General features: G+C 72.3%; 101 protein-coding genes, 4 tRNA genes, 2 pseudogenes and 3 riboswitches (2 of these 110 cut by a window edge). Of the genes and pseudogenes, 45 read left to right on the forward strand and 62 right to left on the reverse strand.

Annotated features, from left to right (window positions below):
- A protein-coding gene (locus ACFYVL_RS22120) for a tetratricopeptide repeat protein (RefSeq protein ID WP_389247327.1) crosses the window boundary here: on the forward strand, nt 1-102 show its 3' portion. It extends 1,350 nt beyond the left edge of the window; only the last 102 of its 1,452 coding nucleotides appear in the window; its start codon lies off the left edge, out of view; it ends in the stop codon at nt 100-102.
- A gap of 95 nt (nt 103-197) precedes the next feature.
- Here the strand turns inward: ACFYVL_RS22120 and ACFYVL_RS22125 are convergent, their stop codons facing one another.
- Complete coding sequence (locus ACFYVL_RS22125; protein WP_389247329.1) at nt 198-800, reverse strand: histidine phosphatase family protein; 603 nt, start codon at nt 798-800, stop codon at nt 198-200.
- Between the two features lie 173 nt (nt 801-973).
- Between ACFYVL_RS22125 and ACFYVL_RS22130 the strand changes: the two genes are divergently transcribed.
- The 6 genes from ACFYVL_RS22130 (at nt 974) to ACFYVL_RS22155 (ending at nt 6,616) form a co-directional block, all read left to right on the forward strand.
- On the forward strand, nt 974-2,119 hold the full coding sequence (locus ACFYVL_RS22130) for a hypothetical protein (protein WP_389247331.1): 1,146 nt from the start codon (nt 974-976) through the stop codon (nt 2,117-2,119).
- A 214-nt stretch (nt 2,120-2,333) separates the two neighbouring features.
- Nucleotides 2,334-3,950: a hypothetical protein gene (locus tag ACFYVL_RS22135; protein WP_389247333.1), complete on the forward strand. Its 1,617-nt coding sequence runs from the start codon at nt 2,334-2,336 to the stop codon at nt 3,948-3,950.
- A complete protein-coding gene (locus ACFYVL_RS22140) occupies nt 3,947-5,296 on the forward strand; it encodes an AAA family ATPase (RefSeq protein WP_389247335.1) in 1,350 nt (449 codons plus the stop codon). Before ACFYVL_RS22135 ends, ACFYVL_RS22140 begins: the two co-directional genes overlap by 4 nt.
- Nucleotides 5,297-5,442: 146 nt before the next feature.
- On the forward strand, nt 5,443-5,784 hold the full coding sequence (locus ACFYVL_RS22145; protein WP_389247337.1) for a hypothetical protein: 342 nt from the start codon (nt 5,443-5,445) through the stop codon (nt 5,782-5,784).
- Between the two features lie 195 nt (nt 5,785-5,979).
- Entirely contained in the window at nt 5,980-6,552 is a 573-nt protein-coding gene (locus ACFYVL_RS22150; protein WP_389247340.1) for a bifunctional DNA primase/polymerase, read from the forward strand.
- A tRNA-Lys gene (locus ACFYVL_RS22155) sits at nt 6,543-6,616 on the forward strand. The genes ACFYVL_RS22150 and ACFYVL_RS22155 overlap by 10 nt, the downstream gene beginning before the upstream one ends.
- A gap of 88 nt (nt 6,617-6,704) precedes the next feature.
- On the opposite strand, the gene ACFYVL_RS22160 is transcribed toward ACFYVL_RS22155, so the two are convergent.
- Nucleotides 6,705-7,982, reverse strand: a complete 1,278-nt coding sequence (locus ACFYVL_RS22160) for a M6 family metalloprotease domain-containing protein (protein WP_389247343.1) — start codon at nt 7,980-7,982, stop codon at nt 6,705-6,707.
- A gap of 578 nt (nt 7,983-8,560) precedes the next feature.
- Between ACFYVL_RS22160 and ACFYVL_RS22165 the strand changes: the two genes are divergently transcribed.
- Nucleotides 8,561-10,495, forward strand: a complete 1,935-nt coding sequence (locus ACFYVL_RS22165; RefSeq protein WP_389247345.1) for a putative bifunctional diguanylate cyclase/phosphodiesterase — start codon at nt 8,561-8,563, stop codon at nt 10,493-10,495.
- A gap of 128 nt (nt 10,496-10,623) precedes the next feature.
- On the opposite strand, the gene ACFYVL_RS22170 is transcribed toward ACFYVL_RS22165, so the two are convergent.
- The 4 genes from ACFYVL_RS22170 to ACFYVL_RS22185 all read right to left on the reverse strand — a co-directional run bounded on the left by ACFYVL_RS22170 (nt 10,624) and on the right by ACFYVL_RS22185 (nt 15,237).
- Nucleotides 10,624-11,709, reverse strand: coding sequence for an LLM class flavin-dependent oxidoreductase (locus ACFYVL_RS22170; RefSeq protein WP_389247347.1), 1,086 nt, complete (start codon nt 11,707-11,709; stop codon nt 10,624-10,626).
- A 211-nt stretch (nt 11,710-11,920) separates the two neighbouring features.
- Nucleotides 11,921-13,378 carry a serine hydrolase domain-containing protein gene (locus ACFYVL_RS22175; RefSeq protein WP_389247349.1) on the reverse strand — a complete coding sequence of 486 codons (1,458 nt, stop codon included), beginning with the start codon at nt 13,376-13,378 and terminating at the stop codon, nt 11,921-11,923.
- Between the two features lie 208 nt (nt 13,379-13,586).
- The gene (locus ACFYVL_RS22180) at nt 13,587-14,303 is read right to left on the reverse strand and encodes a decarboxylase (protein WP_389247350.1); all 717 of its coding nucleotides are present in this window, start codon (nt 14,301-14,303) and stop codon (nt 13,587-13,589) included.
- Nucleotide 14,304: 1 nt separating this feature from the next.
- Nucleotides 14,305-15,237 (reverse strand): decarboxylase, encoded by a 933-nt coding sequence (locus ACFYVL_RS22185; protein WP_389247352.1) that lies wholly within the window; start codon nt 15,235-15,237, stop codon nt 14,305-14,307.
- A gap of 95 nt (nt 15,238-15,332) precedes the next feature.
- Between ACFYVL_RS22185 and ACFYVL_RS22190 the strand changes: the two genes are divergently transcribed.
- Complete coding sequence (locus ACFYVL_RS22190; protein WP_389247354.1) at nt 15,333-16,310, forward strand: D-2-hydroxyacid dehydrogenase; 978 nt, start codon at nt 15,333-15,335, stop codon at nt 16,308-16,310.
- Nucleotides 16,303-17,736 carry an amidase gene (locus ACFYVL_RS22195; RefSeq protein ID WP_389247355.1) on the forward strand — a complete coding sequence of 478 codons (1,434 nt, stop codon included), beginning with the start codon at nt 16,303-16,305 and terminating at the stop codon, nt 17,734-17,736. Before ACFYVL_RS22190 ends, ACFYVL_RS22195 begins: the two co-directional genes overlap by 8 nt.
- Nucleotides 17,737-17,891: 155 nt before the next feature.
- Here ACFYVL_RS22195 and ACFYVL_RS22200 read toward each other — a convergent pair whose 3' ends face one another.
- Nucleotides 17,892-18,806, reverse strand: a complete 915-nt coding sequence (locus ACFYVL_RS22200) for a D-alanyl-D-alanine carboxypeptidase family protein (RefSeq protein WP_389247357.1) — start codon at nt 18,804-18,806, stop codon at nt 17,892-17,894.
- 279 nt (nt 18,807-19,085) lie between these two features.
- Between ACFYVL_RS22200 and ACFYVL_RS22205 the strand changes: the two genes are divergently transcribed.
- Nucleotides 19,086-19,823, forward strand: coding sequence for a class I SAM-dependent methyltransferase (locus ACFYVL_RS22205; RefSeq protein WP_389247358.1), 738 nt, complete (start codon nt 19,086-19,088; stop codon nt 19,821-19,823).
- Nucleotides 19,824-19,845: 22 nt separating this feature from the next.
- On the opposite strand, the gene ACFYVL_RS22210 is transcribed toward ACFYVL_RS22205, so the two are convergent.
- Together ACFYVL_RS22210 and ACFYVL_RS22215 are read right to left on the reverse strand one after the other, a co-directional pair.
- The gene (locus ACFYVL_RS22210; RefSeq protein WP_389247360.1) at nt 19,846-20,409 is read right to left on the reverse strand and encodes a hypothetical protein; all 564 of its coding nucleotides are present in this window, start codon (nt 20,407-20,409) and stop codon (nt 19,846-19,848) included.
- Between the two features lie 92 nt (nt 20,410-20,501).
- Nucleotides 20,502-21,008 carry a DUF3830 family protein gene (locus ACFYVL_RS22215; protein ID WP_389247363.1) on the reverse strand — a complete coding sequence of 169 codons (507 nt, stop codon included), beginning with the start codon at nt 21,006-21,008 and terminating at the stop codon, nt 20,502-20,504.
- Between the two features lie 105 nt (nt 21,009-21,113).
- Here ACFYVL_RS22215 and ehuB point away from each other — a divergent pair, with 105 nt between their 5' ends.
- From ehuB to ACFYVL_RS22245, 6 genes are all read left to right on the forward strand, one after another.
- Nucleotides 21,114-22,052 carry an ectoine/hydroxyectoine ABC transporter substrate-binding protein EhuB gene (ehuB, locus tag ACFYVL_RS22220; protein ID WP_389247365.1) on the forward strand — a complete coding sequence of 313 codons (939 nt, stop codon included), beginning with the start codon at nt 21,114-21,116 and terminating at the stop codon, nt 22,050-22,052.
- Nucleotides 22,049-22,732, forward strand: a complete 684-nt coding sequence (gene ehuC, locus ACFYVL_RS22225) for an ectoine/hydroxyectoine ABC transporter permease subunit EhuC (RefSeq protein ID WP_389247368.1) — start codon at nt 22,049-22,051, stop codon at nt 22,730-22,732. Before ehuB ends, ehuC begins: the two co-directional genes overlap by 4 nt.
- Nucleotides 22,729-23,382 (forward strand): ectoine/hydroxyectoine ABC transporter permease subunit EhuD, encoded by a 654-nt coding sequence (ehuD, locus tag ACFYVL_RS22230; RefSeq protein WP_389247371.1) that lies wholly within the window; start codon nt 22,729-22,731, stop codon nt 23,380-23,382. Before ehuC ends, ehuD begins: the two co-directional genes overlap by 4 nt.
- Nucleotides 23,372-24,163 (forward strand): ectoine/hydroxyectoine ABC transporter ATP-binding protein EhuA, encoded by a 792-nt coding sequence (gene ehuA, locus ACFYVL_RS22235; protein ID WP_389247373.1) that lies wholly within the window; start codon nt 23,372-23,374, stop codon nt 24,161-24,163. Before ehuD ends, ehuA begins: the two co-directional genes overlap by 11 nt.
- Nucleotides 24,164-24,415: 252 nt before the next feature.
- The gene (locus ACFYVL_RS22240; protein ID WP_389247375.1) at nt 24,416-25,177 is read left to right on the forward strand and encodes an IclR family transcriptional regulator C-terminal domain-containing protein; all 762 of its coding nucleotides are present in this window, start codon (nt 24,416-24,418) and stop codon (nt 25,175-25,177) included.
- Between the two features lie 153 nt (nt 25,178-25,330).
- Nucleotides 25,331-25,404 (forward strand) — tRNA-Lys (locus tag ACFYVL_RS22245).
- A gap of 123 nt (nt 25,405-25,527) precedes the next feature.
- Here ACFYVL_RS22245 and rfbB read toward each other — a convergent pair.
- The 5 genes and pseudogenes from rfbB to ACFYVL_RS22270 form a co-directional block, all read right to left on the reverse strand.
- Nucleotides 25,528-26,496 carry a dTDP-glucose 4,6-dehydratase gene (rfbB, locus tag ACFYVL_RS22250; protein ID WP_389247379.1) on the reverse strand — a complete coding sequence of 323 codons (969 nt, stop codon included), beginning with the start codon at nt 26,494-26,496 and terminating at the stop codon, nt 25,528-25,530.
- 367 nt (nt 26,497-26,863) lie between these two features.
- Complete coding sequence (locus tag ACFYVL_RS22255) at nt 26,864-30,052, reverse strand: amidohydrolase family protein (RefSeq protein WP_389247676.1); 3,189 nt, start codon at nt 30,050-30,052, stop codon at nt 26,864-26,866.
- 353 nt (nt 30,053-30,405) lie between these two features.
- Nucleotides 30,406-30,999 carry a lytic polysaccharide monooxygenase gene (locus ACFYVL_RS22260; RefSeq protein WP_389247381.1) on the reverse strand — a complete coding sequence of 198 codons (594 nt, stop codon included), beginning with the start codon at nt 30,997-30,999 and terminating at the stop codon, nt 30,406-30,408.
- A gap of 282 nt (nt 31,000-31,281) precedes the next feature.
- Nucleotides 31,282-32,334, reverse strand: a complete 1,053-nt coding sequence (locus tag ACFYVL_RS22265) for an SPFH domain-containing protein (RefSeq protein WP_389247383.1) — start codon at nt 32,332-32,334, stop codon at nt 31,282-31,284.
- Between the two features lie 8 nt (nt 32,335-32,342).
- Nucleotides 32,343-33,569, reverse strand: a pseudogene (locus tag ACFYVL_RS22270) (peptidoglycan-binding protein); the annotation flags it as partial.
- A gap of 128 nt (nt 33,570-33,697) precedes the next feature.
- On the opposite strand from ACFYVL_RS22270, the gene ACFYVL_RS22275 reads away from it, so the two are divergent.
- The 3 genes from ACFYVL_RS22275 (at nt 33,698) to ACFYVL_RS22285 (ending at nt 38,101) form a co-directional block, all read left to right on the forward strand.
- A tRNA-Lys gene (locus tag ACFYVL_RS22275) sits at nt 33,698-33,771 on the forward strand.
- Nucleotides 33,772-34,178: 407 nt separating this feature from the next.
- Nucleotides 34,179-36,170 carry a glycosyltransferase family 2 protein gene (locus ACFYVL_RS22280; RefSeq protein ID WP_389247385.1) on the forward strand — a complete coding sequence of 664 codons (1,992 nt, stop codon included), beginning with the start codon at nt 34,179-34,181 and terminating at the stop codon, nt 36,168-36,170.
- On the forward strand, nt 36,167-38,101 hold the full coding sequence (locus ACFYVL_RS22285) for a galactose oxidase-like domain-containing protein (RefSeq protein ID WP_389247388.1): 1,935 nt from the start codon (nt 36,167-36,169) through the stop codon (nt 38,099-38,101). The genes ACFYVL_RS22280 and ACFYVL_RS22285 overlap by 4 nt, the downstream gene beginning before the upstream one ends.
- A gap of 159 nt (nt 38,102-38,260) precedes the next feature.
- On the opposite strand, the gene ACFYVL_RS22290 is transcribed toward ACFYVL_RS22285, so the two are convergent.
- Complete coding sequence (locus tag ACFYVL_RS22290; RefSeq protein ID WP_389247391.1) at nt 38,261-39,280, reverse strand: glycoside hydrolase family 6 protein; 1,020 nt, start codon at nt 39,278-39,280, stop codon at nt 38,261-38,263.
- Between the two features lie 317 nt (nt 39,281-39,597).
- Here ACFYVL_RS22290 and ACFYVL_RS22295 point away from each other — a divergent pair, with 317 nt between their 5' ends.
- The 4 genes from ACFYVL_RS22295 to ACFYVL_RS22310 all read left to right on the forward strand — a co-directional run bounded on the left by ACFYVL_RS22295 (nt 39,598) and on the right by ACFYVL_RS22310 (nt 42,790).
- Nucleotides 39,598-40,359 carry an ANTAR domain-containing protein gene (locus ACFYVL_RS22295; RefSeq protein WP_389247393.1) on the forward strand — a complete coding sequence of 254 codons (762 nt, stop codon included), beginning with the start codon at nt 39,598-39,600 and terminating at the stop codon, nt 40,357-40,359.
- 59 nt (nt 40,360-40,418) lie between these two features.
- Entirely contained in the window at nt 40,419-41,198 is a 780-nt protein-coding gene (locus tag ACFYVL_RS22300) for a GAF and ANTAR domain-containing protein (protein ID WP_389247396.1), read from the forward strand.
- 376 nt (nt 41,199-41,574) lie between these two features.
- A riboswitch (cobalamin riboswitch) is annotated at nt 41,575-41,719 on the forward strand.
- 31 nt (nt 41,720-41,750) lie between these two features.
- Nucleotides 41,751-41,969 (forward strand): CbtB-domain containing protein, encoded by a 219-nt coding sequence (locus tag ACFYVL_RS22305; protein WP_389247398.1) that lies wholly within the window; start codon nt 41,751-41,753, stop codon nt 41,967-41,969.
- A 17-nt stretch (nt 41,970-41,986) separates the two neighbouring features.
- Nucleotides 41,987-42,790 (forward strand): CbtA family protein, encoded by an 804-nt coding sequence (locus tag ACFYVL_RS22310; protein WP_389247400.1) that lies wholly within the window; start codon nt 41,987-41,989, stop codon nt 42,788-42,790.
- Here ACFYVL_RS22310 and ACFYVL_RS22315 read toward each other — a convergent pair.
- The 13 genes from ACFYVL_RS22315 to ACFYVL_RS22375 all read right to left on the reverse strand — a co-directional run bounded on the left by ACFYVL_RS22315 (nt 42,748) and on the right by ACFYVL_RS22375 (nt 57,215).
- Nucleotides 42,748-43,431, reverse strand: coding sequence for a class F sortase (locus tag ACFYVL_RS22315; RefSeq protein ID WP_389247403.1), 684 nt, complete (start codon nt 43,429-43,431; stop codon nt 42,748-42,750). The genes ACFYVL_RS22310 and ACFYVL_RS22315 overlap by 43 nt on opposite strands.
- 89 nt (nt 43,432-43,520) lie before the next feature.
- Nucleotides 43,521-44,063: a hypothetical protein gene (locus ACFYVL_RS22320; protein WP_389247405.1), complete on the reverse strand. Its 543-nt coding sequence runs from the start codon at nt 44,061-44,063 to the stop codon at nt 43,521-43,523.
- 661 nt (nt 44,064-44,724) lie between these two features.
- Nucleotides 44,725-45,504: an HAD-IIA family hydrolase gene (locus tag ACFYVL_RS22325; protein ID WP_389247407.1), complete on the reverse strand. Its 780-nt coding sequence runs from the start codon at nt 45,502-45,504 to the stop codon at nt 44,725-44,727.
- 91 nt (nt 45,505-45,595) lie between these two features.
- The gene (locus tag ACFYVL_RS22330) at nt 45,596-47,110 is read right to left on the reverse strand and encodes an alkaline phosphatase family protein (RefSeq protein WP_389247409.1); all 1,515 of its coding nucleotides are present in this window, start codon (nt 47,108-47,110) and stop codon (nt 45,596-45,598) included.
- A gap of 287 nt (nt 47,111-47,397) precedes the next feature.
- Nucleotides 47,398-49,332: a TerD family protein gene (locus tag ACFYVL_RS22335; RefSeq protein ID WP_389247411.1), complete on the reverse strand. Its 1,935-nt coding sequence runs from the start codon at nt 49,330-49,332 to the stop codon at nt 47,398-47,400.
- A gap of 141 nt (nt 49,333-49,473) precedes the next feature.
- The gene (locus tag ACFYVL_RS22340) at nt 49,474-50,544 is read right to left on the reverse strand and encodes a 2-aminoethylphosphonate ABC transporter substrate-binding protein (RefSeq protein ID WP_389247414.1); all 1,071 of its coding nucleotides are present in this window, start codon (nt 50,542-50,544) and stop codon (nt 49,474-49,476) included.
- 59 nt (nt 50,545-50,603) lie between these two features.
- On the reverse strand, nt 50,604-51,401 hold the full coding sequence (locus ACFYVL_RS22345) for an ABC transporter permease (RefSeq protein WP_389247416.1): 798 nt from the start codon (nt 51,399-51,401) through the stop codon (nt 50,604-50,606).
- Complete coding sequence (locus ACFYVL_RS22350) at nt 51,388-52,263, reverse strand: 2-aminoethylphosphonate ABC transporter permease subunit (RefSeq protein ID WP_389247419.1); 876 nt, start codon at nt 52,261-52,263, stop codon at nt 51,388-51,390. The genes ACFYVL_RS22345 and ACFYVL_RS22350 overlap by 14 nt, the downstream gene beginning before the upstream one ends.
- Nucleotides 52,256-53,371: an ABC transporter ATP-binding protein gene (locus ACFYVL_RS22355; RefSeq protein WP_389247421.1), complete on the reverse strand. Its 1,116-nt coding sequence runs from the start codon at nt 53,369-53,371 to the stop codon at nt 52,256-52,258. The genes ACFYVL_RS22350 and ACFYVL_RS22355 overlap by 8 nt, the downstream gene beginning before the upstream one ends.
- Nucleotides 53,368-54,096, reverse strand: a complete 729-nt coding sequence (locus tag ACFYVL_RS22360) for an HAD family hydrolase (protein WP_389247423.1) — start codon at nt 54,094-54,096, stop codon at nt 53,368-53,370. The genes ACFYVL_RS22355 and ACFYVL_RS22360 overlap by 4 nt, the downstream gene beginning before the upstream one ends.
- An 8-nt stretch (nt 54,097-54,104) precedes the next feature.
- Nucleotides 54,105-55,226, reverse strand: a complete 1,122-nt coding sequence (locus ACFYVL_RS22365) for a TIGR03364 family FAD-dependent oxidoreductase (protein ID WP_389247425.1) — start codon at nt 55,224-55,226, stop codon at nt 54,105-54,107.
- Between the two features lie 144 nt (nt 55,227-55,370).
- Nucleotides 55,371-56,135 carry a GntR family transcriptional regulator gene (locus ACFYVL_RS22370; RefSeq protein WP_389247427.1) on the reverse strand — a complete coding sequence of 255 codons (765 nt, stop codon included), beginning with the start codon at nt 56,133-56,135 and terminating at the stop codon, nt 55,371-55,373.
- Between the two features lie 237 nt (nt 56,136-56,372).
- Nucleotides 56,373-57,215 (reverse strand): hypothetical protein, encoded by an 843-nt coding sequence (locus tag ACFYVL_RS22375; protein WP_389247429.1) that lies wholly within the window; start codon nt 57,213-57,215, stop codon nt 56,373-56,375.
- A gap of 345 nt (nt 57,216-57,560) precedes the next feature.
- Between ACFYVL_RS22375 and ACFYVL_RS22380 the strand changes: the two genes are divergently transcribed.
- Entirely contained in the window at nt 57,561-58,664 is a 1,104-nt protein-coding gene (locus ACFYVL_RS22380; protein ID WP_389247431.1) for a Gfo/Idh/MocA family oxidoreductase, read from the forward strand.
- Nucleotides 58,665-58,716: 52 nt separating this feature from the next.
- On the opposite strand, the gene ACFYVL_RS22385 is transcribed toward ACFYVL_RS22380, so the two are convergent.
- From ACFYVL_RS22385 to ACFYVL_RS22410, 6 genes are all read right to left on the reverse strand, one after another.
- Nucleotides 58,717-59,577 carry a fumarylacetoacetate hydrolase family protein gene (locus ACFYVL_RS22385; protein ID WP_389247433.1) on the reverse strand — a complete coding sequence of 287 codons (861 nt, stop codon included), beginning with the start codon at nt 59,575-59,577 and terminating at the stop codon, nt 58,717-58,719.
- A gap of 131 nt (nt 59,578-59,708) precedes the next feature.
- On the reverse strand, nt 59,709-60,509 hold the full coding sequence (locus tag ACFYVL_RS22390) for a YidC/Oxa1 family membrane protein insertase (protein WP_389247435.1): 801 nt from the start codon (nt 60,507-60,509) through the stop codon (nt 59,709-59,711).
- Nucleotides 60,510-60,655: 146 nt separating this feature from the next.
- The gene (locus ACFYVL_RS22395) at nt 60,656-60,928 is read right to left on the reverse strand and encodes a DUF6412 domain-containing protein (protein ID WP_389247678.1); all 273 of its coding nucleotides are present in this window, start codon (nt 60,926-60,928) and stop codon (nt 60,656-60,658) included.
- A 130-nt stretch (nt 60,929-61,058) separates the two neighbouring features.
- A complete protein-coding gene (locus tag ACFYVL_RS22400) occupies nt 61,059-62,573 on the reverse strand; it encodes a sodium:solute symporter (RefSeq protein WP_389247437.1) in 1,515 nt (504 codons plus the stop codon).
- Nucleotides 62,570-62,731, reverse strand: a complete 162-nt coding sequence (locus ACFYVL_RS22405) for a DUF3311 domain-containing protein (RefSeq protein ID WP_389247680.1) — start codon at nt 62,729-62,731, stop codon at nt 62,570-62,572. The genes ACFYVL_RS22400 and ACFYVL_RS22405 overlap by 4 nt, the downstream gene beginning before the upstream one ends.
- A 452-nt stretch (nt 62,732-63,183) precedes the next feature.
- On the reverse strand, nt 63,184-64,098 hold the full coding sequence (locus ACFYVL_RS22410; protein ID WP_389247439.1) for a class E sortase: 915 nt from the start codon (nt 64,096-64,098) through the stop codon (nt 63,184-63,186).
- Nucleotides 64,099-64,884: 786 nt separating this feature from the next.
- Between ACFYVL_RS22410 and ACFYVL_RS22415 the strand changes: the two genes are divergently transcribed.
- The 6 genes and pseudogenes from ACFYVL_RS22415 (at nt 64,885) to ACFYVL_RS22440 (ending at nt 69,128) form a co-directional block, all read left to right on the forward strand.
- Nucleotides 64,885-65,910, forward strand: coding sequence for an SEC-C metal-binding domain-containing protein (locus tag ACFYVL_RS22415; RefSeq protein ID WP_389247682.1), 1,026 nt, complete (start codon nt 64,885-64,887; stop codon nt 65,908-65,910).
- Nucleotides 65,911-66,075: 165 nt separating this feature from the next.
- Nucleotides 66,076-66,270: pseudogene (locus ACFYVL_RS22420) on the forward strand (Scr1 family TA system antitoxin-like transcriptional regulator); the annotation flags it as partial.
- Complete coding sequence (locus tag ACFYVL_RS22425) at nt 66,253-66,438, forward strand: DUF397 domain-containing protein (RefSeq protein WP_389247684.1); 186 nt, start codon at nt 66,253-66,255, stop codon at nt 66,436-66,438. The pseudogene ACFYVL_RS22420 and the gene ACFYVL_RS22425, both read left to right, overlap by 18 nt.
- 240 nt (nt 66,439-66,678) lie before the next feature.
- Entirely contained in the window at nt 66,679-67,443 is a 765-nt protein-coding gene (locus ACFYVL_RS22430) for an excalibur calcium-binding domain-containing protein (RefSeq protein WP_389247441.1), read from the forward strand.
- Nucleotides 67,444-67,665: 222 nt separating this feature from the next.
- On the forward strand, nt 67,666-68,574 hold the full coding sequence (locus ACFYVL_RS22435; protein WP_389247443.1) for an excalibur calcium-binding domain-containing protein: 909 nt from the start codon (nt 67,666-67,668) through the stop codon (nt 68,572-68,574).
- 221 nt (nt 68,575-68,795) lie between these two features.
- Entirely contained in the window at nt 68,796-69,128 is a 333-nt protein-coding gene (locus ACFYVL_RS22440) for a hypothetical protein (protein ID WP_389247445.1), read from the forward strand.
- Nucleotides 69,129-69,369: 241 nt separating this feature from the next.
- Here ACFYVL_RS22440 and ACFYVL_RS22445 read toward each other — a convergent pair whose 3' ends face one another.
- A complete protein-coding gene (locus ACFYVL_RS22445) occupies nt 69,370-70,803 on the reverse strand; it encodes a DUF445 domain-containing protein (protein ID WP_389247447.1) in 1,434 nt (477 codons plus the stop codon).
- A gap of 459 nt (nt 70,804-71,262) precedes the next feature.
- Between ACFYVL_RS22445 and ACFYVL_RS22450 the strand changes: the two genes are divergently transcribed.
- On the forward strand, nt 71,263-72,603 hold the full coding sequence (locus ACFYVL_RS22450; RefSeq protein WP_389247449.1) for an SGNH/GDSL hydrolase family protein: 1,341 nt from the start codon (nt 71,263-71,265) through the stop codon (nt 72,601-72,603).
- Nucleotides 72,604-72,658: 55 nt separating this feature from the next.
- Here the strand turns inward: ACFYVL_RS22450 and ACFYVL_RS22455 are convergent, their stop codons facing one another.
- The 4 genes from ACFYVL_RS22455 to ACFYVL_RS22470 all read right to left on the reverse strand — a co-directional run bounded on the left by ACFYVL_RS22455 (nt 72,659) and on the right by ACFYVL_RS22470 (nt 76,007).
- The gene (locus ACFYVL_RS22455) at nt 72,659-73,291 is read right to left on the reverse strand and encodes a DUF1707 domain-containing protein (protein ID WP_389247686.1); all 633 of its coding nucleotides are present in this window, start codon (nt 73,289-73,291) and stop codon (nt 72,659-72,661) included.
- Nucleotides 73,292-73,367: 76 nt separating this feature from the next.
- A complete protein-coding gene (locus ACFYVL_RS22460; RefSeq protein WP_389247688.1) occupies nt 73,368-74,375 on the reverse strand; it encodes an ATP-binding cassette domain-containing protein in 1,008 nt (335 codons plus the stop codon).
- Nucleotides 74,376-74,383: 8 nt separating this feature from the next.
- Nucleotides 74,384-75,160, reverse strand: a complete 777-nt coding sequence (locus ACFYVL_RS22465) for an ABC transporter permease (RefSeq protein WP_389247690.1) — start codon at nt 75,158-75,160, stop codon at nt 74,384-74,386.
- Between the two features lie 40 nt (nt 75,161-75,200).
- The gene (locus ACFYVL_RS22470; RefSeq protein ID WP_389247451.1) at nt 75,201-76,007 is read right to left on the reverse strand and encodes an ABC transporter permease; all 807 of its coding nucleotides are present in this window, start codon (nt 76,005-76,007) and stop codon (nt 75,201-75,203) included.
- A 240-nt stretch (nt 76,008-76,247) separates the two neighbouring features.
- Here ACFYVL_RS22470 and ACFYVL_RS22475 point away from each other — a divergent pair, with 240 nt between their 5' ends.
- Nucleotides 76,248-78,707 (forward strand): transglycosylase domain-containing protein, encoded by a 2,460-nt coding sequence (locus ACFYVL_RS22475; protein WP_389247453.1) that lies wholly within the window; start codon nt 76,248-76,250, stop codon nt 78,705-78,707.
- A gap of 63 nt (nt 78,708-78,770) precedes the next feature.
- On the opposite strand, the gene ACFYVL_RS22480 is transcribed toward ACFYVL_RS22475, so the two are convergent.
- The 3 genes from ACFYVL_RS22480 to ACFYVL_RS22490 form a co-directional block, all read right to left on the reverse strand.
- On the reverse strand, nt 78,771-79,091 hold the full coding sequence (locus tag ACFYVL_RS22480) for a DMT family transporter (protein WP_389247455.1): 321 nt from the start codon (nt 79,089-79,091) through the stop codon (nt 78,771-78,773).
- A 40-nt stretch (nt 79,092-79,131) separates the two neighbouring features.
- Nucleotides 79,132-79,197, reverse strand: a riboswitch (guanidine-III (ykkC-III) riboswitch).
- 70 nt (nt 79,198-79,267) lie between these two features.
- On the reverse strand, nt 79,268-79,564 hold the full coding sequence (locus ACFYVL_RS22485) for a co-chaperone GroES (RefSeq protein ID WP_362412162.1): 297 nt from the start codon (nt 79,562-79,564) through the stop codon (nt 79,268-79,270).
- A gap of 104 nt (nt 79,565-79,668) precedes the next feature.
- Complete coding sequence (locus ACFYVL_RS22490) at nt 79,669-79,989, reverse strand: DUF3618 domain-containing protein (RefSeq protein ID WP_389247457.1); 321 nt, start codon at nt 79,987-79,989, stop codon at nt 79,669-79,671.
- A gap of 130 nt (nt 79,990-80,119) precedes the next feature.
- Between ACFYVL_RS22490 and bcp the strand changes: the two genes are divergently transcribed.
- The 3 genes from bcp (at nt 80,120) to ACFYVL_RS22505 (ending at nt 82,412) form a co-directional block, all read left to right on the forward strand.
- The gene (bcp, locus tag ACFYVL_RS22495; protein WP_389247459.1) at nt 80,120-80,587 is read left to right on the forward strand and encodes a thioredoxin-dependent thiol peroxidase; all 468 of its coding nucleotides are present in this window, start codon (nt 80,120-80,122) and stop codon (nt 80,585-80,587) included.
- A gap of 181 nt (nt 80,588-80,768) precedes the next feature.
- Nucleotides 80,769-82,265: a glycine betaine/L-proline transporter ProP gene (gene proP, locus ACFYVL_RS22500; protein WP_389247692.1), complete on the forward strand. Its 1,497-nt coding sequence runs from the start codon at nt 80,769-80,771 to the stop codon at nt 82,263-82,265.
- Nucleotides 82,266-82,337: 72 nt separating this feature from the next.
- Nucleotides 82,338-82,412, forward strand: a tRNA-Leu gene (locus ACFYVL_RS22505).
- 57 nt (nt 82,413-82,469) lie between these two features.
- On the opposite strand, the gene rdgB is transcribed toward ACFYVL_RS22505, so the two are convergent.
- The 4 genes from rdgB to ACFYVL_RS22525 all read right to left on the reverse strand — a co-directional run bounded on the left by rdgB (nt 82,470) and on the right by ACFYVL_RS22525 (nt 84,858).
- A complete protein-coding gene (gene rdgB, locus ACFYVL_RS22510) occupies nt 82,470-83,075 on the reverse strand; it encodes an RdgB/HAM1 family non-canonical purine NTP pyrophosphatase (RefSeq protein WP_389247460.1) in 606 nt (201 codons plus the stop codon).
- A 55-nt stretch (nt 83,076-83,130) separates the two neighbouring features.
- Nucleotides 83,131-83,529, reverse strand: coding sequence for a hypothetical protein (locus ACFYVL_RS22515; protein WP_389247462.1), 399 nt, complete (start codon nt 83,527-83,529; stop codon nt 83,131-83,133).
- A 169-nt stretch (nt 83,530-83,698) separates the two neighbouring features.
- Complete coding sequence (gene rph, locus ACFYVL_RS22520; protein WP_389247464.1) at nt 83,699-84,457, reverse strand: ribonuclease PH; 759 nt, start codon at nt 84,455-84,457, stop codon at nt 83,699-83,701.
- 167 nt (nt 84,458-84,624) lie between these two features.
- Entirely contained in the window at nt 84,625-84,858 is a 234-nt protein-coding gene (locus tag ACFYVL_RS22525; protein ID WP_389247466.1) for a glucose PTS transporter subunit EIIB, read from the reverse strand.
- A 233-nt stretch (nt 84,859-85,091) separates the two neighbouring features.
- Between ACFYVL_RS22525 and ACFYVL_RS22530 the strand changes: the two genes are divergently transcribed.
- Nucleotides 85,092-86,387 carry a PTS transporter subunit EIIC gene (locus ACFYVL_RS22530; protein ID WP_389247468.1) on the forward strand — a complete coding sequence of 432 codons (1,296 nt, stop codon included), beginning with the start codon at nt 85,092-85,094 and terminating at the stop codon, nt 86,385-86,387.
- A gap of 286 nt (nt 86,388-86,673) precedes the next feature.
- Entirely contained in the window at nt 86,674-87,939 is a 1,266-nt protein-coding gene (locus tag ACFYVL_RS22535; protein WP_389247470.1) for a PTS transporter subunit EIIC, read from the forward strand.
- Between the two features lie 96 nt (nt 87,940-88,035).
- Here ACFYVL_RS22535 and ACFYVL_RS22540 read toward each other — a convergent pair whose 3' ends face one another.
- Nucleotides 88,036-88,788, reverse strand: coding sequence for an MBL fold metallo-hydrolase (locus ACFYVL_RS22540; protein WP_389247472.1), 753 nt, complete (start codon nt 88,786-88,788; stop codon nt 88,036-88,038).
- A gap of 360 nt (nt 88,789-89,148) precedes the next feature.
- On the opposite strand from ACFYVL_RS22540, the gene ACFYVL_RS22545 reads away from it, so the two are divergent.
- Both ACFYVL_RS22545 and ACFYVL_RS22550 read left to right on the forward strand, forming a co-directional pair.
- The gene (locus tag ACFYVL_RS22545; protein WP_389247474.1) at nt 89,149-89,646 is read left to right on the forward strand and encodes a type II toxin-antitoxin system PemK/MazF family toxin; all 498 of its coding nucleotides are present in this window, start codon (nt 89,149-89,151) and stop codon (nt 89,644-89,646) included.
- A gap of 295 nt (nt 89,647-89,941) precedes the next feature.
- Complete coding sequence (locus tag ACFYVL_RS22550; protein WP_389247476.1) at nt 89,942-91,135, forward strand: acyltransferase family protein; 1,194 nt, start codon at nt 89,942-89,944, stop codon at nt 91,133-91,135.
- Between the two features lie 70 nt (nt 91,136-91,205).
- Here ACFYVL_RS22550 and ACFYVL_RS22555 read toward each other — a convergent pair whose 3' ends face one another.
- The 9 genes from ACFYVL_RS22555 to clpS all read right to left on the reverse strand — a co-directional run bounded on the left by ACFYVL_RS22555 (nt 91,206) and on the right by clpS (nt 99,139).
- Nucleotides 91,206-92,156: a PLP-dependent cysteine synthase family protein gene (locus ACFYVL_RS22555; RefSeq protein WP_389247478.1), complete on the reverse strand. Its 951-nt coding sequence runs from the start codon at nt 92,154-92,156 to the stop codon at nt 91,206-91,208.
- A gap of 1 nt (nt 92,157) precedes the next feature.
- Nucleotides 92,158-92,436, reverse strand: a complete 279-nt coding sequence (locus tag ACFYVL_RS22560) for a MoaD/ThiS family protein (protein WP_389247480.1) — start codon at nt 92,434-92,436, stop codon at nt 92,158-92,160.
- Nucleotides 92,437-92,740: 304 nt separating this feature from the next.
- Complete coding sequence (locus ACFYVL_RS22565; RefSeq protein ID WP_389247482.1) at nt 92,741-93,514, reverse strand: ABC transporter ATP-binding protein; 774 nt, start codon at nt 93,512-93,514, stop codon at nt 92,741-92,743.
- Nucleotides 93,511-94,557, reverse strand: coding sequence for a FecCD family ABC transporter permease (locus tag ACFYVL_RS22570; protein WP_389247484.1), 1,047 nt, complete (start codon nt 94,555-94,557; stop codon nt 93,511-93,513). Before ACFYVL_RS22570 ends, ACFYVL_RS22565 begins: the two co-directional genes overlap by 4 nt.
- 16 nt (nt 94,558-94,573) lie before the next feature.
- Nucleotides 94,574-95,554, reverse strand: coding sequence for an ABC transporter substrate-binding protein (locus tag ACFYVL_RS22575; protein WP_389247486.1), 981 nt, complete (start codon nt 95,552-95,554; stop codon nt 94,574-94,576).
- Between the two features lie 58 nt (nt 95,555-95,612).
- Nucleotides 95,613-95,686: riboswitch (cobalamin riboswitch) on the reverse strand.
- Nucleotides 95,687-95,818: 132 nt separating this feature from the next.
- Nucleotides 95,819-96,235 carry a Mov34/MPN/PAD-1 family protein gene (locus ACFYVL_RS22580; protein ID WP_389247488.1) on the reverse strand — a complete coding sequence of 139 codons (417 nt, stop codon included), beginning with the start codon at nt 96,233-96,235 and terminating at the stop codon, nt 95,819-95,821.
- Nucleotides 96,236-96,315: 80 nt separating this feature from the next.
- Entirely contained in the window at nt 96,316-97,869 is a 1,554-nt protein-coding gene (locus ACFYVL_RS22585) for an amino acid permease (RefSeq protein WP_389247490.1), read from the reverse strand.
- Between the two features lie 353 nt (nt 97,870-98,222).
- Nucleotides 98,223-98,825, reverse strand: a complete 603-nt coding sequence (locus ACFYVL_RS22590) for a DUF2017 domain-containing protein (protein ID WP_389247492.1) — start codon at nt 98,823-98,825, stop codon at nt 98,223-98,225.
- The gene (gene clpS / locus ACFYVL_RS22595; RefSeq protein WP_389247494.1) at nt 98,825-99,139 is read right to left on the reverse strand and encodes an ATP-dependent Clp protease adapter ClpS; all 315 of its coding nucleotides are present in this window, start codon (nt 99,137-99,139) and stop codon (nt 98,825-98,827) included. Before clpS ends, ACFYVL_RS22590 begins: the two co-directional genes overlap by 1 nt.
- 82 nt (nt 99,140-99,221) lie before the next feature.
- On the opposite strand from clpS, the gene ACFYVL_RS22600 reads away from it, so the two are divergent.
- A complete protein-coding gene (locus ACFYVL_RS22600; RefSeq protein WP_389247496.1) occupies nt 99,222-100,601 on the forward strand; it encodes a nicotinate phosphoribosyltransferase in 1,380 nt (459 codons plus the stop codon).
- 188 nt (nt 100,602-100,789) lie between these two features.
- Nucleotides 100,790-101,374, forward strand: coding sequence for an isochorismatase family protein (locus ACFYVL_RS22605; protein ID WP_389247498.1), 585 nt, complete (start codon nt 100,790-100,792; stop codon nt 101,372-101,374).
- 147 nt (nt 101,375-101,521) lie between these two features.
- Here ACFYVL_RS22605 and ACFYVL_RS22610 read toward each other — a convergent pair whose 3' ends face one another.
- The gene (locus ACFYVL_RS22610) at nt 101,522-101,845 is read right to left on the reverse strand and encodes a hypothetical protein (protein ID WP_389247500.1); all 324 of its coding nucleotides are present in this window, start codon (nt 101,843-101,845) and stop codon (nt 101,522-101,524) included.
- 147 nt (nt 101,846-101,992) lie between these two features.
- Nucleotides 101,993-104,380: an immune inhibitor A domain-containing protein gene (locus ACFYVL_RS22615; protein WP_389247694.1), complete on the reverse strand. Its 2,388-nt coding sequence runs from the start codon at nt 104,378-104,380 to the stop codon at nt 101,993-101,995.
- A gap of 394 nt (nt 104,381-104,774) precedes the next feature.
- On the opposite strand from ACFYVL_RS22615, the gene ACFYVL_RS22620 reads away from it, so the two are divergent.
- Nucleotides 104,775-105,131, forward strand: a complete 357-nt coding sequence (locus ACFYVL_RS22620) for a hypothetical protein (protein WP_389247502.1) — start codon at nt 104,775-104,777, stop codon at nt 105,129-105,131.
- A 7-nt stretch (nt 105,132-105,138) separates the two neighbouring features.
- Here ACFYVL_RS22620 and ACFYVL_RS22625 read toward each other — a convergent pair whose 3' ends face one another.
- Both ACFYVL_RS22625 and ACFYVL_RS22630 read right to left on the reverse strand, forming a co-directional pair.
- Complete coding sequence (locus ACFYVL_RS22625; protein WP_389247504.1) at nt 105,139-105,837, reverse strand: RDD family protein; 699 nt, start codon at nt 105,835-105,837, stop codon at nt 105,139-105,141.
- Between the two features lie 150 nt (nt 105,838-105,987).
- Nucleotides 105,988-107,772, reverse strand: coding sequence for an RDD family protein (locus ACFYVL_RS22630; protein WP_389247506.1), 1,785 nt, complete (start codon nt 107,770-107,772; stop codon nt 105,988-105,990).
- A gap of 227 nt (nt 107,773-107,999) precedes the next feature.
- On the opposite strand from ACFYVL_RS22630, the gene ACFYVL_RS22635 reads away from it, so the two are divergent.
- The gene (locus ACFYVL_RS22635; protein ID WP_389247508.1) at nt 108,000-108,431 is read left to right on the forward strand and encodes an SsgA family sporulation/cell division regulator; all 432 of its coding nucleotides are present in this window, start codon (nt 108,000-108,002) and stop codon (nt 108,429-108,431) included.
- On the opposite strand, the gene ACFYVL_RS22640 is transcribed toward ACFYVL_RS22635, so the two are convergent.
- Both ACFYVL_RS22640 and ACFYVL_RS22645 read right to left on the reverse strand, forming a co-directional pair.
- Complete coding sequence (locus ACFYVL_RS22640) at nt 108,428-108,835, reverse strand: VOC family protein (RefSeq protein WP_389247510.1); 408 nt, start codon at nt 108,833-108,835, stop codon at nt 108,428-108,430. The two genes, ACFYVL_RS22635 and ACFYVL_RS22640, sit on opposite strands and share 4 nt — an antisense overlap.
- A gap of 173 nt (nt 108,836-109,008) precedes the next feature.
- Complete coding sequence (locus tag ACFYVL_RS22645) at nt 109,009-110,397, reverse strand: FAD-binding oxidoreductase (RefSeq protein WP_389247512.1); 1,389 nt, start codon at nt 110,395-110,397, stop codon at nt 109,009-109,011.
- Nucleotides 110,398-110,838: 441 nt separating this feature from the next.
- On the opposite strand from ACFYVL_RS22645, the gene ACFYVL_RS22650 reads away from it, so the two are divergent.
- Nucleotides 110,839-111,540, forward strand: partial view of a tetratricopeptide repeat protein gene (locus ACFYVL_RS22650; protein WP_389247514.1) — the 5' end (the start) only. 906 nt of this gene lie beyond the right edge of the window; the window shows 702 of its 1,608 coding nt (coding positions 1-702); the start codon lies at nt 110,839-110,841; its stop codon lies off the right edge, out of view.

A 111,540-nucleotide genomic window follows, 5' to 3' on the forward strand; every position in this document is an offset into this window, starting at 1 on the left:
ACGATGCTCGCCGGGACGATCCGCACCCTGCTGCCGCACCGGCGTTCACCGGTGATCGGCGCTTTCCTGACCAGGCACGCGAACTCGGTCCGGCGGGCCTGAGACCGGTCCGCCGGGGCCCGTCGCGAGTACGCCGGGGTCCGTTGCCGGTACGCCGGTGTCCGCGGCCCGTGGTGCGGTGCGCGGGGTGGTGCGGGTCAGCTGCTCGCGTCGAGGTGGCCGGTGTCGTTCCAGCGCTCGACGGCCGGTTCGCCGTACGCCCAGCCGAGCACCGACAGCGAGGTCGGGTCCAGCCGGATGTGCGCGCCGAAGCCGATGCCCAGGCCCAGCCAGCGGGCGCCGAGCGAGCGCAGGACGTGGCCGTGGGCGAAGACCAGCACGTCGCGGTCGGCGGAGCGGGCCCACTCGATCACCCCGTCCACGCGCGCGGTGACGTCGGCGAGGGACTCGCCGTCCGGGGCCGCGTCCCGCCAGATCATCCAGCCCGGTTCGCGTTCCTGGATCTCGGCCGGGGTCAGGCCCTCGTACGCGCCGTAGTCCCACTCCATGAGCGCGTCCCAGTCCTGCGCGCGGTCGCCGAAGCCGGCCAGGTCGCAGGTCTCGCGGGCGCGGACCAGCGGGCTGGTGCGGACCTCGACGTCGGGCAGGCCCCGCCAGGGAGCGCGGTGCAGCCGTTCGCCCAGCACCTTCGCGCCGTGGCGGCCCTCGTCGAGCAGCGGAATGTCCGTCCGGCCGGTGTGTTTCCCGGACAGCGACCACTCCGTCTGACCGTGCCGGGCCAGCAGGATGCGGGGTGCCATGGCTTCTCTCCCTGGTGGGCCCGGTGAGGGGACCTGTGTTGAGCGACGGGGCGGTGATGCGGCGGTTTGCGGTGAAACAGCCGATTTGGTGACCAGTGTCTCTCCATCATCGCCCACCGGCGGAAACAGCGGATGCGGGGGTGTTGTCAGTGGCGGGTGCGAGACTTCCGAGGGTGAACGCATCACTGGGCAGCGGACCCGAATCCACACCTCCGCCCGTACGACCCGATGCGGCTGTTCCGGTACGGCAGCGGCTCGCCGAACTGCGCGGCCCCGCGGTCGCCCCGCACCCGCTGGACGCCCGTGCGCTGGCGGCCCTGGCGGCCAACCCGGGGTGCGAGCGGCGGACCCTGCTCGACGGGGCGGGGGTGAACAAGGCGGTCCTCGCGCAGGCGCTCGGCTCGCCCGCGCCCTTCGGCCAGTCCCAGTTCGCGTTCATGCGCGGCAACGCGTTCGAGGCGCGGGTGAAGTCCGACGGGGGTACGGAACTGCTGCGGCTGCTGGGCGTCGACGACCCGGCCGCCGCCGGGGCGCTCACCCCGGACGTCTCGGCGGCCGGCCCCGAGGGGCGCACGGCCCGTACCGCGCTCGCCCTCCGGGAGGCCACGGCGGCCAAGGCGTGGACCCTGCTCGACCACCCGATGCTGGCCCTGGAGGTGGCGGGCACCCCCGTCTATCTGGAGCCCGACGCGGTCGTGGTCCACCCGGACGGGCGCTGGACGGTCGTGGAGATCAAGTCCTTCCCGATGCTGGACGGTTCGGCCGACCCGTCGAAGGTGGGGGCGGCGGCCCGGCAGGCGGCGGTGTACGTGCTGGCGCTGGAGCGGGTGGCGGCGAAGGTGCCGGGGGCCGAGGTCAGGGACCGGGTGCTGCTGGTGTGCCCGAAGGACTTCTCCAACCTGCCGACCGGCTCGACGGTGGACGTGCGCAAGCAGTTGTCGGTGACGCGGCGGCAGTTGGGGCGGATGCGGCGGGTGGCGGAGCTGGCCGAGGCCCTGCCGGAGGGAACCACCTTCGACCCGTCGTGCGGGCCCGAGGAGCTGACCGCGGCGGTCTCCGCGGTGGACGCGGCGTACGCGCCCGAGTGCCTGGCCGCCTGCGAACTGGCCTTCCACTGCCGGGAGCAGTCGCGGGGCGCGGGCGCGGTGGAGGCGCTGGGGCGCAGTGTGCGGGGGGAGTTGGGGGGTCTGACGACGGTCGGTGCGGTGCTGGACGCGGCGGCGGGGCGGGCCGGGGACCCGGCGGACCCGACGGTGGCGGCGCTGCGGAGGGCGGCGGAGCTGCGGGCGGAGGCGCTGGCTTCGGCGGGCCGGGGGTGAGGGGGCGGGCCGCGTCCCGCGCGGGGCCGGGCGCGCGGGGCGGCCGGGAGGCCGCCGGGGCCGCTGCTTGGGCCGGGCGGGGCCGGGTTGTGCGGCTCCGCCGGGGGCCGCCCCCTTGCCCGCCCGTTCCGCCCCCGGGGGCGGCCCCGCCGCCCAAGGGGGCCGCCGTTTCTCTCCGCTCCGCCCTCGTCCTGAAAGGCCACGCACCTCCCCCATGTCGTTGATCAACACCCTCGCCCGGCTGGAAGCCACGCAGAGCGGACGGGCGCAGCCCCTTGCGACCGTCCGGCACCGGCACCTCTCCGACCGCCCCCTGGTCGTCGTCCCGCTGACGACCGCCGGTGAGGCGGGCGCGCCGCTCGGGGCCCTCGTCGGCACCGACCGCGACCGGCCGCGCCTGCTCACCGTGGGCCAGCCCCGCGACCGCGACCTGCGCTTCGCGTTCCTCGCCGAACTGGCCGAGGCGGTACTGCCGTACCTCGACTCCTACGCGGACGTCGTCGAGCCCGCCGAGCGCAACGAGACCGATCCCGAGACCGGCAAGCGCGTCAAGGTGGAGGTCGAACTCTGCGTGGACGCGCCGCAGTTGATCGTGCCGAGCCGGGCCGGGATCGAGTACCTGCGGCTGCTGGGCCGCTCCACCCGCTTCCGCCGCACCGCCGAGCAGGACCCCGACACCCCCTACCCGGCACCGCCCCACATCCCGCTGCTCGGCCGCTGGCTCACCCACTACGGCGAGCGCGCCCGGGTACCGGGGGCGTCGCTGCTGCTGGCCGCGACCGATCTGCTGGCCCGGCACTGGGCCACCGGACAGAGCAGCCTGGAGGACCTGCACCTGGGGGCGCTGCTGGCCTGGGTCGATCCGCCCGGGGACGAGAGCGGCGCCGAGGCGGCGGCCCGTGCCGAGACCGGCCGGGACGAGCGGGGCCAGTTGCTGTGCCCCCCGGCCGGGCCCGCCACCGACCCCGCCTTCGACAACGCGCTGCTGGCCCCGGCCATCGACGCCTACGACCTGGCCCGCCGGAACCTCGGCGCGGCCGAGGACGGCGAGAGCGCCGACGAGCGGCTCGGCGAACAGGCCGTCGCGGAGCGGCACATCCGCGAACTGCTGGCCACCCAGATGCTGCCGTCCTGGCACGCCACCTGGCGCGCGCTGGACCTGCTGCGCGGCCTGCCGGAGGGCGCCAGGGCCACCGAGCGCTGGAACCGGGACCGCTGGTCGTTCACCGGCCACCGGGACCGGGTCCGGGCGGGCGAGCCCCCGCAGCCCCGGCTGGACAACGCCGTCGGCGCGGCCCAGAAGCTGGCCTCGCGGGAGACCGAACAGGCCCGGCTGGAGGCGCAGGAGGCGCTCGACGACCCGCTGGTGATGGCGTCGCGGCGGCTCGCCGGGGAGGCGTTCACCAGCGAGGTCCTCGACGTGGAGATGGCCTGGACCGAGACGAAGCGGCCCAGTCCGCGCCCGCTGCTGACCGTCACCACCCGGGACCTCCCGCAGCTGGGCGGCGGCGAGGGCGCGGGCGAGGGGGTCAAGGTGTACCGGTCGCTGGAGGGGAAGACGCAGACGGCGGAGTTCGTACGGTGGACCGGCGGGGGCGCCCTGGTGCTGCGGCTGCTCAACGGGATGGGCCGGTCCAAGGAGCCCGCCGCGGGCACCGTGCCCGAGCGCGGCGACCGCATCTGCTGGACCCTCTTCGAGCACGAGCAGCGCGGCGGCCCGCAGCTCCCCGACCCGGAGGAGACCCCGTGGACCCACGGCGGTCCCCCGGACACCGACAGCGTCGACCAGATCGGCCCCGTACCGGCGGAGCACCCGGAGGACATCCTGTGAACCGCCCCGCCCCGTACGACGCGTCCGGCTTCGACCCGGGCGCCGAGGCGGCCCGCGCCACCGCCGCGATCCTGCACGACACCCTGCACGGCACCCACCGGGGCGTGGTGGTGGACTCCCCGCCCGGCGCGGGCAAGTCCACCCTGGTCGTGCGGGCCGCCCTCGAACTGGCTTCGGCCGGGCGCCCGTTGATGGTGGTGGCGCAGACCAACGCACAGGTGGACGACCTGGTGCTGCGGCTCGCCCACAAGCAGCCGGACCTGCCGGTGGGACGATTGCACAGCGCCGACTCCGACCCGTACGACAAGGCGCTGGACGACCTGCCGCAGGTGCGGAAGTCCGCGAAGGCGGCCGATCTGGCGGGGCTCGACGTGGTGATCTCGACGGCGGCGAAGTGGGCGCACGTCAAGGGGGTCGAGCCATGGCGGCACGCGATCGTCGACGAGGCGTACCAGATGCGCTCGGACGCGCTGCTGGCCGTGGCGAGCCTCTTCGAGCGGGCCCTGTTCGTGGGCGACCCGGGGCAGCTCGACCCGTTCTCGATCGTCGGCGCCGAGCAGTGGGCGGGGCTCTCCTACGATCCGTCGGCGAGCGCGGTCTCGACGCTGCTGGCGCACAATCCGGAGCTGCCGCAGCACCGGCTGCCGGTGTCCTGGCGGCTGCCGTCGTCGGCGGCGCCGCTGGTGTCGGACGCGTTCTACCCGTACACGCCGTTCCGCTCCGGTACGGGGCCCGGGGACCGGGGGCTGTCCTTCGGGGTGCCCTCCAGCGGGTCGGCCGCCGACCGGGTGCTGGACGAGGCGGCGCATTCGGGCTGGGGGCTGCTGGAGCTGCCCGCGCGGCACACCCCGCGCACCGACCCGGAGGCGGTGGCGGCGCTCGCCGAGGTCGTACGGCGGCTGCTGGAGCGGGGCGGGGTGGCGGTGAGCGAGAGCGCCGAGGAGCCGGTGCCGCTCACCGCGGACCGCGTCGCGGTCGGCACCGCGCACCGGGACCAGGCGGCGGCGGTCCGGGCGGCGCTCGCGGGGCTCGGCGTGAGCGGGGTCGCGGTGGACACCGCCAACCGGCTCCAGGGCCGGGAGTTCGACGTGACGGTGGTGCTGCATCCGCTGTCCGGGCGGCCGGACGCGACGGCGTTCCACCTGGAGACGGGGCGGTTGTGCGTGCTGGCCTCGCGCCACCGGCACGCGTGCGTCGTGGTGTGCCGGGAGGGGGTGGCGGAGCTGCTGGACGAGCACCCGTCGACGGAGCCGGTGCAGCTGGGGGTGACGGTGAAGTTCCCGGACGGCTGGGAGGCGAACCACTCGGTGCTGGAGCACCTGGCGGAGCACCGGGTACGGGTCTAGGCCGGGCGGGGCGCCGGCGGGCCGGGGCGGGGGCGCGTCGCCCGCCCCGGCGGGCTCCGCCGTCCCACAGAACGCGCACTTGCGCGGACCCGGACAATGGTGGGTGGCCTTCCGGACCGGGAACGGCCGAAAGAGGGAGGACGCACATGGCGGAGACCGAGCGGCACGAGCGGCGGCTGCGGCCCGCGCCGCTGCTCTTCGAGCCCGAGGCGGCTGCCGCCGATCCCGAGCACTTCTTCGACCTGGAATCGGTCGAGGACCCGCGGCAGCTGCTGACCCGTGCCACCGAGCTGACGCTCGCGTTCCGGGCGGCGACGGACCGGGCGGTGGAGTTCCAGGCGGTCGCGGCGGCCCAGCTGGCGGACCCGCGGCGGTTCGACCGGCTGACGGTCGCGGACATCGCCGAGCGGGCGGCCTGGACCGAGGACTACGCGAAGAAAATGATCGACTTCGGCCGGGACCTGCTGCGGAACCAGCCCCCGAAGTAGCCCGCCCGCGGCAGGTGGGCCGGTCCCGGGGCGGCGGGCGGCGGACCCCGGCGGCGGGCACGCGTGGAGCGCACGGGGCACGGGGATGCTCGGGTGGCATATGCGTCGGCGGCAAGATACTCCTCCCCGCACCGACTTGTCCCCGTTTTCGGCAACTCACAGAAACGGAACCCTTACCCCCCGTACACCTGGAGCATGACCACTCACGCCCCCACACCCGCCGCCCCCCACCACACGAACCTGCCGGACCGGGTCACCTCCCCCGGCGCCGCCTGGCTGACCTCCGCGTCGTCCTACCCGCGCTCCACCCTCGCGACCTGGGAGGCGCGCCCCACCGCGCCGGCCGTGCTGCCCTGCGGGACCGCCTTCGACGTGGTGAACGTGCCCGTGGTCTTCGGCCGCCGGATGCTGGACGCGCTGTGGGCGGAGGGGCCGGGTTCGGGGCCGGTGGCCGTGCAGCACGGGCGGATGCTGCTGTTCTCGGCCCCGGGCACCGCCCAGCGGCTGCCCGCGCTGCTGGAGTGGGAGCCCCGGGCCGCCGACGTACCGCCGCTGCTGTGCCACGGGACGAGCGACGCGGTGACCGTGCCGGCCCTGGTTCCGGGGGCGGCCAAGGGGCCGCGCTGGGTGGTGGCGCCGGATGTGCGGCACCCCTGGCTGCCGGGTCCCGAGGTGCTGTTCTGGGCGTGTGTGCGGGCCTCCCGGTTATCGATTTTTCCTCCCGCCGATCAGGGTGCTAATGTCTACGACGTCAGCAGGCGCCGCTAGCTCAGTTGGTTAGAGCAGCTGACTCTTAATCAGCGGGTCCGGGGTTCGAGTCCCTGGCGGCGCACAGACGGGAAAGACCCCCGAGCTTCGGCTCGGGGGTCTTTTCGTGTGCGCGGGCGCGGCCCTTTCCCGAGGGCGTCGTCCCGGTGGCGCTACTGCTCCTGGCCGGGCCTGCCCGTGGTGACCTTGACCGTCCAGCCGCCGGAGCGGGTGCGGTCGGCGACCTCCACCCTGGTGTCCTCGCCCGCCACCGTGTACGTCTCGCCGACGCCGAGCGGGGCGTCCGCCAGCGGCGGGTAGACGGAGTGGTCCCAGCACGCCTCGGTGCGCGGGTGGGTGTCGAGGACCTCGACGGGGCCGCCGCCGGAGGCCGTGCCGTTGCGCACCCGGTAGATCAGCACGCCCTGGACGCAGGCGCCCCGGTCGTTGCCGAAGCCGCCGCGCGCCTCGATGGCCAGGGCCGTGTTCTCGCCCGTACGGACGACCGCGAGGCGGGTTCCGCCGCGCTGGCCGCCGCGCGGGGGCGGGGCCGCGAGCGGGTCCAGGGTGAGCCGGGTGGAGGCGCCCCACGGGACACAGGCGACCTGGTCGCGCTCCAGCCAGCCCAGTTTCCACTTGTGCCAGCCGAAGGGTTCGGGGGCGAGCCCGAACTGGCTGCCCATGACGTCCCAGTCCCCCACGTGGGTGTCCCAGTCGCCCTTGCCGTCGTCGGGGCGGTGGTAGAGGTCGGGGAGGTCGAAGACGTGCCCGGTCTCGTGGGCGAGGACGTTGCGGTCCGGCGGGTGCTTCTCGAAGACGGTGACGATGCGGCGGATGTCGGTGCCGTCGGCGCGCAGCGGGGTCTCGAAGTTGACGACCTTGGTGGCGTCGGAGTCGACACCGGGGGCGTCCGGGTCGGCGACCAGATAGACGATGTCGTACTTCGAGAAGTCGACCCGGTCGTCGGCGGCGGCCACCGCGTCGCGCAGATAGGCGGCCCGCCGCTCGGCGCTCCAGTCCCGCTTTATGGCGTACGAGGTGGAGTCGGCCGGCATCCGGATCCAGTCGGACAGCGGGTGCGGGTGGAGCCGGAACTTGCCGTAGGAGGCGCGGCGGAAGAAGTCGCTGGTGGCCGGGAAGTGGTCGGCGGCCAGCTCCTTCGGGGTGGTGAGCGGGGCGGAGTCCGGGAAGGACAGGAAGATCATGACCGCGTTGAGGTCCTTCACCGGGCGCGGGTAGCTCTCGTTCCAGGTGTCGAGGCCCAGGGAGTGGTGGGCGGAGGTGCGGGGCAGGACGCACTGGCCGGCCGGGTGCCCGGCCGAGGCGACGGCCGGACCCGCCACCAGGCCGGTCGCGGCGAGCGCGGTCAGGGAGGTGAGGAATGCCGCCGTGCTGCGCAGCCGCAGCCGGGACCGGTCCGTCTCGCCGGGCGCACCCGCGCCCCTGGGCACACCCGTTCCCCCGCCCACCCCCTTCCGTCGCGACTCTCCCGCTTCCCTGGGCGCCCCCGCGCCCCCGGGCGTCAACCGACCCTGCACATCGACCTCCGGGTCCTCCCGGTCCTCCGGGCATGGAATGGGGAACTCCTCACCCACCTTGTTGGGTTTTGGGTGGTTACGCCCTGTTCCAGTGCGCCACTCGGGTTTCCGGCCCGACCTGCGGCGACGCCCCGGCAGGTCACAGAACGTCACAAGCGATCAGGAGGAGGGCAGGTCAAGGCACACCCGTGCAGAAACGATCGGCCAGGGAGGGCGGGGCACCCGAAGACCTCCCGACGAGGCCCGATTCAGCGGCGAAGGAGCTGGATCGGCCGTTGCGGCAACCTCTATGATCGGCACACTTTCCCGCGTGGAATCGGCCCCTGGGCAGCGGATTCCGCCTCGTTTCGCCCCGATTTGCCGCTGATTCATCCGCCCGGCCGACGATCCCCGACAACGGCCCCGACCTCCCACCCGAGGACCGCCGACATCAGGACCCCGACATCACCCGACGACACCTGTACGACTCAATCGCCCTGCGGGAGCACACGGTGAGCGGAATCCCCGAAGAGTCCGGTTCAGGCCACAACCTCGTCCCGCCCGTCCCCCTCGTCCCGCCTTTCGTCACGGATCGTCACCACCGGGACGGACGGGACCGGGAGCCGTACGCCGCCGACGGCCGCGCCCCCGACGGTGCGGCGCCGGCCGCGCGGGCGGTGCGCCACGACGGTGCCGACCCCGGCCCCCACCACGGCCCCGCGCCCCGCCGGACCGCGGGCGCCCGCGACTACCGGGCCGCCTTCCGCGCGGCCCAGCTCGCGATGGCCCTGGTGACTTCCGACGGCACGGTGCTCGCCGCGAACGACGCGCTCGGGATGCTGCTGGGCACCGACCCCACCGTGCTGCCCGGCACCGAGGCGGCCGAGCTGGTGGACCTGGCAGCCGACGCCCGCACCTGGCACGCGTACCGCGAGGTGCTGGACGGGCGCCGCACCCGCTTCCGCTGCACCCGGCGGCTCAAGCACCGCGACGGGCACGTCCTGTGGGTGGAGGTCTCCCTGGCCCCCGTGCCCGACAGCGCGAACGTACTGCTGTCGATCTCCGACATCAGCGACTGGCGGGAGCTCCAGGCGCGGCTGCGGCACCTCCAGATGCACGACCCGGTGACCCGGCTGCCCAACCGGGCGCTGTTCTTCGAGCGGCTGTCGGCGGCACTGGAGTCCTCGACCTACGAGCGCGGCGGGACCGGCCGGATCGGGCTCTGCTACCTCGACCTGGACGGTTTCAAGGCGGTCAACGACACGCTCGGGCACCGGGTCGGCGACCGGTTGCTCACCGCGGTGGCCACCCGGCTGACCCGCTGCGCGGACGAGGCCGGGTACGGGCCCGGCGGCGGGCACCTGGTGGCCCGGCTGGGCGGCGACGAGTTCGCGCTGCTGGTGGAGGACTCGACCGGCACCGAGCAGCTGACGGACCTGGCGCAGACGGTGCTCACCGCGCTGCAGCAGCCGTTCGACCTGGCCGGGCAGCGGCTCTCGGTCTCGGCCTCGATCGGCGTGCTGGAGCGCTCGGCGGCGGGGACCACGGCGACCGGGCTGATGCAGGCCGCGGACACCACGCTGTACTGGGCGAAGGCGGACGGCAAGGGCCGCTGGACGCTCTTCGACCCGGAGCGCAACGCCCACCGGATGACCCGGCAGGCGCTCTCCTCGACGCTGCGTCCGGCCCTGGAGCGCGGCGAGTTCGTGCTGGAGTACCAGCCGCTGGTGGACCTGGAGGGCGGTCTGGTGCGCGGGGTGGAGGCGCTGGTGCGCTGGCGCCACCCGCAGTTCGGGACGCTGGCGCCGAATCGGTTCATCGGAATCGCCGAGGAGGACGGCTCGATCGTCCATCTGGGCCGGTGGGTGCTGCGCACCGCGTGCCGGCAGGCCCGGCAGTGGCAGCGGGACCACCCGGACACCGCGCCGCTGTTCGTCTCGGTGAACGTGGCGGTGCGCCAGGTCTGGGACTCCGACCTGGTCGCGGACGTGGCGGAGATCCTGGAGGAGACCGGTCTGGAGCCGCGTCTGCTGCAGCTGGAGCTGACCGAGTCGGCGGTGATGGGCTCGGCGGGCCGGCCGCTCCAGGCGCTCCAGGACCTCAGCGACATGGGCGTGCACATCGCCATCGACGACTTCGGCACGGGCTACTCGAACCTGGCGTACCTGAGCAGGCTGCCGGTCTCGGTGCTGAAGCTGGACGGCTCGTTCGTACGGGGCTTCCAGGACGAGGCGCATCCCAACCCGGCGGACGAGACGATCGTGGAGGCCCTGGTCCAGCTCGCCCACCGGCTGGGGCTCACGGTGACCGCGGAGTGCGTGGAAACCGCGGGGCAGGCGGCGCGGCTGCGCCGGATCGGGTGCGACACCGGGCAGGGCTGGCTGTACTCGCGGCCCCAGGCGCCGGACCGGATCGCGGCGATGCTGGTGGAGCGGACGGCGGGGTAGCGGCGGGGGCGGGGCGGTCGGGTTCGGCGTCCGCCGGGGGCCGCCCCCTTGCCCGCCCGTTCCGCCCCCGGGGGCGGCCCCGCCGCCCAAGGAGGCGGGGCCGGTTGTGCGGCCCGACCCCCGAGGGGCTACGGCGTGGGCAGCCCGTACGCGTCGGCGATCAGCTGGTAGCTGCGGACCCGGACGTCGCCGCCGTGGGCGTTCGCGGTGAGCATCAGTTCGTCGGCGCCGGTGCGCTTGGCCAGGTCGTTGAGGCCGGTGCGGACGGCGTCCGGGGTGCCGTGCACGACGTTGGCCAGCCAGCTGTCCACGAACTCCCGCTCCAGCGAGCTGAACGGGTACTTCTCCGCCTCCTCGGGCGTCGGGATCAGCCCCGGCCGGCCGGTGCGCAGCCGGAGCATGTTGAGGGCGCCGGTGAGGACCTGGCGGCGGGCCTCGGCCTCGTCCTCGGTGGCGAGCGCGGAGACGCCGATGACGGCGTACGGCTCGGCGAGCACGGCCGAGGGGCGGAAGGACTCCCGGTAGAGGTCGAGCGCCGGGATCGTGTTCTGCGCGGAGAAGTGGTGGGCGAACGCGAAGGGCAGGCCCAGGGTGCCGGCCAGCCGGGCGCTGAAGCCGGAGCTGCCGAGCAGCCAGACCTGCGGGGTGTTGCTGTGCCCCTGCACCGGGCCGGGCACGGCGTGGATGCGGGAGTAGGGGTGCCCGTCCGGGAAGTCGTCCTCCAGGAAGCGGGTCAGCTCGGCCAGCTGGCGGGGGAACTCGTCGGCGCCCTCGTGCGGGTTGTCGCCGCGGCGCAGGGCCGCGGCGGTGGCGCCGTCGGTGCCGGGGGCCCGGCCGAGACCGAGGTCGACCCGGCCCGGGGCCATCGCTTCGAGCGTGCCGAACTGCTCCGCGATGACGAGCGGGGCGTGGTTGGGCAGCATGACGCCGCCGGAGCCGAGCCGGATGCGGTCGGTGTGGGCGGCGAGGTGGGCCAGGATCACGGCCGGCGAGGAGCTGGCGACGCCGGGCATCGAGTGGTGCTCGGCCACCCAGTAGCGGTGGAAGCCGCGGGACTCGGCGAGCCTGGCGATCTCGACGCTGGTGCGCAGGGAGGCGGTCGGGGTGCTGCCGGCGCCGACGGTGGCGAGGTCCAGTACCGAGAGGGGGGTGGGGGCGGAGCCATGGGTGCGGCCGCGTACGGGGTCGGGGGTCGGGGTCGGGTTGGCATCCACCGGTGGGTCCTCCTGGGGCGGGCGTTCTCGGACGTACTCCCGTGAACAAACAGGAGGCAGTCTCCGGATATTCCCCCGGGGCGGGGGCGGCATCGGCCGGGGGGCCTGGGGCCGGAGCTCGGACTCCCGGCCCTCCGGCCTCCTTCCCCGGGTCCGGCCCGGCGACGCCGCGACGCGCCGCGGCGGTCGCCCCGCGCCCGCCGGGAGCGCGCTACGACACCTTGGGGGCGGCCCGCATACCCACGTACACGCAGGCCGTCCCGTCCGAGAGCCGGGCGAAGACCACCGGCATGTAGTCCTCGCTGAAGGAGGGACCGGCCCCCGTCCCGGCGAAGACCGTGCCGGTCACCGGCAGCAGGTCCACCGAGAGCGGCGGCGAGAAGTCCGCCATCCCGTCGACGAATTCGTACAGGAGGTGACCTGCGCCGTTCTCCCCCGCCGTGACGGTCATGACGACGCCCGCCCGCCGGTAGACCCCCTCCAGCGGTGCCCAGTCGACGGCGACCGGTGCGTCCGCCGGGGCGAACGGCTGCGGCATCGTGACGTCGGCGAACTCCGCGAGCAGTTCGCTCATCAGCGCCGCGTAGAGGAGCCGCGCGCTGCCGCCGTTGGTGAGCAGGGCGACGGCGACCCCGGCCGAGGGGACGATCCGCAGGTAGGCGTACTGGCCGATGGACGCGCCGTCGTGGCCGTAGCCGGCCGTACCGTTCCAGTCGTACAGCGTCCACCCGAGGCCCCAGCCGTCCGAGCTGACGGTCCACTTGTCGGGGACGTCCGTCTCGCGGTGCTGCATCGCCTCGACGGCGGCGGTGGAGAGCAGGCGGGTGCCGTCCTCGGCGACGCCGCCCGCGAGGTGCATCCGGGCCAGCTTGACCACGTCGCCCGCGCTCGCCAGGACCCTGCCGTACGGTCCGGCCGAGCGCGGCATCAGGTCCCAGGAGGGCGCCGGGTCGGGCATCCGGCCGGGCTCGCCGAGGTGGCCCATGGCGGCCCGGAAGCGCAGCGCCTCCTCCGGGAGGGTCATGGTGCGGGTCGCGCCCAGGGGTTCCAGGACGCGGGTCCTGAGCGCCTCGTCCCAGGTCAGCCCGGTGACGACCTCGACGAGCCGGCCCAGCACGTTGTAGCCGACGCTGCTGTACGAGACGGCCGTGCCGGGCGGGCAGTCCAGGGCGACCCCGGCACTGGCCTCCACATAGCGCGCCAGGCAGTCGTCGCCGCGCCCGCTGTCGTGGGTGAAGTCGCAGGTCAGGCCGCTGGTGTGGGACAGCAGCTGACGGGTGGTGATGCGCGCCGTCGCCTCCGGGTCGGCGGTCGCGAACTCCGGGAGTACGGAGACGACGGGCGCGTCGATGTCGAGTTCGCCCGCGTCGGCGAGCCGCATGACCAGGGTGGCGGTGTACGTCTTGGCGATCGAGCCGAGCTGGAAGACGGAGTCGGTGGTGGCCTCGACGCCGGTACCCCGGTGCAGCAGGCCGCCGGCGAGCTCGTGCACCCGGCCGCCGGTCAGGACGGCGAGGGAGGCGCCGGGTACGTGGTGGGCGGCGCACAGCTCGTCGAGCCTGGCCTGCCAGCGGGCGGTCTCGAAGGTGCGACGGGCCGAACCGCCGCTCCCCCAGGCGCCGTCGGCCTGCCACTCGCCCGCCGCGTTCCAGCTCAGGTTCTCCGTCATGACCGCCCCGCCCTCCGTGGTCCGGGGAGCCCGTCGCCCCCCGATGCGCACACTGTACGCATCGCGGAACAGTGTGCGCAAGAGGGATCGGAAAAGGCGGCTCCCGGTGAACCGGCAACGGGAGCCGCCCTGTTGACCACGCACGGCGCGCGGGCGCGTACCTCGGCCCGCGAACTGCTCGGCCTCGTACGGCGCGCGGACGCGGACCTCAGCCCGCGAACAGCGTCCCGAGGGCCGCCGCGCGCACCCTGCGCCCGGTCAGCCGCAGCCCCTCCCACACGGTGACCTGGTTGGCCGTCAGCACCGGCTTGCCCAGCTCCGCCTCCAGCTCGGTGAGATGGGCCGCGGTGTGCAGCGCGGTGTCCGGGAGCAGGACCGCCTCGGCGTCCGCGTGGTCGCCCGCCGCGGCCAGGCCGAGCACCTCGCGCCGCCCCCAGGTGCCGACCTCGGCGGCCGTGACGATGCCGCTGCCGCGGGTCGAGACGACCTCCGCGCCCGCCGACTTCAGGAAGCCGCGGAAGAGTTCCGCCACGTCGTCGGGGTAGGTGGCGGCCACCGCGACGCGGGTCACCCCCAGCGCCCGTACCGCGTGGGCGAAGGCGAAGGAGGTGGAGGAGGCGGGCAGGCCGGCCGTCGTGGCCAGCGTGCGCACCTGCTCGTGGGCGCCGTCCCAGCCGTACACGAAGCTGGCGCTGGTGCACGCCCAGACCACCGCCTCGGCGCCGGACAGGCGCAGCTCCTCGACGCCCGCCGCGAGCCGGTGCGCCGAGCCCATCTCCAGCAGGGCGTCGACCCGGTGGGCGTCGGTGCCGATGTCGGTGTGCACCAGCGGCAGCCGTACGCGCGCGTCCGCGAGCAGCATCTCCATCCGCGGGTAGTCGTCCTCGGCGGAGTGGCCGGGGTAGAGGAATCCGATCGCCGTCATGTCAGTTCAGGCCTTCCTGCTCGGGGAACGGCGGGAGGGGCGGCAGCCGCGGGACGCCGCCGGGGCCCGGCGGTTCGGGCAGGCCCGGCGCCTCGGCGAGGGCCCCGGCGTCCGGGAGGCCGGCGGCGTCGGAGAGCACCGGCGGCTCCGCGAGCACCGGCGGGGGCACCTCGGCGGCCACCGCCCGCGCGGACATGGTCAGCAGTTGGTAGGGGCCGACCGCGTCGATGCCCAGGCGCCGCAGGGCGGACCACATGGTGACCTGGTTCGCGGAGAGCACCGGCATCCGCAGTTCCGCCTCCAGCTGCGGGATCACGTCGTACGTGGGGAGGTTGGTGCAGCTGATGAACAGGCAGTCGGCCGCGCCGACCACCGCCCGGCGCGCCATGTCCACCACGTCCCGGTAGGGCACCTTCCAGATGTGCCGGGTGAGGCCCATGAACTCGCAGCCGGTGACCTCGATGCCCGCCTCCGCGAGAAAGTCCTCCAGGGACCGGGTGACGGACTGCGTGTACGGGGTGACCAGCGCGACGCGCCGGGCCCCCAGTTCCCCGAGCGCCTCGGTCAGGGCGCCCGAGGTGGTCACCGACGGCAGCTCGCCGTCCTCGGTGGCACCGGCCCGGGACATCGCGTCGCGCATGGCGCGCTCCCCCGCCGCGCCGTCCACGAAGCTGCCCGAGGTGCAGGCGTACGCGACGACCTGCGGTTCGACGGCGATCAGCGCCCGGACCGCCTCGCGCAGCGTATGGTGCTCGCTCACCAGCCGGGCCAGGTCGAGGCTGACCTCGACGGGCACGTAGGGGGTGCGGGTGAGATGGAGCGAGATGCCGTCCGGCACCCACCGCCACAGCTCCCGGTCGAGAGCGAAGTCGAACGGGGCCACCACGCCGACACCGCGCTGCGGCTGTGGCCCACCGAGAAAGGAAATGTCCAAAGCGGCCCCCAGGTATGGGTGTTGACGACCGTAGGGTGCGGGTACGAGCGTGGTCAATCCGTACATCTGCGACGTTGCGAAACGGTTTCCAGACGATGACTGATGCCCACAAGGTTCGCGAAGACCCCGAAGTCACCCTTCTCGTGCTCGACGCCGACCCGCCGCCCCGCCTCGGCAGCCTCACCGGACGCGCCCGCATTGTGCACGGTGACGAATCGTCGTTGGCGAGTCAACTCCCCCACGCGGACGTCCTCCTGGTGTGGGACTTCCTCTCGGACGCGGTGCGGCGCGCATGGCCGGGCGAGGGCGCGCGGCCCCGCTGGGTGCACACCGCGAGCGCCGGAGTGGACCACCTCATGTGCCCGGAGCTGGCCGCCTCCCGCACGCTGGTCACCAACGCCCGGGGGATCTTCGAGACGCCGATCGCGGAGTACGTGGCCGGTCTGGTGATCGCCGCCGCGAAGGACTTCAACGGGACCAACGAGCTCCAGCGGCAGCGCCGCTGGCGGCACCGCGAGACCCGGCGGGTGGCCGGCACCCGGGCCGTGGTGGTCGGTTCCGGGCCGATCGGGCGGGCCGTCGCCGGCACCCTGACGGCGCTCGGCGTGAGCGTCGCGCTGACCGGACGCACCGAGCGCCCCGGCGTGCACGGGCCCGCGGACCTGCCGGCACTGCTGGCCGGGGCGGACTGGGTGGTCGCCGCGGCGCCGCTGACCGACGCGACCCGGGGGATGTTCGACGCGCGGGCCTTCGACGCGATGCGGTCGGACGCGTACTTCGTGAACGTCGGCCGGGGCCAGCTGGTCGTGGAGGCGGACCTGCTGGCGGCGCTGTCCCGGCGGTGGATCGCGGGGGCCGCGCTGGACGTCTTCGAACAGGAGCCGCTGCCGCCGGAAAGTCCGCTGTGGGACGTGCCGGGGCTGACCGTGTCGCCGCACATGAGCGGTGACGTGGTGGGCTGGCGGGACGCGCTGGGCGCCCAGTTCCTGGACCTCTACGACCTGTGGGCGGCCGGAAAGCCACTCCCGAATGTAGTGGACAAGAATGTTGGGTACGTCCCCACTCATGACTGAGCCGACGACAGCACCCACCGACCTGGCCGCCTTCACCGCCCGTCAGCTTCTCACCGCGTACGAGAAGGGCGAGGCCTCCCCCGTGGAGGCGGCCCGTGCCGTGCTGGAGCGGGCCGAGGCCCTCCAGCCCTCGCTGAACGCGTTCGTCTCGATCGACGCGGAGGGCGCCCTGGAGCAGGCGCGGGGCTCCGCCGAGCGGTGGCGGCGGCGCGCGCCGCGGGGGCTGCTCGACGGCGTACCGGTCACCGTGAAGGACCTGCTGCTCCAGGCGGGGACGCCGACGCTGCGCGGCTCGGAGTCGATATCGGCCGAGGGCCGCTGGGACGAGGACGCGCCGGCCGTGGCGCGGCTGCGGGAGCACGGGGCGGTCCTGGTGGGCAAGACGACCACCCCGGAGTTCGGCTGGAAGGGCGTCACCGACTCGCCCCGGCACGGTGTCACCCGCAACCCGTACGACCCGTCGCGGACCTCGGGCGGGTCCAGCGGCGGCAGCGCGGTGGCGGTGGCGGCGGGGGCCTCACCGCTGTCCGTCGGCACCGACGGCGGCGGCTCGGTGCGCATCCCGGCCTCCTTCTGCGGCGTGTTCGGGCTGAAGCCGACGTACGGCAGGATTCCGCTCTACCCCTCCAGCCCCTTCGGCACCCTGTCGCACGCGGGCCCCATGGCGCGGGACGCGGCGGACGCGGCGCTGATGCTGGACGTGATGGCGGGCGAGACGGACTGGCGGGACTGGTCGCAGCTGCCGGTCTCCGACGACGGAGAGACGCGGCACCGGATCGGCGACGGGGTGCGCGGGCTGCGGGTGGCGTACTCGCCGACCTTCGGCGGCCAGGTGAACGTGGCCCGGGACGTGGCGGCGGCGGTGCGCGCCGCGGTCGGGAAGCTGGCCGAGCTGGGGGCCTTCGTGGAGGAGGCGGACCCGGACTTCGCGGACCCGGCGGAGGCGTTCCACACGCTGTGGTTCAGCGGGGCCGCCCGGGTGGTCCAGCACTTCGGGCGGGCCCAGCGGGACGCGCTGGACCCGGGGCTGCGGGAGATCAGCGGCATCGGCGCCCGGTACTCGGCGCTCGACTACCTGGCCGCGGTGGACGCCCGGATGGAACTCGGCCGCCGGATGGGCCGCTTCCACAGCACCTACGACCTGCTGGTGACGCCGACCGTGCCGCTGACCGCCTTCGAGGCGGACACCGAGGCCCCGCGCGGCTCCGGGCACCGCAGGTGGACCGGGTGGACCCCGTTCACCTACCCGTTCAACCTCACCCAGCAGCCCGCGGCGACCGTGCCGTGCGGGCTCGACGCGGCGGGCCTGCCGATCGGCGTCCAGCTGATCGCGGCCCGTCACCGCGACGCGGTGGTCCTGCGGGCGGCGCAGGCGCTGTACGGGGCGGGGGTGGCGGGCACGGCCCCGGTGCCGGTGGGCCGCTGACGTGCGGAGCCGCGCCGCGGTGCGGCTCCGCACGTCCGCCGGAGCGGCGGAACGGGGTGTTCCGGGAGAGCGGGCAGGGTGGTGCGGCTACCCGGCGAAGCCGTGGCCGAGGAAGCCGTGGCCGAGGTAGCCGTGGCCGAGGAGCTTGCCCGCGGCTACCTGGCGAAGCCGTAGTTGAGGAGCTTGCCCGCGTCCTTGGCCCGGTTCACGTCCGAGGACGAGGCGAGCAGGGTGCCGTACAGGGTCTTGTTGCCCCGCTTCGTCGCGAAGACCAGGCAGTACTTCGCCTGCGGGCCCGAGCCCGTCTTGATGCCGAGCGTGCCCCGGTAGCTGGTGAGCAGCGGGTTGGTGTTCTTCCAGGACATCTCGCGCGTCCCGCCGCTCCTGGTCACCGTGCGCTGCTTGGTGGACTTCGTGGCGACCACCTTGCGGAAGGTGGCGTTCTGCATCGCGCTCACGGCGAGCCGGGTGAGGTCGCGGGCGGTGGAGTAGTTGCCCCGGCCGCCGCCCCCGTCGAACGAGTCGAAGTGCGTGTTCTTCAGGCCCAGCGACCGGGCGGTCGCGTTCATCTTGCCGATGAAGGACTTCACCCGGGCCTCGCGCGTGCCGCCCGACCCGAACTTGTCGGCCAGCGCGTACGCCGCGTCGCAGCCGGAGGGCAGCATCAGCCCGTACAGCAGCTGCCGCACGGTCACCCTGTCGCCGACGATCAGCCGGGCGGAGGAGGCCGTGTTGCGCACGATGTAGTCGCTGTAGGCCTTCTGGACGGTGACCTTGGCGTCCAGGTCGAGGCCCTTGCTCGCCAGCACCACCTTCGCCGTCATGATCTTGGTGGTGGAGCCGGTGGGCAGCCGGGTGTCCGCCGCCTTGGCGTAGAGGGTCCTGCCCGTACCCGCGTTCATCAGGAAGGCGCCCCTGGCGGTGACCGTGGGTGCCTTGGGTGCTGCGGTGACCCCGCGGGCCGCCGCCGGAGCGACCGCCTCCGGGGCCAGTGCCTGTGCCGGGGCGACGGCCGCCCCGGACGCCAGGACGGACCCTGCGGTGGCGGCGGTGACGGCGACCGCCGACATCCGGCGCGCCGTTACGTTTCGCCCGTTTCCAGTAATTCCGTGCTTCACGGTGAATGCTCCCAATGCCCATGTCTCGGAGGCCACATGAGAAAGTCGCCTACCCACGTGACGACCGAGACGGGCTTCAGGCACGGCCTGCGCCGAGATTTCCCACCGCACGGTCATCCCCGGGGCCGCCGCGGCACCCGGCCGGGGCGTGGGCCGGGCCGCGCCTTGCCGGCCCGGGGAAGGCCGGGAGGCGTCTTCCGCCCGGCGGTCACTCCGTGCTCCGATGGCCCCATGGACCCCATCACACGCGAGGGATACGAAGGCACCGGGCCGGGCGCGATCACCCCGGACGGATGCGCGGTCGGAACGTATCTGCGGATGCCGGCCGAGGGCGAACCGGAGATCGTGGCGGCGGCGGCCGGGGACCGGCTGCCCGGCGCCCGGCTGCTCGAACTGGGCTCGGGGGCGGGCCGGCTCACCCGCCCGCTGACGGACCTCGGCTTCGAGGTGACCGCCGTCGACGAGTCCGCGGAGATGCTGGCGGCGGTACGGGACGTGGTGCCCGGCATCCGCAGCGCGCGCAGCCCCATCGAGACGCTGGACCTCACCGGCCAGGAGCCCTTCGACGTGGTGCTGCTGGCGTCGTACCTGGTGCACGCCGGAACGGAAGGGGTGCGCGAGGCCCTGCTGGAGACCTGCCGCCGCCATGTCGCGGCGGACGGCTGGGTGATCGTCCAGCGGGAGGCGGCGGGCCGCCACGAGGGCCTGCCCACGGAGCGCCGGGTGCCCGGCGGCGGGCTGATCCGCGCCGTGTCCTCCGAACCCTCGGACCGGGGCCGCCCCGGCTCGCGGTCGCTGCGTGTGGAGTACCACTACCCCGACGCGAAGTGGACCCAGACGTATCTGTCCTGCCCGCTGACGGAGCAGGAGTTCGAGGAGGCGCTGGCGGGGGCGGGCCTCGTCGTGGACTCCTACCTGGACGAGCGGCGGACCTGGGTACGGGCCCGCATCGCCCCGGCCGCCGCCTGAGCCCCGCGCACCCCGGGGGTTCCTAGGACCCGGTGAGCGCGGCCTCCAGCCGGGCGAGGCGGGCGCGGGTGCGGGCGAGCGGGCTCAGCTTCGAGGCCAGCAGTCCCGCGCCCGCGACCAGGAGGGCGCCGAGGAGGAAGTGGCCGCCGAGCAGTTGCACGGCGGCCAGCACCAGCACCGCGCCGACGCTGACCGGCTGCGCCCAGGCGCCGCCCGCCTTCTTGCTGTTCTGGAAGCGGACCAGGGCCAGCATTCCCCGGCGGGCCGCCGGGTCCTCGGGTATCCGCTCCTGCCGGGCGAGCCGCATCAGGGCGGCCAGCTGGCGGTACGTACAGCCGGTCCGGTTCTGGAGGTAGGTCATGGACCGGGAGTTCGCCCAGGCCAGCAGCGCCGACGCAACCAGGGCGACCACCGCGACGCGGGGCCCGGAGCCGGTCACCCACCACAGCACCCCGCCCGCGCAGCCGCCCACGACCACCACCATCGTCGCCGTGGCCCACCGCGCGTCGTGCCAGCGCCACTCCTCCTGCCAGTCGCCCGCCGCGTCCGCCGTCGGGCCGTTTCCGGCCCCGGGTCTCCCGCTCACGTGATGTCGTCCTTCCGCCGCTGTGGGCTGTGCCGGAGCGGGATGGTACGGAACGCGGCGGGCCGCGCCAACCGCTTTGCGCGGGACGCCCGTTACTCCTCGGCGCGCCGGAAGCTCAGCGTCTCGCCCACCGCGCCCGCCCGCCACAGGTCCTGGCAGGCCTCCGCCATCCGGTCCAGCCCTTCCACGACCGTGCCCCACACGATGCCGGGCACCCAGCCCTGGTCCCCGTTCAGCAGCAGGTTGTTGCGCTCGTAGAAGAGGGCGAGGTCGACGATGGTGGGGCGGTCCTGGCGGACGTGGTCGGCGGAGTAGCCGTGGGAGCCGGTGGCCAGCTGCGTGCCCGCGAAGGAGAAGTAGCAGAGGTCGCCGGGAATCGGGGTGACGGTGGGGTTCTCCAGGGGAGGTTCGGTGACCGCGAAGGCCGGAAAGAGTCCGTAGATCTCGTTGCGCGCGTACTTCGCGTGATAGACCTCGCCGGACAGCGGAAGCGCGTCCCAGACCGCGTCGCAGGTGATCGGGGCCTTGTCGTCGAGGAGTCGGGCGGTGCACCGCACACCGCGCTTGTCGAGCGAAATGTCCACGAATCGTTCGGTCATCACCCCATCGTGCAGCGGTGATCGTGTGCGTCAAGAGGGCATCCGCGGTGGCCGGGGCCGGAATTGACAGGAGTAGGACGTGCGCTGCCGGGTAGCCGCGCGCCCATGGCTCCCACAAGAGATTTCAGGGAAGAGCACGGAAATGACAGACGACGGCAGCCACAAGGACGCCCGGCCGGACAGCGCTCGATAGGACGGCGCTCCCTCCTGGTGGGCGGTGCGGCGCTGGGCGCGGCGGGGGCGCTCGGGGTCGCCGGATGCAGCAAGGTCCCGACCGGGGACACCCTGGCGAGGCTGAAGTCGCAGGGCATCGTGCGGATGGGCATCGCGGGCGAGGCCCCGTACGGCTTCATCGACGACCGGGGCAACTTCACCGGCGAGGCAGTGGAACTGGCCAAGATCATCTTCAAGCGGCTGGGGATCGGGAAGGTGCAGCCGGTCGCGACCGACTTCTCCTCCCTCATCCCCGGGCTTAACTCGCAGCAGTTCGACGTCGTCTCCGCCGGGATGTACATCAACAAGGAGCGCTGCTCGCAGGTCATCTTCGCCGACCCCGAGTACCAGATGCTGGACTCCTTCATCGTGCCGAAGGGCAACCCGAAGAAGCTCCACTCCTACCAGGACATCAAGCGCACCGGGGCGAAGATGGCGACCGGCACCGGGTACGCGGAGATCGGCTACGCGGTCGCCGCCGGCATCCCGGAGAAGTCCCTGGTGATCCTCCAGGACCCGGTGGCCGGTCTGAACGCGGTCGAGTCCGGCCGGGTGGACGTCTTCGCGGGCACCGCGCTGACCGGCCGCGAGGTGGTCAGGAAGAGCACCAGGGCGGAGGCCACCGCCCCCTTCGCACCGCTCGTGAACGGCAAGAAGAAGATCGACGGCGGCGGCTTCGCCTTCCGCAGCCTCGACGCCGAACTGCGGGACGCCTTCAATGTGGAGATCCACAAGATGAAGAAGAGCGGCGAACTGTTCCGGGTGCTGAAGCCCTTCGGTTTCACCGAGTCGGAGATGACGACCCTCACGGCCGAGGAGCTGTGCCGATGAGCGCCGGCCTGTGGCAGAACTGGATCCTCCCCGGGATCTGGACCACCGTTCAACTCACCTTCTACAGCGCGGTCCTGGCGACCCTCGTCGCCTTCGGCATTGGCATGGCGCGCGTCCACCGGCTGTGGATCGTGCGCTTCCTGGCGGGTGTCTACACGGAGGTCTTCCGGGGCACCTCCGCACTGGTGCTGATGTTCTGGCTGTTCTTCGTGGTGCCCGGCCTGATCGGCTGGGCGTTCGTCCCCATGTGGGCCGCGGTGCTCGCCCTGGGGCTCTCCTACGGTGCGTACGGTGCGGAGGTCGTGCGCGGCGCCCTGAACTCGGTCACTCCCGCACAGCGCGAGGCGGGCATCGCGCTCAACTTCACGCCCTGGCAGCGGATGCGGCTGATCCTGCTGCCGCAGGCGGTGCCGGAGATGATCCCGCCGTTCAACAACCTGCTGATCGAGCTGCTCAAGGGCACCGCCCTGGTGTCCCTGCTCGGCATCGGTGACGTCTCGTTCGCCGCCTACCTGGTGCGTCTGGCCACCCAGGAGAGCGCCCAGATCTACTCGATCACCCTGGTCATCTACTTCGTGATCGCGTTCGTGCTGACGCGCGGCATGAAGACGGTGGAGCGCAGGACCAAGGCCGGCATCGGCATCGACATCAAGGCCCAGGCCGCCGGGGGTACACGATGAGCAACTGGGACTGGTCCGCCGTCGCGGACTTCATGCCGCGCTTCTGGGACGGGGTGCTGCTCACCCTCCAGGTGCTGGCCCTCGGCTCGCTGCTGTCGTTCTCGCTGGGCCTGGTGTGGGCCTTCGGGCTGCGCTCGCACCTGAAGTACGTGCGCTGGCCGGTGAACCTCATCACCGAGTTCATCCGCAACACTCCGCTGCTGGTGCAGCTGTTCTTCCTGTTCTTCGTGCTCCCGGAGTGGGGCATCCAGTTCTCCGCGATAGCCACCGGCACCGTCGCGATCGGGCTGCACTACTCGACGTACACCGCACAGGTCTACAAGGCGGGCATCGACGCCGTGCCGGTCGGGCAGTGGGAGGCGGCGACCGCGCTCAGCCTGCCCGCGCACCGCACCTGGTTCGCGGTGATCCTGCCCCAGGCGATCCGGCGCATCGTGCCGGCGCTCGGCAACTACGTCGTCTCGATGCTGAAGGACACCCCGCTGCTGGCCGGCATCAGCGTGCTGGAGCTGCTCCAGCAGGCGCGGCTGGAGAGCGCGTCCACCTTCCAGTACACCGAGCCGCTGACCGTCGTCGGCATCGCCTTCATCCTCATCGCCTACCCGGCGTCCCTTCTGCTGCGAGTCCTGGAGCGTCGTCTTGTCCGTTGAAGCCACCCAGCCCGCCGATTCCCCCGAGGCCCCGTCCGGCGCCGCCGACCTGATCACGTTCAAGGACGTCACCAAGCGGTTCGGGCAGAACACCGTCCTCGACAACCTGTGCTTCTCGGTCAAGCCGGGCAAGCACGTCACCCTGATCGGGCCCTCCGGGTCCGGCAAGACGACCATCCTGCGGCTGCTGATGACGCTGATGAAGCCCGAGGAGGGCACCATCCACGTGGGCGGCCAGCAGCTCTTCCCCTCCCAGGGCGAGAAGCAGCTGCGCGAGGTCCGCAAGAACATCGGGATGGTGTTCCAGCAGTTCAACCTCTTCCCGAACATGACCGTGCTGCGCAACATCACCGAAGCGCCGGTACGGGTGCTGGGGCTGTCCAAGGACGAGGCCGAGGAGCGGGCCCGCGAACTGCTCGACATGGTCGGCCTCGGCGACCGGTGCGACGCCAAGCCCACCCAGCTCTCCGGCGGCCAGCAGCAGCGGGTGGCCATCGCCCGCGCGCTGGCCATGCGCCCGCAGGTGCTGCTGCTCGACGAGGTGACCTCGGCGCTCGACCCCGAGCTGGTGGCGGGCGTGCTGGACGTGCTGCGCGACATCGCCCGGACGACCGACATCACCATGCTCTGCGTGACGCACGAGATGAACTTCGCCCGGGACATCTCGGACGACGTCCTGATGTTCGACTCGGGGCGGGTCATCGAGTCCGGCCCGCCGGAGAAGATCTTCGGCGAGCCGGAGCACGAGCGGACCCGGGAGTTCCTCGGCGCCGTGCTCTGACGCCGAAGCCTCCTTGACGGGACCTGCCTTTGGCATATGCCACGGGTGGCGTCGCCCAGCTCACGGGCCTCAACTGGGCGTACCCGGCCGAGGCAATTTGTCAACCCCCGCCCCGATGGCGGGGGTTGACGGCTATCGTGGCCTGACGACGCACGAACGACGCAGTGACGCAGCACCGCACGGACGCAGTACGCAGGGACGCACCACAGATCCGAAGCAGAGCAGACGGTCGCAACCTTGGTAGGGGGAACCGTGGCGCTGAAGCCCGAGCCGGCCACGCCGCAGCACTCGGTGCAGTACGCCCTTCGCGTACTGGAGTCCGTGTCCAGGCACAGCGGCGGCGTCACCGACGGCCAGCTCGCGCGCGAGACCGGACTGCCCTCCGGCACCCTGCGCCCCCTACTGCTGATGCTGCGCCGCGAGGGCTATGTGGAGCAGATCTCCGACGGGGCGTACGTGACCGGTGAGTCGCTGGAGCTGGTCGGGGCCACCGGCGCCGGTGCGCGCGACCTCCTGCGGCTCAGGCTCCAGCGCACCATGGACCAGCTGCGGGACTCGGTCGGCGCCGCGATCTACCTCAGCCGGTACGTGGACGGCGAGGTCACGGTGACCCAGGTCGCCGAGGGCCCGCTCACCCCGAGGGTCCACGAGTGGGTCGACTTCCGTTCCGCCGCGCACGCCAGCGCGATAGGCAAGTGCCTGCTCACCCAGCTCGACGACAACGGCCGCCGGGACCACGTCTCGCGGCACCGGACCGCCCGGCTGACCTCGCGGACGATCACCAGCGAGCGGGTGCTGTTCTCCACGCTGGACAGCCAGCCGCCGACGGTGCCGGTCCTGGACCTCCAGGAGTACGCGCTGGGCACGGTCTGCGCCGCCGTCCCGCTGACCGCCGGGGCGGCCGTCGGCTGCCTGGCCCTCTCCCTCCCGCTCCAGCACGCGCACCGGCTGCGGCAGGCGGCGGACGTGCTGAACCGGCGGGCGGCCCCGATGGCCCTCTCGCTGTCGCTGTAGCCGGACGGCCAGGCCGGAACCGCGCACCCGGACCGCGCGGCCCGACCGCCCGCCAGGACCGCCCGCCAGAACCGCGCCGGCGGGGCCTGCGCACGGTGCGATGCGAACGTGGTCGCGAGCACCCCTGCGGACCAGGTACGATTTACGAGTCAAGCGCCGCTAGCTCAGTTGGTTAGAGCAGCTGACTCTTAATCAGCGGGTCCGGGGTTCGAGTCCCTGGCGGCGCACTTGATACTGAGGCCCCTCCGGTTCGCCGGTGGGGCCTCGGTCGTGTCTCCGGCCGGGCGGGGCGCCGTCGGGCGGGAGCGCCGTCGGACGGGAGCGCCGTCGGGCGTGGCCCGGCGCCCGGGTCAGGGGTGCTCGCGGTCCTGCCACCGGCTCGGGTGGTCCCGGTACCAGGCGACGGTGGCGGCCAGGCCCTCGTCCAGGGGGACGGCGGGCGCGTAGCCGAGTTCCTCGCGGATGCGGGTGTCGTCGAGGGCGTAGCGCAGGTCGTGGCCCTTGCGGTCGGCGACGTGCCTGACCAGGGAGGCGGGCGCGCCGGTCAGTCCGAGCAGGCGGTCGGTCAGCTCGGCGTTGGTGAGGTCGTCGCCGCCGCCGACGTGGTAGACCGAACCGGCGGTGCCCTTGGTGAGCACCAGGTGCACGGCGCGGCAGTGGTCCTCCACGTGCAGCCACTCGCGGACGTTGGCACCGGTGCCGTACAGCGGGACGGTGCGGCCCGCCAGCAGCCGGGTGGTGAAGCGCGGGATCAGCTTCTCCAGGTGCTGGTACGGACCGTAGTTGTTGGAGCAGCGGGTGATCCGGACGTCCAGACCGTGGGTGCGCCAGTAGGAGCGGGCGATCAGGTCCCCGCCCGCCTTGGAGGCGGCGTACGGGGAGTTCGGTGCGAGCGGCGCGTCCTCGGTCCAGGCGCCCTCGGCGATCGACCCGTACACCTCGTCGGTGGAGATGTGCACGACCGGCCCGGTACCGGTGCGCAGACAGGCTTCGAGGAGGGTCTGGGTGCCCTGGACGTTGGTGCGGACGAAGTCGGCCGCGCCCTCGATGGAGCGGTCGACGTGCGACTCGGCGGCGAAGTGCACGACGGCGTCGTGGCCCGGCAGCAGTCGCAGCAGCAGCGGCAGGTCGCAGACGTCGCCGCGCACGAAGGTCAGGCGGGGGTCAGCGAGCGGGAGGTTGTCGGTGTTCCCGGCGTACGTGAGGAGGTCCAGGGCGGTGACGCGGGGGTGCTCGGCGCCGGGGAGGAGGCCGGCGAGGAGCATCCGGACGTAGGCGGAGCCGATGAAGCCGGCGGCGCCGGTGACGAGGATGTTCACGGGGCGGACTCCAGGGTGGGGCGGGGTGACGGTGGGATGGAATTGGCCATTCCGGTGTCGGGGTGAGGGTACCTGGAGTGGGGGTGGGGGGGGTGTGGGAGCGGGGTTGCCGGAGGCGTCCGGAGTGCGGGGGTGCGGGGTTGCCGGGGGCGTCCGGGGTGCTGGGGTGCGGCTCCGCCGGGGTGGGCGGGGGTGAATGTGCAGCTCCGCCGGGGGGCCGCCCCCTTGCCCGCCCGTTCCGCCCCCGGGGGCGGCCCCGCCGCCCAAGGGGGCGGGGGCGGGGGGGAAAGGGCGGGCCCGCCGCCCGAGGGGGCTCGGGTGGGCGGGCCCGGCGCCCCGGGGGGGGCGCGGGTGAGGTGGGGTGGGGTCAGCAGCAGCCTTCTTGGCGGAGTTGGTTGCTCACGGCGTGCCAGTGGGAGGGGTCGGGGGTGGTGGTGAGGGAGCGCCTGCGGTCGTAGGGGGCCGTGAGGGCGGCCCGTTCGTGGATCCGGCCGCCGACCACCGCGCCCGCGATCCGTACCAGGTCGTCGAAGTGCGTCAGCGGATCGCCGTCCACCAGCGTCAGGTCGGCGATCTTGCCGGGTTCGACGGAGCCCAGCTCCCGGTCCGCGCCGAAGAGCCGGGCCGGTGACAGCGTCACCGTGCGCAGCGCCTCGGCCGGGCTGAAGCCGTGCCGTACGAAGGCGCGGAGCGCGACGTGCAGCGGCAGGCCGACCGGGACGATCGGGGTGTCGGTGCCCAGGGCCAGCCGGCCGCCGCCGTCGATCACCCGCCGGTAGGAGTCCAGCTCGCGGCCGAGCGCGAGGCGGTCGGTGGCCGTCGGGGCCTTGGCCGCCGCCGCGCGCAGCGTCTGGGTGTCCCACGGCGGCATCATCGCCGTGACCCTCGGGTCGTCGACGAGTTCGGGGAAGTCGCCGAGGAGGGCGAGCGAGGTGAAGGGGGTGGCGAGCAGTTTCAGGCCGCCCTCGGTGTAGTTGGCGAGGGTGTCCTGGTAGGTGAACTGCTCGCTGGTCATGCCGTGCCCGCGGTCGGCGCGTTCGGTGGCGGCGAGGTGGCTGGTCAGGTCCTGGCCGCCCTGGGTGCCCTGCGAGGCGAGGTGCGAGCCGGAGAGCACACCGAGCCGCTCGTGGCCGAACCGGGCCGCCTGCTCCATGGACGCCATCGGGGCGCGCACGTACGTCTTCACGAAGTCCCAGTCGAGCGCGGCGCCGCGGGCCAGCGAGCGGCGCAGCCCCTCCGCCGTCCGGTGGGCGCGCCCCATGCTGTACGCGACGCGCGGCCCGTCGAGGAGTTCCCCGGTGGTGAGCAGGCGGGGGCCGGCCAGCCGTCCGGCGGTGACGTCCTCCCGGATGCGGGCCTGTTCGTAGCTGAACCCGGCGAGCGAGACGGTCGTGGTGATGCCGTACGCGAGGAAGACCGCGCTCTGCCGGGCGCCGTAGGTGTACGCCCAGGGGTGGGTGTGCGAGTCCCACAGTCCGGGCAGCACGGTCTGCCGCGAGGCGTCCACGTGCCGGGCGGCCCGGCGGCCGGCCCGGTGGGGTTCGACGGCGGCGACACGGCCGTCGCGGATCAGGATGTCCACGTCGTCGCGGGTGCGCCCGTCGGTGCGGGTGCCGTCCCAGAGCCGACCCGCGTGGACGACGGTGTCGACGGGGGCGGAGCGCCGGTGGTCGAGCCGTACCGGGACCGCCCGGCCCGCGCCGCCGTCGCGGGTGGTCAGCCGTACCTCGCCCTCGGCCAGGTAGAGGAGGGTGCGGGAGTCGGCCGCCCAGCTGGGGTGGTCGGCGCCCACGTCGGAGAGCTGCCGGGGCTCCCCCGCGGGGCTGCCGTCGGCGCGCACCGGCAGCACCCACAGGGCGGACTCGCTGACGCAGGCGAGCCACTTCCCGTCCGGTGACCAGACGGGTCCCGAGGCGTAGCGGTCGGAGAGCGAGCCGAAGCGGGAGACGGGGTGCAGGGCGGAGGCGCCGTTGGTGGTGTTGACGACGCGGACGAGGTTGTAGCCCTCGCGGTAGCGGAAGTTGAGCCGGTTGCGGTCGCAGTAGGCGAGGTACCTGCCGTCCGGCGACCAGCTCGGCGGTCCGGGCAGTCCGCCCCCGCCGAGCGCGGCGGCCAGCACCTTCTCGGTGCCGGCCGCCAGGTCCCGTACGACGAGGCCGCCCGCCATGTCGAGGCAGGCCAGCCGGGTGCCGTCCGGGGAGAGCGCGGGGTGGGTGCGTCCGCCGCCGGCCAGCGGCTCGTCCTTGCCGGTGGCGAGTTCGTGCCGGCGCACCCCGTTCAGTCCGTCGCGGTCGTCGACGTACAGCAGCCAGCGGCCGTCCCGGCTCCAGGACGGGCCCTGGAGGTAGGTCGTCGGCTCCGCCCGCACCACCTCCCGGGGCCGGGCACCGCGGCCGGAAACCGACTGCACCCACAGGGAGTTGAGGGAGACGAAGGCGAAGGAGCGGCCGTCGGGGGCGAGGACGGGCTGCTGGATGCCGCGCACCCTGCGCGGGCGGGCGGGCTCCAGGTCGTACTTCTTGACCCGGTACGAGGGCCGCTCCACGGGCAGGGTCGCCGTGAAGGGGAGCGGCCGGGCCCCGGTCTCCTTGTGCGGGCGGACGACCTGGAAGCGGCCGTCGAGGGTGACCAGCATCCGGGTCTCGTCGAGCCAGCGGGGCGGGGAGTCGGCGAGCGACCCTTCGAGGGGGACCTGTTTCCCGTCGACGACCAGCCTGATGATCTCGAACCGTCCGGGGGCGGGCGGCAGGGTGCGCAGCCAGGCGGTGCGGCCGGCCGGGGAGACCGCGGGGGCCAGGACGTTGCCGGGGGCCGCGTCGGCCGGTTCGGCGTGCACGACGGTGACCGGGCCGCTCCCGTCGGCGGCGACGGCGGCGATCGTGCGGGCCTGGACGGCGGTGCCCACGACGCCGCCCCGGACGAACAGGACGCGGGCGCCGTCCGCGCTCCAGGTGGGGTCGAAGTCCTCCCAGGGCTTGTCCTGGCCGGGGCCGCTCTGGCCCTCGGTGCCGGTGAGGCGGGTGAGTTTCCCGCTGCCCACCTCCACTGTCCAGATGCGGTACGGGCTGCCCCCGACCGGGTCGCCGCCGCGTTCGGAGGAGAAGGCGAGGCGGCGGCCGTCCGGCGACCAGGCGGGGCAGCGGTCGTCCCAGGGGCCGTCGGTGAGGCGGCGCAGCCCGGAGCCGTCGGCGTTCATCACCCACAGGTGGAACTGGCCGCCCCGGAATCCGGCGACCGCGATCTGCCGTCCGTCGGGCGACAGGACGGGCCGGTTGGGCTCCAGGTCGGGCGGGGTGAGGGCGGTGGCCGGGCCGCCGTCCTCGCCGAACGACCAGAGGATGTTCTGCACCTCGGCGACGTAGCGGCCCGCGTGGCCGCTCCCGGCACCGTTGGTGGCCCGGTCGAAGTGCAGCAGCCGTCTCCCGGCGGCGTCCGCCGCGGGCACGGCGGGTGCGGGGGCGGCGGCGGCCGGTGCGCTCCCGGTGATCGTCGGGGCGCTGACGGCCGCCGCGGTGGCGGTGACGGTCGCGGCCTGGAGGAAGGAGCGGCGCGGCATGGACGGCACGGTGGTCTCCCTGGGTCGGTCGAATTACCGGTGCCCCTCAGGGAACAGCCGCCCACCGCTTCCCGTCCATGGCGCCACGCCACTTCCGGCCGTCGCGCAACCGCGCACGGCACCGCGCCGCTTCCGGCGGCCGGGGGCCCGTACGGGACGCCGCGTCACTTCCGGCAGCCGGGGACCCGTACGGGACGCCGCGTCGCTTCCGGGCGGCACGGAACGAGCCGCCCCATGCGCATGGGGCGGCTCGTGAGCGGACCACCGGCCCGCGGCGGTTCGGGCCGGCGGCTCCTACCGGACCCCGGTGGGGCGGTCCGGCGGTGGTGCCTGACTGCTGTGGCGGCCTGCCGTCAGAACTGGACGTCGGAGCAGGCGTAGAACGCGTTGCTCGTGTCGGCCACGTTCCACACGGCCAGCACGATGTGCTTGCCGGACTTGCCGCCGGGGAGCGTTCCCTGGTGGGTCAGTGTCGCGGGCGGCTGCTTGCCGCCGTACGGCACGTTCAGGAACGGCTGCGGGTCCAGCGAGGCCCTGGTGAGCGGCTTCGAGGGGTCCCAGCCCTGCTTGGTGATGTAGTACCGGAAGTCCGACGTGGCGTGCCGGGCGGTGAACTGCCAGCGGAACGAGTAGCTCGATCCGGCCGACACGTTCGTCGCGGGCCACTGCCCGCCGCGCGGGTCGTCGAGCTGCGCGAAGCCGCCGTTTCCGCCGGAACAGATCCTGCCGTCCGCCGGTCCTGCCGCCGGGAAGCCCTTGGGCCCCTCGACGCTCTGCGGCTCCCACTGGATGGAACCGCAGTTCTTCACCGTGCCGTTGGCGCACAACTTCTGGCGGCTGATGGGCGAGTCGGTGTAGCCATGACTGCTCGCGCCGCTGGTGGAGAGTGCGGTGGCGCCCGCTATCGCGAGCCCGAGGACAGCCGCACTCATTGCCTTTTTTCGCATGCTTCGCTCCAGGAGAACGTGGGGGAGTTCTGTGAGCCGTGCTGCACGCGCGCGTGTGTGGTGCTGTGACGAAATCCGGTCTAGACCAAGTCCCAATGTATGGACGGCGGTTGAACATGTCCAGACCAATGTCCAACGTTAAGGAGAGTTAAGGAAAGTCGCGTTCCGCTGCCCGCCCGGGACCGGGGTGCAACACTGCCCGCCGCCCGCCCGGGACCGGGGTGCGACACGGCCCGCCGCCCCACCCGGGGCCGGAGCGCGACACCTCCGCCGCCCCGCCGCTCACGCCCCGCCGAGGTACGCAACCGTCAACTCCCGTACCAGGGCTCTGCGTTCGTAGTCGTCCAGCTCCCCCGCGAGCCCCCGGGCGGTCAGCCGGGCCACCGTCTCCTCGACCGCGTCCACCACCGAGGCGAGCGCCTTCGCCCGCTGCCGCGCGTCCAGCGCGGCGACCTTCCGGCGGCTCAGCGCCCCGGCGACCTCCGGCGCGTACTCGATCCGCACCGGCTGGACGGAGAACACCTCGATCCCGGCCCCGGCGAGCCGGCCGGCCAGCAGCCGGGTCAGCGCGTCGCCGACCGCCGCCGCGTCCCGGGCGCCGTCGGCGGGGGTCCGCGCCAGCACCCGCGCGAGTGCCGCCTCGACCTGTCCGCACAGCTGCCCGGTGTGGTCGTCGACCGCGAGGACGGCCCGCGCCGGGTCGGCGACCCGCCACACCACCAGGACCACCACCCGCAGCGGCATCCCGTCCCGGTCCACGGCTGGCAGCGGCTCGCTGCGCCAGTGCTTCAGCCGTACGTCCACCCGGTGGCGCGACAGCAGCGGGCTGAGCCACATCAGCCCCGTGCGCCGCACCGTCCCCCGGTAGGCCCCGAAGAGGGTGAGCACCGACGCGTACCCCTCCCGCCCGCGCACCAGACCGCCGCACGCGCACAGCGCCACCGCGGCGAGCGCGGCGAGGGCCGCCCAGCCCGCGGGAGAGCCGCCCGCGTACGCCCGGACCGGCAGCCGCAGCGCCGCGGCGAGCGGTCCGGGCAGCAGCCCCAGCCACCACAGCGCCCCCGCGCAGCCGGCCGCCGCGCCGAGCCCGACGACCCCCGCCGCCCACCCGGCGACCGCGGGCCCCGGCCGCTCGACGGGACCGGGGGCCGCGGGGGCGGGCCGTGGAACCGCCGCGGCCGGCGGCTCCACGCGCCGCTGCTCGCCGGTCCCCCGGCGCCGCTCCACCACGGTCACCCCGGAGGGCACCACCGAGGGGACCCCCTGATCGTCGCGGAAGAGGAGGTGCACGGGGATCTCGGTCGTCGACTCGTTCCTGATCACGGGCTCCCTCATCACTGTGCCCCGCCCTCCTTGAACAGCCGCCGCCAGGTCTCGGGGCCCGGATAGCCGTCGGCCTCCGCGCCCCGCCAGCCCTGCGCCCGCTGGAACGCCTCCACGTTGCGCCGGTCCGCCTCGCCCCAGCGCGGCCCCGGGCCCACCGTGTAGTACTTGCCGAAGCCCTTCGCCACGAGCCGCCGCCCCAGCTTCTCGACGTGGCTGTTGGACTGTCCGGGGCGGAAGTACCGGGTGCCGGGGAAGGCGGGCGCGCCCCCGGCGCCCTGCGGGGCGGTTCCGCCGACGAGGCCCTTGTAGCGGTAGGCCACATAGCGGTCGGCGTTCGTCCAGTAGCCGAGCGGAGTGGCCTGCTTGCGGGTGGTGGGCCTGGTCTGCTCGTAGGCGAGGTAGTGGTCGTGCGTGTAGTCCGTCCAGCCGCCGAAGATCGTCACGTGCGAGCCGGAGTGCGGGTCGGCCGCGTTGTGGAAGAGCAGGATGTCGCCGGGCTGGAGCTGGTCGCGCGGCACCCGCACCCCGAAGTCGGCGAGCGACCCGGTCCACTCGTTGCCGCTGAGCCCCCACGCCATGGAGACGTAGCCGGAGCAGTCCTGCCGGTAACCGTCCCGCCAGAACTTCTCCATGCTGTACGGGACCTTCGCCTCGACCCAGCTCTTGGCCCGTTTGATGATGTCGGCCCGGGTGGCGGGCTTGAGCGCGGGCCCGGCGGCGACCCCGCCGGGGCCCGGCGACCCGGAACCGGCCGGCGCGGGCCGCGCCCTGCCGTGCAGCGGGGCGGCGTCGCCCTGCGGGGCGGGGGCGTCGCGCCGCACCGAGTGCGCGGGGTCGACCGGGTCGGACCGCGCCCCCGACCGGCCGCCGCCCTTGCGCCCCGCCGTTCGCCCGGGGTCCTCCCCCCGGCCCGCCGCCGCGTGCCCCGGGCCCTCGTGCCTGCCCGCCGCCGGGTGTCCCGGGGCGCCGCCGGTCCCCCGCACCGGTGCGGGTCCCGGGCCGTCCGACACGCCCGCGGGTCCGGCGCCCTCCTTCGCCCCCGGCGCCACCGCACCGGCACCTCCCCCGCCGCCCAGCACCACTCCGGCGGCGGTGACCAGCACCAGGGCGCGGCGGGCGCCGTGGGCCGCGGGGTGACCACCGTCACGTGCGGCGAGGGATCTGGTCCTGCGGATACGGCGCCGGTCGGCGCATCCGGCACAGGGGCAGTCGGCCGCGGGCTGAATCTCCTCGAACTGGATCACAGGGCGAGTGTCCCAACTGCCCGGACATAACGCATCTTGACGGTAAGAAATATAACGAAACAGACATCTTGGGCGGCGGCTGGTTCAAACCACTCCCGAGCATCCGGTAGAGTTCTCCGAGTCAGCAGGCGCCGCTAGCTCAGTTGGTTAGAGCAGCTGACTCTTAATCAGCGGGTCCGGGGTTCGAGTCCCTGGCGGCGCACGCGCAACCGAGACCCTCCCACCACCGGTGGGAGGGTCTCGGTCGTTCCCACGGGTCCGGGCCCTTACCGGACCCGCCCCGGGGCCCCGGCAGGCCTGCGATCAGCGACCCTTGCGATCACATGAAGAGTCGGGGAACCTATCCTGGAGCCAGTGGCTCCAATGGGGCGGACGGTTCGACGAGTTGAAGCTCGGACGGCCGACGAGGGGACGGCCGGGCTACGGGGTGGGGGCCCCTTTCTCCCACGGATGTCGGGACGGGCATCATGCAACCGGAAGGTTGCCGTCCCGTGTCTGTACCGATGGCGGCCCGACCAATGTTGCGTTCGGGACGGTCGAGGGGGACCGCCAGCGAGCGAGAAGACCTACGAACTCACGCAGCCAGCCTTGCGTGCGGGGGGATGACTCATGACGTCGACGCCGAGCGGCGCCGGGCAGTACCACGACCCTACCCACGACCCCACCCAGACGACGCAGCTGCGGGTCCCCCCGCAGGTCGCATCGGGCGGGCCGGGTCGCCGACAGCAGAAGGCGCTGCCCAGGTACGACTACGAGCACTACAGCCGGCTGGCCGGACCACTCACCCAGCCGGACCCCGGCAAGCCGTACAAGGTCCAGTACCGCTCGCTGATCTCCCAGGAGCCGCACCGCATCCGTGCCGCGCTCCTCCTCGGCGCCGCACCGCTGCTGTCCCTCGGTCTGTTCATCTGGCTCATGCAGCCGGGCCACTGGACCGACCGCGACCCGAACCTGCAGGACGACCTGCTGCGGGCGCTCGACGTCGTCATGCTGGTGTCGATCGGGCTCATCGAGCTCTTCCGCACCATGAACGTGATCTCCAACGCACACGCGACCCTCGTCGCCCGTGACCCGATCCCGGTCGTGCCCGAGTCCGGCACCCGGGTCGCCTTCATGACCTCCTTCGTGCCCGGCAAGGAGCCGCTGGAGATGGTCACCAAGACCCTGGAGGCGGCGGTCAAGATCCGCCACCGGGGCCTGCTGCACATCTGGCTGCTCGACGAGGGCGACGACCCCGAGGTCAAGGCCGTCTGCGAGCGGCTCGGCGTGCACCACTTCTCCCGCAAGGGCATCGCGAAGTGGAACCAGAAGAAGGGTCCGCACCGCGCGAAGACCAAGCACGGCAACTACAACGCCTGGCTGGACGCGCACGGCGACGACTACGACTACTTCGCCTCGGTCGACACCGACCACATCCCGCTCCCGAACTACCTGGAGCGCATGCTCGGCTACTTCCGCGACCCGGACGTCGGCTTCGTCATCGGCCCGCAGGTCTACGGCAACTACGACACCTTCGTCACCAAGGCCGCCGAGTCGCAGCAGTTCCTCTTCCACGCCCTGATCCAGCGCGCGGGCAACCGCTACGGCGCCCCCATGTTCGTCGGCACGTCCAACGCCGTGCGCATCAAGGCGCTGAAGCAGATCGGCGGTCTGTACGACTCGATCACCGAGGACATGGCGACCGGCTTCGAGATCCACCGCGCCAAGAACCCGGCGACGGGCAAGAAGTGGCGCTCGGTCTACACCCCCGACGTGCTGGCCGTCGGTGAGGGCCCCTCCGCCTGGACGGACTTCTTCACCCAGCAGCTCCGCTGGTCGCGCGGCACCTACGAGACGATCCTCAAGCAGTACTGGAAGGGCTGGGGCACGCTGCCCCCCGGCAAGCTCTTCAACTACACGATGATGATCATCTTCTACCCGATGTCCGCCATGAACTGGATCCTGGCCGCACTCTCCTGTGCGCTGTTCCTGGGCATGGGCGCCTCGGGTGTCCAGATCGACCCGGTCATCTGGATGATGCTGTACGGCAACGCCTCCGCGCTCCAGATCGGCCTCTACATCTGGAACCGCCGTCACAACGTGTCGCCGCACGAGCCCGAGGGCTCCGGCGGTCTGGCCGGCATGGCGATGTCCGCGATGTCCGCGCCGCTCTACGCGCGTGCGCTCATGGACTCCGTGCTGCGCCGCAAGTCCAGCTTCGTGGTGACGCCCAAGGGCGAGTCGGCGAGCCCCGACACCCTCTTCGGCACCTTCCGCATCCACCTGTTCTTCATCGCGATCTTCGCCGGGTCCATCGGCGTCTCGTTCTGGCGCGGCCACTCGCACCCGGCGATGGTCACCTGGGCGACGCTCGCCATGCTCATCACGGCGGCGCCGATCTTCGCCTGGCGGCTCGGCATGCGCGCGGAGAAGAAGAACGGCAAGCCCGGCCCGCAGCAGGGTCCCGGCTCCGCGGGCGGCACCCCGGAGTACGACCAGCAGCAGGCCTTCCCCGGCCAGGGGCAGTACGGCGACGGCGGCCACGCCCCGCAGCAGCGGCCGAGCTGGGCCCCCGCCGACCAGACCATGCAGATTTCTTCCCTTGGGGGACGTAAGAAATGAGTTTCCGTCCGAGCCGCCGGGCCAAACGCCTCTCCATCACGGCGGCCGTGGTCGTCGCCGTGGCGGCGTTCAACGGGCCCGCGCTGTACCGCTTCGGTTCGGAGCAGTACCACGAGTACAAGATCAACCGCCCCGAGTACAAGGCGGAGAACGGTCACTGGGACTTCCTGGACGTCCCGACCGACAAGAAGATCAACACGATCCACTCGGCACTGCTGCACACCGGCAAGGTCCTGCTGATCGCGGGTTCCGGCAACAACCAGAAGAACTTCGACGCGGGCAAGTTCGAGTCGGTCCTGTGGGACCCGAAGAACAACACGTACAAGATGATCAAGACCCCGAAGGACATGTTCTGTTCGGGTCACACGCAGCTCGGCGACGGCAAGCTCCTCGTCGCGGGCGGCACCAAGCGGTACGAGAAGCTCGAAGGTGACGTCACCAAGGCCGGCGGCCTGATGGTGGTGCACAACGAGAATCCCGACAAGCCGATAACGCTCCCCGCGGGCACGGTCTTCAAGGGCAAGAAGAACGGCAAGACGTACGTCTCCAAGGACCCGGTCCTGGTCGAGAAGGCCACCAAGGTCTTCGACAAGGCCACGGGGAAGTTCCTGCGCAACAACCCGGGGCTCGGCCGCATCTACGTCGAGGCCAAGCAGTCCGGCAAGCAGTACGAGTCCGGCGCCCAGGACAACTACGCCATCCCCTCGCTGACCGGCAAGGACGCCCAGAACACGTACGGCGTCGCCGAGAAGCTCGCCCTGGACAAGAAGGACTTCCAGGGCATCCGCGAGGCGTACGAGTTCGACCCGGTGGCGGAGAAGTACATCACCGTCGACCCGATGAACGAGGCGCGCTGGTACCCGTCGCTGACGACCCTGAAGGACGGCAAGGTCCTGGCGACCTCCGGCCTCGACGACATCGGCCAGATCGTCCCGGGCAAGGACGAGATCTACGACCCGAAGACGAAGACCTGGAAGTACACGGGCTTCGAGCGGCGGCTGCCGACGTACCCGTCGCTGTTCACGCTCAACAGCGGCAAGCTCATCTACACCGGCTCCAACGCGGGCTACGGCCCGGCGGACGTCGGCCGTGAGCCCGGCATCTGGGACCTGTCGAACAACAGCTTCAAGAAGATCCCGGGCATGAGCGACCCGGACCAGCTGGAGACCTCGGCCTCGGTCATGCTGCCGCCGGCACAGGACCAGCGGTTCATGGTCATCGGCGGCGGTGGCGTCGGCGAGTCGGAGAAGTCCTCGGAGAAGACCCGTCTGGTCGACGCCGACGACGCGAACCCGACCTTCAAGGACGGCCCCTCGCTCGACAAGGGCACCCGCTACCCCAGCGCCTCGCTGATGCCGGACGACACCGTCCTGATCACCGGCGGCTCCGAGGACTACCGCGGGCGCAGCGACTCCAACATCAAGGAGGCGCGTTCCTTCGACCCGAAGACCAACAAGCTCAAGCGGCTCGCCGACCCGGCAGTGGGGCGCAACTACCACTCCAGCTCGGTGCTGCTGCCCGACGGCCGCGTGATGGTGGCGGGCTCCGACTCGCTGTACGCGGACAAGGCCAACACCCGGCCCGGCGTCTTCGAGCAGCGCATCGAGATCTACACGCCGCCGTACCTGTACCGCGACTCGCGGCCCAAGCTGAACGACGGCCCGAAGAAGATCGCCCGGGGCGCCTCGGGCACCTTCACCTCGCAGCACGCGTCGTCCATCAAGTCGGCACGGCTGATGCGGCCGAGCGCGGTGACGCACATGACCGACATGGACCAGCGCAGCATCGCGCTGGACCTGAAGAAGACGGCCGACGGCATCACCGTCACCGTCCCGGAGAACCGCTCGCTGGTGCCCTCCGGGTACTACATGCTGTTCGTGACGGACGACCAGGGCACGCCTTCCGAGGCGGTCTGGGTCGAGGTCCCGTAGGACCGCGCGGGGCGCACGGCAGCGCACCGTGACGCACATACGAGTAAGGGGCGCCCTCCCGGAGGGCGCCCCTTACTCGTATGTGCTGCTGTCCTGCCGTACCGCTCCACAGGGCCGTGCTGCCCGGCGGGGGCTGTCCTCCCCCGCCGGGTGCGTGCGCTACTTGGCGTTCTTCGCCAGGCCCAGCGCGTAGTCCGCGAACCAGCGGCCGGCCTGCGGGCCGCCCTTGCACTCGCCGTCCGACTCACCGGGGCGCTTGACCCACAGGAAGGCGTGCACCTGCGGGTCACCGGTCTCGGTGGTGGGCGCCTCGCCCAGTGCCCGGCCCGGCGGGTTGCACCACGGGTCCTTGAGGCTCTTCTCCTGGACCGGGCCGTTGCCGTTGCGGCTGGTGTCGATGACGAAGGGCTTGTTGCCGACCTTCGCCGACAGCTCCTTGCCGTACTTCTTGCTCTCCTCGGTGGAGTAGAAGTTCGACACGTTCACCGAGAAGCCGTCGGCCGCGTCGATGCCCGACCACTTCAGCGGCTCGAAGATCTGGTCCGGCTTGCCCCAGCCCGCGTTGCCCGCGTCCAGGTAGACCTTGGTCTTCGGCTGCTGCTTCAGCGTCTTGATGGCGCCCTTGAGGAGGTCGTAGCGCTCCTCGTGGAACTTCTCCGGGGTGCACTGGTCGACCAGGTGCAGCACCGCGTCCGGCTCCAGGACGACGGTCGCCGGGCGGTCGCCGATGCCCTCGGCGACCTGCTTGATGAACTCCCGGTAGGCGTTGCCGTCGGCGGCGCCGCCGCCGGAGAACTGGCCGCAGTCGCGGTGCGGGATGTTGTAGACGACCAGGATCGCCTCGCGGTCCGCCTTGGCGGCGGCCTCGGTGAAGCCCTTGGCCTGCTCCTTGGCGTTCTCCGGGATCAGCCACTCGCCGGCCGGCTGCTGGGCGATCTTCCGGATCAGGTCCTTCTTGCCGCTGTCGCTCTCCTCGGCCAGCGCCTTGGCCGCCTTGGAGTCCGGATTGACCCAGAAGGGGTCGTTGCCCTTGGGCTGCTGGGACACCGGCGCGTTGCTCCCCGAGCCCCCGCCCGAGCCGCCGTCCCCACCGTCCGAGGAGCAGCCGGTGAGCAGCAGGGCGGCCCCCACCGCGACCGCTCCCAGTGCTCGCACACGTCCGCTGTAACTGCCGTACATCGACTCCCCCTTGGGCGCCTTGTGAAGACTGACCGTCTCGAAGCTGACTTGATTCCGAGGCAACCCCCCAGGCGCCCCTGCCCGGACACAACCGGTCGAATCCATCCTGACACACCAGCGGTCACCCTCAGCAGCCGCGCCCGCTTCGTCGCTGAGCTGTTGCACCGCGTTCAACCTGCCTCTTTGGGGGCACACGGCTACGATGAAGCACTCCTGGCTGCCCGCCGCGAGGCACTTCGCAGGACTCTTCAGGACTCTTCACAGTTGTCCGCCCGGGGACCGCTCGGGAACTCGTCGGGAACCTTCAGGAGGAGGGCGTGGCCACCGCCCGTATGACCGCCCTGCTCGACGAGCTGGCGCTGCACCGCACCGCCGTGCTCGACGAGTCCTTCGCCCGCCGTTGCGCCCTGGCGCTGGGGGTGGACGGGCTCGCCGTCACCCTCGTCGTGGAGGACCTCCAGGGTGAGCCGGTGTGGCTCTCCGGGCCGCGGGCGGCGGCCCTCGAAGACCTGCAGTTCACCCTCGGCGAGGGGCCGGGGCCCGACGCGGTGCGCACCGGCCGGCTGGTGCTGGACGGCGACCTGGAGCGGGTTCCCGGGGGGCGGTGGCCGGGTTTCCTGCCCGCCGCGCAGAAGCTCGGGCTGCGGGCCGTGTTCGCCGTGCCGCTGCAGATCGGGGCGATCCTGGTGGGGTCGCTGACCTGTCACCGCGACGCCCCCGGCCCGCTCGCGGACGACTCCCTCACCGACGTGCTGGTCCTCGCCGACGCGCTGACGCTCACCCTGCTCGACAGTGCGCCCGGCGCGCCGGCCGGGGAGGGCACCGGTCCGCCGCCGGAGGCCGGCGGCTGGCTGGCGCAGGACGCGGCGCTCTACCGTGCCGAGGTGCACCAGGCCACCGGCATGATCGCGGTACGGCTCGCGGTGTCTCCGGCGGTGGCACTGGCCCGGCTGCGGGCGTACGCGTACGCCGCCGAACGGCCCATCCTGGAGGTGGCGGCGGACGTGGTGGCCCGTCGGCTGCTCTTCACCCAGGACGGCGCCCTCCAGGACGGCGACGGTACGGAGCAGGCACGATGATCCTGTGGCAGCGCCCGGCGCGGGCCACCCGGCAGCACGACAGATGTGGGTGACAACGCATGGACAGCTATGGCCGAGAACAGAAGATCGCGACGGCCTTCGTCGAGGCCACCGACACCCTGGTCGACGACTTCGACGTGATCGACTTCCTCCACTGGTCGGCGGCCCGCTGCGTCGAGCTGCTCGACGTGTCGGCGGCCGGACTGATGCTGACCGACCAGCGCGGGCAGCTGCGCGCGGTGGCGTCCTCCGACGAGCGCGCCCGGCTGTTCGGCCTGCTGGAGATCCAGCAGGAGGAGGGCCCCTGCCTGGACTGCTTCCGGGGCCGGCGGCCGGTCGCGCCGCTCGCGCTGTCGTCCGCGGCGGCGCGGGAGCGCTGGCCGGTGTTCGCGCCGCGCGCGGCGGCGTACGGCTTCGGGTCGACGTACGCGGTGCCGCTGCGGCTGCGCGAGACGGTCATCGGCGCGCTGAACCTCTTCGCCGGTCCGGACGGGGCCGGTACGGCGCCGCAGGAGCTGCAGCTCGCGCAGGCGCTGGCGGACACCGCGACCCTGGGCGTCCTCCAGCAGCGCACCGTCCGGCACGACGAGCTGCTGGCCGGTCAGGTCCAGTCCGCGCTCACCGGCCGGGTCCGGCTGGACCAGGCCAAGGGCATGCTGGCGGAACAGTGGGGGCTCTCGGTGGACGAGGCGTTCGACGCGCTGCGGAGCCACGCGGAGCGCGCCGGGCGGCCGGTGTCCGAAGTGGCGATGGATCTCGTACGGGGCAGCCTGGACGTGGCGTCGGTGCCCGCCGGGAAGCCGGGCGGGGGCCGGAGCGGAGAGCAGAGGGCCCGGTGAGGCCGTACGGGACACTCGGAGCGACTTTGCAGTGACTTTGCGTCAATTACCCTATGGAGTACGGGGCTTGCCCGCTCTAGAGTATTCCTGAGGCCCCAGCCCCCGGCCCGTAGAGCCGAGTTGGACTTTCCAGAACCTCCCGCACAGACGCCGGGCTTCTCCCGCAGTCCGTGCGCGTGCGGTCGAGGACCAGCCCGGTCGGCGGCTCCGGGGGGAGCGAGCAGCCGACCGGGCCAGGTGCTGTCGCAAACGTTCCCGGTGCCCCGCGCCGCCCCTCCTGCCCTTCCCGTGCCGTCCCCCCTCCCGTGCCGCCGCCCCTTCCCGTGCCGTCCCCGGCGGGCGTTCCCGGGGCGCCATTGACAGTGCACTGCCAGGCTGGGACTCTCCGGAGGACAACTCCACACTTCGAGGCGACGGTGAACAGGAACTCCGGTGCGATTCCGGGGCGGTCCCGCCACTGTGACCACACCTGCCACGGTGTGGAAGTCAGGAACTGACCCGTCGTCCTCCTGCTCATGGGGCGTGGAAACCCCAGAAGGAGGCACCACCCTAATGTCTGCGTCTGCCCAGCAGTCCGCCCAGAGCGGCGATCTCGCGTCCGCGACCACCCGCACCCGGGATCTGCTGATCCTCGTCGCCGCGGTGATCGTCGCGCTGATCGCGCTGTACGCCGTGTTCATGGACAACGGCCACATCATCTCCGCCACCGGCAGCTACCTGCACGAGTTCTCGCACGACGGCCGGCACCTCTTCGGTGCCCCCTGCCACTGATCGGGGCCGGACGCACCATGAGCAACCCCACTCTCACCCTGCTCGGCCGCTCCCTCGCGGCGGGCGGGGCCGCAGGCCTGGTCACGGGCCTGTTCTCACTGCTGCTGGCCGAACCGGTGATGGACCGCGCGATCGTCCTCGAAGAGGCGCGCTCGGCGAAGGCGGAGGCGGCCGAGCACGCGCACGCGGCGGCGGGCGCCGTCGCCGACCACCACGAGGAGCTGTTCTCGCGCGGCCAGCAGCACTTCGGTCTGGTCGTCACGGCGATCGTCGCGGGCCTCGCCATGGGCGCGCTGTTCGCGGTCGCCTACGCGCTGGTGCACCGCCGCACCGGGTTCCTGGTCCGGGCCTGGCCGCGGGCGCTGGCCTTCTGCGCCGCCGCGTTCGTCGCGGTGGCCCTGCTGCCCGGACTGCGCTACCCGGCCGCCCCGCCCGGGGTCGGCGACGCGAACACCGTCGGGGAGCGGCAGCAGTTGTGGCTGGCCGCCGTCGTGATCGGCATCCTCGGCATGCTGCTGGCCTGGCAGGTGTACGTACGTCTCGCGGGCCGGGCCGAGCCGCTGCGGCACGGTGCGGTCTTCCTGACCGGGGCCGCCACCCTCGCGGTGCTGTTCCTGCTGCCGGACAACCCGGACGAGGTCCCGGTGCCGGCCGCCCTGCTGTGGGACTTCCGCGTCCTGTCGCTGGGCTCGCAGCTGCTGCTGTGGGTGGTCTTCGCGGCGGTGTTCGGGGGCCTCGGGCTGCGGGCCGCGGCACGGGCCGGCGCACCGGCGCGGGCTCAGGACCTGGCGGCCGGGGCCTCGGTGGCGCCGGTCAAGTAGGCGGAGACGACCACGTTGGCGGTGTAGGAACGGGCCTTGTGGTCGTACGTGCCGCCGCAGGTGATCAGCCGCAGTTCGGCGCGGCCGTCCTGGTGCGCGCCGTACACCTTCTTCGCGTCGAACTTGTCCCGGCTGAAGACCTGGACGTCGTCGACGGTGAACTCGGTGACGGAACCGTCCGCCCCGGTGACCTTGATCCGCTCGCCGGGGCGGGCGGAGCTCAGTCCGTAGAAGACGGCGGGCTTGCTCTGGGTGTCGACGTGCCCGACGAGGAGGGCGACACCGCGTGCGCCCGGCCGGGTGCCGTCCCCGAACCAGCCGACCGTGGTGGGCTGTTCGTACGGCGGCGGGTCCACGGCGCCCGAGGCGTCGAGACCGCGCGGGGCGACGGGGGCGGCGATGCCCAGCGAGGGGATGTCCAGCCGGTGCGGCTTCGCCCCGGTCACCGGGTCGTGCGCCTCGGGAAGTTCGACCTGCAGCAGTGGGCGTCCCACCGCGGCCACGTCACCGGTGGTCGGGGCGGATATGCCGCCCGGCCCGTCGGTGAGGTCGCGGCCCCACAGCCACAGTCCGAGGAGCAGTACCGCCCAGGCGACACCGGTGAGCATCCGGCCCTTGCCGGACGCGTGGTCATCGCTCATGTCCGGTCCTCTCCTCTCCCTGCCGTCCTGCTGGATTTACTGGATGTGCTGGGTGTGCTGGATGTACTGGATGTGCTGCCGCGGGTTCCTCAGTCGGTGGGGGCGGCGCCGCTGCGGCGGCGGCGTACCGACCGTCCCGCGATGGCGACGGCGGCGACACCCGCGAGGCCGAGGCCGATCAGGGTGTGCGGGGTGCCGGGGCCGTCCGACTCGGCGGCCAGGGCCGTACCGCCGCCGCCCGCGCGGACGGGAGCGGTCGGGTGGACCCGGTGGTGGACGACGGTGACGTTGCCGCTGGCGGTGCCGGGGCCGTCCTCGCACTTGACGTGGATGCCGTAGTCGCGGCCGGAGGCGTCGGAGCGGATCCGGGCCTCGGCGAAGAGGCCGCCGTCGGCGGCGGGGTGGAACTTCGCGGGTTCGGCGAACGCCTCGGACGTGCCGATGGCCGTTCTGCCGCCGCACACGCTGATGCGCAGGTCCACCTCCCCGCCCGCGGCGATGGTGGACGGGGTGACGGTGACGCTGCCGTGGGTCTCTTCGTTCTCCGTGGCGGCGGCGAGGGCGGGGGAAGCGGGGATGAGTACCGCTGCGAGTACCGCACCTGCGCAGAGAGTGAGCTGCGTTGAGCGCATTGTGAACCTCCTGGTACTTCGAAGATCCACGCATGCGGCACTTCCCGCATCCCCAGCCCCCCCCAAACTGCGCCGTCCGGGCCCTCGACGGCCCCCACCGCCGCGCCCTTGGGCGACGGGGGGCCGCCCGCTCACTCCCCCGCCCGAGCCCCCTTGGGCGGCGGGGCCGCCCCCCGGGGGCGGAACGGGCGGGCAAGGGGGCGGCCCCCGGCGGAGCCGAACCCTCCGGCCCCGCCCGGCCCGCCGCTCCGCACCGGAATGGCCGCTGCGCGGAGCCTCACCCCACCCCGCCCCTTCCCGAAACCGGAGCTCCGCCCCGGACCCCGGGTGGCGGGCCCTCCAGGGGTGGGTGGGGGTGTGAGGGAGGAGCGTGGTTGCTCGCGCAGTTCCCCGCGCCCCTGAAGGGGCACTCCTGCACCGGACGGGGGAGGTTGCTCGCGCCCACGCGGCGGTAGCCGCACAGTGACACAGCCCCGCGCCCCTGAAGGGGCACTCCTGCACCGGACGGGCAAGGCTGCTCGCGCCCGCGCGGCGGTGGCCGCACAGTGGCACAGACCCGCGCCCCTGACGGGGCACGCCACGCTCGCGCAGCGGTAGCCGCATCAATGCAGCCCTGCGCGCGGCAGCCTCACAGCGACACAGTCCCGCGCCACCGAAGGCGTCAGATGCGGTCGACCAGGTCCGCGATCGAGTCGACCACCGAGGACGGCCTGAACGGGTAGCGGTCGATGTCGTCCTTGCCGGTCAGACCGGTCAGGACCAGGAAGGTCTCCATCCCCGCCTCCAGTCCGGCGAGGACGTCCGTGTCCATCCGGTCGCCGATCATCGCGCTGGATTCGGAGTGCGCCCCGATGGCGTTGAGTCCGGTCCGCATCATGAGCGGGTTGGGCTTGCCCGCGAAGTAGGGGTCCTTGCCGGTCGCCTTGGTGATCAGCGCGGCCACGGCGCCGGTCGCCGGGAGGGGGCCCTCCGCCGAGGGGCCGGTCTCGTCGGGGTTGGTGCAGATGAAGCGGGCGCCGCCGTTGATCAGCCGGATCGCCTTGGTGAGGGCCTCGAAGGAGTACGTACGGGTCTCGCCGAGGACGACGTAGTCCGGCTCGTGGTCGGTGAGGACGTAGCCGATGTCGTGCAGAGCGGTGGTCAGGCCCGCCTCGCCGATCACGTACGCGGTGCCGCCGGGGCGCTGGTCGTCCAGGAACTGGGCGGTGGCGAGCGCGGAGGTCCAGATGTTCTCCACCGGCACGTCCAGGCCCATCCGGGCGAGGCGGGCGTGCAGGTCGCGGGCGGTGTAGATGGAGTTGTTCGTCAGCACCAGGAAGGGCTTGCCGGTGTCCCGGAGCTTCTTGATGAAGGCGTCGGCGCCGGGGATCGGTACGCCCTCGTGGATGAGGACTCCGTCCATGTCGGTGAGCCAGGATTCGATCGGCTTGCGCTCTGCCATCTGACGGAACTCCTCGTACGCGGTCAAAAAGAGCGAAGGGGGGCGCGCACGACCTTGTGCACGCCCCCAGCCTAATCAACGTACGGCCACGTCAGCCTGCCTTGACCGAGACCGCGTCGACGGTCCAGTACCAGTTGTTGCCGCCGGTGTACCGGAAGTGCACCCGCGCGGTGGTGGCGCCCGCCGGGACCTGGAGCCGGACGCTCTCCACCCGGGAGGAGGTGTCGGCCGTGTACGTCTTCACGACGGCCGGCGCCCCGTTGCCGTACGACACCAGCACCTCGCCCTTCTGCGGCGCCTCCTGCCGGTAGTACGTGGTGTACGTGAGCGTGGCCGCGGCCCCCGCGGTGACCGGGAACGCCGGGCTGATCAGCGTGGAGTCGAAGGTTCCGGTGACCGTCCGGTCGCTCCACTCGTCGCCGTCGGCGACCGCGAAGACGTTGCGGGCCCGGACGTTCAGCTCCCGCTGCTGGCCCTTCTCGGCCTTGGTCCAGAACTCGTCCGTGGTGAAGGCCCAGCCGCGCCACTCGGTGACCCCGCCCGTGCCCATCCGGGAGTTGTCGATCCGCCAGCCGGCCGGGGGCGTGTGGGTGAAGCCGAGCACCTCGGACCCGATCCCGCTCTCGTCGACCGCCTTCTGCAGCGTGCCGCGCAGCGCGTCGAAGGCGTCGGGCACCTGCTGCTGGACGGCCCGCCCGTCCAGCCCCCAGGCCGGGTCGAGGGGCACCCCCAGGTGGTGCAGCGCCGAGACCGCGACGTCCGGCATCCGCACGTCGTGGCGGGTGGTGCCGGCGGGCAGCCCGCCACCGCTCGCGATCAGGAAGGTCTGCCGCTCGTCCCAGCTGTCGCCGCCGTGGCCCCCGGTGGCGGTGTGCCCGTGGTCGGCGGTGATCATCACGAGCCAGTCCTCGCCGCCGTACGTGGCACGGGACCTGACGGCGGTGAGGATCTGGCCGACCTGGGTGTCGACGCCGCGCAGCGCGTCCAGGTACTGGCTGCTGGCGTTGCCGTGCTCGTGCCCGGCGTGGTCGACGTTGTCGAGGTGGACGAAGACCGCGTCGACCTCGGACCCGAGCCGGGCGACCGCGCGGGCGGTCGTCCCGGTGTCGTACTCCGCGGCCGGCGTCGAGACCCGCTGGTCGACCTTCGGGGAGAAGATGATGTCGGTGACCGGGTTCCAGGAGGCCACCGCGTACGTCCTGAGGGCGGGTCTGGCGGTCTCGGCCCGGGTCAGGAAGTCCGGGTACCGGGCGAGGTCGTGCCCGGTGAACTCGTTGTTGACCACCTTGTGCTTGTCCGGCCAGACGCCGGTGATGAGCGTCGACCAGCCGGGCCCGGAGGACGTCGGGGCCATCGGGTTGGTGTAGAGGGCGGAGGGCGCGGTCACCCCGGACGCCATGAGCGCGTCCAGGTTCGGGGCGTCGGCGTCCTTGATGCGCCGGAGCATCGCGCCGTCGAGGCCGATGACCAGCACCTTGGGGACCTTGGCGGCCCGTGCCCCGCGCGCGGCGGCGGAAGCGGCGGTGACGGAGGCGAGGGGGCCGGCCGCCGTGGCGACGGCGGCGGCACCGAGGAGTACGGCGCGGCGCGAAATGCCGGAGGACATGTCTTCTCCAGAGGGGAGGGGGTGCCGGGGCAGGACGGGGCGTGCGCGACGGACGGGATCCGAGATCAGGAATTCCGGACCAGACCCGTTACCTTGACGTGATATCAGCGACTGGTCCAGACCCTGACAGCCAACCTTGGCCGAATGGTTACCGGCAGACGTCGAACCGGCTGCGCGACGCGGACATCGGCACGCCGGACCCTCGGCGGGAGGGGGCAAGAGCCCCCGCCCGCCGGGGGGTTGGGGCGGGTGGGGGCTCGGGCCCCGGTGTGTCGCGGGGCCGTCCTTCAGTCCTCGGCCACGTCCACGCCGTGCTGCACGGCCAGTTCGGCGAGGCCGTGGTCGTACCCCTGGCCGACGGCGCGGCACCGCCACAGGGGTCCGCGGCGGTAGACCTCCGCGACGAGCATGGTGCGTTCGGTGGTCGCGGCGTCCAGTACGGCCTGGGCGAGCGGCTCCGCGCCGCCGCCGGGGCCGACGGTGAACTGGACCGCGCCCACCGCGCCGAAGGTCTCCTCGCCGTCGATCGCGGCGGCCACGATCACCTTGCGCACGGCGGCGGGCAGTGCGGCCGTGTCCACCACGAAGGACTGCTCGGTGGGTCCGTCGGTGCACAGCCGGACCGCGCCGTCCGGGGACTCCGGGGCGCTGTAGAACACGAAGTTCTCGTCGCGGGCGACCTGGTCCTCCTCGTCGACGAGGAACGCCACCAGGTCGATCTCGCAGGTGGACTGCTGCCCCCACGCAGCGGTGACCTGCCAGCCGGCCGTCGCCGACGGGTCGACGAGGTCCACCACCCCTCCCCTGGGCAGCACCTGCGGGCCCTGCCCTCCGTCGGTGCGCCTCTCGCCCGCACCGGCGGGCGGCGTCGGCGCGTCGAGCCAGTGCGCGGGGTGCGTGGGGACGGCCAGCGCGGTGATCCGCCGCATCCGGCGGTCCTGTTCGCCGCCGGGCAGCAGGACGACGTCGGTGACGCTCGCCGAGAGGTTCACCGCCGCGGCGGCACCCAGTTCCACCACGCGCACCCGGGCGGCGGAGGCCTGCGGGTGCGTACCGCCGAGGACGAGCACGCGGCGGCCGGCCAGCGGTCCGGCGACCCGGCGGCCCGGACGCCGCGGGGGTGCCGCGGGGCGGGCGGGCGCGGGTCCGGCCGCCGGCGCCGGAAGGTCGTCGGCCGGGGTACGGGGGCCGGGCACGCCCCGTGCCGCGTCCGGCGGGTCCGTGAGGACGACCGGTGCCACCAGCGGCTCCGCGAAGGGCGGACCCGCCGCGCCGCCGGGTCCCGGTTCGTGCGCGTCGCCCTCCCGCACCCCGCCCAGCAGCCGCAGGAAGGTGCTCTCGTCGACCACCGGCACGCCGTGCTCCAGCGCCTTGCGGGCCTTGCTGGTCGCCGCGCCCCAGTCGTTGGCGACGAGGAGGCTGGTGTGCCTGCTGACGGTACTCATCACGTTGAGTCCGGCGGCCACCGAGCGGGCGACCAGTTCGGCGCGCGCGGTCGCCGTCTCCCCCGTGACGGCCACCTTCATGCCCTGGACCAGCTGTCCGCCCGCGACGTACCGGCCGGGGTTGCTGTAGGGGCACGGCGTCTTCGGGGGCTGGGGCGCGAACCGCGCGTCCTGCCGGGGCGGGCAGGACACCAGCGGCAGGGGCAGGTCCAGCCGCCCGGCCTCGCGCAGGGTGGCGCGCAGGATTCCGGCGAGCACCCGGGTGTCGTCGAGCGCGTCGTGCGCCGCGTGCCGCGGTACGCCGTAGTGCGCGGCGAGGGTGCCGAGCCGGAGGTCCGCCGTGGGCGGGTCGACGCGGCGGTTGAGGGCGAGGGTGCACAGCCGCTGGGCGACCGGCAGCCACTGCCGGGCCCTGGCGAACTCGTGGGCGAGGAAGTCGTAGTCGAACTGCGCGTTGTGCGCCACCAGCACCCGGTCCTGGAGGAGTTCCGCGATCCGCCCGGCCACGTCGGCGAAGGCCGGTGCGCCGCGCAGCCGCTCCCGGGTCAGCCCGTGCACCTCGACCGGGCCCGGGTCGCAGTCCGGGCCGGGGTCGACCAGGGTGGCGAACTCGCCGGTCCGCAGCCCGTCCGGGCCGAGCGTGATCACCGCGACGGACAGCACCCGGTCGCGTCGCGCCACGCGTCCCGAGGTCTCCACGTCCACGAGTGCCCAGTGGTGGGGGTACTCGGGGAGACCGGGTGCCGGGGAGGGGGAGGCGGGGGTGACGAGGGCCATGCCGGATTCTGACGCGTACCGCCGTCACGCATCAACCGGTTCCGGAAATTGGGGACTTTGGTCCCCCGGGGAGGGGCAGGTCGGCCCATGTCGTACGGTGCCGGGCGAAGTCCGGCCCCTCCCCCGGGGCCGCCGGGGTGCTCAGCTGCCGGTGGCCGTCTTCCAGGCCTCGACGTAGTCCTTGAGGTTCTTGTCGATGTCGGCCCAGTCGGGTTCGAAGATCTCGACGCCGTCGATGATCCGGGTGAGTTCGATGGCGTTGGCGTCGGTCGGCTTGACGTCCGTGCGGGCGGGGAAGCCGCCGCCGACGGAGCTGACGTCCTTCTGGGCGCCCTCGGTGAGCATGAAGTCGAGGAGCTTCTTGCCGTTCTCGGTGTGCGGGGCCTTGTCGACCAGGCCCGCCGCGTACGGGAGGGCGAAGGTGGTCCGCTTGCCGCCGGGCCCGGCGGGGAACCAGATGCCCAGGTTGGGGGCGGACTTGGACTGTGCGAAGTTCATCTGTACGTCGCCGTTGGCGACCAGGATCTCGCCCTTGTCGACCTTGGGGGCCAGCTTGGAGGTGGAGGAGGACGGGCCGACGTTGTTGGCCTGGAGCTTCTTCAGGTAGGCCATGGCGGGCTCCTTGCCGCCGAAGTCGTGCATGGCCTTGATGACCACGGCCGTGCCGTCGCCCGCGACGCCGGGGGTGGAGTACTGGAGCTTGCCCCTGTACTTGCCGTCCAGCAGGTCCTCCCAGGTCCTGGGGGTGTCGCCGGGGAGTTCCTTCTTGTTCTTGATGAAGCCGAAGTAGTTGTTCACGACGGAGGTCCAGGTGCCGTCGGTGGACTTGTCGGCGCCGTTGACCTTGTCGGAGCCGGCCGGTTCGTACTTCTGGAGCAGCCCCTTGGAGCCGGCCTGCTGGATGAACGGCGGCAGGGTGACGATGACGTCGGCCTGGGTGTTGGACTTCTCGCGGACGGCGCGCTGCACCATCTCGCCGGAGCCGCCCTCCACGTACTTGACCTTGATGCCGGTCTTCGCCTCGAAGTCCTTGAAGACCTTGTCGTACCAGCCGTCGCCCTTCTCGCCCTTGAGTCCGTCGGCGCTGTAGACGGTGACGGTCTTCTCGTCGGAGGAGGCGGCCGAGGAGCCGCCGCATCCGGTGAGGCCGGCGGCGAGGGCGAGGGCGCCGGTGACGGCGGCGATCGGCTTGAGCAGGTGGCGGTTGCGCATGGCGACTGATGTCTCCTGGGGAGGTGGGCGGAGAAGGGGGTGGGTCGGGGCGTGCCGGGTCAGCGGTAGGAGGCCCGGGTGCGGATGCGGGAGACCGCGAGCAGGACGAGCAGCGTGGTGCCCATGAGGACGACCGCGACGGCGGAGCCGGTGAACAGCGAGCCCCGGTCGGTGGCGGTGAAGATCTGCACCGGCAGCGGCATCCAGTCCGGCGGGTAGAGCATCATCGTGGCGCTCAGCTCGCCCATGGACAGGGCGAAGCAGAGTCCGGCCGCCGCGTTGAGCGAGGGCAGCAGCAGGGGGAGCTTCACCCGCCACAGGACGTGGGCGGGCCGGGCGCCGAGCGAGGCCGCGGCCTGCTCGTACACCGGGTCCAGCCGGACGATCGCCGCCGAGACCGACTGGTAGGCGAAGGCGGTGACCAGGATGGTGTGCGCCAGGACGACGATCCAGCGGGTGCCGTTGAGGAGGAACGGGGGCTGGGAGAAGGCGACCAGCACCGCGAGCCCGACGACCACCGAGGGCACCGCGACCGGCAGCATGAACAGCGCGTCCAGCACCCGCTTGCCGCGCTTCTTCAGCGCCGCGGCGGCGAGCGCCGCCCAGCTGCCGAGGACGAGCGCCAGGACGCTGGCGACGACGGCGGTGACGAGGCTGGTGGTGAGTGCCTGGAGGGATTCGCCGCGTACGGCGGCCCCGTAGTTCCCGGTGGTGGCGCCCGAGGGGAACGCCCCCGACCAGTGGGTGGAGAACGACGCGGCGACGATGACCAGCATCGGCAGCGCGAAGAGCGGAAGGAAGAGGACCAGGAAGAGCGCCCAGGTGGCCCACTTGCCCGTTCGGCTATGCACCAACACGACGGCTCACCACCCGGTAGAGGCTGTAGAGCCCGACGGAGATCACGACGTTGACGACGGCGACGACACAGGCGGCGGTGTAGTCCGACTCCAGGATCGCCTTGCTGTAGACGAGCATCGGCAGGGTGGTGACGCCCTTGGCGCCGGTGAAGAGCACGATGCCGAACTCATTGAGGCACATCACCAGGACGAGGGAGCCGCCGGCGGCGAGCGCGGGCAGCGACTCGGGCAGGATCACCTGCCGTACGATCCGGCCGGTGCGCGCCCCGAGCGAGGACGCCACCTCCAGCTGTGCGGTGTCCAGTTGGGAGAAGGCGGCGAGCAGCGGGCGCATCACGAACGGGGTGAAGTACGTGATCTCCGCGAGCAGCACCCCCCACGGTGTGGTGAGGAAGTGGAAGGGGCCCTCCGCCGCGCCGGTGACCCCGGTCCACACCCCGTTGGCCATGCCGACCGTGCCGTAGATGAACAGCAGCGCGAGGGTGATGAGGAAGGAGGGGAAGGAGAGGAAGACGTCGATGAACTTGGCGACCGCCCGGCCCCCCGGGAAGGGGACGAAGGCGATGATCAGCGCCAGCAGGAAGCCCAGCACCAGGCAGCCGACGGTGGCGCCGACCGCGAGCAGGACGGTGGTGGTGAGCGCCTCGCGGAACGCCTCGGAGGCGAAGACGTCCGCGTAGGGCCCGGTGGAGAGGGTCCCGTCCTCGGTGAGGAAGGACTGCTGCACCACGAGGGCCAGCGGGTAGAGGAAGACCAGTCCGAGGACCGCGACGGGCGGCAGCGCCCACACCCAGCGGGGCACGCTCCGGGGCGGCTTGGCGTCCTGCTGGGCGAGCGGCGGGCTCAGCGTGGCGCTAGCCATCGGACACCCCCGCGGCAGAGACCGGCTCCCGGTCCCGGGCCCCGCCGACGTCCGCGCCCAGCAGCACCGCGTCCTCGGGGGCGAAGTGCAGGGTGACCTCGCTGCCGAGCGCGGGCGTCTCGCGCAGTTCCCGTACGTCGGCCTTGACGCGGTGGCCGCCTGCCCCGTCCGGTCCGCCGACGTCGACGTACAGCCGGTGGGTGGAGCCGCGCCACTGGACCTCGGCGATGGTGCCGCGCAGGGCGTTGGGTCCGTCCTCCCCGAGTCCGACGAGGTGGGGGCGGACGCACAGGGTGGCGGACGCGCCGGGCGCGACGCCTTCGGTGCTGACCTTGAGGACGGTGGAGCGCAGGGTGACCGAGCCCGAACCGACCTTCACCGGGAGGAGGTTGGCGTTGCCGACGAAGGACGCGGTGAACTCGGTGCGCGGCCTGCGGTACAGGTCCTGCGGGGTGCCGCAGTCCTGGAGGCGGGCCTTGTCCATGACGGCGATCCGGTCGGCCAGGGTGAGCGCCTCGACCTGGTCGTGGGTGACGTACAGGATGGAGACGTCCGGCAGCTCGCGGTGCAGCCTGGCCAGTTCGGCGAGCATCCCGGAGCGGAGCTGGGCGTCGAGCGCGGAGAGCGGCTCGTCGAGGAGGAGGACGTTGGGGCGGATGGCGAGCGCGCGGGCGATGGCGACGCGCTGCTGCTGGCCGCCGGAGAGTTCGCGCGGGTAGCGGGCGGCGTAGGAGGCCATCCCGGTCATCTCCAGCGCTTCGGCGACCCGGCCGGGGATCTCCGCCCTGGGGACCTTCTGCGCCTTGAGTCCGAAGGCGACGTTGTCCTCGACCTTCAGGTGCGGGAAGAGGGCGTACTGCTGGACGACCATGCCGATGCCGCGCCGGTGCGGCGGCAGCGAGGTGATGTCGCGCCCGCCGATGAACACCCGCCCGGAGACCGGCCGGACGAAGCCCGCGACGGCCCGCAGCGCGGTCGTCTTGCCGGAGCCGGAGGGGCCGAGGAGCGCCATGACCTCGCCGGGCTCCACGGTCAGCTCCAGCGAGTCCAGGACGGTGTTGCCGCCGTACTGGACGGTGACCTTGTCGAAGCGGATGCCGCTGCTCATCGTCCCAGCTCCGCGAGGAGCGCGGGCAGTTCTGCGACCGAGGGCAGGACGTGGGTGGCGCCGTGCGCGAGGAGGTCGTCGCGGCCGTGGGCGCCGGTCAGCACGCCGCCGACCACGCCCGCCCCGGCGCGTACGCCGCTGAGCATGTCGTACGAGGTGTCGCCGAGCACCGCGACGTCCGCGACGCCGGCGACGGCTTTGGTGCGCAGGAAGGCGGCGAGCACCATGTCCGGGTAGGGGCGGCCCCGGCCGCCGGCGTCGGCCGGGCAGAGGGTGAGCGGGACCAGGTCCTGCCAGCCGAGGGCGGCGAGGATGGCGTCCTGGGTGACCCGGGCGAACCCGGTGGTCAGGACGACGGTGCGGCCCTCGGCGGTGAGCTTCTCGACGGCGGCGCGGGCGCCGGGTATCTCGGCGATCCGGCCGCCGTCGACGAGTTCGCCGTACGCCTCCTCGAAGGCGGTGTTGGCGCGCCGGGCGAGTTCCTCGTCGCCGAAGAGGTGCCGGAAGACGGAGATCTTGGACTCGCCCATGGTCCTGCGGACGTAGTCCAGCTTGGCGTCGAAGTCGGCGGTGCCGGGCTCGACGCCGAGGCGGGTCGCGGCGGCGGCGAAGGCCTGCTCCACGAGGCCGCCGTCGGCGACGGTGGTGCCGGCCATGTCGAGGACGACGAGGCCGATGCGGTGGTCGGCGCGGTGCTCGGCGCGGTTGTCGGTGTGGTTGCTCATGGTCGTGCTCACCAGCCCAGTTCGTTCGCGGTCTTCTCTGCGATGGCCGGCGAGCAGGTCATCCCGCGTCCGCCGGGCCCGGTCACCAGCCACACGCCGCTGCGCACCTGCTCGCGGTGCACCACGCGGCTCTTGTCGGTGCACTGTGCGTACACCCCGGCCCAGCGCCGCCGGATCTTCGGAAGCGGACGGCCCAGGAAGCTCTCGGCGACGGCCTGCACGTGCTCGTACGGCTCCTCCTCCACATCGAAGCGGAACGGGTGCTCGTACTCGTGGGTGTCGCCGATGGTCAGTCCGCCGTCGCGTCGCTGCACCATCAGGAGCTGCATCTTGTGGGCGGCGGCGGTCGCCGTCTGCGCCTGTCCGGCGTTGAGGGCGTCCAGCGCCTCGCCCGCGTAGGCGGGGTAGTAGCGGAAGCTGTCGCCGTCGGCCACCGAGGTGGTGAGGGGTTCGCCGAGCGGCTCGGTCTGCATCATCTGGAGCCGCACCCGCCGCACCGGCAGGTCCGGCACCAGCTCGCGCACCAGGCCGCCGAGCCAGGCCCCCGTGCACAGCACGACGTGGTCGCCCCGGTGCACGACCCCGTGGTCGTCCCGTACGGAGCCCTCGCCGACCACCTCGCGGACCTCGCGTCCGCCGAGGAAGGTGTAGCGGCCGGACTCCAGCAGGGCGAGCTTGAGGGCGAGCTGGGCGGTGCGGGGTTCGACGGCCGCGTCCCGCTCGCAGTACAGCGCGCCGAGGAAGTCGCCGCGCAGCGCGGGGTTGACGGCCCGCGCCTCGTCGGCGGTCAGCAGCTTGTAGCCGCGCGCGGCGGCGTCGTCGCGGGCCAGCACGCTCTCCGCGACGCCGAGTTCGAGCTCGGTGCGGACCGGGGTCAGCGAGCCGTTGGGCCTGAAGCCCAGCTCGGGGACCCGGGCTCCGATGCCCTCCCACAGTTCGCGGGCGCGCAGCGCGGTGTCGAGTTCCTCGCCCCCGGCCCGGCCACTGACCCAGATCTGGCCGAAGTTGCGCAGACTCGCGCCGCGCGCCTCGCTCTCGCGCTCGATCTGTACGACCTCGTGGCCGCGTTCCACTGCCTGCCAGGCGTGCATGGTTCCCACCACGCCGGCTCCCACCACTATGACTCTCACGGCGGCAACGCTCCTCGGGGCGGATGGCCGGTCCTGATCCGCTCGGCAACGGCACGGTGAACAGCCCCCCAAAGATGGCCCATACCCGTTACGCTTCCGTTACCAGAGCGGTCCGCTCCCGCCGCTCCCCCGCCCCGGCGTCCGCTACGAGTTCAGCTGCGTCGTAAAGCTGAACCGGTCCCCCCGGAAGAGCATCCGCACCCGCTCCAGCGGCCGGCCCGCCATGTCGCGCGACCAGCGGTGCATCAGCAGCATCGGCAGCGCGGGCGGCGTCCCGATCAGCAGCGCCTCGCGCGGGGTGGCGAGCACGGTCTCGATCCGCTCCCCGCCCTGCCCGAGCGCGATTCCGCACTCCTCGCGGAGGTAGGCGTAGAAGGAGGAGTCCGGCCGGAAGTCGGCGTCGAGCCGGGGCACCCGCTCCACCGCGACGTAGCAACTCTCCAGCCCCACCCGCTCGTTGTCGGCGAGCAGCACCCGCTCCAGGTGCCAGACCGGGTCGCCGGGCTCCACCCCGATCTCCGGCGCGAGGCGCGGCGGGCAGGGGAAGCGCTCCAGGCCGATCAGGTTGCGCCCCGGCCGCCTGCCCTGCCGGCGTACTCCTTCTGTATAGCTGGCCAACGAGAGGGGCTGTTCGAGCTTCGGGCCGGCGGCGACGGTGCTGCGCCCCTGCCGTCGCACCCGTCCCTCCAGCAGCAGTTCGCGCAGTGCCTGGCGGACCGTGTCCCGGGCGACCTCGTAGCGCAGGGCGAGGTCGCGCTCGGTGGGCAGCGGCTGACCTTCGCCCAACTCGCCGATCAGGTCGGCGAGATGGGCCTTGACCGCGTAGTACTTGGGGATGCGTCCGTGCTCCGGGATGCCGGACCGGACGGGCGCGCCGGGGTCCTGGTGATGCGTGTTCGGGTAGTCCACGTCAGGGATCGTCGCAGATGGCGGAGGCCACCGACCCGGCCGAGGACGCCCGGCACGGGCCGTACGGCGGCGCCGGTGTCCGGAATACGACGGTCCTGGCGGGGCGGCGGGGCGGACGCCGGGGGACGGAGCGACGGAGCGGGCGCCGGGCGGGACGGCAGGGCGGGCGCCGCACGGGACGACGGGCGGGACCGGGCGGGGCGGTGGGGCGGGACGGGGCCGTGGGGTTCCGTCCGGTCAGCGTCCTCGCGGGGTGCGCGGCCGTCGGGCTCCCGCCACCAGCGCGCCACCGCCGAGGAGGAGGGCGACGGCGGCGGTGCCGAGGCCGGCCACGGAACCCCGGCCCGTCCGGGCGAGTTCGGCGGGGCTGCCGGCGCCCGCCGCGTAGCCGCCGTCCCCGGTGCCGCCGGTGCCGCCGCTATCGCCACCGCCGCCGGTCGGAAGGTCGGGGTCGAGGTCGAAGCGGTAGTCGCCGGACTCGCCGACCCAGTCCCCGTCGCCGCCCCTGCGCTGCACGACGGCGGTGTTCGCGACGACGGTGTTGCGCCGGGCCGCCTCGGTGAACCCGAGCCGGACCTTCACCGAGAGCGTGCTGCCCGCGCCGACGGTGAATCCGGGCAGCCCCTCGCCGAACACCCCGATGACCTCGTCTCGGTCGGTACGGAGCGCCGGGACGTCGTGCCAGACACCGGTGCTCGCGTCCTGGAACTCGGCCCGGACCTGTTCGGGGCGGAGTTTGCGCGCGCCGTCGACGAGGACGAGCACCGGGTGGATGTCGTGGCAGGCGGCATCGGTGGTGTTGGCGAGGTCGACGTACCACTCGGCGCTGTCCCCGCCGGGCTGGTAGGTGCCGGGCCCGCCGTGGACACGGGTGCCCAGCGGGAAGTCGGGGCTGCGCGGGTCCCCGCAGGAGGGCTGCTGCTGGTCGGCGGCGGGAGCGAGCACGGCGGCACCCGGGGCCAATGCCGGAGCGGCGGCGGCACCCTCGACCGGTGCGGGAGCGGCGGCGGCCACGGCACCCGGGGCCGGTGCGAGTGCCGCGACGGTCACTCCGGCCACAAACGCGCGGCGCAGTCGCATGAGCGGGCCTCTCCAGATGACGGGACGGAAGCGGAACGGAACGGAGTTGAACGGAACGGAGCGGTACGGGACCGGGGTGGCAGGGATCCTGCGGGAACCACCGCCCCGACCCGGCACGCCCACCCACCGGGCCCGCCGGGCCGTCCGGCGCGCGCGCCGCGGGCCATGGTGCGTGACCCTGCCACGCGTCCCCGCCGGACCGGCCGCGCCACCACCCCGTACCACCGAACAGCCCCGGGAATCCGCCCGTTCGGCCCAGCGCGCCCGCGCCTCGCCGCCTCCTGCCGAGCCCGCCGGCGGCCCACCTTTTTGCACAAGCCGCCACCCGTTGTTTAAGTGGAAACCATGACGCCCACAGCTGCCCCTGGCACCACTTCCTCCGCACCCCTCCGGGTGGCCCTGATCGGCTACGGACTGGCCGGTTCCGTCTTCCACGCCCCGATGATCGCGGCCACCGAGGGCCTGGTCCTCGACACGGTCGTCACGTCGAACGAGGAGCGCAGGCAGCAGGCCCTCGCCGAGTTCCCCGAGGTGCGTTTCGCCGCCGCGGCGCAGGAGCTGTGGGACCGGGCCGCCGAACTGGACCTGGTCGTCATCGCCTCCCCCAACAAGACGCACGTCGCGCTGGCGAGGGCGGCCCTCGAAGCGGGCCTGCCCGTGGTGGTGGACAAGCCGGTGGCCGGTACGGCTGCCGAGGCCCGCGAGCTGGCGGCCCAGGCCGCCGACCGCGGCCTGATGCTGTCGGTCTTCCAGAACCGCCGCTGGGACAACGACTTCCTCACCCTGCGCGCGCTGCTCGCGGACGGCGAACTGGGCGACGTACAGCGCTTCGAGTCGCGCTTCGAGCGGTGGCGTCCGCAGCCGAAGGGCGGCTGGCGCGAGTCCGGCGACCCGGCGGAGATCGGCGGCCTCCTCTACGACCTGGGCAGCCACGTCGTCGACCAGGCGCTCACCCTCTTCGGCCCGGCGACGCAGGTGTACGCGGAGTCGGACGTACGCCGTCCGGGGGCGCAGGCCGACGACGACACGTTCATCGCGCTGACCCACGCGAACGGGGTCCGCTCGCACCTGTACGTCAGCGCGACGGCCGCGCAGCTCGGCCCGCGCTTCAGGGTGCTGGGCTCGCGCGCGGGCTATGTGAAGTACGGCCTGGACCCCCAGGAGGCGGCGCTGCGCGAGGGCAGGCGCCCGCTGACGGACACCCCGTGGGGCGAGGAGCCGAAGGAGCTGTGGGGCCGGCTGGGCTCGGGCGAGTCGCCCCTGACGGGCGGCGGCACCCCGGTCCCGACCGCCCCGGGCGACTACCCGGCGTACTACGCGGCCGTCGCCGCCTGCCTCCGCGAAGGCGCGGAACCCCCGGTCACCGCCCTCCAGGCAGCCGCCGCCCTGGACGTCCTGGAAGCCGCCCGGGAGTCCGCCCGCGAGGGCACCACCGTCACCCTCCGCTGAACCCCTCCAGCGGCGTGGGGCCCGGGGCCGCCACGGGCCCCGGCCCCGCCCGCTACGCCCCCTTCAGCTCCTGCCGCTGGCGTCCCAGCCCCTCCACCTCCAGCTCCACCACGTCCCCGGCCCGCAGGTACGGCTTCGGCTCGGCCTGGCCCATGGCCACTCCCGCCGGCGTCCCGGTGTTGATGACGTCCCCGGGGTAGAGCGTCATGAACTGGGACACGTACCGCACGACCTCCCCCACGCCGAAGATCTGCTCGGCGGTGGTGCCGTCCTGTTTCAGTTCCCCGTTCACCCACAGCCGTACGCCCAGCTTCTGCGGATCCGGCACCTCGTCGGCCGTCACCAGCCACGGGCCCAGTGGGTTGAACGTCTCGCAGTTCTTGCCCTTGTCCCAGGTGCCGCCCCGCTCTATCTGGAACTCGCGCTCGGAGACGTCGTGCGAGGTGGCGTACCCGGCGACGCAGGCCAGCCCCTCCCGCGCGCTGTCCAGGTACCGGGCGGTGCGGCCCAGTACGACGGCCAGCTCGACCTCCCAGTCCGTCTTCACGCTGCCGCGGGGCACCAGGACGGTGTCGTTCGGGCCGACGACCGTGTCCGGCGCCTTGAAGAAGACGATGGGTTCCTCGGGGATCGCCTGGCCGGTCTCCGCCGCGTGGTCGTGGTAGTTCAGCCCGATACAGACGATCTTCCCGATCCGTCCCAGCGGCGGCCCGATCCGCAGCCCCGTCGCGTCGAGCACGGGCAGCGTGCCGGAACCGGCCGCCTCGCGGATCCGCGCCAGCTCGGCCGGGTCCGCCAGCAGGGCACCGTCGATGTCGCCGACCAGACCGGACAGGTCGCGCAGTGTCACGCCGTCCTCGTCGAGCAGGGCAGGCCGTTCGGCCCCGGGGGTGCCCACACGCAGCAGCTTCACAGTCGTCTCCTCGTGGTCGAAGGTCGCGCCCAACCCGGCCGTCGTGGAGCGGCCCGGCCACCGGAGAATTGTTCGATCCTCCAAGGTCGGGGCCCGCTGCGCAAGACCACGTTCACTGGCTGGACCGGCCGCTACCGCGCCCGCGCCACGGGACCGGCCTTCTTGGACCTCTCCACGGCGGGCGCCTGCGCGGGCCCGTCGGCGGGCCGCTCCCGGTGCAGCCACGCCCGTTCGGCCACGGTCCAGGCGGTCGTGGTCGCCACGTACAGCCCGGCGGCCAGCGGTACGACGGCGGCGGTGACGAGTGTGCCGAAGGACAGCAGCGGCAGCCACTTCAGCAGCCCTGTCCCGGGGGTGTTCGCCGTGCCCGCGCCCAGCGTCGGCTGCGGCAGCTCGGCGCCGGCCGCGTTGCGCCTCGCCCGCAGGAACGACCAGGTCGCGACCGCCGCGATCACCAGGAACAGCCCCGCGTAGACCACGCCCTGCGGGCCGAGGACCCCGCCGTCCGCCAGCGCGTCGGCCCAGCGCGACCCGAGCGGGGCGGCGAACAGCCGGTGCCCGAGCAGTTCGTTCGCCTCGTCCCCGACCTTCGCCGAGGAGAACACGTGGTACATCACGAAGAAGATCGGCAGCTGGAGAAGGGTGGGGAGAATTCCCGCGAACGGCGAGATCTTCTCCTCGGCGTGCAGGGCCAGGATCTCCTTCTGCATCCGCTCCGGATTCTTCGCGTGCTTCTTCCGTACGGCGGCCAGTCGCGGAGCCAGTTTCCGCCGGGCCTTCTCCCCGCGTGCGGCGGCTCGGGCCAGCGGGTGGAGTGCGATACGTACGAGCATGGTGAAGGCGACGATGGCGGCTGCGGTGGCGGAGGCGGCGAAAAGCGGTTCGAGCAGGCCGGCCAGCGCCTCCACGAGGGAAGCGAAAAGGGAATACATGGGAAAGAGCCCTCCGGGGGTCTCGTCCTACCGAAGAAATGCGGAAGAAATCGGTATGACGACCCACGAGGGGCTCGGGCGGAAATTGGGGGCACCGCCCCCACCGGGAGCGGAACTGCTCCCGCGCCCCACCGGGGCGCGGACCCCTACGCGGCCGTCGGGGAGAGACGGCCCGGGGCACGCGGGCGTGGCCTGCCCGCCGCGTCGGGATCGCGCTGCGCGAGGAAGGCGGTGCGCCGCTCGCGGTCGCGGATGGCGGTGCGCACCTTCGTCCGCGGGACGACGGGCGCGCTGCGGCCGGCCAGGACGGCGCAGGCGATGAGCGCGGCACCGGCGGTGGCGGTGGCGGCGAGGGCGACGGCACCGGCGAAGCCGAAGCCGCCGAGGTCGAAGAGGACCTGGGCCAGCAGGAAGAACATCAGCAGTGCGTAGCGCGCACGCCCGGCGTTCCTGATCACGCCCGTTCCTCCTTCCGTTCCGTCCGTGCCGCGCACCACGCGCAGCACTCACCGCTCGCCCGCCGCCACTCGCGACGTAACGCGACTGTCCTCAGCGAGCCACGAGCTCGCCGTCCTTGGCCAGTGGGTCACCGTGCGGGTCCCGGGCCAGTACGTCGGCGTCGGGCCGCTCGTCGCGCTCGCCCGGCCCACCGAAGGAGACGGCGAGGGCGACGAGAAGGTTCAGCGCGAGCGCCACAATTCCCGCATTGGTTCCCCACACCGGATCGTTCCCGGTGAACACCAGCAGGCACACGGCCGCCACCCCCACCACGAGCCCGCTCAGCGCCCCGGCGAGCGTGAGCTTCCGCCACAGCAGCCCCAGCAGCAGCATGGGCAGGAGCTGGGCCATGCCCTCGTAGGAGATGAGCGAGAGCCGCACCAGGGTGTTGGGCGCGGTGTACGTCAGCACCAGCGCGAGCGCCCCCGCCACGACCACGACCAGCTGCGAGGCCGCCTTCTCCCGCCCCCGCCACCTGGGCACGAGCCCGAGCACGCTGCGCCCCCACATGGTTCCGATGACCAGCATGAACACGGCCATGGGCACGATCGAGGAGAGCGCGGCGGCGACTCCGACGACGCCCACCGCCCAGGCCGGCAGCGAGTCGACGACCAGCTTGAACAGCGCCAGGTTCGAGTCGGCCCCGGCCAGCCCGGGGACGACGAAGAGGGCGGCGATGCCCAGCAGCATCGGGATGAACAGCAGGACGTTGTACGCGGGCAGCCAGATCGCGTTGCGCCGCAGCCCGTCGGCGGACTTGGCCCCGAGGTAGCCGGCCACGGTGGTCGGGAAGATCACCACGGTCAGCGAGTTCAGGAAGGAGGTCGTGATGAACCACCACTGCCCGAAACCGCTGTCCCCGTGCCCGGGGAAGGTCAGCCACTCCTGCTTCTCCGCGACCACCCGGTCCAGGAAGGGCTCGTATCCGCCGAAGTAATGCAGCGGCACGTAAACGGCCAGGAATCCCAGGGTCAGAATCACCAGCGCGTCCTTCAGCACCGAAACCCAGGCACTGCCCCGGAGTCCGCTCACCACGACGAATCCCACGGTGACGGCGAATCCGATGAAATAGGCCCAGTTGAGGCTGATGGCACCATACGAAATGGTCGAGACGACCACTCCCATTCCGGTGATCTGCAACTGGATGTACGGCAGCAGGAAGACGGAGGCGAGCACGGCGACCACCGCGCCCAGCCACTTCTTCCCGTACCGGTGGGCGACCATGTCGGTGATCCCGACGAGCGAGTGCCAGCGCGCGTACGCCCACAGCATCGGCCCCACCACGTACCCCACGGCGTAGCCGCAGGACATGTAGGCGACGACGTACAGGACGGGCGCCCCGTAGTTGTACCCCCACCCGGCGGCGCCGAGGTAACTGAAACTCGTGTAGCCCTCCCCTGCCATCAACACCCAGACGAAGACGGCGCCCAGACTGCGCCCGCCCACCGACCACTCGGCGAGCCCGCCGCTCCCGCCCCCGCGCCCGCGCATGGCGAGCAGGCCGAGCCCGACGGTCCCCACCATGAAGACACCGAAGATGGACGTCGCCACCACTGCGGAACTCATCGCCGGTGATCCCCCCGCCAGGTCAGCCACACCGCGACGGGCGTGAGAAGAGTGGCCCCGAGCAGCCACACGAACAGGAACGGCAGCCCGAGAACCACCGGCTGCACCCGGTTCACCAGCGGCAGGGCGCCCAGGTAGAGCACATAGGGCACGAGCAGCCAGAGCAACTGCGGGCGCCGCTTGAGGAGATGGGGCGGACGGGGGTGGGTGGGGGTGCTGGGCGCGCCGGGGGCGCCGGACGCGCTGGGCATGCCGGTCTCGCTGGGCGCACTGGGAGCGCCGGGAGCGCCGGTCCCACTGAGCGCGCCGGTCCCACTGGGCACTCCTGGCCCCCGGGACCCCTCGCCAGAACCACTGGCACTACTGGCACCACCGGCACCACCGGCTCTCCTGGCAGCACTGGCGCCACCGGCACCACGGCCTCCACTGCCACCACCGGAATCATCTGGATCACTTCGCACGCCCGCGACCCTAGCGGCCCGTCCGGCGGAGGGGGCCGGGCAACCGGGCCGGAGCGCCACGAGCCGGACCGGGCGGCCGAACCCGGCCGGCCGCTCCGGCCACGGGGCCGACCCGGCACGCACCAGCACCTGCCGGGGCCTTCCAGCGCTTACCGGGGCCGCACCCGCGCCAACTTGCCCCACACCACCAGCCGGTACCGGGAGGTGAACTCGGGGGTGCAGGTGGTGAGCGTGAGGTAGTACCCCGGCTCGCGGTATCCGTACCCCTGCTTGACCCCGCTCCTCGGCACGGCCCCGATGACGTCCACGTCCCGCGCCGAGGTCTGCGCGATGCCGCCGCTGACCACGTACGTGTAGACGGCCTCGCGGGTCTCCACCACGACCTCGTCGCCCGTGCGGAGCCGGTTGATGTACCGGAAGGGCTCGCCGTGGGTGTTGCGGTGCCCGGCCACGGCGAAGTTCCCGGCGGTGCCGGGCTGCGCGGTCCCGGGGTAGTGCCCCACGTAACCCTTGTCGAGCACCCCGCGTTTGCTGACGCCTGCGGCGACCGGCGCCACGACGCCCACCTTGGGGATCCGCAGGACGGCGTACGCCTGGTCCCAACGGGGCGGCCCGACCCGCCGCGTCCCCCCACTGCCGCGCCCGCCCTCCCACTGTTCCCGCTGCCGTACGACATCCGGGGCGCCGGCGCTCCCGGGCACGGCGGCGGGAGGCTCGCCCGCACCGCTCTCCCCCGCACCGTCGGCGGGCGGCGGCGGGACGTCGGGGGCGTCGGCGGGCATCGCCCCCCACTCCTCCACCAGGGCCCGTACGGTGTCGCGGGCCCCGCCCTTGGCCTCCTGGTTGGTCCACCACAGCTGGTGCGCCACCAGGAGCATCAGTACGACGCCACAGGTGACGGCGAACTCGGCCCCGATCCACAGACCGTGGGCAAGCGGCGACCGCCGGGGCTCGGCCGACCGGGACGGGCCCGAAGACTCCTCCGCCTTGGCCGGGCCCCAGGGCGCCGCCGCCCTGGAGGGGCCGAAAGCCTCCTCCGCCTTGGTCCGGTCCCAAGCCCCCACCGCCCTGGAGGGCCCCGAAGACCCCACCACCCTGGCCCGGCGCCAAGACCCCGCCGCCCCGGGGCCGGGCCGAAACCGCTGCCCACCGGAGGGCCCGCTCCGGGCCACGACACCCGCGTACCACTGCCGAAGCCGCCGAGCCCACGGACTCCGACTGCGCACGACAGCGCGGCGGTACCGAAGCCGCCGACCACGCTCCGACCCACCGCCGTACCGAAGCAGCCCACCACGCTCCACCCGACCGCCGTACCGAAGCCGCCCACCACGCCCCGACCCACCGCCGTACCGAGGACCGCGCCCACTCCGCCGCCTGAACACGGCGCGCACCTTAGGCGCAAGCCCGCGAAGTCACCATCCCCACAACGCGATTGCCCGTCCCCCGCACGACACGAACGGCCTGGGCCCGAGCCCGCACACCCCCAACCCACACCGAAGGGGCCCAACACCGAAGGGACCCACCACCTCACCCACTCACCCACTCACCCACCCCCACCGAAAGGTCCCCACCCCCGCATCCGCCCCCCCGCACCCGAATCAGCCACTAACCGGAGGTTCCGCCACCACTCGGAGGTTCCGCCACCACCCGGACGTTCCTCCGCCGCTCCACCGGGGAACGCTCCTGCCATGCACCGCCCGACACCCTCCGCCGCCCCCGCACCGGCCGCCTCCGCCGCGGCCACGGCCGCCCCTGCGGGGGCCACCCGCCAGGCTGCTCCCGAGAACGCTCCCCGCCCCGAAGTTCCGCACCCTCTCACCCACGCCCCGTACAGCAGTACGGTGTCCACCATGCGCCCCGACACGCCTTCGCCCGCCGACCACACGACCGAAGCCGAGCGTCTGCTGCGCACCGCGGCGCAGTACCCGGAGGACCAGGAGCCCCTGCTCCTCCAGGCGGCGGCCCACCTCGAACTCTCCGGGGACCGCGCCCGCGCGGCCACCCTCTACGACCAGCTCCTCACCACCACGCCCGAGGACCCGCACCTGATCAAGGCCCTCAAGGCGGCCAACCTCTGGGAGTACGGCCACGAGGCCGAGGCCCGCGCGATCATCGACGGCATCCGCACGGCCGCCCCGCGCACCGCCCAGCCGTGGGCAGTGATCGCCGAGGCTCTCGAAAACCACGACGAACTCCAGCAGGCCCACGACGCGTACACGACGTCCCTGACCCTCCTCGTGGACCCCTCGGAGTCCGAGGTCCCGTACGCCACCCGCCCGCTCCTCACCGGTCGGCACCGGGTACGGCGGATGCTGGGCAAGGCGCACGACAGCTGGGACGCCCTGGCGGACACGGTCAACCCGGGCCCGGTGCCGCTGGACGAACTCCACGACCCCAAGCGCCTGTGGGCCCTCGGCTCCTCGGACCCGGCGGAACTGCGGGCCGAAATCACCCGTCTCCAGGCGGAGTTGGGCTCCTACCGGGCGGCGCTCTCCCGCCCGTTCCCGGTCGCTCTCCTCCATTGGCCGGCCGCGGAGTACGAAGAGCTCCGCGCCACCCACCCCACGCTGGCCGCCGAGTACCCGCCCACCCACACCGAGCACCTGGCCACCGTGGAGTCCTCCCTCCGCGAACTCTCCACGGCCGGCACCCCGAACCTGGGTGTGGTCACCGGCTCCATCCCCTCCTACGAAGCCTTCGCCGCCTCGGAACGGACGTCCCCGGACTCCCCGTCCCTCCTGGCCGAATACGCCACCACCCTGGCGGCACGAGGCCGCGCGGTCCCCTGGCCCCCCTTGGCCTCCGCCCCCTGCTGGTGCGGCTCGGGCGACGCGTACCGGGAGTGCCACGGAGGCCCGGCGACAACGGCGGGCTGACCCGTCCCCGAACGGTGCGGCGCCCCCGGCCCCGGGCGCCGCACGGCGGCCACGCGCGGCAGCATGGCCTGGTGACCCCACTTTCCCCACGTAGGACTCTCGCCAGGCGGCAACCGATGCGATCAGGAGCAGGGCAGATTGTCGGGGGCGCCTGCTAATACTTCTCTGCCCTTTGATGCGGGTGCATACCCGGCAACGGGGACGTACACGATCCTCGGGTTCCCCGAGCAAGAGAACCCCGACGTTGTCTACCGGGAAGGACTCACCGACTCGGTCTACCTGGAACAACCCTCGGACGTGCACCTTTACACGCGAGCGTTCGACCACCTTCGGGCGCTGGCATTGAGTCCGCAGAGATCAACAGCCTTCAGCAACGGATCCGGCGGCGAGTGCGTCGAATTCGCGCCGCTCGCGCAGCACGCCGCCGTCCGGGACTCCAAGTTTCCCGGCGGTCCCGCCCTCGCCCTTTCCCACCCCACCTGGGCCGTCTTCGTGCGGGCCGTCCAGCGGGGAGCCCTCAAGCCCTAGTCAGGATGAGTCGGCGTTTGCGGCCACCTTCGCCCTCCACCCCTGGGCCGCAGCGTCCCGGGGTGTCATCATCAGCCCCGCGAGTCACTTCCGGTTCAGATGCCTGGGGGGCACATGCACAAGAGCAGCGCGCGGCGTCGTCTGCGGGTGGTGGGGATAGGTGGGGCCGCCGCTCTGGGGGCGGTAGCCCTGACCGGGTGCATGGGGAACGGGGGCGGGGGTGCCAGGCCCGGGGCCGGGGTGCCGGCGGTTGCCTCGACCGCGCCGTCCGGGGTCGGGAAGGTACGGCTGGATCTCGTCGACGACGAGACGAGCGGGCCTTCGGAGCGGCAGATCATCATCGCCGCGCTGGCCAACGACAAGGGGTCGTCGGCCACCGGGGAGATCGCAGGGGACGTGACCCGGGAGGTCGCGTCCGGGCGGTACGCGCTGAGCATCCCGGTCGGTCCCCGCAACGGGAAGGTGACCCTCAGCGGGACGAACCTCGTGTACGTCTCCACCGCCGGGTACGTGGGGACGGACGAGTTCACCTACGAGGTGGCGGGCAAGGGCGCCGGCGCCGTCAAGGACACCGCCGTCGTACGGATCACCGTCAACGAGCCGCTGCGGGCCACCGAACCGCCCGAGGAGCCGGACGAGCCGGAGGAGACCGAGGGGCCGGAGGAGACCGGGCAGCCGGAGCACTCCGGCGAGCCGGGCGCCCAGGACAGTGGTTCACCCACCCAGCACGCCGCGTACTACGCCGACTGCGCCGCCGTGCGGGCCGCGGGGGCCGCGCCCATCCGCAGTGGTGATCCGGGGTACGGCCGCCATCTCGACCGGGACGGGGACGGCGTGGCCTGCGGCGGCAAGGCGGGCAAGCCGCACGAGGGCGGCCAGAGCGGCGTCTTCTACAAGAACTGTGCCGCCGTGCGGGCCGTCGGCGCCGATCCCATCCGGCGGGGCGACCCCGGGTACGGGCCCCATCTGGACAGCGACGGGGACGGGACCGGCTGCGACTGGTGAGGCGGGTGACTGGTCCGTGATGCGGGTGACCGGTCGGTGAGGTGCGCGACCGGTCGGTGAGGTGCGCGATCGGACGGTGAGGAGGGTTGGGCTGGGCCTGGTGCAGCGGTGGCGGAAGTAAACCGGTCACTTTCAGCCATTCGACCATCACTCCCTCACTTCTCCTTCACATAAATGTCATCATCGGCCCCTCAGTTCACTTTCATTGGCCTTGGGGGGCACATGCGGAAGAACGGCGCGGCGCGCAGACGGCGGGCGGGGGCGATAGGGATCGGCGGTGCCGCGGCGATATCGCTCGTGCTGACCGGGTGCGAGGGAGGCGCGAGCGGGGCCGACAAGGCACGGGACGCGAAGCCGGTGGCGGTGCGGACCACCGCCCCGCCCACGCCCACCGCCGCGAAGACGGCGCTCGACCTGGTGGACGACTCGGCGAGCGGGCAGGGCGGCAAGCAGATCGTGGTGGCCGCGCTGGCCAATGACACCCTCACCGGTACCGGCGCCGAGGACGCGGACGTGGCCCGAGCCGTCGGGGCCGGGACGTACGCGCTGACCGTGTCCGTCAAGCCGCAGCACGGGACTGCCGTCGTCAGCGGAACGAACCTCGTCTACACCGCGACCGCCGGTTACACGGGCGCGGACGAGTTCACCTACCAGGTGGCGGGGAAGGGCGCGGGCGCCGTCAGCGACACCGCCGTCGTACGGATCAACGTCAGCGCGCCCGCGAGCACTCCCAAGGCTCCCTCGGTGCCCAAGCCCAGGAAGACCGCCAAGCCGCCCGAGCCCACCGTGTACTACGCGAACTGCTCCGCCGTACGGGCCGCGGGCGCCGCGCCCATCCACCGCGGCGACCCCGGATACGCCCGCCACCTCGACCGCGACGGCGACGGCGTCGGCTGCGAGAGCTCGTCCGGGACCTCCGGAGGGTCGGGAGGGTCCTCCGGCGGGTCCACGGGCGGGTCGTCCGGCGGGTCCTCCAGCGGCGGGACCAGTGGTGGATCGTCCGGTGGCGGTGCCACGTACTACAAGAACTGCACCGCCGTACGGGCCGCCGGTGCCGCGCCCATCCACCGCGGCGACCCCGGATACGCCCGCCACCTCGACCGCGACGGCGACGGCGTCGGCTGCGAGTGAGACCGGCCCCGGCATCGGGCCGGTGATGGGCCGGTGACCGTGCGGGAGCCGGACCGGGTGCGGAACGGGTGCGGCGGTGCGCGGAGGGGTGCGGGGCTTGTGCGCGGGCGTACGGATGCGGCCGTGAGTACGCGCCGTGACGTTACGGCCAGTGCTTTCGTTAGCCTCGGGAGCGCAGACGTGCCACAGGCGCACGTCGGATCCAGCAGGAGGCAAGTGTCATGGCGAAGGTGCCCGCATCCGTAGTGGCCGCGACCGGGCTCGTCGGTGGTTACGGGGTTGCCCGGTGGACGAAGAAGCGGCCGTTGGGCGGAGTGGCGCTCGCGGCGGCCGGTGCGGTGGCGGCCCGGCAGTGGCAGCAGGCGGCCGGGACCAAGGCCGCGATCGGGCTGACCGGGGCGTACGTGGCCGCCTTCGCCGGGTCGCACCCGTTGGCGAAGAAGGTCGGGGCGTGGCCCGCGGTGTTCGCCGTGGCCGGTGGCGTCGCGGTGGCCTCCTGGGCCACGACCCGGTGCGGCTCGCGGTGCGGGGCCGCCGCGGATGCGGACGCGTAGCCACGCCGTAGGGACGCGAGTGCGGGCGGGAGGGGAGGGCGAGGGGCGGCACGGTGGCCCCCGCCCTCCCCTTCCGCGTACTCGGCTCACGTACGCTGCCCCGCGCGGGTGAGCGGCCGTACGTCCCCCGTAGGCGGCCCCCGCGCGGGTCAGCGACTGCGCGGGAGCCGTACCGCAGCCCCAGCGCGGGTGATCGGCCGCGCGGCGCCGCACCGCCGCCCCGTACGCCCGCGCGCAGCGGCTACGCGCCGAACGCCGTCGAGACCGTGTAGATCAGCAGGCCGACCAGCGCACCCACCACCGTTCCGTTGATCCGGATGAACTGGAGGTCGCGGCCGATGTGGGCCTCGATCTTCTTCGACGTGTGGTCGGCGTCCCAGCCGGCGACCGTGTCCGTGATGAGGGACGTGATCTCGGAGCGGTACGTGGTGATGACGTACACCGCCGCGCCCTCGACCCAGCCCTCCAGCTTGCGCTGCAGGCGGCCGTCCGTCGCCAGCCGCGTACCGAGGGAGATCAGGGAGGCGCGGACGCGCAGCCGCAGTTCGGAGCGGTCGTCGTCGGCGGCGGCGATGATCATCGAACGGACCGCGGACCACGCGGAGGCGATGACGTCCTGGACCTCGGAGCGGTTGAGGATGTCCGACTTGAAGCGTTCGACCCGGGCGCGGGTCTCGGAGTCCGACTGGAGGTCGGTCGCGAAGTCGGCCAGGAAGCGGTCGATGGCGCCGCGGGCCGGGTGGCTGGGCATGTCCCGCATCTCGGTGACGAAGCGGAGCAGCTCCTTGTAGACCCGGTCGCCGATCTTGCGGTCGACGAAACGGGGGGTCCAGCCGGGGGCGCCGCCCTGTACCGCGTCCATCACCGAGTCGCCGTGCTCCACCAGCCAGTCGTGCGCGCGGGTGCAGATCAGGTCGACGGCCCGGTGGTGGGCGCCGTCCGCGACCACCTTGTCCAGTGCCTTGCCCAGGCCCGGGGCGATCTCGGCGGCGTCCGCGCGGCGGGTGATCGCCTCGCCGACGACCGCCTGGACGTCGGAGTCGCGCAGCACGGTGAGGGCGCCGCGCAGCGCGGTGGCCAGTTCCTCGGTGACGCGGTCGGCGTGCGCGGGTTCGGCGAGCCAGGCGCCGAGCCTGCCGCCCATGTCGAGAGGGGCGAGGCGGGCCCTGATGACGTCCTCGGAGAGGAAGTTCTCGCCAACGAACTCGCCCAGCGAGACGCCGAGCTGGTCCTTCTTCGTGGGGATGATCGCGGTGTGCGGGATGGGGATGCCCAGGGGGTGCTTGAAGAGCGCGGTGACCGCGAACCAGTCGGCCATCGCGCCGACCATGCCGGCCTCGGCCGCCGCGGCGACGTAACCGGGCCAGCCGGTGAGGCCCTGGTGCTCGGCCCACTTGGCGAGGACGTACACGACGGCGACGAAGAGGAGCAGGCCGGTGGCGGTGGCCTTCATCCGGCGCACACCACGCCGCCGCTCCTCGTCGGCGGCACTGAAGGCGAAGGGCGGCCGGGCGGCGGGGGCGGGGGCGGCCCTGCCCGTGCCGGGACGGCCGGTGCCGGGTCGTTCAGTGGCGGGACGATCCGTGCCGGGAAGTTCCGTGCCGGGGCCGTCCGTGCCGGGAAGTTCCGTGCCTGGACGGCCCGTGCCGACATGGTCCCTGTCGGATCGGCCCACGCCGGACCCGCCCGCGCCGGACCCGGTGCCGTCGGACCCACTGCCGCCGGAACCGGTGCCGCCGAACCCGTCACGCCCTTCACGCCCGTCCGGCTCGTCCCCTCGTCCGTCGGGTTGGTTCCCGGCCGCCGTCCTGCCGTCCCTGCGATCCATCCGCTCCGCCCATTCCGTTCGCCCGTGCCGGTGGTGTCCGGTGCCGGCTCGGGGCCGTCCGGTCCTGCTGCCGGTACCGCCGTGCGGCCCGGTTCGGTTCGCGTGCCGGGCGCTGCCGTCCGGTTCCGTACGTTGCCGTACGTACGAGAAGACCCGTACGCGAACTCCTTACCTGACCTACTCCTGGGACGCACCTTGAGTTCCCGGCGTCACAGCTCTCCATGCCATGCCTCATCATGGTGATCAGTTCGGTTCTCGAACGGGGAGCTCCAGACTCCCCCCGCGCACCTAGGAGTCCCCCACCGCATGACCAGGCGCCGTGGTTATGCCCTGCTGGCAGGTCTGACAGCAGTGGTCGTACTGATATCCGGCGGAATTTTCGCCCTGACCTCGCTCTTCGGCGGGGACGGTCCCGGCCGCGGGAGGACCGGATCGCACCACGCCGCGGGCAAGGAACAGCGCCCCGGCGGCACCGGGCTGCGGCCGGCCGGCGCCGGCCGGTGGATCGGCACCTGGAGCGCCTCGCCGGTCGGCCCGGAGCCGAAGACACCACGGGGGCTCGCCGGGCGTTCCGTACGCAACGTCGTGCACACCAGCATCGGTGGCACCGCTGCCCGCATCACCCTCTCGAACCTCTTCGGACGCGCGCCGCTGCACGTCTCCCGTGCGTCGATCGCCGTCGCGGCGGCCTCGGGCGGCCCGGCGGCCGAACCGGGCACGCTGCGGCCGGTGACCTTCCGCGGCAAGCCGTCCGTGGTGGTGCCGGCCGGTGGTTCGGTGGTCAGCGACGGTACGGCGATCAGGGTGCCGTACGACGCGGACCTGCTGGTCAGCGTCTACACGGCGGCGGCCGGCAGCTATGTGACGTACCACCCGCACTCGCGGCAGACCAGCTACAGCGCGGTCGGCGACCACACCCGGGACACCGAGGGCGCCGCCTACACCTCCCGCACCACCCGGTGGCGCTACCTGACCGGCGTGGACGTGCTGAACCCCGACGCGGACGGCTCGGTCGTACTGTTCGGCGACTCGATAACGGACGGGATGACGTCCGGCGTCGACACCAACCGGCGCTACCCCGACGTCCTGTCCGACCGGCTGCGCTCGGAGGCGGGAGCGCCCCGGTACGGGGTGCTCAACCAGGGCATCAGCGGCAACCGGCTGCTCACCGACAACCGCGGCCCCAGCGGCCTCTCGCGCTTCGCCAAGGACGCGGCAGGGCAGCCGGGGGCGAAGGCGGTCGTGGTGCTGCTGGGCATCAACGACATCATCGCCCGCCCGCACGAGACGGACGCGAACCGGATCCTGGACGGACTGCGGGAACTGGTGCGCCAGGGCCACCAGCGCAACCAGCGGGTGCTCGGCGGGACGCTGCTGCCGTTCGCCGGACACCCGGCCTGGACGCCGGAACTGGAGGCGGTGCGCCAGCAGGTCAACGCCGGAATCCGGGCCGGACAGGTCTTCGACACGGTGATCGACTTCGACCGCGCGGTGCGCGACCCGTTCGCCCCGACGCGGATGCTGCCGGTGTACGACTCGGGCGACCATCTGCACCCCAGCGACGAGGGGTACCGGCGGATGGGGCAGTGGGTCGAGGTGCGGGCGTTGGTGAGGGACGGAGAGGCGTCGAGGCAGTCGGGGGTGTAGCAGCCGGGGGTGCCGGGCCGCCCCCGGTGCCCGCGGAGGCGCGGCCGGGCCGGGGTCAGTCGAGTTGCCGGCGGCGTTGTTCGCGCAGGCGCTCCTTCTCCGCCTTGCGGAGCTTGCGGTCCACTCCCACGCCGCCCATCAGGGCGAACCCCGTCACCCGTACCCTCGGGGACCCCGCCGTGCCCTCCCCCGTCGCCTTGTCGTCGAAGCCGCCCATGATGCCGAGGCCGGTGACCTCCACCGTCAGGTCCTGCGGGACCTTCACCGTGATCCCGCCCATGATCGTGATGCAGCGGATCACCGCCTCGTGCTCCTCGAAGCGCGCCTCGCGCAGGTCGATCTCGCCGCCGCCCCACATCGCGAAGGCGGTGAAGTTGCGGCCCACGCTCCACTTCCCCCACCGCTTGAACCCGCCCCAGAAGGCGAACGCCCCCTTCGACGTGGCCGGTACGCCCACCCGGCCCGCCCAGCCGGTGACCTCCGCGCCGGCCGCCGGAGTCAGTACCGACGGTGCCGCCCCCGCGGACACCGGCAGGTCCCGTACCAGCAGCTGAAGCTCGCCCTGCGTACGGGACTTGTACGCCGCGCCCAGCCGTTCGTCGAACTCCTCCATGTCGAGCCGCCCCTCGGTGAGCGCCTCGCGGAGCACCTCGGCTATGCGTTCACGATCCGCGTCGGAGGCCCGCATCGCGGGTGCGGCGCCGGGGGTACCGGGAGCGGTGTCCGGACGGCGGTCGGGGAGGTCACTGGTCATACGGCCCAGCCTAGTCGCGCGCCCCCGGAGCGTCCTGTCCCGCGTACATCTTCGCGATCACGGCCTCGATGTCCGGTTCCCTGACCGAGAGGTCGACGAGCGGGTAGGCGGCGGCGAGTTCGGCCACCAGCGGGGCCGCCGGGGCCGCCGCAGGGAAGGCCAGCCACTGGCGGGGGCCCTCCACCTTCACCACGCGCGCCAACCCGGTGCGCACCGGCGGGTGTTCGCGTTCCAGGTCGACCACCAGCGTGCGCTCGCTCTCCCCCACCTCGTGCAGTCCGGCGAGGGCGCCGTCGTACACCAGCCGCCCGTGGTCGATGACCATCACGCGTTTGCAGAGCTGCTCGATGTCGGTGAGGTCGTGGGTGGTCAGCAGCACCGTCGTGCCGTGCTCGGCGTTCAGGTCGCGGAGGAACTCGCGGACCCTGGCCTTGGACACGACGTCCAGGCCGATGGTCGGCTCGTCCAGGTACAGCACCTCCGGGTCGTGGAGGAGGGCGGCGGCGATGTCGCCGCGCATCCGCTGGCCGAGCGAGAGCTGACGCACGGGGACGTCCAGCAGCTCGCCCAGGTCGAGGAGTTCGACGCAGCGCGCCAGGTTCGCGGCGAAGCGGTCGTCCGGGATCCGGTACATCCGGTGCATCAGCCGGTACGAATCCCTGAGCGGCAGGTCCCACCACAGGGTGGTCCGCTGGCCGAAGACGACCCCGATGCGCTGTGCCAGCCGGGTGCGGTGCTTCGCCGGGTCGATGCCCGCCACCCGCAGCCGGCCGCCGCTCGGGGTGAGGATGCCGGTCAGCATCTTGATGGTGGTGGACTTGCCCGCGCCGTTGGGGCCGATGTAGCCGACCATCTCGCCGCGCGGCACCGTGAAGCTGATGCCGTCGACGGCCCGCACCTGCCGCTTCTCGCGGCGCAGCAGGCCCGCTCTGCGCCGTACGTCGAAGACCTTCTCGACGCCTTCCAGGACGATGAACTCCTCGCCCCTGTCCGCGACTCCACCCGCACCCGCACCCATCGAATCCCTCAGCTTCCCGTACTCCGGTACGAGCGCAGTCCCGCCCGCCACAGAAATCCCGCCACCACCCAGAACCCCACCGCCACCACCGGCGGCAGGAACGCGAACCACTCCGGCACCGCCAGCGGATAGGGCCTCCCCAGCAGGTACATCGCCGGAATCCAGTTCACGAAGGCCAGCGGCAGCAGGAAGGTGACCCCGCGCACCAGGTCCTTGGCGAACACCGTCGGCGGGTACTGGAGCAGCGCGTTCCCGCCGAAGGTGAACGCCGACTGCACCTCCGAGGCGTCCTGCGCCCAGAACTGGAACGCACCGCCCATCACGAACACCGCCGCGAAGATCGCCCCGCCGCTGAGCAGCATCATCGGCACCATCAGGACCTTGAGCGGGGTCCAGGCCAGATCGAGCTGCGTCACGGCGTACACCAGCACCCCGAACCCCTGGGTGACCCGCCCCAGCCGGCGCAGCGCGAACCGGTCCGCCGCCACCTGCGCGAGCACCGGCGCCGGGCGCACCAGCAGGGCGTCCAGGGTGCCGTCGCGCACCTTCTGCCCCAGCCTGCCCATCTGCCCCAAGGCGAGGTCGGCCAGGCCCAGTGCCGCGCCCGCCAGCCCGTACAGCAGCGCCACCTCGGGCAGGGTGAATCCGCCGAGCGCGTCGACGTGCTGGAACATCAGCAGTACGGCGACGAAGTCGAGCCCGGTCGCCGCGAGGTTGCCGAGGGTGGTCATCACGAAGGACGCGCGGTAGGCCATCGTCGAGCGGACCCACATCGCGGAGATCATCCCGTACGCCCGCAGCCCGTCGCGGGCGCGGGCGAGCCGTTCAGCCACCCTGGACCACCACCCGTCGCGTCGCCACGCCCTGGAGCAGCCGGCCCGCCGTCAGCAGGACGGCCGCCCAGCCCGCCTGGAAGGCGTACGCGCCCATCAGGTCCCAGCCGGTCCGCTTGCCCAGGAACACATCGGCCGGGATCTGGAGGATCGAGGACCACGGCAGCTGACGGGCCACCTCGCCCAGCAGCCCGGGGAAGAGCGTCAGCGGCAGCATCATCCCGGAGAAGAACATCGCCGACAGCCAGGACAGTTGGGCCACTCCCGCACCGTCCATCAGCCAGAACGCGCTCAGCCCCACCATGAACCGCAGCGCGAAGCTCACCACCAGCCCCAGCCACACCGAGACCAGGAAGGCCGGCCAGATCCACCAGGCGGGCGGCAGCGCGATCTCGAAGGCGAGCGCCCCCGCCACCATCGGTGCCACCCCGCGCCCCAGGAGCAGAAAGGCGCTTCGGCCCAAGTCTCCTGCCAGATACCACAGTTGCAGGTCGACGGGCCGGTGCAGATCGGTGGCGACGGCACCCGAGCGGATGCGTTCCATCAGCTCGTCCTGGAAGCCGCCGCCCATCAACGAGGCGGCGGCGAGCAGGGCCTGGCCGAGCCAGACGTAGGAGAGGGCCTCGGGGAGGTCATAGCCGCCGAGCCCCGGGCGCTGGTTCCAGAGCGCGGTGTAGGTGTACGCGATGACGAAGCCGAAGACCGTGTTGGTGAAGACCCCGGCGGCCGTGGCCAGCCGGTAGGTGGCGTACCGCCGGAAGCCGCCGGCCGCCACGAGTACGTACAACCGCCATCGCACCCACACCCCTCGCCCCTCCTCGCTCGTTGTGCCGCTTGGCCCTGCCACACCCGCGACACCAAAGCGTTCGACCCTAGTGCAACGGGGTCACCCTCCGCGAGTGATTACTCGCCGCGCGTGAGGGCGGGTGGGGACAGCAGCGGGGCACGGTGTTTTATGGGGGTACATGCGAATAGCCCGATACGACACCGTTATGCCGGAGAGTGAAACTCTGGCCGCGTCCGAGGAGTCTTCACAGGCATGAGCGACGAGCCGCAGCAGCAACCGGGCTGGGCCCCCAGGGACCCCTCCGTTCCGGCCCCGGAACCGGAGAGCGGGGCGGAGAGCGGGGCAAGCGGGGGTGCCGACGGCACGGGCGGGAAGGGCAAGAAGCCCAAGCGGCCCAAGCGCACCGGCTGGCGTCGACTGATCCCCACCTGGCGGATGGTGCTGGGCACCTTCCTGCTGCTCGCGCTCCTGCTCAGCGGCGCGTTCGTGGCCGGCTACACCATGGTGAAGATCCCCAAGGCGAACGACACCGCGACCGCCCAGTCCAACGTCTACCTGTACGCGGACGGCACCCCGCTGGCCCTCGACGGCGAGGTCAACCGGGAGAACGTCAAGCTCTCCCAGGTCCCCAAGTCCGTCCAGCACGCGGTCCTGGCCGCCGAGGACCGGGGCTTCTACAGCGAGCCCGCCGTCGACCCGCAGGCCATGCTCAGGGCCGCCTGGAACACCGCCACCGGCAAGGGCAAGCAGTCCGGCTCGACGATCACCCAGCAGTACGTGAAGAACTACTACCTGGCGCAGGAGCAGACCGTCACCCGCAAGGTGAAGGAGTTCTTCATCGCGATCAAGCTCAACCGCGAGGAGTCCAAGGACTCCATCCTGGAGGGCTACCTCAACACCAGCTACTTCGGCCGCAACGCCTACGGCATCCAGGCCGCCGCCCAGGCCTACTACGGCAAGGACATCGGCACCCTCGGCGCCGCGGAGGGCGCCTACCTGGCCTCGCTGCTGAACGCGCCCAACGCCTACGACGTCGCCACCCACCCGGAGAACCGCGGCAAGGCGCTCGGCCGCTGGAACTACGTACTGGACGGCATGGTCAAGGAGGGCTGGCTCAAGCAGGCGGAGCGGGCGAGGACCAAGTTCCCGCAGCCGCAGCAGGCCAGGCCCGCCTCCGGCCTCTCCGGCCAGCGCGGGTACATCGTGCAGGCCGTCGAGGACTACCTCACCGACAACAAGGTGATCGACGAGGAGACCCTCAACACCGGCGGCTACCGCATCACCACCACCCTGGAGAAGCCCCGCCAGGACGCCTTCGTGAAGGCGGTCCAGGACAACGTGATGAAGAAGGTCGACAAGGACCGCAGGGCGGACCGCAACGTACGCGTCGGCGGCGCCTCCATCGACCCGGCGAGCGGCAAGGTCGTCGCGATGTACGGCGGCATCGACTACACCAAGCAGTACGTCTCCAACGCCACTCGCCGCGACTTCCAGGTCGGCTCCACCTTCAAGCCGTTCGTCTTCACCGCGGCCGTGGAGAACGGCTCCACCACCCAGTCCGGTGTCCCGATCACCCCCAACACCACCTACGACGGCACCAACAGGCGCCCCGTCGTGGGCAGTTCCATCCCCTTCGCCCCGGAGAACGAGGACGACCGCTCCTACGGGCAGATCTCGGTGCGCACCGCCACCGACAAGTCCGTCAACGCGGTGTACGCGCAGATGGCCGTCGACGTCGGCCCGAAGAAGGTCAAGGAGACCGCCGTCGCCCTCGGCCTGCCCGAGGAGACCCCGGAGTTCCACCCGGTCCCCTCGATCGCGCTCGGCGTCGCCACCGCGAGCGTCCTGGACATGACCGAGGCGTACGCCACCCTGGCGAACCACGGCAAGCACGGCACGTACACACTCGTCGAAAAGATCTCCAAGAACGGCACCGATCTGCCGCTGCCCAAGCAGGAGGCCAAGCAGGCCGTCTCGCGGGCCGCCGCCGACACCACCACCTCAATCCTGCAGAGCGTCGTCGCGGAGGGCACCGGGGCCGCGGCCAGTGCCGCGGGCCGCCCGGCGGCCGGCAAGACGGGCACCGCCGAGGAGGACAAGGCGGCCTGGTTCGCGGGCTACACCCCGGACCTGGCGACCGTGGTCGCGGTGATGGGCGCGGACCCCGACACGGCCGTCCAGAAGCCGCTGTACGGGGCGCTGGGCCAGCAGCGCATCAACGGCGGCGGCGCCCCGGCCGAGACCTGGGCGCAGTACACCGCGGACGCGCTGAAGGGCAAGCCCGTCAAGGAATTCGACCTGGAGCTGGAGGAGGGCGCCGAACCGCCGGTGGCGCCGCCCGTGCAGCCGCCCGTGGCCCCGCCCACCGGGGACACCGCGGGCCGGGACCAGCCGGGCGACGACACCGGGGGCACCGCCACCGACGGCGGGCAGCAGAACGGCGGAACCCCCACCGGCGGCACCCCCACCACGGGCGGCGACGACGCCACGGGCGGCCGGACCGGGGGCGGCAACGCGACCGGGGGCCCCACCACCGGCGGCGGCGCCACCACCGACGGCGGCACCCCGACCACCGGCGGCGGGGGCGACACCGGCGGCGGTGACGACACCGGGGGCGGCGGCCAGGACCCGATCGGCGGCCTGCTCGGCGGCGGCGACGGCGGCGGGGACGACGGGGGCGGCGGGAACCCGCCCCAGCGCTTCGGCGAATAGCGGCGCCGGGCAGCGGAAACACGGCCGGCGCCGGGGAAGCACCCCGGCGCCGGCCGTGCCGCGTCAGTGACCCGAGGTGGCCTTCAGGCCGACCACGGCGACCAGCAGCAGACAGACGAAGAAGATCCGGGCCGCCGTGACGGGCTCGTTCAGCACGAGCATGCCGACCACCGCCGCACCGGCCGCGCCGATGCCGACCCAGACGCCGTAGGCCGTACCGATCGGCAGCGTCTTGGCGGCCTGCGACAGCAGCAGCATGCTGACCACGATCCCGGCACCGGTGAACACGCTCGGCCACAGCCGGGTGAACCCCTCGGTGAACTTCATCCCGATCGACCAGCCGACTTCGAGCAGACCGGCGACGACCAACAGGACCCATGCCATGACGGCACCTCCGACAAGAGACTTACGCGGACAACTCACGGGTGCGTCGTCTTGTCGTGAACCCGGTACGGCGCGTCTCGTCGGGGTCCCACCAAGGTAGCAAAGAGCACGGAAAAGGGCCTGGTGACGGTGGTCACCAGGCCCTTTCGGCCGCTCTCGCGCGGCGTCGGCCGCCGCTACAGGTACAGGCCGGTCGAGTCCTCGGAGACCCGCTCGGAGGCCACCGCGTGCAGGTCCCGCTCCCGCATCAGCACATAGGCGGTGCCGCGCACCTCGACCTCGGCGCGGTCCTCGGGGTCGTACAGCACCCGGTCGCCGGGCACCACGGTCCGTACGTTCTGCCCAACGGCGACGACCTCGGCCCAGGCCAGGCGCTTGCCCACCGCGGCGGTCGCCGGAATCAGGATGCCGCCGCCCGAACGGCGCTCGCCCTCCGGGCTGTCGGACTTCACCAGCACACGGTCGTGCAGCATCCGGATGGGCAGCTTGTCGTCGCTGTCGCTGTTGTCGCGGGGACGGGTCTTCTCGCTCACGCCACGCAACCTACCTGTCCCGGCCGTCCTCGTCGGCGCGCGGGTCAGCGCTTGCTGCGGCGCGAGGACACCAGGAGCAGGCCCACGACCGCCACCGCGACCACGGCCACCGGCACCAGCCGGTCCACCCGGGGAGCGCCCTGTGCGTCCACGAACTGTGCCCGCACGTCCGTGACCTTGCGGTTCACGGCCTCGAAGGCCCGGCCCGCGGTCTCGTCCACCGCCGACCGCGCCTTGGCCCTGGCGTCGCCCACGATGGTCCTGGGGTGCAGCCGTACACCGATCTCGTCGAGCGTCACCGCGAGCTGCTCGCGCCTGCGGACGATGTCCGCCTCGATCTGCGCAGGGGTCCTGGCTTCCGACACTGCGCCGCCTCCGTGGTCCGGTCCGGTAATCCGTCCTGAACAGTCTGTCAGCTCCCGCGCACTCGCACCCATCGGCACCCCCATTACGCTCAACCCGTATCCCTGCCCGCCACCCCACCCGGGAGTTCCCATGAGTGAGCGCCTCGCCCCCGGCGACACCGCCCCCGCCTTCACCCTGCCCGACGCCGACGGCAACGACGTCTCCCTGGCCTCCCACAAGGGCCGCAAGGTCATCGTCTACTTCTACCCGGCCGCGCTGACCCCCGGCTGCACCAAGCAGGCCTGCGACTTCACCGACAACCTCGACCTGCTGACGGCCGCCGGGTACGACGTCATCGGCGTCTCCCCCGACAAGCCGGAGAAGCTCGCGAAGTTCCGCGAGAAGGAGGACCTGAAGGTCACCCTGGTCGGCGACCCGTCCAAGGAGACCCTGGAGGCGTACGGCGCGTTCGGCGAGAAGAAGCTGTACGGCAAGACGGTGACCGGCGTCATCCGTTCGACCGTCGTGGTGGACGAGGACGGCAAGGTCGAGCACGCCTTCTACAACGTCAAGGCGACCGGCCACGTAGCGAAGATCATCAAGGACCTGAAGATCTGAGCGACCCCCTCCCACCTGCCCGTCCCCGGGTCCCGGCGGCCCCCGCCGGAGCGCCCCGCCGGGCCGCACGCCCCGCGCCGCGACGTGACGAAAGTCCTCTCGGCGCGGGGCTTCCGTTTGCGATCGTCGCGATTGTGCAGAAGTAATCCTTGGATAGGTGTCCAAGGAAAGGAACTCCACCATGGCGGCCAACGGACCGCAGACCGAGGCCGACCCCGAGGCGGTGAAGCGGCACCGCGCACTCTTCCGGACGATCAGAAGACGGAAGAATCCTCCCCTGCGCAGGTCGGACATCACCGTCACGGACGAGGCCGCGGTCAAGCGGGCCGTGAAGGCGGCCTCGCTGGGCAACGCCATGGAGTGGTTCGACTTCGGCATCTACTCCTACCTGGCCGTCACCCTCGGCCATGTCTTCTTCCCGTCCGGGAACGACACCGCGCAGCTGCTGTCCTCCTTCGCGACCTTCGCCGTGGCCTTCCTGGTGAGGCCGCTGGGCGGCATGTTCTTCGGACCGATGGGCGACCGGATCGGCCGCAAGAAGGTCCTGGCGCTGACGATGATCCTGATGTCGGTCGGCACCCTGGCCATCGGCCTCATCCCGTCCTGGGACTCGATCGGCGTATGGGCACCGATCCTGCTGATCTTCTTCCGGATGCTCCAGGGCTTCTCCACCGGCGGCGAGTACGGCGGCGCGTCCACGTTCATCGCCGAGTACGCCCCGGACAAGCGCCGCGGCTTCTTCGGCAGCTTCCTGGAGTTCGGCACGCTGGCGGGTTACGTCGGCGCGGCGGGCCTGGTCACCGCCCTCACCGCGATCCTCGGCAACGACACGATGCGCGAGTGGGGCTGGCGCGTACCGTTCCTGGTGGCCGCCCCGATGGGCCTCATCGGCCTCTACCTGCGGCTGAAGCTGGACGAGACCCCGGCCTTCCAGAAGCTGGAGAACGAGAACGCGCGGGCCTCCGAGGCCGCCGACGCCGTCGAGAAGTCCGCCAAGGGCGACCTGGGCAAGATCTTCCGCGACTACTGGCCGACCCTGATCCTGTGCATCTGCCTGGTCGGCGCGTACAACGTCACCGACTACATGCTGCTGTCCTACATGCCGACGTACCTCTCCAAGGAACTCGGCTACTCGGAGACCCACGGCCTGCTGATCCTGCTCGCCGTCATGGTCTTCCTGATGCTGATCATCAACCAGGTCGGCAAGCTCAGCGACCGGTTCGGCCGCAAGCCCCTGCTGATGACCGGCATGGTCGGCTTCTTCGTCCTCTCCCTCCCCGCCTTCCTCCTGCTCGGCCAGGGCAGCATCCCGGCGATCGTCGCGGGACTGCTGATGCTCGGCCTCTCCCTGGTCTGCCTGCTGGGCACCATGTCCGCCGCCCTCCCCGCCCTGTTCCCGACCTCGGTCCGCTACGGCTCCCTCTCGGTCGGCTACAACCTCTCCGCCTCGATCTTCGGCGGCACCACCCCGCTGGTCGTCACCGGCCTGATCGCCCTGACCGGCAACAACCTGATGCCGGCGTACTACTCGATGGCCGCGGCCCTGGTCGGCATCATCGCGGTCGCCTGCATGAAGGAAACCGCCCAGAAGCCGCTGGACGGCTCCCCGCCGTCGGTGGAGACCAAGGAAGAAGCCGCCGAACTGGTCGAATCCCAGGCCCGCGAGCCGAAGTTCTGATCCTGGCTCTGCTGCACGGCATCGCTCTCGCCTCTCAGCACCTTCGGCCGACCCAGTACAGTGATGCCCGATGGGCCCGTACCCCAGCTGGCCAGAGGGAGCCGTTTTAGGGGCGGCGTGTCGTGGGTTCGAGTCCCACCGGGCCCACTGCACGAGCGCGGCACCCACGTGGTGCCGCGCTCATGCGTTTCCGCGACGCGGCACTCAGCCCAGCAGCTCCCGCAGCACCGGCACCAGTGCCCGGAACGCCTTGCCGCGGTGGGAGATGGCGTTCTTCTCGGCCGGGGTCAGTTCCGCGCAGGTGACGTCGTGGCCCTCCGGCTGGAGGATCGGGTCGTAGCCGAAGCCGTGGGTGCCCGCGGGGGCGGTGCGCAGGGTGCCGGGCATCAGGCCCTCGACCACGCGCTCGGTGCCGTCGGGCAGGGCGAGGGCCGCCGCGCAGGCGAAGTGGGCGGCGCGGTGTTCGGGGGCGATGTCGGCGAGCTGGGCCAGGAGGAGGTCCAGGTTGGCCCGGTCGTCGCCGTGGGTGCCGGACCAGCGGGCGGAGAAGATGCCGGGGGCGCCGCCCAGGACGTCGACGGCGAGCCCGGAGTCGTCGGCGATGGCGGGCAGGCCGGTCGCCCTGGCCATGGCGTGGGCCTTGAGGAGGGCGTTCTCGGCGAAGGTGACGCCGGTCTCCTTGACGTCGGGGACCTCCGGGTAGGCGTCGGTGCCGACGAGTTCGTACGGGAGGTGCGCGTCGGTCAGGATCGTACGCAGCTCGGTGATCTTGCCTGCGTTGCGGGTGGCGAGGATGAGGCGGGTGGTCATGGGTCCACGCTACGGGGCGCGGGCGTGCCCGCGCCCCGTAGCCTCCCGGCCGGCATCAGCCGGGGGTGCAGACCTTCCCGATCTCGGAGGCCGCGTCGGTGACCGGCTTGAGGTTCGGGGTGTCGCCGGAGTCGATGGACTTGCGGACGCTGGTGACGCCGGCGCCGAGGTCCTTGACCGCCTTGGAGAGGTCGGCGTTGTCGGTCTTGTCGCCGAGGGTCTTCAGTTCGCGGTCGATGTCGTCGAGTGCCTGCTTCGACTGGCTCGGGTCGTTGGCCGCGGAGGATATCGCCTGCTGGAGCTTGTCGACGCTGGTGGCGATGGTCGCGGCGGTGTTGGCGCAGTCCATGGCCTTGTCGAGGGCGGCACAGCCGACGGTGAGCGGAAGCGCGAGTGCCGCGGCGGCGAGGGCCAGGGCGGCGCGGCGGCGGGTGCTGCGTACGGCGGACGGCATGGGCAGGGGTCCTCCTGGGACGGGCCGCGGGCGGCCGGAGCGTTCCGGCCTCCCGCGGTCAACGGATGGCCGGGCGTACGGAGTTGAAGCCGTACACCCGTATCCGTTACGACGCCGCCGGGGCCCGCAGGGTTGCGCACGGCGCGCACGGGGCGGCCGTTGACCTGCGCTACGGCGCGGTGGGCGCCTCGGCGTCCGCGCTCGCCGCGGTCAGGGCGCGGTTCTGCAGGGCGGTGAGGTCCGCGCAGCCGCCCGCCGCGAGGTCGAGCAGGGCGTTGAGTTCCTTGCGGTCGAAGGGCTCGGCCTCGGCGGTGCCCTGGACCTCGACGAAGCGGCCGTCGCCGGTGCAGACGACGTTCATGTCGGTGTCGGCGCGGACGTCCTCCTCGTAGCAGAGGTCGAGGAGGGGGACGCCGCCGACGATGCCGACGGAGACGGCGGAGACGGTGCCGGTGAGGGGTTCGCGGCCCGCCTTGACGAGCTTCTTGGTGCGGCCCCAGGCGATGGCGTCGGCGAGGGCGACGTACGCGCCGGTGATGGCGGCGGTGCGGGTGCCGCCGTCGGCCTGGAGGACGTCGCAGTCCAGGACGATGGTGTTCTCGCCCAGTGCCTTGTAGTCGACGACGGCCCGGAGGGAGCGGCCGATCAGGCGGCTGATCTCGTGCGTACGGCCGCCGATCTTGCCGCGTACGGACTCGCGGTCGCCGCGGGTGTTGGTGGCGCGCGGGAGCATCGAGTACTCCCCGGTGACCCAGCCCTGGCCGCTGCCCTTGCGCCAGCGCGGGACGCCCTCGGTGAAGGAGGCGGTGCACAGGACCTTCGTGTCGCCGAAGGAGACGAGGACGGAGCCCTCGGCGTGCTTGCTCCATCCGCGTTCGATGGTGACGGGGCGGAGCTGTTCGGGGGTTCGGCCGTCGATACGAGACATGGGTCGAGCCTAGTCGGTATGGGTGAGGGCCGGGTTCCGCACGCCGTCGGGGGTGGCCGGTTCCGGGGGGGGCGGTGCGCCGGCGAGGGGGCGGGGTTCGGGGGCGGCAATGCCGCGGGCCCGGATCCAGGGGGTTGGATCCGGGCCCGCGGGCGGAGCTCAGCGGCTCACATCATGTCTTCGATCTCGCCGGCGATCGGGTCGGCGTCGGTGCCGATGACGACCTGGATCGCGGTGCCCATGCGCACGACGCCGTGCGCGCCGGCCGCCTTGAGGGCGGTCTCGTTGACGAGGTCCGGGTTGACGACCTCGGTCCGCAGGCGCGTGATGCAGCCCTCGACCTCTTCGATGTTGTCGAGCCCGCCGAGCCCGGCGACGATCTTCTCAGCCTTGGTGGCCATGTGTTTCTCCCTGAATGATCAAAGGTCGCTGCGTCACGACGCGTCGGCCCAGCGTTGGCCGCTTTGTCACGTTAACCCACGGTTGGCCCATCTTCACGGGCGCACCAGCCGGACGTGGCAAAGGATGACGATCACCGGAGGACCGCGTGTCGCAGCACTCCGGGACCGTATCGCAACTGGTCTACACCAGTGTGCAACACCCGCGAGGAATGGCTTGTTCCGGGAGGACGTCCATGAGTGTGCAGAGCACGGCGGCGCCGCCGCCCAAGTGGTGGAACGGCCTGTTCCAAGGCCTGCAGAAGATGGGCCGCAGCCTTCAGCTGCCCATCGCGGTGCTCCCCGCGGCAGGCATCCTGAACCGGTTGGGCCAGCCCGACGTGTTCGGCACCGACGGACTCGGCTGGGAGAACGTCGCCAAGGTCATGGTGGGCGCGGGCGGCGCCCTGCTGGACGCCAACATCGGTCTGCCGCTGCTGTTCTGCGTCGGTGTGGCGATCGGCATGGCCAAGAAGGCGGACGGCTCCACCGCGCTGGCCGCGGTGGCCGGCTTCCTCGTCTACTACAACGTGCTGCACCAGTTCCCCAAGGACTGCGAGGGCGGCGCCAAGGCGGTGACCACCGGCTGCCAGGCGGCGGACGGCACGGTCGCGGCGTACGCGTACCAGAACCCTGGTGTGTTCGGCGGCATCGTGATGGGTCTGCTGGCGGCGTACTTCTGGCAGAAGTACCACCGCACCAAGCTGGTCGACTGGCTCGGCTTCTTCAACGGCCGGCGGCTGGTCCCGATCATCATGTCCTTCGTGGCGATCGTCTTCGCCGCGCTCTGCCTGTGGGTGTGGCCGCCGGTCGGCAACGCCCTGGAGAGCTTCAGCGACTGGCTGATCGGGCTCGGCGCCCTCGGCGCGGGCATCTTCGGCATCGCGAACCGCGGTCTGCTGGTGATCGGTCTGCACCAGTTCCTGAACGTGCCCATCTGGTTCCAGTTCGGCACCTACACCAAGCCGGACGGCAGCGAGGTGCACGGTGACATCAACCGGTTCCTGGCGGGCGACCCGACGGCGGGCCAGTTCACCACCGGCTTCTTCCCGATCATGATGTTCGCGCTGCCTGCGGCGGCGCTGGCCATCACGCACTGCGCCAAGCCGCACCGGCGCAAGGCGGTCGGCGGACTGATGCTGTCGGTGGGTCTGACCTCGTTCGTCACCGGCATCACGGAGCCGCTGGAGTACTCCTTCCTGTTCATCGCGCCGCTGCTGTACGCGATGCACGCGGTGCTCACCGGTGTCTCGATGGCCGTCACCTGGGGCCTGGGCGTCAAGGACGGCTTCAGCTTCTCGGCGGGCCTGATCGACTACGTCATCAACTGGAGCCTCGCCACGAAGCCCTGGATGATCATCCCGATCGGACTGTGCTTCGCGGTCGTCTACTACGTGCTGTTCCGGTTCGTGATCACCAAGTTCAACCTCCCCACCCCCGGCCGCGAGCCGGAGGAGCTGGAGGAGGAGCTGGAACGGGACAACGTGAAGTAGCGGGACGAATCCGGCGCACGAAGCACCGGGAAGCGGGGCATTGGCCCCAGCTCGCAAGGCCCTCGGACCCTAGTGGTCCGGGGGCCTTCGTCTGTTCTGTGGCGGTGTGTCCGCGAGCACCGGAATCACAGGTTCCTTATCTCCCCCTCACCGTGCTACAACTGGTCTAAACCACTGAGTGGTGTAGACCACGCGACCGGATCTTTCCGGTCCGCGCGCACCCGGAGACGCCGCCGTCCCCCCGACTTCCATGTCCTGGCGGCGCCTTGCCCCCATGGAGGATCAGATGTCCAAGGCCACCGCCGCTCCCGCGGCAGACAAGAAGAAGGGCGCGGGCGTGATGGCCGTCATGCAGCGCATCGGCCGCAGCCTGATGCTGCCGGTCGCCGTGCTGCCCGCGGGAGCCCTTCTCGTTCGCTTCGGCCAGCCCGACATGCTGGGCCGGGAGAGCCTCCCCGACTTCCTGAACAAGATCGCCAGCTACATGGCCGCCGGCGGCAGCGCGATCATGGACAACATGGCGATCCTGTTCGCCGTCGGCATCGCGATCGGCTTCGCCAAGAAGTCCGACGGCTCGACCGCCCTGGCCGCCGTCACCGGTTACCTGGTCTTCCAGAAGGTGCTCGCCACCTTCACCGACGGCAACCTCCCCAAGGTCGCCGCGGTCGTCGACGGCAAGATCGTCATGAACGACGCACCGGTCAACGCCGGTGTGCTCGGCGGTGTCGTCATGGGCATCATCGTGGCGCTGCTGTACCAGAAGTTCTACCGGACCAAGCTCCCCGACTGGGCGGGCTTCTTCGGCGGCCGTCGTCTGGTCCCGATCCTCTCCGCCCTCGCGGGCCTGGTCACCGGTATCGTCTTCGGTCTCATCTGGCCGGTCCTCGGCACGGGTCTGCACAACTTCGGTGAGTGGCTGGTCGGCTCCGGCGCGGTCGGCGCGGGCATCTTCGGTGTCGCCAACCGTGCGCTCATCCCGGTCGGCATGCACCACCTGCTGAACTCCTTCCCGTGGTTCCAGGCCGGTGACTTCGAGGGCAAGCACGGCGACATCGCCCGCTTCCTGGCCGGTGACCCGACCGCCGGACAGTTCATGACCGGCTTCTTCCCGATCATGATGTTCGCCCTCCCGGCGGCCTGCCTCGCGATCGTCCACTGCGCCCGCCCCGAGCGCCGCAAGGTCGTCGGCGGCATGATGTTCTCGCTGGCGCTGACCGCCTTCGTGACCGGTGTGACCGAGCCCATCGAGTTCACCTTCATGTTCCTGGCCCCGGTGCTCTACGCGGTCCACGCGGTCCTGACCGGTGTCTCGATGGCCCTGACCTGGGCGCTCGGCATGAAGGGCGGCTTCGGCTTCTCGGCCGGCGCGATCGACTTCCTGCTGAACCTGGGCATCGCGACCAAGCCGTGGATGCTCGCCCTGGTCGGCCTGTGCTTCGCGGTCCTCTACTACTTCGTCTTCCGCTTCGCGATCACGAAGTTCAACATCCCGACGCCGGGCCGCGAGTCCGACGAGGAGCTCGCCGAGCTCCAGAAGGCCGAGGCCAAGTAGCCTCCGCCGCGCTCACGGCGCCGCACCCGCATACGCCGAGGGGCCCCGGAACCAGCTGGTTCCGGGGCCCCTCGGCGTATGCGGTGCCGCCGCGCCTCAGACGTGCAGGACCGCTCCCCTGGCCGCCAGCTCCGTCGGCCCCGAGTACACCTCGCGGGCGTCGCGCAGATTGCGCTCGGCGTCGGTCCACGGCGGGATGTGGGTGAGGACGAGCCGGCCCACGGAGGCCCGGTGCGCGTACTCGCCGGCCTGCCGGCCGTTGATGTGCAGCTCCGGGATGTCCTCCTTGCCGTGCAGGAACGACGCCTCGCAGAGGAAGAGGTCGCTGCCCTCCGCCAGCTCGTGCAGGGCCTCGCAGGGCCCGGTGTCCCCGGAGTACGTGAGGGTGCGCCCGCCGTGCTCCAGGCGGATGCCGTACGTCTCGACGGGGTGGCGCATCTTCTCCGTGCGCACCGAGAACGGGCCGATCTCGAAGGAGCCGGGCTTCAGGGTGTGGAAGTCGAAGACCTTGCTCATGGCGTCCGGGGTGGGCAGGTCCGCGTGCGCCGCGGACAGCCGCTCCTCGGTGCCGTCGGGACCGTACACCGGGAGGCTGGGGGCACGGCCGCCGTCGTGCCGGTAGTAACGGGTGACGAAGTACCCCGTCATGTCGATGCAGTGGTCGGCGTGGAGATGGCTGAGGAAGATCGCGTCCAGGTCGTAGAGACCGATGTGGCGCTGCAGCTCGCCGAGGGCGCCGTTGCCCATGTCGAGAAGCAGCCGGAAGCCGTCGGCCTCGACGAGGTAGCTCGAACAGGCCGATTCCACGGACGGGAACGACCCCGAGCAGCCGACGACGGTGAGCTTCATTGAGCTGGGACCTCCGTGGTGCGGGGGCGGGTGCGGGGAGGGGGGCGGGGTGGATCGAGCGTAAGGCGCGCCAAGGGGTCCCGCTCCTCGACGGCCGGTCGTTGTGGGGCAACTCACCTGGGGTGTCACCGGTTCGGGGGGAGTGCGTGGGGGCGCGTGCGCGGCGCGAACTGGGGGGTGGGGGTACGGGGTTGAGGGGCGGGTGCGTCGGCGGGGGCGGGACGGCGGGGCGGGCCGGGGACGGCGGCCCGCGCGGGACCGGGAGCGGCCGGGGGCGCGGCCGGGGCACGCCCTGGTACGGCCGGGGTACGGCCCCACCAGGGCGTGCCGTCGGCGCCGGGCGCCGGTACCGTCGGGCGCATGGATACCTCGTGGTGGCTGGCGTTGCTCGCGGTGGTCGCGATCGCTCTCGTCGCGGCGCTCGCGGACGGCTGGGGCCGGGGGCAGCGCCGGCGCGGGCCGCGCGGCCGGACGGGAACCGGGGAGCGGACCCGGCCGCCGGGCCGCCCGTCCCCGCCGCGCCGCAGGCCCGGCAAGCTGCCCAAGCGGCTGCCGCAGGCCGGGGAGATCTGGTGGGCGGACGTGCCGTTCGAGGACGGGCCGGGGTCGAAGGACCGGCCCTGTCTGGTGCTGTCGGTGCGGGGCGAGAACGCGGTCGTCGCGAAGATCACGAGCAAGTGGCAGCACGACCGGGCGGGCGTGATCGCCCTGCCCCCGGGCTCGGTGGGCGACGCGCAGGGCCGCCCGAGCTTCCTGGAGACGGACGAGCTGCGGGACGTACCGGTGTGGGACTTCCGGCGCAGGGTGGGGACGGCGGATCCGACGGTGTGGGACCAGGTCAGGCATCTGACCGGGTGAGGCGGGGCGGCGACGGGAAAATCCCGAAGCACATCACACACAATTCGCACATACTTTGCGCACTTGAGCCACACGGGTCCGTTGATCACATAGTGTTCGTGCAATCGTTCCCGTAAGCACTCCCCCGGGTAGAGACCCCCCTGTTCGGCGAACCCGTTCTCCTCGGCTGCGTTGTGCGGCTTGAGTCACACCTGGTGCCGCCCGCGCCGTGCCAGGCACTAGCCTGACGCTTCGTCCGTCCTGCCCAGCACTCGAAGCTCTCCTGCCGCTCTGTCCCCTACGTACTGAGAAGCCCGTGACTGCGACGCTCACTGCTCCACGCCCAGGCCTCATTCCCGCCCAGCTCCGCTCGGCCTCGCCCGCCACGTCGCTGCCCAACCGGCTGGACTCCTTGACGAGTCTGCGCTTCTTCGCCGCGTTCGCGGTGTTCGCCCACCACTTCACCGGGCACGGCAGCAAGACCGGCTACGGCACGGCACCCGCGATCTTCCCGTACTCGATGATCGGCGGGCACGGTGTCACCTTCTTCTTCGTGCTGTCCGGCTTCCTGCTGACCTGGGTCTTCAAGCCCCAGGAGCACCCGGTCGCCTTCTACTGGCGGCGCATCGGCCGCATCTGGCCCGCGTCCCTGGTCGCCGCGGTCCTCGGCGTGTACGCGTACTACATCGCCGCCCACCACGACATCGACTGGCCGAGCCTGATCTCCTCGCTGTTCCTGGTGCAGACCTGGTTCCCGGGCGTCACGCCGACCCTGCCGGGCAACGAGGTCACCTGGACGCTCAGCGTCGAGCTGCTCTTCTACGCCCTCTTCCCGCTGGCCGCGCGCATCGCGGTGCGGCTGCGCACCCGCACCCTCGCGATCCTCACCGGTCTCGGCCTGATGGGGATGTGGGCGGTGAACTGGTGGGCCGCCGCCACCTTCTCCAGCCCCGCCGAGGGCTGGATCATGCGCAACCCGCTGGTCTACCTCCCGCAGTTCCTGCTCGGCATGACCGTGGCCCTCGCGATCCGGCGCGGCTGGCGGCTGCCGCTGCGCCCGGCGGTTCCGGTGGTGCTGCTGGGTCTGTACGTCTACGGGTACTACCAGGGCCGCGCCCGGCTCGCGCCCGAGACCGTCGCGCAGCTCGACTACCTGGTGCGCCCCGTGATCGCGGTGCTGTCCATGCTGATCATCGTGGCCTTCGTGCAGCGCGAGATCAACGGGCACCGGGGCATCCTGAACAACCGGGCGCTGATCCTGCTCGGTGCCTGGTCGTACGGCTTCTACCTGCTGCACCACTCGGTCTCACGCCTCGCCACGTACGCGTGGGGGCGCGCCGGGGACGACAACAGCGTCCTCTTCGACCTGCTGGGCTGCGGCCTGGTGGTGGTGGGCATGTCCTGGGCCCTGTTCCACTTCGTGGAAGAGCCGGCCGCGAAGTGGCTGAACCGGCACATGCCGCAACGGCTGCGCCGCAAGGTCGGCAGTGCGGCGGCCCGGTCGTACTAGGGATCACGCAGAGAGGGGGCCCGCACCGTCGCACGGTGCGGGCCCCCTTCTCTTGCGGGTCGGGCTGCCGCTAGGCCCAGAGCTGGCCCTGGAGGGTCTCGATGGCGGCCTCCGTGGTGGGGGCCGTGTAGACGCCGGTGGAGAGGTACTTCCAGCCGCCGTCGGCGACGACGAAGACGATGTCGGCGCTCTCCCCCGCCTTGACGGCCTTCTTCCCGACGCCGATCGCCGCGTGCAGGGCGGCGCCGGTGGAGACGCCCGCGAAGATGCCCTCCTGCTGGAGGAGCTCGCGGGTGCGGGTGACGGCGTCGGCGGAGCCGACGGAGAAGCGGGTGGTGAGGACGGAGGCGTCGTACAGCTCGGGGACGAAGCCCTCGTCGAGGTTGCGCAGGCCGTAGACGAGGTCGTCGTAGCGCGGCTCGGCGGCGACGACCTTGACGTCGGGCTTGTGCTCGCGGAGGTAGCGGCCGACGCCCATGAGGGTGCCGGTGGTGCCGAGGCCCGCGACGAAGTGGGTGATCGAGGGGAGGTCGGTGAGGATCTCCGGTCCGGTCGTCGCGTAGTGGGCGCCCGCGTTGTCGGGGTTGCCGTACTGGTAGAGCATCACCCAGTCCGGGTGCTCGGCGGCCAGTTCCTTGGCGACCCGGACGGCCGTGTTGGAGCCGCCCGCCGCCGGGGAGGGGATGATCTCCGCGCCCCACATGGCGAGCAGGTCGCGGCGCTCCTGGGAGGTGTTCTCGGGCATCACGCAGACGATGCGGTAGCCCTTGAGCTTGGCGGCCATGGCCAGCGAGATGCCGGTGTTGCCGCTGGTGGGCTCCAGGATGGTGCAGCCGGGGGTGAGCCGGCCGTCCTTCTCGGCCTGCTCGACCATGTGGAGCGCGGGGCGGTCCTTGATCGAGCCGGTCGGGTTGCGGTCCTCCAGCTTCGCCCAGATCCGCACGTCGGCGGAGGGCGAGAGCCGGGGCAGCCGGACCAGGGGCGTGTTGCCCACGGCCGCGAGCGGGGAGTCGTACCGCATGTCAGCGGGCGCCGCCCGCGACGGCGGGCAGGATCGTCACGCTGTCGCCGTCGGCGAGCTTGGTGGAGATGCCGTCGAGGAAGCGGACGTCCTCGTCGTTGAGGTAGACGTTGACGAAGCGGCGCAGCTCGCCCTTGTCGACGATGCGCTCCTGGATGCCGGTGTGGCGGGTCTCCAGGTCGGCGAAGAGGTCGGCGAGGGTGGCTCCGTTGCCCTGGACGGCCTTGGCGCCGTCGGTGTGGGTGCGGAGGATGGTGGGGATGCGGACCTCGATGGCCATGGTGTGCGGCTCCTTCTCGGGAGTACGTGCGCGAAAGTCGGGGGTCTTTGCGGCAACGGGCGCGCGGCAGGTCGTCCTCCCCCGCGCGGGGGCGTTGCGGATCGTTCGCAGAGGTGCGGGTCGGTCAGGCGGTCGTACAGAGCGTGCTGTCGAGCCGGCACAGGTCGACGTGCAGGCGCGCCACAAGCAGCGCGCTGCCCGGCGTCGTCTTCGCTGTCACGTCATGGGGAACCATGCGGTCATCGTATAGATTCCCGGCCCGGATCCCGGCATGTGATCTCACATGGCGAGCGGGAGATGTCCGTCAGGCGGACGGCGGGAGGTAGACCACGGTCGGGGCGCCGGTCGTCGGGTGCACGCGGACCTCGGCCTTGACCCCGTACACCCGCTCCAGGAGGTCGGGGGTGAGGACCTCCTCGGGGGTGCCGGAGGCGACGATCCGGCCTGCGTCGAGGACGTAGAGCCGGTCGCAGTAGTACGCGGCGAGGTTGAGGTCGTGCAGGGCCAGCAGGTTGGTGGTGCCCAGGGCGCGGACCAGGGAGAGGACTTCGAGCTGGTAGCGGATGTCGAGGTGGTTGGTCGGTTCGTCGAGCACGACGAGGGCGGGCTGCTGCACCAGCGCCCGCGCCACCAGGGCGCGTTGGCGTTCGCCGCCGGAGAGGGAGGGGAAGGCCCGGTCGGCGAGGCCGGCGATCCGGACCCGTTCCAGGGCCTCGCGGACGAGGTCCGCGTCGGCTGCGGTGTCCGCCTCCCAGAACCTCTTGTGCGGCGAGCGTCCCATCGCGACGACCTCGCGCACGGTCAGCTCGAACACCGCCTGCCCGTCCTGCGGGACGGTGGCCAGCCGGCGGGCGCGGGCCTTGGCGCCCATGGCGTGCAGGTCCTCGCCGTCCAGCAGGGCGCGGCCGTGGGTGGGGGCGAGGGTGCCGTAGACGCAGCGCAGCAGGGTGGTCTTGCCGCTGCCGTTGGGGCCGACGAGGCCGACGGTCTCGCCCGCCCCCGCCTCGATGTCCACGGAGTCGACGAGGTGGCGGCCGTCGATGCCGTACGAGAGGGCCTCGGTGCGCAGGACGGTCATGCCGGGGCTCCTTCGGGGCGGCGGCGCAGCAGCCACAGGAAGAACGGGCCGCCGATCAGGGCGGTGAGGATGCCGACGGGGACGTCCTGGGGTTCGGCCACGACGCGGGCGCCGAGGTCGGCGAGGACGAGGAAGGCGGCTCCGGCGAGCGCGACGACGGGCAGCAGGGTGCGGTGCGAGGCGCCGACGAGCATCCGGGCGGCGTGCGGCACGAGCAGTCCGATGAAGCCGATGGCGCCGGAGACGGAGACCAGCACTCCGGTGACCAGCGAGGTCAGCACGAAGACCGCGGCGCGGAAGCGCGAGGTGTCCAGGCCGAGCACCGTCGCTCCCTCCTCCCCCACCAGCATCAGGTCGAGCGGGCGGGCGAGCGCGATCAGCAGGCAGGTTCCGGCGGCGAGGACGACGGCGGGCAGCAGCAGCATGTCCCAGCGGGCGCCGCCGAGGCCGCCGAGCGTCCAGTACGCGGCCTCCTGGAAGTGCTCGCGCTTGGCGGAGGTGACCATGACGAGGCTGGTGAGGGCGGAGAGGATGTACGCGACGGCGACCCCGGCGAGGACGAGCCGGGTGCCGGTCATCTGCCCGCCGCGGCGGGCGAGCGTGTAGACGAGGACGAGCGCCAGCAGGGACCCGGCGAAGGCTCCGGCGGGCATGGTGACGGTGGTGGCGAGGCCCAGGCCGCTGCCGATGCCGAAGACGATGACGAGCACGACGCCCGCGGACGCCCCGGAGGAGATGCCGAGGAGGTACGGGTCGGCGAGCGGGTTGCGCACCAGGGCCTGGAGGACGGTGCCGACCACGGCGAGTCCCGCGCCGACGATCGCCCCGAGCAGGACGCGCGGCATCCGCACGTCCAGGACGATCGTGCGGAACGGGCTCGGTTCGGCGCCCCCGGTGACGATGTCGAGCACCTGGGCCGCGGGGATGCGGACCTGCCCGAGGGCCAGCCCGGCGACCATCGCCGCCACGAGGACGGCGGCGAGGACGCCGAGGACGAGGGTGTAGCGCAGCGGGCCCTTGGCGGGCGGGGTCTTGCAGCTCACGGCCGGCTCGCCCGCGCTACTTCTTCAGCTCGGGGTGCAGCTGGAGGGCCAGCCTCTCGATCGCGGCGGGGGCCCGGACGCCGACCACCAGCTCGGAGAGCGGCATGACGGCGAACCTCTTGTTCCTGACGGCCGGGACGTCCTTCAGCGCCGGGTCCTCCAGCAGCCGCTTCTTCTTCTGCTCGACGGTCGTCGACCCGTAGTCGATGATCATGATGACCTCGGGCTTGCGGGTGACGACCTGCTCCCAGGAGGCGTCGGTGAAGGACTTGGGCACGTCGGCCATGACGTTCCGGCCGCCCGCCCGGGTGATCATCTCGTTGGCTATGCCCTTGCCGCCGGTGGTGGAGGCGGTCTTGTCGCCGCTGTCGTACGCGAAGACGTCGACCGGTGCGACGCCCTTGAGCCGCTTCTCGGTGTCGCCGATGATCCGCCTGGCCTCCGAGACCCATGCCTCGGCGCGGGCCCCGACCCCGAACGTCCGCCCGGTCTCGGTGACTTCCCGGTAGATGTCGTCGACGGCGCTGCTGCCCTTGGTGCAGTACTCGATGTTGAGCCGGGACTCGATGCCGGACTTCTTGAGGTCCTCGCGGGAGCGGCCCTGCTTGGGGTCGAAGGCGGAGGCGTACCCCCCGTACACGAAGTCGGGGTTGGCGGCCAGGAGCTTCTCCTTGGAGGGGTACTCCTTGGCGACGACGGGCAGGGCCGCGTAGTCCTTCGCGTACTTCGGCAGCACCTTGTCGTCGAGGTAGGCGGTGCCGGTGACGGACTTGGCGAGGCCGAGTTCCAGCAGGACCTCGGTGGCGTGCTGGTTCATCGGCAGGGCGCGGGCAGGCGGCTTGGTGAAGGTGGTTCTCACGCCGCAGTTCTCGACCATGTACGGGAAGCCGGGGGCGGCCGGGGCCGCCTTGTCCGCGGTGGGGGCGGTGCTCGTGCCGCAGGCGGTGAGCGGGAGCAGGGCAGCGGCCACGAGGGCCGCCCGGGTGCGCCAGGACATGCGGATGTGCCTCCTTGGGGGATTTCCTCGTCCCCTGTACGGATGGAAGGCGGCAGTTCAGTTCCTGGCTTCCGGGCCCGGAAGGGCCTGGTCACAGTGGCGGGACCGTGCCGGATTCGCACCGGCTTCCTGGGGCTGCCGCCCGGGTCGCGACAGTGTCTCACCCGGGGGTGGCGGCCGTGCGAGGGGCCCGGCGGGCGGGCCGGGCCGCGCGCCCGCCGGTAGCGGGTGCGCACCCGCTACCGGCGCGCCGCGGGTCCGCGGTCAGGCGGTGACCCGGACCTCCTCCTCGGTGATCACGCCGTCCACGATCCGGTACGAGCGGAACTGGAACTCGCCCAGGCCGTCCGTGTCCGCCGTGGAGACCAGCACGTAGTGCGCGCCGGGCTCGTTCGCGTAGGTGACGTCCGTGCGGGACGGGTAGGCCTCGGTCGCCGTGTGGGAGTGGTAGACGATCACCGGCTCCTCGTCGCGGTCGTCCAGCTCCCGGTAGAGCTTCAGCAGGTCGCCCGAGTCGAACTCGTAGAAGGTGGGCGAGCGGGCGGCGTTCAGCATGGGGACGAAGCGCTCCGGGCGGCCGGTGCCCTCCGGGCCCGCGACGATGCCGCAGGCTTCGTCCGGGTGGTCGGCGCGCGCGTGGGCGACGATCTGGTCGTACAGGGCCTGGGAGAGGGTCAGCATGCGGGCCAGGATATGCAAACGGTCCCGCCCGTACCGAGGGTTGGTACGGGCGGGACCGGATGGTGAGACGTGCGCCTGGGTCAGGCGGAGTTGCCGGGGCTGTCCGAGGCCGGGTTGTGGTCGTGCGGGGTGTCGTGACCGCCGCGGTGGTGGGTGCCGGCCGGCTCGTGCGCCGGACCGCCCTGACCGGGCTTGTTCTTCATCACCAGGTAGGAGACGCCCAGCAGCAGGGCCCAGAAGGGCGCGCAGTACAGGGAGATCCTGGCGTCCTCGTCGATGCCCATCAGGACGATGACCATGAAGATGAAGGCCAGCGCGAACCAGCTGGTCCACGGGGCGCCGGGGGCGCGGAAGGACGACTTGGGCAGGACGCCCCGGTCGGAGAGCCTGCGGTAGCGGATCTGGCTGATCAGGATCATGATCCAGGCCCACATGCCGGAGATGGTCGCGAAGGAGACGACGTAGTTGAACGCCTCTCCCGGCCACTGGTAGTTGATCCACACGCCGACCAGCATCAGCGCGGCCGAGAAGGACGTGCCGGCCAGCGGCAGGCCGCGGGCGGTCAGCTTGGTGAAGAACTTCGGGGCCTGGCCGTTGAGCGCGAGGTCGCGCAGCATGCGGCCGGTGGAGTACATGCCGGAGTTGCAGGAGGACAGGGCCGCGGTCAGGACGACGAAGTTGACGATCGCGGCGCCGACGCCCAGGCCCATCTTCTCGAAGGCGGCGACGAACGGGGAGATGCCGGGCTTGAAGTGGGTCCAGGGCACGACCGACAGGATCATGATCAGCGCGCCGACGTAGAAGACGGCGATGCGCCACGGGACGGTGTTGATGGCCTTGGGCAGGACCGTCTTCGGGTCCTTGGACTCGCCCGCGGTGACACCGACCAGCTCGACGGCGAGGAAGGCGAACATGACCATCTGGAGGGTCATCAGCGTGGAGCCGATGCCCTTGGGGAAGAAGCCGCCCTCGGACCACAGCAGCGAGACGGAGGCGGTGTCGCCGGCGTCGGAGAAGCCGATCGTGAGGATGCCGGCGCAGATCAGGATCATGCCGATGATGGCGGTGACCTTGACCATCGAGAACCAGAACTCCAGCTCGCCGAAGAGCTTGACCGAGATCAGGTTGGCGCCGAAGAGGACGACCGTGAAGATCAGCGCGAAGACCCACTGCGGCTGGTTGATCCAGCCGGAGGCGTCCTTCGTCCAGTACTGCATGTACTCGGAGGCCGCGGTGACCTCGGTGATGCCGGTGACCACCCAGAAGAGCCAGTACGTCCAGCCGGTCACGAAGCCCATGAAGGGGCCGATGAACTCGCGGGCGTACTCCGAGAAGGAGCCGGACACCGGGCGGTACATCAGCAGCTCGCCGAGCGCCCGCATGATGAAGAAGATGACCAGACCCGCGATGGCGTAGGCCAGGATCAGGCTGGGGCCCGCCTTGGAGATGCCCTTGCCCGCACCGAGGAAGAGTCCGGTGCCGATGGCGCCGCCGATGGCGATCATCTGGATCTGGCGGGCTCCGAGGCCACGCTGGTAGCCCTCGCTGTGGCCGCTCTCGCCGGACGGTGTGCCTTCGGCCCCATTCGCCCCGCTGCCGCCGTCGTGCCGCTGGTCGACCTGCGCTGAGGTCATGGTGGTGCGCCTTTCTCCATGCCGACCCGGCCGGGCTCCCGCTCGCGGCTCGGATCGACTGTGACGATCCTTTGAGGGGCTTCACTGCCCCCGGATGTGGAGTGCATGCCGGCGTTCGGCCGGCTTCAGCGCCCCCACGGACAGGGGTGGCGTCCGTGGCGGTCGTGCAGATCTATCACGACCAAAGTCATGATCAGCAAGGGACTTTGTGCCCTATTGCACAGGAAAAAGCAGACAAAACTCCCCTGTGGCGGCAAAGCGCACAGGGGAGGTGACCCGATCGTTATTCGGATTTGAGCGTCCGCTGAGCGAACGCTTGCCTACCACTGCTTGAAATTGCGGGATCTGTCGGGTTACGGCAGCAGGGTCTCGACCAGGGTCTCCTGGAGCCCGCCGAGCCACAGGTACGCCATCACCATCGGCTTGCGCGGGTCGTCGTCGGGGAGCGAGTACAGCTCCTCGCTCTCCTCCTCGTCCACGATCTCCAGCCGCGAGGCGATGGTCAGCCGCAGGTCGTTGAGCGTGCCGAGCCAGCGCCGCGACTCGTCGGGCGAGAGCTTCAGCACGAGGCCGCCGCCGCCCTCCTCGTCGGCGGCCGACGCCAGCGCGTCCAGGTTGCGCACGACGGACAGGGCGTCCTCGCGCTTGCGGGTGCGCAGGTCGTTCTCGGTGAAGCGGCGGAACTCGGCGGAGGCGGCCCGCTGCTCCTCGTCCGGCTCGGCCCTCGGGTCGACGTACGCCTCGGGGAACAGCCGGGCGAGCGCCGGGTCGGCGGGCGCCTCGCTCGGGCCCTCCGCGAAGAGCGCGGCGAGCGGGTCCTCCCCGACGGCGGGCTCCTCGCCGGGGCCGATCAGCTCCAGCAGCTGCACGGCCAGCGAGCGCAGGATCGACGTCTCGACGGCGTCGATGGCGACGGCCGCGCCGCCGCCCGGGACGGCCTCGAAGTATCCGGGCATCAGCCGCGGTCCTGGGAGAGGGTCGCCCACAGTCCGTACCCGTGCATGGCCTGCACGTCACGCTCCATTTCCTCGCGGGTGCCCGCGGAGACGACCGCCCGGCCCTTGTGGTGGACGTCGAGCATCAGCTTCTTTGCCTTTTCCTTGGAGTAGCCGAAGTACGTCTGGAAGACGTACGAGACGTAACTCATGAGGTTGACCGGGTCGTTGTGGACCAGGGTCACCCAGGGGGTGTCCGGCTCGGGGACGACGGACGTCTCCTCGGCCGATTCGGGGCGTTCGATCTCTACGGGGGCGACACTCACCCTTCCCATGCTGCCACCGCGGGCGGGCGGTCGCACAAACGGGCTCCTAGATTTCGTCACTTTGACGAAATCAGGGGTAGCATCCGGTCCTATGAACACAGCAGACCTTGGGCTGCCGGAAGAAGACCACCACCGCGACGCTCCCTGGAAGAACGGGCGGGGCCGACGGGTGGACGTCCCTTCCACCGCGCTCTTCACCGACCAGTACGAGCTGACGATGCTCCAGGCGGCGCTGCGCGGCGGCACCGCCGACCGGCGCTCCGTCTTCGAGGTCTTCACCCGCAGGCTCCCCTCCGGACGGCGCTACGGCGTCGTGGCGGGCACCGGCCGGGTGCTGGACGCCGTCGAGAACTTCCGCTTCGACGCGGACATGCTGACCTTCCTGCACGAGCAGGAGATCGTCGACGAGCCGACCCTGGAGTGGCTCTCCACCTACCGCTTCCGCGGCGACATCTGGGGCTACCCGGAGGGCGAGGTCTACTTCCCGGGCTCGCCGCTGCTGCGCGTCGAGGGCAGCTTCGCGGAGTGCGTGCTGCTGGAGACGGTGATCCTCTCGATCCTCAACCACGACTCGGCCATCGCCGCCGCGGCCTCCCGGATGGCGGCCTCGGCGGGCGACCGGCCGCTGATCGAGATGGGCGCCCGCCGCACCCACGAGCTGTCGGCGGTGGCCTCCGCGCGCGCCGCGTACGTCGGCGGCTTCGCCTCCACCTCCGACCTGGCGGCGGGCTTCCGCTACGGCATCCCCACCGTCGGCACCTCCGCGCACGCCTTCACACTGCTGCACGACAGCGAGCGCGACGCGTTCCAGGCGCAGGTGGCGTCGCTGGGCGGCGGCACGACGCTACTGGTGGACACCTACGACGTCGCGACGGCGGTACGGACCGCCGTCGAGGTCGCGGGGCCCGAGCTGGGCGCGGTGCGCATCGACTCCGGCGACCTGCTGCTGGTCGCGCACCGGGTGCGCCAGCAGCTGGACGAGCTGGGGGCCACGGGGACGCGCATCGTCGTCACCTCCGACCTGGACGAGTACGCCATCGCCTCGCTGGCGGCGGCCCCGGTGGACGCGTACGGCGTCGGCACCCAGCTGGTCACCGGCAGCGGGCACCCGACCTGCTCGATGGTCTACAAGCTGGTGGCCCGCGCGGCCTCCGCCGATCCGCGGGCGCCGCTGGTGCCGGTGGCCAAGAAGTCGATGGGCGCGAAGTCCTCGCGCGGCGGCCGCAAGTGGGCGGCCCGCAGGCCCGACGAGTACGGGGTGGCCGAGGCCGAGGTCGTCGGCACCGGTCCGGTCCCCGCCGGGCTGGCCGACCACCAGCTCCAGGTCGAGCTGGTCAAGGGCGGCGAGGTGGTCGCCCACGAGCCGCTGGACGAGGCGCGGGCCCGGCACATCCGGGCGCGCGGCGGGCTGCCGATGTCGGCCGTGCAGCTCTCGCGCGGCGAGCCGGTCATTCCGACCGAGTTCGTGTGAACCGGCCCGCGCACCGTCCGGCCCGGCGGCCCGTACGGACCAGCTGTACGGGCCACCCGTTCCGGATACCGCGGACGCCCACTCCCCCGCGGGCGTCGAAGTCTCTACCCTCGGGAGAACGGGACTTCGCGCCGGCCCCCGCTCGCGCCGCCGCTCCCGCTTCCGCTCCCGCCAGATAGGAACGAGCCATGCACCGCGCCTTGATCGTCGTCGACGTGCAGAACGACTTCTGCGAGGGCGGCAGCCTCGCGGTCGCGGGCGGGGCGGACGTGGCCGCCGCGATCACCGATCTGATCGGTGAGTCGCAGGCCTGCTACCGCCATGTCGTCGCCACCCGGGACCACCACATCGACCCCGGCGACCACTTCTCCGACCACCCCGACTACGTGCGCTCCTGGCCGGTGCACTGCGTGGCGGGCACCGAGGGCGTCGGCTTCCACCCGAACTTCGCCCCCGCGGTGGCGTCCGGGGCCATCGCGGCGGTCTTCGACAAGGGGGCCCACTCGGCCGCGTACAGCGGTTTCGAGGGCACCGACGAGAACGGTGTCCCGCTGGCGGACTGGCTGCGCGCCCGCGGCGTCACCGAGGTCGACGTGGTCGGCATCGCCACCGACCACTGCGTCCGGGCCACGGCCGTCGACGCGGCGCGGGAAGGTTTCACCACGCACGTCCTGCTCGACCTGACGGCGGGCGTGGCGGCCTCCACCACGGAGGCCGCGCTGGAGGAGCTGCGCGCGGCGGGCGTCCGGCTCACCGGCAAGCCGGTGGTCTGATCCCGCCGCCCGGTGCCCGGTGCGGGCCCGCCGCCCGGTGGTCCGGGACCGCCGCCCGGGGTCCCGGGCGCGTCGCGGGGGCCGCTCGCGCCGGTCCGTGGACCGGCGCGCTCCCGCGGCGGGGCCCCCGCGGGCGGCACCGCGGCGCTAGCCGACCGCGGGGCGCAGCAGGGCCCGTATCGGGTGCCACAGCTCCTCCCGGGAGCCCGGGGCCGCGCGCCACAGCAGGCCGTCCGGGTGGTGCAGGACCGCGGTGATCTCGTCCGGGGTCGGCGGCTCCGTGTTGCCGCGCAGGTAGACCGCGCGCAGACCGAGGTTCCGCAGCCTGGTCAGGGCTCGGGCACGGTTCACCGCGTGGACGAGGACACGGACCTTGGAGCAGCCTCCGGGGCCGTCCTGGCCGGGTCTGGGCAGGGTCAGTGCCACCACGACACTCCCGTTCGGAAGTCTGTTGAAACCTCCTGCGGACATACTGATCACTCCCCCGCACGACGGCCCGTAAGACGTCGCGTCAATAACGAGTACGTAAGAGGCATCTAAACGCGATCGGCCGCCGCCCGCTAGAGGGGCGACGGCCGATCATGCTCTGACCTGCGTTAATGGCTGAAAATGTGGGTCCTAGCGACCGGACTTGCTCACCAGGATCGACATGGTCTGACCGTTCGGGGGCTGGCCGACGATGGAGATGCGGGTGTTGGTGTCAGTTGTCTTGACGCTGCCCGTGGGGTTCTCGGCCGACCAGTAGCTGTGCTTGCGGTCGTCGAAGTACGGGACCCCGAGCTGGGCCGGGATCCTGGTCGCGACACCCTCCTTGTGCAGGGTGAAGCCCGGGTTCGGGTACCAGCTGAAGGCGGCGTCGTACGGCTGGATCTTGTTGGAGATCAGCTTGCCGGTGTTCTGCCACTTCAGCGGCTTGGAGTGCGCGTCGACCGGCAGCAGCAGGCCCTCGCCGGGGTGCTCGCTGACGTTGTTGTTGCGCTGCGAGGTGTCCCACTGCCAGATCATCAGGCCGGGACGGTACGCGTAGTGCTCGACCCAGTCGGGGCGCGCGGTCTTCTGGAAGCCGAAGTTGTACGGGCCGACCTTGAGGGTCCGGTCGTACGAGACGTACTGGCGGTTCTCCGCCAGGTAGTACTGCGGGAAGTCGCCGTTGACCGACTCGCCGACCCGCTGGAAGCCGCGGACGGTCCAGCCGTTGTCGTCGCCCTCGGCGTCGTCGGTGAAGAGCGCCGCGCCGTCCGCCTGGACGCTGATGCCGTCGGCCGCGAAGCCCTTGCCGCCCGCGCCGCCGTCGGTCTTGTAGCGGAAGCGGATGCCGATCTTCTTGCCCGCGTAGGCGTCGAGCGAGTAGACGAGCTTCTTGTACTTGCCGGAGACACCGGTCAGCGCGGGCTTGTCGCCGCCGTCCCGGGTGATCGTCTCGCCGTCGGCGGTGCCGTCGATGGACTTCCAGCTGGCGCCGCCGTCCGTGGACACCTGGGTGTACAGGTAGTCGTAGTCGGCCTCGATGTCCCACCAGCCCTGGAGCTCCAGGGACGCCTTGGACTTGCCGGTGAGGTCGACGTCGCGGCTGAGCGTGTTGGACAGGTCGTCGCCCCAGTCCGACCACCACTGCTTGCCGCCCTGGGCCGGCTTCACGATGGTGGTCGTGGCGTTCTTCTTCGGCAGCTCGACGACGACCGCCTGCGGGTTCTTGGTGTTGTACTCCGAGACGCCCAGCTTGTGCAGCGAGGTCTTCCCGGCCTTCGCCTTCTCGTAGTTCAGCCAGCCGAGCTGGAGCTTGTCCCAGGCGGTCATGTCGCCGGGGAGGTCGCCGATCTCGTCCTTGCCGTTGCCGAGCCAGGAGCCGGCCGACATCAGGGACCAGAAACCGACCGAGTTCTCGGCGGAGTTGGTGGTGTCGTAGAGGTCCGGCAGACCGAGGTCGTGGGCGTACTCGTGGGCGAACACGCCCAGGCCGCCGTTCTCGGGCTGCGCGGTGTAGTCGCCGACCCAGATGCCGGTGTCGCCGATCGGGGTGCCGCCCGCCTTGAAGCCCGCGGGGCCGGTCTCGCCGTCGTCCCGGCCGTACGCGTAGCCGCGGTGCGCCCACACGGCGTCGGTGCCCTGCGCGCCGCCGCCTGCCGAGCCGTCCTCGCCGGCGTGCACGACCTGGAAGTGGTCGATGTAGCCGTCGGGCTCGTTGAAGTTGCCGTCGTTGTCGTGGTCGGTGCGGTCCCACTGGTCGTACTTCTGCAGGTCGGTCTTGATCTGGGCGTCGGTCTTCCCGGCCGCCTTCTCCTTGGCGACCCAGGCGTTGACGCCGTCGCGGACCAGGTCCTCGACGTTGGGGCAGTTGTTGCTGCCGCAGTAGTCGGACCCGTAACGGGCCTCGTTCCAGTCGACCTTCACCCAGTCGGAGACCTTGCCCTCGACCGAGTAGCGGCCGGAGGAGGTCTTCTCGTAGTACGTCTTGAGGGAGTCGACGCCCTTGCCCTCGCCGAAGTACAGCTCCTGGAAGTGCGCCTGGTTGTAGTCCTTCTTCCAGGCGGTGGAGTTGTCCTTCGTGCGGTCGGGCTCGGCTATCTGGTTGTGCAGCGGGCCGGGCGTGCCGCCGTACTTCTTGACCGGCGGCTTGGGGCCGCTGCCGTCCGGGTCGTACATCGTGGTGTCGTCGACCTTGTCGCCGAACTCGACCAGGATGGTGAAGATCTGGTCGGTGCGCTCCCGGCCGAGCTCGACGTACTTCTTGTCGGCCAGCTTGACGACGCTGGAGCTGCCGCGCTTCTCCGCCTTCTTGGTCCCCTTGAGGACCTCCTCCAGCGCGGTCTGCCGCTGCTGCGCCTGCTGCCGGCTGTACGGGCCCTCGATGACGTGGCCCTTGTCGCCCTTGCCCTGGGGCCGTGCGCCGTCCACTCCCGAGGGGTCCTGGTGGCCGACCGAGGCCGGGGCCGCCGGCCCGGCGGAACCGGCCGCCTGCGCGGTGGCGAAGGTCGAGGCGGTGGCGGCGGTCGCCGCGAGCGCCACGAGTACGGCGGCGCCTCTGAAGGCCCGTCTGTTTCTGGTCACTTGGTGGTGTCCTCCCCGGCGGGCGCCGACCCGAAGGGTGAGGGGGTCCGGCCACTCCGCGCGTCACAAGTGACGACATTCGACCGGAGATGCTAGAGAAAAGACAGACCTTGACTTGAACTCGTCATGCACGCTAGGAAGTTGGTTCGCTCCGGATTCCGGACGCCGGGCGGGTCCTTCCTGTACGGGCGCTTGCGTCTCAGTGGGTGGAACGCGCCATGACACCGTGCGCCCCCCATGCATCGGCACCGTGGGTTAGGTCACGCTTACCGGCTGCTGCGCGCGGGCACCAAGGGTCATAGGGTCAGCCAGGACCCCGCGACCCCCTTCCCGTGCTCCGAGGACGGACACCATGCTGCGGACACGCCAGACCCCAGGGAACCACCGGCCCCCCGAGCGGCTCCCCCTTCCGACCGTCGCCCAGTGCGCCTACGGCGCGCTCACCGTCGTCTTCTCCACGCTCGCCATGCTGCTGCTGTCACAGACCACTTCGGGTGCCTGGATCGCGGTGATCGCCTGTGCGGCGCTGGGACTCGGTCTGCTGGTGGCGATGACGGTCCCGATGCCGAGGACGGCGAGGGCGGCCGACGGTTCCGACACCGGTGCGGTGCCGCATCCGCCGACCGCCCCCAGCGAGCCCCGCCAGGCGCTCCCCGTCCCCGGTCCGCGCGAACGGTCCTCGGTGGGCGGGCACTCGCTGCGCGGCTAACCGGTCCTCAGACCGTCACGACCACGGTCTTCGCGGCCTTGTCGTGGATGCCCTGCTTGTACGGCTTGTCGACGCCGATCATCACCATGTTGATCAGCCACCAGAGGCAGGGGCAGCACAGCAGCGCCGGCAGCATCAGCACCGCCGCGCGCGTCCAGGCGGCGCTCGACGCGGGGACGCTGCCGTCGTTGAGCATCGCCACCCGCAGGCCCAGCCACCGCTTCCCGAGCGTCTGACCGTTCTTCTTGGTCATCAGGGCGTCGTAGCCGAGGTACACGGCGAGCGAGATCAGCTGGAAGATCAGCCCGTTGCCGGTGCTGACCTGCGTGATGGTGTCGCCGAAGTCGTCGGTCGTCTCGGTGATCCGCTTGTACGTCCCGAACGGGATGCCCAGGATCGCCAGCGGGACGGCCACGATGAGCAGGTCGATGAACCGGGCCAGGAACCGCTTCCCCACCGAGGCCAGCGGCGGCATCCCGGCGAGCGGGTCGCTCCCGCCGTAGCCGCCCGGATAGCCACCGCCCCCGTATCCGCCGGAGTTGCCGTCGTACGGCCCTCCGCCGTACGGGGGCAGCGGGCCGCCCGCACCCCCCGGCGGCGGGTTGTCGTAGGGGTTGCCCCCACCGCCCTGCGGAGGCGGCGGCGGGTACTTCTGGAACGGGTCGTTCTCAGGCGGCACGCCGGGCGGCGGCTGGTCGGTGCTCATACGGGGAAGTCGACCGCGCCGCCCGGGGGCCCGCAAGGTCTCGCACGCCGTTAGGGGGAAGCACCCGCACGAGTCGGGCCAACCGGGTGACGGAGGGCGGCCGGAGCGCGCGGCGGGGCTTCGGGGACCAAGCCGCCCGGCCCCGGCCGATCAGCCCCTGGCGACGAAGGTGCGGCCCGCCTTGTCGTGCCAGCACTGCCGCCACGGCCGGTCGATCAGGCACCACAGCACGCCCAGCACCCCGACGCCGAGCACGCCCAGCACCCCGTACACCAGCCAGCGGCGCAGTGCCCCGCCGAACCGGGGCGGCTCGTGCTCCTCGATGTCGCGGACCTGGAGCCCGCAGAGCTTCTTGCCGAGCGTGCGCCCCCACTTGGCGGTCGGCAGCGCCTCGTAGAGGACGCCGAACACCAGGAACGCGCCGACCACGGCCGCGAGCATGCCGACCGTGGTGCCGTCGAGCAGATAGACCGTCACCGTGGTGCCCGACAGCCGGGCCGCCCGGATCTTCTCGTCGATGTGGTCGACGGCCTGGAGCGCCAGCGGTACGGCGACGGCCGCGACCGCCGCGCCCATGACGACGGTGTCGATCAGCCGGGCCGCAAGCCGCCGCCCGAGCCCGGCGGGCCTGGCCGACGCCTGCTCGCGGGCCGCCTTGGTGAAGGGGTCCTCGACGGGCGGCTTCCACGGCACGACGGGCTGGTCCTCGTCCCGGCCGGGGGCCTGGCCCGCCGCCCGGCCGCCGGGCCCCTGCGCGGATGCCGGTCCCTGCCCGGATGCCGGTCCCTGGCCGGGGGCCTGGGCCTTGCCGGGAGCCTGGGCCTGCCCCGGGGCCGCCGGGCCGGCGAGCTGCTGGACCTGCTGCGCCCAGGAGGTCGAGCCGCCCGGGGACGGCTGCCCGCCCCGGGGCGGGGACTGGCGCTGCGCGGCGGGGGCCTGGGCGTGGGACTGCTGCGGGGCCTGGGCGCGGTGCGCCGGGGACTGCTGCGCGGGGGTCCGCTGCTGGGGGGCCGCCTGCTGCGGCGGGTTCTGCCGACGGCTCTGCTGCTGCGGGCCCTGCTGCTGCGGTGCCTGCCGCTGGGCGGTCCCGGTCTGCGGCGACCTGGTCTGCTGCTGCGGGGCGTTGACCGCGCGGATGGCCATGGTGCCCTCGGCCACGGGGCCCTTGGAGCGCTGGGTCCGGATCGACACCGTGTTCTCGCGCGGCGCTTGGCCCTGCGGGGCACCGGCCGGCTGCGATGCCTGCGCGGCCTGCGGTTCGGGGCGCTGCTGCGGCTGCTGCCGCTCCTGCCTGGCTTCGAGCGCGGGCCGTTCGGCACGCGGGGGCAGAGCGGCGGACCCGCCCGAGGGCCGGGCGTTGCGGGGGTCCTGTGCCGGGTTCCGGCCCTGGGCCGGGGCCGGGCTGAGACCGGACGGCCCGGCCCCGGCCGACGCACCGTCAGCGGGCCCCGCAGCGGACGGGTCCGGGGAGCCCCAGGAGACGCGGCGGTCGCGCTCGCCGCCGAATCCGTTCTGCCGGGAGGTGTCGGCCTGCCAGGCGGGGGCGGGTTCGGCCGGCCGGCGCACCTCCAGTTCGCCGCCGGACCCGCCGCCGGAGCGCCGGTCCCACTCCGCCGCCTGCTCCTCCTCGTCGAAGAAGAACGGTCCGGTCTCCTCCACGGGGGCGGGCGTGGCGGCGGGGAAGCGGGCGGGTCCGGGGGCTGGCGCGGGTACGGAAGCCAGGTTCGGCAGGCCCGGGTTGGCGGCGGGCGGGGGGACGGGGACGGCACCCGGCGGCGGGGTCGGCATCGGTTCGCCGGGTGCGGGGGCGGGGCGGCTGGTGCCGGGCACCCAGGCGCTGCCGTTCCAGTACCGGACATAACCGGGAATGGACGGGTCGGGATAGAAGCCGTGGGTGGGGCTGCTGTCGCCGTTCGCCGGGGAGGGGGCGCTCATCACCGTGTCCCGTATCTGTTGGGGGCCGTGTGGCTGTCTGAAATTCCGGGGTCCACATCTACCAGACGCCCGCCCACCACCGGGCCCGTCCGCCCGGATGCACCACTTTTCGGTCATTGCCGCACTCCGAAAAAAAGTTTCCCGGAAGTCGCGTAATGAACGGCGGTCACCGCGCTCTCTCCAGGTACGGCCCGCCCGTGGGCCCCGTACCGGAAGGAAGTACGACCGTGCAGAACACCGTCGTGGAACGCGAGTTGGAGCTCAACCTCGTCCTGTCCCCCGAGCGGGCCATTCCCGTCCCGGCGCGGCTGGTGTACCGGGCGGACGACCCGTATGCCGTACACATCACCTTCCACATCGGCTCCGACTACCCGGTCAGCTGGACGTTCGCGCGGGAACTTCTGATCGACGGGGTGTTCCGTCCCTGTGGGCACGGAGATGTCCGGATCTGGCCGACCAAGCTGGAGGGGCGTTCGGTCGTGTGTGTGGCGCTGACCTCCCCGGAGGGTGACGCGCTGCTGGAGGCCTCGTCGCCGATCGTCTCGGCGTGGCTGGAGCGGACGCTGGTGATGGTGCCGCCGGGCACCGAGAGCGAGCGGCTCGGCCTGGACGACGCCCTGGCCGAGCTGCTCGCCACGTCGCAGGACGGGGAGAGCTAATCGATCACGTAGGTGTGGGTGATGAATTCGAGGAAGTGGTTGTCCGGGTCGCGGAAGTAGAACCCCCGGCCCTGGTGATCGTGGTTGATCTGCTGGGGCCGGGTGCTGAAGGGGTCGGCCCAGTACGGAATTCCGCGTTCCTGGATGCGGGCGAGGATGGTGTCGAACTCCTCGTCGGTGACCAGGAACGCCAGGTGCTGCGACACGATGGGCGCGTCGCCCTCCTCGCCGTAGTGCGCCCCGGCGGCGTCGGCGTAGTCGAGGGAGACCCCGTTCTCCAGCGGGACGGTGGCGAACGGGCCGAAGGCCTTGGGCTCGGGCGCGCCCATCAGTTCGGTCAGGAAGCGGGCGGAAGCCCAGCGGTCGCGGCTGTGGACGATGGTGTGGTCGAGTCGTGCGGGCACGATTCCTCCTCGTCTGGCGCTGCGTGCGGACCGGCCGGTCCGCTTTCGCAGGCTGCGTACGCAGGCTAGGAAGAGGGCCCCGGCCGCCGCATCGGGCGTGCGGTCCCCGGCGACGCCGTCGCTGGACCTAGGTCCCGTCCGGCTGCCGTGCGCGGTGCGCGCGGGTCGGACGATCAGAAGAGCTTTCCGGGGTTGAGGATGCCCAGCGGGTCGAAGGCCGCCTTGACGGAGCGCTGCATCTCCAGGCCGACCGGGCCCAGTTCGCGGGCGAGCCATTCCTTCTTGAGGATGCCGACGCCGTGTTCGCCGGTGATGGTGCCGCCGAGTTCCAGGCCGAGCGCCATGATCTCGTCGAAGGACTCGCGGGCGCGCCGCGACTCGTCCTCGTCGGCGGAGTCGAAGCAGACCACCGGATGGGTGTTGCCGTCGCCCGCGTGGGCGCAGACGCCGATGGTCAGGTCGTACTTCTCCGCGATGGCGGCGGTGCCGTCGAGCATCGCGCCGAGCCGCGAGCGGGGCACGCACACGTCGTCGATCATCGTGGCCGACTTGACGGTCTCCAGCGCGGTGAGCGCGAGCCGACGGGCCTGGAGCAGCATCTCGGACTCGGCGAAGCCCTCGGCGGGCACGACCTGGGTGGCGCCGTGGGCGGTGCACAGCTCCCCCACCGCGGCGAGGTCCGCCGCCGGGTCCGGGGTGTCGAAGGCCGCCAGGAGGAGGGCCTCGGTGGATTCCGGGAGGCCCATCTGCGCCATGGCGTTGACGGCGCGCAGGGTGGTGCGGTCCATGAGTTCGAGCAGCGAGGGGGCGTGCCCGCGCTCCATGATCGCGCAGATCGCCTCGCAGGCGGCAGCGGCGGACGGGAACTCGGCGGCCAGCGACAGCTGCTCGGGCGGTGCCGGCTTCAGGGCGAGCACGGCGCGCACGACGACGCCGAGGCTGCCCTCGGAGCCGACGAACAGCCGGGTGAGGTCGTAGCCGGCGACGCCCTTGGCGGTGCGCCGCCCGGTGCTCAGCAGCCGCCCGTCGGCGAGTACGACGTCCAGGCCGAGCACGTACTCCGCGGTGACCCCGTACTTGACGCAGCACAGCCCGCCGGACGCGGTGCCGATGTTGCCGCCGATGGTGCAGGTCTCCCAGCTGGAGGGGTCCGGCGGATAGAAGAGGCCCTGTTCGGCGACGGCGCGGGAGAGGACGGCGTTGACCACGCCGGGCTCGACGACGGCGATCCGGTCGACCGGGTTGATCTCCAGGATCCGGTCCATCTTCACCAGGGACAGCACCACACAGCCGTCGCTGGCGTTGGCGGCGCCGGACAGGCCGGTGCGGGCGCCCTGCGGGACGACGGGCACGCGCAGTTCGGTGGCGGTGCGCATGACGTGCTGGACCTGTTCGACGGTGCGCGGCAGGACGACCGCGGCGGGCGCGCCCGCCGCGCAGAAGCCGGCCATGTCGCGGGCGTAGGAGGCCATCACGTCGGGATCGGTGATCAGTGCCTGAGCGGGCAGACCGGCGCGGAGGAGGTCGTGCAGGGAGGCACGCTGAGTCTCAAGATCGTCCATGCTGCAAGCCTGGCACTCGGGGCCATCGGTGTGAACCCGTCTGCGTTCCGGATCGCGGCACGCGGGTGTGCTCGTCGTACCGGTGCCTCCTGACGCACAGTGAGCGCCATGGACGCCATGGAGCCAGGATCCGCCCCCCGGCCGGCCGAACGGGCCGTGCCTGCCACTCCCGTCACACCCGACACATCAGCTACGCCCGACACATGGGCAGCTTCCGACACATCCGCCTCATCGGCCGCATCTGCTGGGGCTGTCACTGGTGACTCCTCCGGCACTTCCGGTACTTCCGGCAACCCTGGCGCCGGGGCTGGGGCTGGGGCCGGGACCGCGGCCGGGACCGCGGCGGAGTCCGAGGCCGAGCACGACCTCTGGGTCGACTTCGAACCGTGGGCGGGGCCCGGTTCCGGGGCGGGGTCCGAATCCGCGAGCGGGGTGCCCGGGATGCCCGGCGCCTCGGGGCCGGACGGCTCGGGGGCGCGGGGCGCCGGGCCGTCCGTACGCGCGGTACCGGCGGGGCCCGCACGCAGGCCCGCGCCTCTGGTACGCCGTGCCGCCGTCGCCTCCGTGGCCGTGGCGGCGCTCGCCGCCGGGGCGCTGGTCCTGCTGACGCAGTACGGGGACGGGAACGGGGACCGCGACGGCGGCCGGCCCGCGGCCCGGCCGGTGGGCGGTGCCCCGGGCGCGGCCGGTTCGCTGGCCGCGCTCACCGCCCGGACGCGGACCAGCCCGCGGGACGCCGGCGCGTGGACGGCGCTGGGCACGGCACTGACCGAACGGGGTGCGCGGGCGGCGGACACCACGTACTACCCGAAGGCGCAGGCGGCGCTCGCCCGGTCGCTGGCGCTGCGGCCGGCCGAACGGGGCAATCTGGCGGCGATGGTGGGCATGGCCAAGCTGAGCCACGCCCGCGGGGACTTCGCCGCGGCGCGCCGGTGGGGCGAGACCGTACGGCTGCGGGCTCCCGAGGAGTGGGCGACGTACCCGCTGCTGATCGACTCCTACGGGCGGCTCGGCGACGTGAAGGCGGCGGCGCGGGCGGCGGAGGAGCTGACGGAGAAGCGCGGCGGGGCGGCGGCGCTGGGCTGGACCGCGCAGACGTACCGGGACAAGGGGTGGCGGGAGGACGCGGCCGTACTGGCCGCC

The sequence above is a fragment of the Streptomyces sp. NPDC004111 genome (assembly GCF_042874215.1).
Classification (GTDB): Bacteria; Actinomycetota; Actinomycetes; order Streptomycetales; family Streptomycetaceae; genus Streptomyces.

Bases quoted from the DNA above. Each gene is read 5' to 3' on its own strand.
- ACFYVL_RS22125 (WP_389247329.1), bottom strand. From the start codon at position 800: ATGGCACCCCGCATCCTGCTGGCCCGGCACGGTCAGACGGAGTGGTCG.
- ACFYVL_RS22135 (WP_389247333.1), top strand. From the start codon at position 2,334: ATGTCGTTGATCAACACCCTCGCCCGGCTGGAAGCCACGCAGAGCGGA.
- ACFYVL_RS22145 (WP_389247337.1), top strand. From the start codon at position 5,443: ATGGCGGAGACCGAGCGGCACGAGCGGCGGCTGCGGCCCGCGCCGCTG.
- ACFYVL_RS22150 (WP_389247340.1), top strand. From the start codon at position 5,980: ATGACCACTCACGCCCCCACACCCGCCGCCCCCCACCACACGAACCTG.
- ACFYVL_RS22175 (WP_389247349.1), bottom strand. From the start codon at position 13,378: ATGACGGAGAACCTGAGCTGGAACGCGGCGGGCGAGTGGCAGGCCGAC.
- ACFYVL_RS22180 (WP_389247350.1), bottom strand. From the start codon at position 14,303: ATGACGGCGATCGGATTCCTCTACCCCGGCCACTCCGCCGAGGACGAC.
- ACFYVL_RS22190 (WP_389247354.1), top strand. From the start codon at position 15,333: ATGACTGATGCCCACAAGGTTCGCGAAGACCCCGAAGTCACCCTTCTC.
- ACFYVL_RS22195 (WP_389247355.1), top strand. From the start codon at position 16,303: ATGACTGAGCCGACGACAGCACCCACCGACCTGGCCGCCTTCACCGCC.
- ACFYVL_RS22200 (WP_389247357.1), bottom strand. From the start codon at position 18,806: ATGTCGGCGGTCGCCGTCACCGCCGCCACCGCAGGGTCCGTCCTGGCG.
- ACFYVL_RS22205 (WP_389247358.1), top strand. From the start codon at position 19,086: ATGGACCCCATCACACGCGAGGGATACGAAGGCACCGGGCCGGGCGCG.
- ACFYVL_RS22215 (WP_389247363.1), bottom strand. From the start codon at position 21,008: ATGACCGAACGATTCGTGGACATTTCGCTCGACAAGCGCGGTGTGCGG.
- ehuB (WP_389247365.1), top strand. From the start codon at position 21,114: ATGGCTCCCACAAGAGATTTCAGGGAAGAGCACGGAAATGACAGACGA.
- ehuC (WP_389247368.1), top strand. From the start codon at position 22,049: ATGAGCGCCGGCCTGTGGCAGAACTGGATCCTCCCCGGGATCTGGACC.
- ehuD (WP_389247371.1), top strand. From the start codon at position 22,729: ATGAGCAACTGGGACTGGTCCGCCGTCGCGGACTTCATGCCGCGCTTC.
- ACFYVL_RS22255 (WP_389247676.1), bottom strand. From the start codon at position 30,052: ATGCCGCGCCGCTCCTTCCTCCAGGCCGCGACCGTCACCGCCACCGCG.
- ACFYVL_RS22260 (WP_389247381.1), bottom strand. From the start codon at position 30,999: ATGCGAAAAAAGGCAATGAGTGCGGCTGTCCTCGGGCTCGCGATAGCG.
- ACFYVL_RS22265 (WP_389247383.1), bottom strand. From the start codon at position 32,334: ATGAGGGAGCCCGTGATCAGGAACGAGTCGACGACCGAGATCCCCGTG.
- ACFYVL_RS22280 (WP_389247385.1), top strand. From the start codon at position 34,179: ATGACGTCGACGCCGAGCGGCGCCGGGCAGTACCACGACCCTACCCAC.
- ACFYVL_RS22285 (WP_389247388.1), top strand. From the start codon at position 36,167: ATGAGTTTCCGTCCGAGCCGCCGGGCCAAACGCCTCTCCATCACGGCG.
- ACFYVL_RS22290 (WP_389247391.1), bottom strand. From the start codon at position 39,280: ATGTACGGCAGTTACAGCGGACGTGTGCGAGCACTGGGAGCGGTCGCG.
- ACFYVL_RS22300 (WP_389247396.1), top strand. From the start codon at position 40,419: ATGGACAGCTATGGCCGAGAACAGAAGATCGCGACGGCCTTCGTCGAG.
- ACFYVL_RS22305 (WP_389247398.1), top strand. From the start codon at position 41,751: ATGTCTGCGTCTGCCCAGCAGTCCGCCCAGAGCGGCGATCTCGCGTCC.
- ACFYVL_RS22310 (WP_389247400.1), top strand. From the start codon at position 41,987: ATGAGCAACCCCACTCTCACCCTGCTCGGCCGCTCCCTCGCGGCGGGC.
- ACFYVL_RS22315 (WP_389247403.1), bottom strand. From the start codon at position 43,431: ATGAGCGATGACCACGCGTCCGGCAAGGGCCGGATGCTCACCGGTGTC.
- ACFYVL_RS22320 (WP_389247405.1), bottom strand. From the start codon at position 44,063: ATGCGCTCAACGCAGCTCACTCTCTGCGCAGGTGCGGTACTCGCAGCG.
- ACFYVL_RS22325 (WP_389247407.1), bottom strand. From the start codon at position 45,504: ATGGCAGAGCGCAAGCCGATCGAATCCTGGCTCACCGACATGGACGGA.
- ACFYVL_RS22330 (WP_389247409.1), bottom strand. From the start codon at position 47,110: ATGTCCTCCGGCATTTCGCGCCGCGCCGTACTCCTCGGTGCCGCCGCC.
- ACFYVL_RS22335 (WP_389247411.1), bottom strand. From the start codon at position 49,332: ATGGCCCTCGTCACCCCCGCCTCCCCCTCCCCGGCACCCGGTCTCCCC.
- ACFYVL_RS22340 (WP_389247414.1), bottom strand. From the start codon at position 50,544: ATGCGCAACCGCCACCTGCTCAAGCCGATCGCCGCCGTCACCGGCGCC.
- ACFYVL_RS22350 (WP_389247419.1), bottom strand. From the start codon at position 52,263: ATGGCTAGCGCCACGCTGAGCCCGCCGCTCGCCCAGCAGGACGCCAAG.
- ACFYVL_RS22355 (WP_389247421.1), bottom strand. From the start codon at position 53,371: ATGAGCAGCGGCATCCGCTTCGACAAGGTCACCGTCCAGTACGGCGGC.
- ACFYVL_RS22360 (WP_389247423.1), bottom strand. From the start codon at position 54,096: ATGAGCAACCACACCGACAACCGCGCCGAGCACCGCGCCGACCACCGC.
- ACFYVL_RS22375 (WP_389247429.1), bottom strand. From the start codon at position 57,215: ATGCGACTGCGCCGCGCGTTTGTGGCCGGAGTGACCGTCGCGGCACTC.
- ACFYVL_RS22380 (WP_389247431.1), top strand. From the start codon at position 57,561: ATGACGCCCACAGCTGCCCCTGGCACCACTTCCTCCGCACCCCTCCGG.
- ACFYVL_RS22390 (WP_389247435.1), bottom strand. From the start codon at position 60,509: ATGTATTCCCTTTTCGCTTCCCTCGTGGAGGCGCTGGCCGGCCTGCTC.
- ACFYVL_RS22395 (WP_389247678.1), bottom strand. From the start codon at position 60,928: ATGTTCTTCCTGCTGGCCCAGGTCCTCTTCGACCTCGGCGGCTTCGGC.
- ACFYVL_RS22400 (WP_389247437.1), bottom strand. From the start codon at position 62,573: ATGAGTTCCGCAGTGGTGGCGACGTCCATCTTCGGTGTCTTCATGGTG.
- ACFYVL_RS22415 (WP_389247682.1), top strand. From the start codon at position 64,885: ATGCGCCCCGACACGCCTTCGCCCGCCGACCACACGACCGAAGCCGAG.
- ACFYVL_RS22435 (WP_389247443.1), top strand. From the start codon at position 67,666: ATGCGGAAGAACGGCGCGGCGCGCAGACGGCGGGCGGGGGCGATAGGG.
- ACFYVL_RS22440 (WP_389247445.1), top strand. From the start codon at position 68,796: ATGGCGAAGGTGCCCGCATCCGTAGTGGCCGCGACCGGGCTCGTCGGT.
- ACFYVL_RS22450 (WP_389247449.1), top strand. From the start codon at position 71,263: ATGACCAGGCGCCGTGGTTATGCCCTGCTGGCAGGTCTGACAGCAGTG.
- ACFYVL_RS22455 (WP_389247686.1), bottom strand. From the start codon at position 73,291: ATGCGGGCCTCCGACGCGGATCGTGAACGCATAGCCGAGGTGCTCCGC.
- ACFYVL_RS22460 (WP_389247688.1), bottom strand. From the start codon at position 74,375: ATGGGTGCGGGTGCGGGTGGAGTCGCGGACAGGGGCGAGGAGTTCATC.
- ACFYVL_RS22465 (WP_389247690.1), bottom strand. From the start codon at position 75,160: ATGATCTCCGCGATGTGGGTCCGCTCGACGATGGCCTACCGCGCGTCC.
- ACFYVL_RS22475 (WP_389247453.1), top strand. From the start codon at position 76,248: ATGAGCGACGAGCCGCAGCAGCAACCGGGCTGGGCCCCCAGGGACCCC.
- ACFYVL_RS22480 (WP_389247455.1), bottom strand. From the start codon at position 79,091: ATGGCATGGGTCCTGTTGGTCGTCGCCGGTCTGCTCGAAGTCGGCTGG.
- ACFYVL_RS22485 (WP_362412162.1), bottom strand. From the start codon at position 79,564: ATGCTGCACGACCGTGTGCTGGTGAAGTCCGACAGCCCGGAGGGCGAG.
- bcp (WP_389247459.1), top strand. From the start codon at position 80,120: ATGAGTGAGCGCCTCGCCCCCGGCGACACCGCCCCCGCCTTCACCCTG.
- proP (WP_389247692.1), top strand. From the start codon at position 80,769: ATGGCGGCCAACGGACCGCAGACCGAGGCCGACCCCGAGGCGGTGAAG.
- rdgB (WP_389247460.1), bottom strand. From the start codon at position 83,075: ATGACCACCCGCCTCATCCTCGCCACCCGCAACGCAGGCAAGATCACC.
- ACFYVL_RS22515 (WP_389247462.1), bottom strand. From the start codon at position 83,529: ATGCCGTCCGCCGTACGCAGCACCCGCCGCCGCGCCGCCCTGGCCCTC.
- rph (WP_389247464.1), bottom strand. From the start codon at position 84,457: ATGTCTCGTATCGACGGCCGAACCCCCGAACAGCTCCGCCCCGTCACC.
- ACFYVL_RS22525 (WP_389247466.1), bottom strand. From the start codon at position 84,858: ATGGCCACCAAGGCTGAGAAGATCGTCGCCGGGCTCGGCGGGCTCGAC.
- ACFYVL_RS22530 (WP_389247468.1), top strand. From the start codon at position 85,092: ATGAGTGTGCAGAGCACGGCGGCGCCGCCGCCCAAGTGGTGGAACGGC.
- ACFYVL_RS22535 (WP_389247470.1), top strand. From the start codon at position 86,674: ATGTCCAAGGCCACCGCCGCTCCCGCGGCAGACAAGAAGAAGGGCGCG.
- ACFYVL_RS22540 (WP_389247472.1), bottom strand. From the start codon at position 88,788: ATGAAGCTCACCGTCGTCGGCTGCTCGGGGTCGTTCCCGTCCGTGGAA.
- ACFYVL_RS22545 (WP_389247474.1), top strand. From the start codon at position 89,149: ATGGATACCTCGTGGTGGCTGGCGTTGCTCGCGGTGGTCGCGATCGCT.
- ACFYVL_RS22555 (WP_389247478.1), bottom strand. From the start codon at position 92,156: ATGCGGTACGACTCCCCGCTCGCGGCCGTGGGCAACACGCCCCTGGTC.
- ACFYVL_RS22560 (WP_389247480.1), bottom strand. From the start codon at position 92,436: ATGGCCATCGAGGTCCGCATCCCCACCATCCTCCGCACCCACACCGAC.
- ACFYVL_RS22565 (WP_389247482.1), bottom strand. From the start codon at position 93,514: ATGACCGTCCTGCGCACCGAGGCCCTCTCGTACGGCATCGACGGCCGC.
- ACFYVL_RS22575 (WP_389247486.1), bottom strand. From the start codon at position 95,554: ATGTCCTGGCGCACCCGGGCGGCCCTCGTGGCCGCTGCCCTGCTCCCG.
- ACFYVL_RS22580 (WP_389247488.1), bottom strand. From the start codon at position 96,235: ATGCTGACCCTCTCCCAGGCCCTGTACGACCAGATCGTCGCCCACGCG.
- ACFYVL_RS22585 (WP_389247490.1), bottom strand. From the start codon at position 97,869: ATGACCTCAGCGCAGGTCGACCAGCGGCACGACGGCGGCAGCGGGGCG.
- ACFYVL_RS22590 (WP_389247492.1), bottom strand. From the start codon at position 98,825: ATGCCCGGATACTTCGAGGCCGTCCCGGGCGGCGGCGCGGCCGTCGCC.
- clpS (WP_389247494.1), bottom strand. From the start codon at position 99,139: ATGGGAAGGGTGAGTGTCGCCCCCGTAGAGATCGAACGCCCCGAATCG.
- ACFYVL_RS22600 (WP_389247496.1), top strand. From the start codon at position 99,222: ATGAACACAGCAGACCTTGGGCTGCCGGAAGAAGACCACCACCGCGAC.
- ACFYVL_RS22605 (WP_389247498.1), top strand. From the start codon at position 100,790: ATGCACCGCGCCTTGATCGTCGTCGACGTGCAGAACGACTTCTGCGAG.
- ACFYVL_RS22610 (WP_389247500.1), bottom strand. From the start codon at position 101,845: ATGTCCGCAGGAGGTTTCAACAGACTTCCGAACGGGAGTGTCGTGGTG.
- ACFYVL_RS22620 (WP_389247502.1), top strand. From the start codon at position 104,775: ATGCTGCGGACACGCCAGACCCCAGGGAACCACCGGCCCCCCGAGCGG.
- ACFYVL_RS22625 (WP_389247504.1), bottom strand. From the start codon at position 105,837: ATGAGCACCGACCAGCCGCCGCCCGGCGTGCCGCCTGAGAACGACCCG.
- ACFYVL_RS22630 (WP_389247506.1), bottom strand. From the start codon at position 107,772: ATGAGCGCCCCCTCCCCGGCGAACGGCGACAGCAGCCCCACCCACGGC.
- ACFYVL_RS22645 (WP_389247512.1), bottom strand. From the start codon at position 110,397: ATGGACGATCTTGAGACTCAGCGTGCCTCCCTGCACGACCTCCTCCGC.